This is a genomic window from Marivivens aquimaris (genome assembly GCF_015220045.1).
Taxonomy (GTDB): Bacteria; Pseudomonadota; Alphaproteobacteria; order Rhodobacterales; family Rhodobacteraceae; genus Marivivens; species Marivivens aquimaris.
Genome location: NZ_JADBGB010000001.1, coordinates 1064225 through 1179567 on the forward strand (window position 1 = coordinate 1064225; position 115343 = coordinate 1179567).

The following is a 115343-nucleotide window of genomic DNA, read 5'->3' on the forward strand; positions in this document are numbered from 1 at the left end:
AAGCCGGTGTTCTCGAAGGTGACGTTGTGACCGCGATCAACGGGCAGGAGGTCTTTGCCTTCAGCCAACTCATGGAGCTTGCAGGCGCGTCCGATGGCGAGCCGCAGGTTCTGACGCTGTGGCGCGATGGCGGCGTCATCGACATCACCGTGACGCCCGACCGCCGCGATCTGCCCACCGCAGACGGGTTCGAAACCCGTTGGCTTTTGGGTATTTCGGGTGGCATTTTCTTCGAACCGGTCACCGAAACCCCCGGTATTTTCGAGGCCATCGGCAACGCCTTTGAAGGTCTGTGGTACATCATCGACCTGTCGCTGACGGGCATGAAGTACATGATCCTCGGCGAAATTTCGACCTGTAACCTCTCCAGCCCCATTGGCATCGCAGAGGCGTCGGGCCAGATGGCTGCGGCAGGTGCGCTCGATTTCATCCAGTGGATCGCGACCCTTTCGGCGGCAATCGGGCTGATGAACCTCTTCCCGATTCCCGTGCTCGACGGCGGCCATTTGGTGTTCTTTGCCTATGAGGGCATCACCGGCAAACGTCCGAGCGATGGCGCGATGCGTGTGCTGATCGTCGTGGGCCTCGGCCTCATTCTGTCGCTGATGCTGTTCGGCATCCTGAACGACGCGATCTTCTGCCGCTGAGAAATCCGCCTGACTTCGCGCAGCGCCGTAAATTCGCCCAAATCGGGGAATATACGTTCGCTGTAGTGTAAGGAGGCAATGGATATGGCTTATATCACCGCCGGATATGATCGTCTGTCGTTTCTGGCCCGTTTGAACTGGGACAGGTTCCTGTTTGCGGGGGCCGTGCTTGTGGCGCTGGTGGCCGCGAACTACCTTGGAAACGAGCTGATCGAGATGGCTTGGACCGACCTTCACTAAAGCCCGCCCAGCGCACCCGAAAGGGTGCGTTGTTGTTTTGACAAGGCCCATCATTCTGGGTAGGTCAGAAGCTGACTGTTTTGTCTGGACTGGCTGGATTGATGCGATTTTTTCCCAACGATAAGAAACCGGCTTCGGCCAAAACCCTGCTTCGTCTCACGGCGGCCGCGCTGATCGGTCTTTCGACCATCCAGACGCCGGTCTTCGCGCAGAGTTTCTCGGTTGGAAATATCGCCGTTCAGGGCAACCAGCGTATCCAGACCGGTACGATCATCGACTACCTCGAACTGCCCGCGTCGGGCGCTGTTTCGGCTGGCGACATCAATGACGCCGCCCAGCGTCTGCGTGCGACCGGCCTGTTCGAAAGCGTCGACGTCGTGACCCAAGGCGGCGGCCTCGTTATTCAGGTTGTCGAGCGCCCGACCGTTTACCGCATCAACATCGAAGGCAACCGCCGTCTGTCTGATGACGAACTGTTCGGGCTAGTCTCTGCCACCGAGCGCCGCATCTACAATCCCGACGATGTTGCTGCCGACGCCCAGCGCATGGCCGAAGCCTATGCCAACGATGGCCGTATCAACGCAGTCGTCACTCCGCGCATCATCCGTCTGCCCGACAACCGCGTGAACGTGGTGTACGAGGTCGAAGAAAGCGGCGTGACCGAGATCGAGCGCATTGCGTTCACCGGCAACAACAGCTTCTCCGACCGCCGTCTGCGCGGCGTTCTGGAAACCAAGCAAGCAGGCATCCTGCGCGCGCTGATCGGTCGTGACACCTATGTCGCCGACCGCGTCGAGTTCGACAAACGCGTTCTGACCGACTTCTACCAGTCGCGCGGCTATGTGGACTTCCAGATCCTCGACACCGACGTGACGCTGGCGCGTGAGCGTGACGCCTACCTCATGACCTTCAGCATTGAGGAAGGTCAGCAGTTCGATTTCGGCAACATCACCGTCACCAGCGATCTGCCGGAAGTCGACGTTGCTTCGTTCCAGGAAGTCGTGCGCACCCGCAGCGGCTCGACCTACACGCCGCTCGACGTTGAAAACGACATCGCCCGCATCGAAGAACTGGCCGTCCGTCAGGGCCTCCAGTTCGTGCAGGTCGAACCGGTTGTCACCCGCGATGACCGCGGTCTGCTCATCAATGTCGATTTCCAGCTCAAGCGCGGCCCGCGTATCTTTGTCGAGCGTATCGACATCGAAGGTAACAACACCACGCTCGACCGCGTTGTACGTCAGCAGTTCCGCGTTGTCGAAGGCGACCCCTTCAACCCGCGTTCGATCCGCCAGAGCGCGGAGCGCATCCGCGCCCTCGGCTTCTTCTCGAATGCCGAGGTGAACGCACGTCAGGGCTCGTCCGAAGATCAGGTCGTCATCGACGTGAACGTGACCGAACAGCCGACCGGCTCGCTGTCGTTCGGTGCGAACTACAACACCGACAACGGTGTTTCACTGCTGGCCTCGTTCCGTCAGGCGAACTTCCTTGGCCGTGGTCAGGCGCTGAACGTGTCGATCTCGACCGCGAAGACCAACAACTACCTGACGCTCAACTTCTCGGAGCCGTACCTGCTGGGCCGCGATGTCGAATTCGACTTCGACTTCAGCTACCGCGCGACCAACCGCGAGAGCGCCGATTACGACACCACCCGTTTCAACTTCCAGCCGGGTCTGACGTTCAACGTCTCCGACCGTGGCCGCCTGAACACCTATGTGCTCAGCAACTATGCCGAAATCCGTGACGCCAACGCAGACGAGGTTTCGCCTTACGTTCTGGCCGATGAAGGCGGCGTCTGGACCAGCGGTGTCGGCTATAACTACTCGTGGAGCAGCGCCCGCGACGGTCTGGACGAAAAGACGACCTACAGCTTCCGCGTCGGTCAGGAGTTCGGCTTCGGTGATGCGAACTACATCGAAACCACCGCGCGCGCCTCGGCAGAGACGAAGGTTCTGAACGAAGACCTGACGCTCCGCGCCACGATCGAAGGCGGCCTGCTGCACTACAGCGATGGCGACAGCCGCATTATCGACCGCTTCAACCTGAGCAGCCGCCAGATGCGCGGTTTTGAACAGTACGGCCTTGGTCCGCGTTACTACGACGATAGCGATCCGGACAACGTCATCAATGACGCTCTGGGCGGTGAAGCCTACGCGGTCGCCCGTCTCGAAGCCGAATTCCCGCTTGGCCTGCCCGAAGAGTACGGCATCTCTGGCGGTGCGTTCTACGACTACGGCTCGCTCTGGGATCCGGGTTTCGACTGCGACAGCGATCCGAACGTGTACTACTGTGACTTCACGCCGCGTTCGGTCGCAGGTCTGTCGATGTTCTGGGATACGCCGATCGGTCCGCTGCGTTTCGACTTCACCGAAGCGCTCCAGACCGAAGAGCTGGACCAGACGAAGTCCTTCGACGTTTCGATCTCGACCCGTTTCTGATCCCTCATGTTGCGCATCGCCGCATATCTCCTGATCGCCGCGCTCTCATCGGGCGCGGCGTTCGCGCAAGAACAGCCGCAACCGCAGTCGGTGCCGCTGGCCACCGTCGCGATTATCGACGCCGATCAGGTGTTTACGAACTCGCTTTACGGGCGGCGCGTGCTGGACGATATCCAGCAGCAGACCGACGCGCTTGAAGCCGAAAACGCCCGCATTGCCGATGCGCTGACCGAAGAGGAAAAGAGCCTCGCCGAGCGCCGCGAACTGATGTCCCCCGAAAACTTCCGTGACGCAGCCGACGCATTTGACGAGCGTGTGCAGGGCATCCGCGTGGCCCGTGACGCCAAAGAAGAGGCGCTGAAGCAGCAGCTTGCCAATGCACGCGCGGCTTTTGACGACGCGGTCCGTCCGATCCTTGGCGAATTGATGCAGGAACGCCGCGCGACCGTGCTGATGGCCCGCCGCGATGTGATCCTTTATTTCGGCTCGGCCGACATTACCGCGCCCGCCATTGCACTGATTGACGAACGCCTCGGCGACGGCAGCGATCTGACCGAACCTGCCGCAGAGTAACGCCTCGCGCTTGCCCACAGAGGGGCGAGTTGGTACTGAACCCGCAAGTTACAGACTGTCCCGCCATAAGGACCAATAATATGACCGAAGCCGTCACCACCGCCGATATCGCCCTGATCCAGCGCATTATTCCGCACCGCTACCCGTTCCTGCTGGTAGACAAGGTTGTCGATATCAACGGCACCCAGTCCGGCAAGGGCATCAAGAACGTCACCATGAACGAGCCGCACTTCACAGGCCACTTCCCCGATCAGCCGGTCATGCCGGGCGTTCTGATTGTCGAAGCCATGGCGCAGACCGCTGGCGTGATGGTCGGTGCGGCTCTGGGTATGGCCGACAAGAACATGAAGGTCTACTTCATGGCCATCGACGGCGTGAAGTTCCGCCGCATGGTCGTTCCGGGCGATGTTCTGGAAATGCAGATCGAAACCACCCGCGGCAAGCCGGGCGGCAAGGTCTGGAAATTCAAAGGCGTTGCCACAGTTGAAGGTGAGATGGCCGCAGAGGCAGAGTTCACCGCAATGATGGACATGACCGCACAATGACCGCCAACATCCACCCCAGCGCCGTTATCGAGGACGGAGCCGTCATCGGCCCCGATTGCATCGTCGGTCCGTTCTGCCTCGTCGGGGCAGAGGTCGTGCTGGGGCGGGGCGTTGTCCTGAAATCCCACGTTGTCGTCACGGGCGACACGCATATCGGCGACGAAACCGAAGTGTTTCCGTTCTCCGTCATCGGTGAAATCCCGCAGGATCTGAAATTCGGCGGCGAGAAGACCCGTCTGCGTATTGGCGCCCGCAACCGCATCCGCGAGCATGTGACCGTCAACACCGGCACCGCAGGCGGCGGCAGCGAAACCCGCATCGGCGACGATTGTCTGCTGATGGCAGGCTGCCACGTTGCGCACGACGCGCAGGTCGGCGACCGCGTCATCATCGTGAACAGCTCGGCTGTCGCGGGTCACTGTCATATCGAGGATGATGTCATCATCGGCGGCCTCTGCGGTATCCACCAGTGGGTGCGCATCGGGCAGGGTGCTATCATCGGCGCGCTGACGATGGTGACGAACGACGTCATCCCGCACGCTCTGGTTCAAGGCCCTCGCGGCAAGCTCGACGGGTTGAACCTCGTCGGTCTTAAGCGCAAAGGCGTCGCCCGTTCGGACATCACCGCCCTGCGCGCCGCGTTCCAGATGCTGAAGGACGGCGAGGGCACGTTCCTCGACCGCGCGCATCGCCTCAAGGACGAGACGGAGAGCGATTACGTCAAGCAGATGGTCGATTTCATCCTCGGTGATACCGATCGCAACTTCCTGACGCCGTCCTGATGATCGCGATTATCGCGGGCACGGGCGCTCTGCCGTCGGCGCTGGTCAAGGCGTTGATGGAGCAGGGGACGCGACCCCTCATCTGCGCGATGGCGGGGTTTGAGCCCACCGTGCCTGCGGAATTGGAGCGGATCGACTTCCGTCTCGAAACCCTCGGCACACTGCTGGAGACGCTGAAAACGAAGCGCGTCACCGAGGTCTGCTTCGCCGGCGCCGTCCGCCGTCCAGAGGTCGATCCCGCCGCCATCGACGCGCTGACCCTGCCGCTGGTCCCGCGCATCCAGCAGGCGCTGAAGCCCGGCGACGACAGCGCGCTCCGCACGATCATCCGGATCTTCGAAGAACACGGCCTCACCGTCCTCGCCGCCCACGAGATTGCGCCCGATCTGCTGCCGCCCAGCGGAGTGCTGACAGACGCGGGCCTCCCCGAGAACGCCGAGGCCGACGCCATTTTCGCCACCAGCCACGTCGCCGACATGGGCCGCCGCGATGTCGGTCAGGCGTGCGTGGTGCTGAACGGCGCGTTGATCGCGGAGGAGGGCCCCGACGGCACCGACGCGATGATCCGCTCGTTGAACTCCGAAGGCATCCTCTTCAAAGCCCCGAAGCCTGATCAGGACCGCCGCATCGACCTGCCTGTCATCGGCCCTGACACGGCGCAAAACGCGGCCCGAGCGGGCCTCAGCGGTATCGTCATCGAAGCGGGCGGCGTCATGGTCATGCACCTTCGGGCCGCCCTCGACATTCTCAACGCCAACGGCATGTTCCTCTGGGTGCGCGAACAATGAAGGTCTTTATCCTCGCAGGTGAACCCTCTGGCGACCGCCTCGGCGGCGCGCTCATGGCGGGTCTCAAGGAACTCCGCCCCGACGTGGCGTTTGCAGGCATCGGCGGCGAGATGATGCAGGCCGAGGGCCTCACCAGCCAGTTCCCGATGGAGGAACTGTCGGTCATGGGCATTGCAGAGGTGCTGCCGAAATACTTCCACCTCAAGCGCCGCATCCGCGAAACCGCCGACGCTGTACTGGCAATGAAGCCCGACGTGATGATCACCATCGACGCGCCCGATTTCTCGCTGCGCGTCGCGAAACTGGTGAAGGAAGCGTCCGACACCCGCACCGTCCACTACGTCGCTCCGACCGTCTGGGCGTGGCGTCCGAAGCGGGCGCAGAAGATGGCTAAGGTCATCGACCACGTCCTTGCGCTCTTCCCGTTCGAGCCGCCCTACATGGAAGCTGCGGGCATGGACTGCGATTTTGTCGGGCATCCCGTCGTCACCGAACCGCAAGCGACCGAGGCCGAAGCGCAAGCCTTCCGCGCCGCGCACAACATCGGTGACGCCCCGCTGGTCCTCGTCCTGCCCGGATCGCGTACCGGAGAGGTCACGCGCCTCGCGCCGATCTTCGGTCCCGCCATTACAGAGGTCGCCAGACAGAAACCGGACGCCAAGTTCGTCCTCCCATGCGCCCGCCATGTCGCGCCCAAGGTCGCCGAACTCACCGCGGATTGGCCCGTCAAACCGATCCTGCTTGACCCGAACCAAGGGAGCACGCCGGATGAAAAACGCGCCGCCTTCCGCGCCGCCGATGTAGCGCTCGCAGCATCGGGCACGGTCTCGCTGGAACTTGCCGCCGCCAATACGCCGATGGTGATTGCTTACAAATTCAACGCAATCACCCAATATCTCATCGAGCGCATGGCCCTGATCGACACCTTCACGCTCGTGAACCTTGTTAGCGAAACTCGCGCCGTGCCCGAATTCGTCGGCAAAAACTGCCTGCCCGAGAAAATCGCCCCCGCGATCCTCCAAACACTGGCTAATCCGCAGCCCCAGCGCGACGCGATGGCCACCACCATGGACCGGCTCGGCAAAGGTGGCGAAAGACCCGGCCTCAGAGCCGCGCGCGCAATTCTCGCGCGGATGCCCTGATTTCATTCTGACAGAAATACCTCGGGGGAATTGGCCGCAGGCCAAGGGGGCAGAGCCCCAATGAAAAAGGGCGCCTCAGCGCCCTTTCCAGATCCAGCCACCACCGAGGATGCGGCTGCTGTCATTCTCGTAGAACACACACGCCTGACCAGGCGAGACGCCTTCTTCCGGCGTCAGCAGTTCCACTTCTGCCTCGGTCGCCGAAATCGGACGCAGGATCGCCGGCGCGGGCGGACGGGTCGAGCGGACCTTCACCGAAATCTCGCGCTCACCGCTGTCCATGAAATCGCCGTTGCCCAGCCAATTCACTTCGCGGATCGGCACGGTGCGGGTCGCCAGTAGCTCTTTCGGACCAACGACAACGCGCTTGTTGTCCACGTCGAGCTTCACGACATACAGCGGATCGGCAAGACCGCCGATGCCCAGACCGCGGCGCTGACCGATGGTGTAATGGATGACGCCGCGGTGCTCGCCCAGCACATTACCGTCCTGATCCACGATCTCGCCCGGTTCGGCCGCACCGGGGCGCAACTTTTCGATGACCGAGGCGTAGTTGCCGTTCGGCACAAAACAGATGTCCTGACTGTCGGGCTTGTCCGCAACGGGCAGGCCGTATTTTGCGGCCAGCGCGCGGGTCTCGGCCTTCGACTTCAGATGTCCCAGCGGGAAGCGCAGGTAGGATAGCTGCTCGGGCGTGGTCGAGAACAGGAAATAGCTCTGGTCGCGGTTCGCATCGGCGGCGCAGTGCAGTTCGGGCCCGATCTCGCCATCGAAACGCTGGATGTAATGGCCGGTCGCCATGCAGTCCGCGTCGAGATCCCTGGCGGTTTGCAGCAGGTCCTTGAACTTCACACGCTCGTTGCAGCGGATGCAGGGCACGGGCGTCGCGCCGGCCAGATAGCTGTCCGCGAATTCGTCGATCACCGCTTCCTGAAAGATGTTCTCGTAGTCCAGCACATAGTGCGGGAAGCCCATCTGTTCGGCCACGCGGCGCGCATCGTGGATATCGCGGCCCGCACAGCAGGCACCTTTTTTCGCCAGCGCCGCGCCGTGGTCGTAGAGTTGCAGCGTCACGCCGACAACGTCGTAGCCTTCTTCTGCGAGCTGCGCGGCAACAACCGACGAGTCAACGCCGCCCGACATGGCAACAACCACGCGGGTTTCAGAAGGCGGCTTGGCAAAGCCGAGCGAGTTCAGCGGGTGATCGAGGGACATCTTCGACTCCGGTCCAGTAAAGTCCGACGGAATATATGAAAATGCGAGGTACTCTCAAGGGGCGGTTTCACCCCTCGTTAAGCCGTGATCGCACAATGTGCTGCAATAGAGCGAACATAAGGGGTAAAAATGTTTTTGAAAAAGCCGATGGGCCCGCGCGCGGTCACACTTCCCGATGGCCGAAAACTCACGCGCGGCGATCTGCCTGCGCCCGATACCAGCCGCTGGGTCGCGTCCCGCAAGGCGCTGGTGGTGGAGGCTGTGGTCTTTGGCCTGCTGACAAAATCCGAAGCGGCCGGGGTATGGAACCTGTCCGAAGCGGAGCTCGAAGAATGGATCAGTGCCCACACAATGCATGGCGCAAAAGGGCTGCGGACGACAGCGCTACAAAAATATAGACAACCCAAAGGAGAGTGTGCATAAATATTTCGTACAGTAACGAGAAATTAACCAGTGTGCGGGTAGACAAAGGAAGGTAACCAACTAACGGAGGACAGCGGATGCGTGTTCTACTTGTCGAGGACGATCCGACGACTGCCAAGAGCATCGAGATGATGCTGACCCATGCCAACCTGAACGTCTACACGACGGACCTGGGCGAAGAGGGCATCGATCTGGCGAAGCTTTACGACTACGACATGATCCTCCTCGATCTGAACCTTCCTGACATGAACGGCCATGAAGTCCTGCGCCAGCTGCGCCTCGGTCGTGTCGAAACCCCCATTCTGATCCTCTCGGGCGAAGACGGAACCGAAAGCAAGCTTCGCGGTTTCGGCTTTGGCGCGGACGATTATCTGACCAAGCCGTTCCACCGCGAAGAACTGATCGCTCGCATCCACGCGATCGTGCGCCGCTCCAAGGGTCACGCGCAGTCGATGATCCGAACCGGCGCGATCAACGTCAATCTGGATGCGAAGACGGTGGATGTCGGCGGAAAGCCTGTGCATCTGACCGGCAAGGAATACCAGATGCTGGAGCTTCTCTCGCTCCGCAAAGGGACGACGCTGACCAAAGAGATGTTCCTCAACCACCTTTATGGCGGCATGGACGAGCCCGAGCTCAAGATCATCGACGTCTTTATCTGCAAGCTCCGCAAGAAGCTGGCTACCGCCACGGGCGGCGAAAGCTGCATCGAAACGGTCTGGGGCCGCGGGTACGTGCTGCGCGATCCCGAAGCGATGGATGACGCCCCGCAACTGGCCGCGACTGCATAAATTTCTGCGCCGGACTCTCTGGACGGGCCCATGGTCGCCCCCTAGAACGTTTACAGAACCGCGCGGCGGTTCGTGAAAGTCGGGGAGCCCTCATGAGCCAGCAGAACCAGTCCGATCCGTCGCAGATTGCCGTGTCCGATCTGACCGAAGAGGCCGCCCGCGCCGAACTTTCGCGCCTGGCGGACCAACTGGGCAAGGCAAATGCTGCTTATCACACCGAGGACGCGCCCGTTCTTTCGGACGCCGACTATGACGCGCTGAAACGCCGGAATGCCGAGATCGAGGAGCGTTTCCCCGATCTGAAACGCGATGACAGCCCCTCCGAACAGGTGGGCGCCGCGCCGTCCGACGGCTTTGGCAAAGTCCAGCACCGCGTGCGGATGCTTTCGCTCGCTAACGTGTTCGAGGATGAAGACGTCACCGATTTCGATAGCTCTGTGCGCAATTTCCTCGGCCGGAAAGAGCGCGTGGCCTACACCGCCGAGCCGAAGATCGACGGCCTTTCGCTCTCGCTCCGCTATGAAAACGGTGTGCTGATGCAGGCCGCGACACGCGGCGACGGCTCCGAAGGTGAGAACGTTACCGCCAATGCCATGACCATCGCGGACGTGCCGCACACGCTGACCGGTGCGCCTGACGTGCTTGAGGTCCGCGGCGAGGTCTACATGAGCCACGCCGATTTCGCCGCGCTCAACGAACGCCACGCGGCGCAGGGCGGCAAGACCTTTGCCAACCCGCGCAACGCCGCTGCCGGTAGCCTCCGCCAGCTTGATCCCGAGATTACCCGCGCGCGCCCGTTGAAATTCTTCGCCTACGCGTGGGGCGAGGTATCGGAGCCGCTGGCGGACACCCAGATGGGTGCGATCGAACGGCTCGCTGCGCTCGGGTTCGCGACCAACCCGCTGACCTGCCTGTGCGAAACGAAAGAGGAGATGCTGGCGCACTACCACAGCATCGAAGAACAGCGCGCCACGCTCGGCTATGATATCGACGGCGTGGTCTACAAAGTAAATGACCTTGCGCTGCAACAACGCCTCGGTTTCCGTTCGACCACGCCACGTTGGGCCACTGCGCATAAATTCCCGGCCGAGCTGGCGTGGACCCGCCTTGAGGCTATCGACATTCAGGTCGGCCGCACCGGCGCGCTGTCGCCCGTCGCGCGCCTCCAGCCCGTGACGGTCGGCGGTGTCGTGGTGTCGAACGCCACGCTCCACAACGAAGACTACATTGCGGGCGTCGACTCAAACGGTGCGCCGATCCGCGGCGGCAAGGACATCCGCGTGGGTGACTGGGTGCAGGTCTACCGCGCCGGTGACGTCATCCCGAAGGTGGCCGACGTTGACCTGAGCCACCGTAAGGATGGCGCGCAACCCTATGAATTCCCGCACGTTTGTCCCGAATGCGGGTCCGAGGCGATCCGCGAGGAAGGCGACTCCGTGCGGCGCTGTACCGGCGGCCTTGTGTGTCCCGCGCAGGCAGTTGAAAAGCTGAAGCATTTCGTGTCCCGCAGCGCCTTCGATATCGAGGGCCTCGGTAACAAGCAGATCGAGATGTTCTACGACGACGAGGTTCTGCCGATCAAAGAGCCTGCCGATATCTTCACGCTCGAAGAACGCGACGCCAAGCAACTCGCGAAGCTCAAGAACCGCGACGGGTTTGGTGAGAAGAGCGCGAAGAAGATCTTTGAAGCCATCGATCAGCGGCGGAAAATCGAATTCGGTCGGCTGCTGTTTGCCCTCGGTATCCGCCATTTGGGAGAGGTCGCGGGCAGCGATCTAGCGCGGCACTTCATGACGTGGGACGCACTGGTCCAGACGGTCGAAGCCGCGATCCCCGCCGCCGAACGCCAGAACAAGGCCGACGAGGCCGTGGCCGCCGAACGCGCCGCCGCTGCCGAAGAAGGCCGCCGCGCCAAGGTTGCCGATGTGCGCAAACTGGTTGAGGCGGAGAACCCCATCGACGACAGCGCCGTGGCCGCGTGGGACGAAATCGTGAATATCAACGGCGTCGGTGCGGTGCTGGCGCAGTCGCTGATCACCACCTTCGCGCAGCCGCAGGAACGTGCGGTGATTGACCGCCTGATGGAGCACCTCACGGTCATCGCGCCCGAACAGCAGGCGACCGAAAGCCCCGTGGTCGGCAAAACGGTGGTCTTCACCGGCACGCTCGAAAAGATGACGCGAGCCGAAGCAAAAGCGCGGGCCGAAGCGCTAGGGGCCAAGGTCTCCGGCTCGGTCAGTAAGAAAACCGATCTGGTTGTCGCGGGTCCGGGCGCGGGATCGAAGGCGGAAAAGGCCGCCGAGCTGGGCATCGAGACCATCGACGAAGACGCGTGGTTGGAGCTGATCGCGGGCCTATGAGCGGCAGGCCGGAAATCCTCTGGCCGCTGTTTGGCGAGCTCAGCAAGCTCGACGGTGTGGGCCCGAAAACCTCGTCTCTGCTGGAGGCGACGGGCATCGAGCGCCCACGCGATATCCTGTTCACGCTGCCCTATAGCGGCGTCGATCGCCGGACCCGCGCCAGCACGCTGGAGGTCACGGCGCCCGCGACCTGCACGGTCGAGGTCGAGGTTCTGAGCCACACGCCTAACCGTCAGAAGGGCCGTCCGTACCGCGTGACGGTGGAGGACGCGCAGACGACCTTCCAGCTCGTGTTTTTCCATGCGCGCGGCGACTACCTGACCAAAGTGCTGCCCGTCGGCGCGCGCCGCGTGATCTCCGGCAAGCTGGAGCGGTTCGACGGCGTCGGCCAGATGGTGCACCCCGATTTCATGCTGCCCGCCGAGGAAGCAAACACGATCCCGAGCTTCGAGCCCGTCTATCCGCTGACCAGTGGCATCACGCAGAAACTGATGTGGAAGGCGACGCGGTCGGCGCTGGCGCTGGCGCCCGATCTGCCCGAATGGATCGACCCCGAACTGAAGAAGCGCGAGGGATGGCTGTCGTGGCGCGATGCGCTGGCCAATGTGCATTCGCCCAGTTCGATGGACGATCTGTCCGCCTACGACAAAACGCGGCAGCGGCTGGCCTATGACGAACTGCTCGCGCACCAACTGACGCTGGCCGTGGCGCGGGCGAAATCGCGGCGGTCCAAGGGCCTCGTCAATCGCGGTAACGGTGCGCTGCAAAAGCGCGTGCTTGCCGCGCTGCCGTACAAACCGACCGGTGCGCAGTCCCGCGCGGTGACGGAGATCGCCGCCGACATGGCCGCGCCGATCAAAATGAACCGCCTGCTGCAAGGCGACGTTGGCGCGGGCAAGACGCTGGTCGCGCTGATGGCGCTGCTCGTCGCGGTGGAGGCCGGCGGGCAGGGCGTGATGATGGCGCCGACGGAAATCCTCGCGCGGCAGCACCTTGAGGGGCTAAAACCGCTTGCCGAAAGCGCGGGCGTGGTGATCGAACTGCTCACGGGGCGCGATAAAGGCAAGGAACGGCAGGCCAAGCTGGCCGCATTGGCCGAGGGCAAGATCCATATCCTCGTCGGCACGCACGCGGTGTTCCAGAAAGACGTTTTCTTCCATGACCTCCGCCTCGCCGTCATCGACGAACAGCACCGTTTCGGCGTCGCGCAGCGGATGGAGCTCGGGGCCAAAGGGCAGGCGGTCGATGTCCTCGTGATGACCGCAACGCCGATCCCGCGCAGCCTCGCGCTGACGCAATACGGCGATATGGACGTGTCGGTGCTGGACGAAAAACCACCCGGACGCACGCCCGTGACCACCGCGCTCGTTAGCACGCAGCGGATGGAGGAGGTGGTCGAACGCCTCCGCAAAGCTGTGGCCGAGGGGCGGCAGGCGTATTGGGTCTGTCCGTTGGTCGAGGAGAGCGAGGTCTCTGACATGACCGCCGCCGAGGAGCGGTTCAAACGGCTCCGCGCGATCCTTGGTGAAGGTGTCGTCGGGCTGGTTCATGGCCAGATGCCGCCCACTGACAAGGACGCGGCGATGGCGCGGTTCGTGGCGGGCGAGACGAAGGTACTGGTCGCAACGACCGTGATCGAGGTGGGTGTCAACGTCCCCAACGCGTCGATCATGGTGATCGAGCGGGCCGAGAGCTTCGGTCTCGCGCAGCTTCACCAGCTGCGGGGGCGTGTCGGGCGCGGCGCGGCGGCGTCGACCTGTCTGCTGATGTATCAACCGCCGCTGAGCGAGACCGGCAAGCGCCGTCTGGAGATCCTACGGGAGACAGAGGACGGCTTCCGTATCTCCGAAGAAGACCTCGCCATGCGGGGTGCGGGCGACGTGATCGGGACCGCGCAGTCGGGTCTGCCGCGGTTCAGAATCGCGGACCTCGAACGGCAGGCGTCCTTGATGCAGCTGGCGCAGAGCGATGCGCGTAAACTGCTACACGACGATCCTGATCTGACGACAGAGCGCGGAAAAGCCGCGCGTGTTCTCCTTTGGCTCATGGAACAGGACAAAGCTATCCGACTGATTTCAGTGGGATAATTCCTGAAGTTCCGAAATGTTCACAAATGTTCTTAAAAAGTTCTTTATCGAATCGCAGAACTATGAGAACAAAGTGGCAACAAAAACGCCAAACAAGGAGCCGACGACATGGCAAAGGATATCAAATCCCTCATCACCCGTTCTCCGCAGACGGTTCTTTCTGATCTTGCAGGTGTCGCGGCCATCGCCGTGATGTTCTACGCAGCGATGGTTCTGCCTGGCGTTTTCTGACTTTGAATACGTGTTTCGTGCCGGTCGGTTCCGTCACCAGTTTGCCCCTGGTCTGACGTGACTGCCTGCCTGTCCCGAGATGCAGTCTAACGGATCCCTGCCTCTTCCGTTTTTCTCACCGACCGGATTCCCACACGCAACACGCACTTACCGCCGCCATCCAAGGGGATGAGCGGCGGTTTCTTTTTTCTTACGATGGCGGGGGATCAGATCGTGTAGGCGAAGCGCAGACCGCCCCAGTGTTTGCCTTTGACGATGATCGGAGCCGAGAGGTCCTTCATCATCCTGAACTCACCGCCGCCCATGTCGCGGCGATAGACTTGCAGCAGGAACGGCTCGCGGCTGCGGCCCGCCTTCAGACCCACACGGTCATTGAAGATGCGGCGGTTGCGGCAATGCGCGGTGTTCCAGACAGGGTCGGGGCCTTGGGGCAGAGAGAACTTCGCATTGTGCGTCGGCAGGTAGCCGTTGTCGTCGACGGCGGCGCAGAACACCACGCGCTGATCGAAGTACGCGGCGGCTTCGAGGTACTGCGGGAGTACGCTATCTGTGAACCGCGTGAAGCGGGTCATCATCTGTTCGGGATTGGTGTTCGGGATCGGCGTGTAGTTGCGGTCGAACAGGTCGTCGAGGCGGATATTCCCGCGGTCGATGGCCTCTTCGAATTTCTTGCTGATGGTCTGGGCCAGATCGCGAACGTAGTTGATGAACCGCTGGTCCTGCGACGCGCCGCCACCAAGGATGCTGAGGCGCACGATCTCTTCGCTGTCATCGACCAGCGCGTTGATGCGGTCGCGGCTTTCCTCGACGCCTGCGGCTGTCTCGGCAGCGGCTTGGCTGATCGAATGGAAGGCGGGCCCAAAGGAGCCGATGGACTGCGAAATCCTCTCCGCTTCGCCGGACATGGCGTGAGTGGTGTTCACCGTGCCTTGCATCTTTTCCGACATGGCGGACATCTTCTGGTCGGTCTTTTCGACCTCCTCGATGACGTGGCTGGCCTTTTCCTGCACGCCAGTCGCTTCCTTGCGGAGCGCGGCAAAGCTCTCGCCCATCTTCTCGACGCTTCCGGTCACGGCGTCGGCGGCGCTGGTGGTGCTAGCGGACAGTTCGTTGATCGCATCGGCGACCACGGCAAAACCCTTACCGAAGCGGCCCGCGCGGACGGCTTCGATCTTGGCGTTGATGGCGAGGATATTCACCTGACGGGCGATCGAGGTAATTTCCGCGTTCTGGCGCTCCACCGAACGGAGTGTATCCACGACCTCGCCGATGCGGGTGTCCAGCGCCTTTACCCAGTTCGCGATCTCGCGGCTGCCTTCGTTGCTGATGCGGGCGCTCTCGATGCTCTCGTTGAGGGCCGCGAGGTTGCTTGTCGCATTGCCTGCGACGGTCTGGATCGCCTCCTGAACGGAGTCGTTGATTTCCAGAATTTCGCGCACGCGGGTTTCCAGCGCGGTCATCTCGTCCTGCTGCTCTTTCGCAGCTTTCCCGATTTCGTCCAGCGCACCGGCGACGTCTACAATGCCCGACGCCATGCGGGAGCCGACTCCCGAAACCTGATCAAGTACGCGCGTAATATCTTCGACTTTGGTCATCACTATCCTGCCACGTTGACGCCCCTCGATTGCAAGGGACATACCAAGCCTTCCCCTCGGCAAAGCCTCGGAGACTGTGATCGACCAAATTTCTCCCTCAGGCCTCGGCTTGTGCCGCTGCCTCTACCGTTGCGTCGAATGCCAGCAGGATCGACGCGTGACGGTTCTTGTATTCACGAGCGGGAAGCAGAACCTCCAACTCGCCGAACGGAGCCGCCGGAACGGGACCGCCGTCTTTGAGCATGGCGCGGAGCTCGTCCCGCGCTTTTTCAATCTCGGCCCGTGTACGTCCGATCACGGTCCCACCCATGATCGCCGCCGAGGCTTGACCCAATGCACAAGCTTTAACGTCCTGTCCGAAGGAAGTTATAACGCCGTCCGTCATTTTTACGTCCACAGTCACTGTGGACCCGCACAGAGGTGCGCGTTTCTTCACCGTCGCGTCGGGATTTTCGAGCCGCTCGGTCAGCGGCATGTCCGCCGTGAGCGCCAGAATACGCGAGGAATAGAGTTGGACGAGATCGGACGTGTCGGACACTTTGATTTCCCTTTTGCGCTGGTCTGCCATAGATAGGCCGCAAGCTGCCGTAGGAACAGGGATAGCCGATGCCTTTTGATGCTGACAGTCTGAAATATAACGAAAGCGGGCTCATTCCCGTTATCGCGCAGGACGCCGAGAACGGCGATGTGCTGATGATGGCATGGATGAACGCCGAGGCCGTGCGCAAGACGCTGGAAACCGGCCGCGTGACTTACTGGTCCCGCTCGCGCCAGGCGTTCTGGGTCAAAGGCGAGAGCTCGGGCCACGTTCAGGAGCTGGTCGAGTTCACCTATGACTGCGACGCCGACTGTATTCTGGTGAAGGTGCGCCAGACGGGGCCTGCGTGTCACACCAACCGCCGTAGCTGTTTCTACCGCGCTGTGCGCGGCGGCGAGGTGGTGGAGTTGATGCAGCCCGAGGTCTGACGGTTCAGGGTGAGGAGGGGCGCTGCCCCTCTTGGCCGTTGGCCAATTCACCCCGGGATATTTTTTGCCCAAAGGCATTATGCGGGTGCTTGACGGAATTTCGCGCGCGGATTACGTGCGCGCTGCAACGCGGATTTTGGCGTTGTTCCGCATCTGCTAGTGGCGATTTGGGGCCGATCGGCAGACCTTTTCTGAAAGTTCGGTCAATGGTTGGAACGCCATTCTCCTCGGGTCATCCGCTTGCGGATCGTCGTGCCGATTTTGCTGCAACCATGGCGGCCAGTGCCGCGTGGGCGGATGCAGCCGAAGTGATGTCCAGCGCGCTGGAGCTTGCGCCCGATTGGGCGGCGGGTTGGTACCAATTGGGCGACTATTTCGAGAGTGCAGGCGATGCGGAGGCTGCGGCGTCAGCGTGGCGCAAGGCGATTGAACTGGAGCCGAGCGATCCGTTCGGCGCGGGGTTGAAGATCGATTTGCAGCGGGCTGTGCCAGTCGCCGAGACCATGCCTACGGCTTTCGTTGAGACCTTGTTCGATCAATACGCGCCGCGTTTCGAGGCGTCGTTGGTAGGCAAGCTGGACTATACGGGGCCGGATGTGATCATGCGGGCGCTGACCGATGTTGGCTTCGAACGTGCCAGCAAAGTCATCGACCTTGGGTGCGGCACCGGGCTGATGGGGCAGGCACTGCGGGATCGCTGCGATTGGCTCGGCGGGTATGACGTTTCGCAAGAGATGCTGAAGCAGGCCGCCCATAAAGGCGTCTACGATTTCCTTGGCAAGCAGGACCTCTGCGAGTTGGATGTGTCCGACATCCGCTATGATCTGATCGTGGCGGCGGATGTGTTCATCTATGTTGGTGCGCTGGAGCGGGTCATTGGCTGGGCCGCGAATAGCCTCGCGCCACGCGGGCAGCTGGCCTTTACCGTTGAGCGTGGCGATGCGCCGCTGGAACTGCGCGAAAGTCGCCGTTTCGCGCATTCCGAAGACTATGTGCTTGGCGTGCTGCGCCGTGCAGGGTTCAAGTACATCACGCTGACGGATTGCGTGCTGCGCAAGGATCGCGGCGAGGATGTGAAGGCGTTCTGCGTGGTGGCAGGGGTGGAGCCGCTGGTGTCGCGGTTCGATCGCGATGGCGGCGAAGTCGTCGCGGCCTGATGCGTGCTGAGGGGCTCTGCCCCTCAACCCCGGGATATTTTCAGCACAAAGGCAGGCCGACCATTTCGCGGATGTCGGTCGGGCTCGCGCCTTCCTCGCGGAATTTGCGGATCGCTTTGGCGTCATCGCGTTTGGCAAGGCGTTTGCCGTTCTCGTCGCGGATCAGGGCGTGGTGGTGATACTCGGGCGTGGGGAGTTTGAGCAGGCGTTGGAGGGCGACGTGGATGTGGGTGGCCTCGAACAGATCTTGGCCGCGGACCACATGCGTCACGCCCTGCGCGGCATCGTCGAGGACGACCGACATGTGGTATGAGCCGAGGAAGGTTTTGCGCGAGAGCACGATGTCGCCGACCGTTGTCAGCAGGTCTTCGGGCCGGAATTCGATCAAGCCGGTTTCGCCGTTCGGGCCGTGTCCGGTTTCGCGGAAATAGACGAATTCGCCCTCGCCAATGCGGTTCTCGCCGATCTGGATAGCCGTCAGGTCCATATCGAGCCGGAGCGCGACATTGTCCGGCATCGGGGTCAGGCTGTGCGGCATACCCGTTTGGTGGCGGCAGGTGCCGGGGTAAATGATCCCGTCAGGGCCATATTGCACCTCGCCTTCCTGCGGGGCTGAGGCGGAATCGAGGATGTCTCGGCGGGTACAGGTGCAGGGATAGAGAAGGTCCCGTTGCCAGAGCGCTTCGAGCGCTTGGCGGTAGGCGGGTAACCGGTCCGACTGGCGCATGACGGGTGTTTCCCACGTCAGGCCGAGCCACGCGAGGTCGTCATAGATTTGCGCTTCCCATTCGGGCTTGGAGCGTTCGCGGTCGATATCCTCGATCCTGAGGAGAAACCGACCGCCGTTCGCCATCGCCATGTCATGCGCGAGGATGGCGGAATAGGCGTGACCCAAGTGCAGCGGGCCGGTGGGGCTCGGTGCGAAGCGGGTCACGTATTGCATTAGCTTTGGGCCTCAAGCCACTGAGCGAAATCTTCTTTTGCGCGGTCAGTGTAGCCCTTGTAGCGCTCTTTGCGGCCCTTGCGTCCGCCGCGCATTCCGTCCAGCGGCGGGAACAGACCGAAGTTCACGTTCATCGGCTGGAAGGTTTTTGCATCCGCGCCGCCGGTGATGTGCGTGACAAGCGCGCCCATGGCGGTGGTGTTCGGCACGTCGGGAATTTCGCGGCCCTGAATTTCGGCGGCGGCGAGGCGGCCTGCCAGCAGACCCATCGCGGCGCTTTCGACGTAGCCTTCGACGCCCGTGACCTGACCGGCGAAGCGGATGTTCGGGCGGGATTTCAGGCGCATCTGGTTGTCGAGCAGCGTCGGCGAATTCAGGAACGTGTTGCGGTGGATACCGCCAAGACGCGCGAACTCGGCATTTTCCAGACCGGGGATCATGCGGAACACCTCTTTCTGGGCGCCGTACTTCATCTTGGTCTGGAAGCCGACGATGTTGTACAGTGTGCCGAGCGCGTTATCGCGGCGCAGCTGGACCACAGCGTAGGGCTTGTTTTCGGGATCGTTGGTATTGGTGAGGCCGACGGGCTTCATCGGGCCGAAGCGCAGCGTTTCGCGGCCGCGTTCCGACATGACCTCGATCGGCAGGCAGCCGTCGAAATAGCCAGCGGTTTCGCCCTCATGGAACTCGGTTTTATCAGCGGCCAGCAGCGCGTCGATGAACGCCTCGTACTGGTCTTTGGTCATCGGGCAATTGAGGTAGGCGGTGCGCTCTTCCTCGGTCTCGCCCTTGTCATAGCGCGACTGCATCCACGCGATGTCCATGTTCACGCTGTCGAAATAGACGATCGGCGCGATGGCGTCGAAGAAGGCGAGGCTTTCGGCGCCCGCTTCCTTGGCAATGGCCTGACCCAGCGCGGCGCTGGTGAGCGGGCCGGTTGCGATGATCCAGTGGCCTTCGTCGGGCAGTTCGGTCAGTTCCTCGTAGGAGACCGAGATATTCTCGTGCGCCATCAGCGCGGCGGTCACACTTTCTGCGAAGGGGTCGCGGTCAACGGCCAGCGCGCCGCCAGCGGGCAGGCGGTGCTTCGTGGCCATCTGCATGATGATGCCGTTCGCCTGACGCATTTCCCAGTGCAGCAGCCCGACCGCGTTCTGTTCGTTGTCGTCCGAACGGAACGAGTTGGAACACACCATCTCGGCCAGATTGCCGGTGCGGTGCGCGAAGGTTTCGACCTTGGGCCGCATCTCGTGGATAACGACTTTGATGCCTGCGTTGGCGGCTTGCCACGCGGCTTCGGATCCGGCCATGCCGCCGCCGATGATATGGAGTTCCTGTGTCATAACGGCGGATTTAGTAGAGCATGGCGCAAAAGAAAAGGGCCGCAACGCGTGCGGCCCTTCCGTTCGGCGTGTTTAAAGCGCGCCGAGGTTCAGCGCGAACTCACCAACGTACTCAGTGACGCTCGGGACTGCGTCGAACGTGGTGACCGAGGGGGCGCCGAATTCGTAATCGATCATGAAGCCGAGGGTGCCGGCGGTCACATCGTCGTTGCCTGCTTCATAGCGGGCCTGACCGAGCGAGACCTTGGCCGACACGGTGTCGGTGAAGTCATAGCCGCCGACCAGCGCGATGCGCGAGGTGGACGCCATGTCGAAGATCTCGCCGTACTCGGCTTCGAGGCCGATGGTGTACTGGTCGTTCAGCGCGTAGTCGCCGAAGCCGGTGAGGGTGTAGATGCTGTCACCGTCATCGTCCATGTACATCAGTTCCAGACCGCCAGCGTAGGTGCCCATGTCGAATGCGCTGTCGACGTTGACCAGAACGGTCTCGTCGTACTGGGCAATCGCGAAGGTCGCAGCGTAGCCGCCGTCCTTGTAGTCAGCGAAAACGTAGGGAACGGTCTCGTCATCCGAACCTGCGTCGTAAGTGTAGACACCGGCGCCGAAGGTGTAGTTGTTCAGCGCGTATTCCGCACCGACGCGGTAGAAGGTTTCGTTTTCGCCCTCGACATCAACGCCTTCGATGCCTGCAACGACGGTCCAGTCGTTAGTGACAGCGTATGCACCGTAAACGGTGAGAGCAGCGGCGGTCATGGTTTCGTCGATATCACCGTCGGTGCCGAGGCCCAGCGAGTAGCCGTTCAGCTGCGCGCCGAGGGTCCATGCGTCGATAGCGTACTCGAAGTCATAGGTCAGGTCGCCGGTGACGACGGTGAGGTCGCCCGCGTCATCGTCAAATTGGTTGTAGCCGAAATCGTAGTTGCCGCCGACGTAGGTAACCTCTGCGAAAGCAGCGGTCGAAGCGAGGGTTGCAACGGTGGCGAGGAGGATAGTTTTGGTCATTTACATTTCCCAGTTTCAGTAACTGCCGTCTCTGCCTTTTCCGGACCGTCCACAACCGAAAGCGGTCAGGGCCGGACAGGTTGCCTGAGACTGTGACAAAAAAGAAACTGAACAGTTCAGTTCGAAAATGTGTTCCAGAAAAGAAAAAAGCCACCGGCGAACCGGTGGCGAAAGGTGTTCCGAGGTCTGAGGCTCGGAGATCTGTGAAATGGGTAACCTTACACTGGTGAAATCCCTCGGCGGGGCAGAGTGATCCGGCCCCCACCGAACAGCACCAGCGGGATTGAAAACGCCAGCGCCGTTACGGGTGCATAGGTAATAAAGGGGTCAAGCGACGCATGGCTAAGCATGATGCCGACGTAGACCGTTAAATAAGCCACGCAAAACGCAGCCATGATTTTGGTTTTCCCGCCCATCACCAGCGAAAATCCGGTGAGGGCGAGAAGACCTGAAATGATAATTGCCGAGAGGCCGTGCGGGACGGAAACAGGCGAAAAGCTATTCACAAACAGGGTAGCGACCAGGACATAAACGACCAGAGCAGCCAGTAGAGATCTGAAAGTGAAAAGAATGAAGGACATTAGGTTCTAAAAAGGTCTTGGTTGGTGATCCCATAGGGCCATCACAAACGCGTTTGCACAATTCGCTAAGTTCGCAAACGCACCCTTGCAGAAATGTCAGGCGTGTCCTTTTGCCTTTAAAAACGCGTAGTTGATCCAGTCGAGCGTCGCCTCGATCACCGGATCACCTTTGCGCGTTTCGTGGTAGAGCACGAAAAGATCGTAGCTGATGCAGTCCTCGGACCCACCCAGCGGCGACAGCGAGTTGTATTTCCGCGCCAGCAGATCGGGCAGTACAGCCGCGATGCGGTTCTGCTGCGCCAGTTCGAACATCTGCATGAAGGTCGAGGCGGTCGCCACAGGCTCGGTGCCCATGACCTTGCGGCCCAGCTGGTTCGGCTGGGTATATCCCGTGGCCTCGGACAGCGACACCCACGCGCCGGCGGTATACTCGGGCGGCGCATAGACGCGGAACACCATCGCGCCGAGTTTGCGCGACAGGAGGCGTCCGCCTTCGGGCAGGCGGTCCTGAATGATGATATCGTGGTCGCCAAGCCCGCCGGGCGTCAGGCGGTCGGTGAACTCGGGCGCGATCGATTTCATCCGGCCTTCGGTGCCCAGCAGCGCGGGAAACAGCACCTGACTGCTGACGATCGGCGGCGCGCCGATGCGGACCGGCTGGCGTTCGTCGTTCGTGGTGCTGACGTGGTTAAGTTCTTTGTCGATATGGCCTTCGAAGGTCTCAGCGACCTCGATCAGACCTTTGACGAGCGGATTGGTCTCCCAACCGCGCGGTGTGCGCTGGAACGGCTCTGTGCCAAGCAGGTCGGCCAAGCGCTCCATACGGCGCGAAACGGTTGCGACATTGGTTCCAAGCAGGCGCGCCGCGCCGGACATCGAGCCGGCCTTACTGACGGCGAGCAAAAACTTGAGATCGTCCCAGTTATCCATGCACGAGAGCTTAGTATTAGAGTTGCGTAATTTTTAACCAAGCACACGCAAAACACGTACAATTCTATGTAGAATATACGTATTTAAATCAAGTGACCGACGCGCATACGCCGGTCACTTTTTTAGATTATTCTTCGGATGTTTCTTCTGCGTCTTCAGCCTGTTCGGCGACGCGCGCAACCGACACGACGATCTCGTCGGTGCGGGTGTTGAACACCTTCACGCCGCCCGCGCTGCGCGAACGGAAGCTGATGCCGTCCACGGGGACGCGAATCGACTGGCCGGTCGAGGTGACGAGCATGATCTGGTCGTCGAGGTCGACAGGGAAGCACGACACGATATCGCCGCCACGCATGTTCTTTTCGAACGCGGTGACGCCCATACCGCCACGTCCGCGCACCGGATAATCGTGCGAGGAGGTGAGCTTACCGATACCCTTGGCCGTGATGGTCAGAATGGTGTTCTCGGCAGCCGACATCTCGGCATAGCGTTCCTGGCTGATCGCGCCTGCAACTGCTTCCTCGTCATCACCGCCTGCTTCTTCCTCGGTCACACCGGCCATGGCGCGGCGCATCTTGAGGTAGCCTGCACGCTCTTGCGGGTCGGCTTCGAAGTGACGGATCACGGACATCGACACAACGTGGTCGTCGCCATTGAGGCGGATACCGCGCACACCGGTCGAATTGCGCGAGTTGAACACACGCACATCGGTGGTCGGGAAGCGGATCGCACGACCCGAGTTGGTCACCAGCATCACGTCGTCGTCTTCCGAACAGATGCGGGCATTTACCAGTTTCACATCGTCGGGCAACTTCATCGCGATCTTGCCGTTACGCATGACGTTGGTGAAGTCCGACAGACGGTTGCGGCGCACATCACCGGCAGAGGTCGCGAAGACGATCTGCAGGTCGTCCCATTCGTCCTCGTCACGGTCGACGGGCATGATTGCCGCGATCGACACGCCGGTCGGGATCGGCAGGATGTTGACGATGGCCTTGCCCTTGGCGGTGCGGCCACCCGAGGGCAGACGCCAGCACTTGAGCTTGTAGACCATGCCTTCGGTCGTGAAGAACAGCAGCTGCGTGTGGGTGTTCGCCACGAAGAGGGTGGTAACCAGATCCTCTTCTTTGGTCTGCATACCCGAAAGGCCCTTGCCGCCGCGCTTCTGCGCACGGAAGTCGACCAGCGGAGTACGCTTGATGTAACCGCCGGAGGTGACGGTCACGACCATGTCTTCGCGTTCGATCAGGTCTTCGTCGTCGAGGTCGGCAGCCCATTCGACGATCTCGGTGCGGCGCGGCACGGCAAAGAGGTCGCGGACCTCGCGCAGCTCGTCCGAGATGATACCCATGATGCGCTCGCGCGAGGCGAGGATTTCGAGGTATTCCTTGATCTTGCCAGCCAGTTCGGCCAGCTCGTCGGTGACTTCCTGAACGCCGATCTGGGTCAGACGCTGGAGGCGCAGTTCGAGGATAGCGCGGGCCTGCGCTTCGGACAGGTTGTAGGTGCCATCGTCGTTCACCGGATGCAGCGGATCGTCGATCAGCTTGAGGTATTCGATGATGGATTCAGCCGGCCAGCGGCGTGTCATCAGCTTTTCACGGGCCTCGGCGGCGTCTTTCGACGCACGGATGGTCGCAACGACTTCATCAACGTTGGTGACGGCAACAGCCAGACCACACAGGATGTGGGCGCGTTCGCGGGCCTTGCGCAGCATGTAAGCCGTACGGCGGGCGACAACGTCTTCACGGAAGCTGACGAAGGCCGAAAGGAAGCCGTAGAGCGTGAGCGTTTCGGGGCGGCCACCGTTCAGCGCCAGCATGTTCGCACCGAAGCTGACCTGCATCGGGGTGAAACGATAGAGCTGGTTAACCACGACCTCGGGGGTCGCGTCACGCTTGAGTTCGATCACAACGCGCACGCCGTTACGGTCGGATTCGTCCTGAACGTGGGCGATGCCTTCGATCCGCTTGTCGCGGGCGCATTCTGCGATGCGCTCGATCATGACGGATTTGTTGACCTGATACGGGATCTCGTCGACGACGATGGCCCAGCGGTCCTTGCGGATTTCTTCGTTGTGCACGCGGGCACGCAGAATGATCGAACCGCGACCTTCGAGGTAGGCTTTACGCGCGCCCGAACGGCCCATCATCACGCCGCCCGTCGGAAAGTCCGGACCGGGCACGTATTGGATCAGATCGGCGGAGGACAGATCGGGGTTCTCGATCAGGGCCAGCGTCGCGTCGATGACCTCGCCAAGGTTATGCGGCGGAATGTTGGTCGCCATACCGACCGCGATACCGCCAGCGCCGTTGACCAGCATGTTCGGGAAACGGGCGGGCAGAACCGAGGGCTCCTGGTCCTTGCCGTCGTAGTTGTCGACGAAATCGACGGTGTCCTTGTCGATGTCGGCCAGCATGTAAGCGGCGGGCTTGTCCATGCGGATTTCGGTGTAACGCATCGCTGCCGGCTTATCGCCGTCCATCGAACCGAAGTTACCCTGACCATCCAGCAGCGGCAGCGACATCGAGAAGTCCTGCGCCATACGGGCCAGCGCGTCATAGATCGCGCTGTCGCCGTGCGGGTGGTACTTACCCATGACGTCGCCGACCGGACGTGCCGACTTGCGGTACGGCTTGTCGTTGGTGTTTCCGCTGTCGTGCATCGCATAGAGAATGCGGCGGTGCACGGGTTTCAGACCGTCACGCAGATCGGGGATCGCACGGCTCACGATCACGCTCATCGCGTAGTCGAGATAGGACGATTTCATCTCGTCGATGATCGAGATCTGCGGCCCGTCGTGATGCATCCGCACAATCGGGGTTTCGTCTTCGTTTTCAGGGGTTTCCGGAGTATCGGTCACGTTGTCCGCCTGTCTGTCTTACGACTTTTTGGTATTTGGTTGCAGACTTATACCGCAGTCGCAACGCGGGGCGCAACCTGTGATCCGGCCCGCATTTTAGGGGTCTCGCCGGGGGCTTCGCGCCCCCGGACCCCCGCGAGGTATTTTTGTCAGAATGAAGCTCAGGCGCGCGGTGTCGGGCGGTCGAATACGCGGCGGCCAAGGAGGCTGGCAACGAGTTCCACCATCAGGCTGGCGGTCTTTCCGCGCTCGTCGAGCGAGGGGTTCAGTTCCACCAGATCGAGCGAGGTAACGAGGCCGCTGTCGCAGAGCATTTCCATGACGAGGTGCGCTTCGCGGACCGTGGCGCCGCCGGGAACGGTGGTGCCGACCGCAGGGGCGACCGAAGGGTCGAGGAAATCGACGTCGAGCGAGACGTGCAGCATCGCGTTGTCGGCCTTCACACGTTCGAGGAATTCGCCGAGCGGTTTGGCAATGCCCACTTCGTCAATGGTGCGCATATCGACTAGCGTCGCGGAGCCGTTGTCGCTGTCTTCAAGGAAGGCGCGCTCTTCGGGGTCGACGGAGCGCAGGCCGATCATGCCGACGCGCTCGACGGGGATGGTGGTGGAGAGCGGCGGAAAGGCGTCAAACCCTTCGCGGCCAGTGACGTAGCCCACCGGCGTGCCGTGCAGGTTGCCGCTGGTCGTGGTGTCGGGCGTGTGCACGTCCGTATGCGCGTCGAGCCAGAGGATATAGAGCGGACGGCCATCGTTTTCGGCATGGGCCGCGATCCCGCTGACAGATCCGAGCGAGAGCGCGTGGTCGCCTCCCATGAAGATTGGCAGGCCCTTGGGGGCATGTTCGAGAGCGGCAGCTGCCAGCGTTTGCGTCCAGCCGACGTTCTCGTCCAGCATATGCACGACGGGGTTGTTCGGCGCGCCCGCATCGACTTTGGCAGGCGCGAGGTTGCCGATATCCTCGACCGTATGGCCGAGGTTCGTCACGGTCTCGGGCAGGCGGGCCACACGGTAGGCGTCAGGGCCCATCAGGCAGCCACGGCGGCGTTTGCCGCAGTCGACGGGGGCTCCGATCAGGATCACATGGGTCATTACTGGCTCCTTGTTATTATACTGTGCGGCGGCTGGCGCGGATCGCCATGATCCAGATGATGGCAATGCCGAACGAAACGACAGCATTCCAGGCGGGCATGGAAAGGCCGAGCCATTGCCAGCTGATCTGGTCGCACATCACCAGTTTGGGGGCCGCGTCCACTGCCAGAAGGTCAGCGCCGCTCAGCGCGCCGAGGTCCTGACCGCTCCCCGTACAGGACGACGGACCGGCCCACCATTTCTGCTCCACGCCTGCGTGGTAGATGCCGATGCCGCCGGTCGTCAGTGCAGCCAGAAGGCCGAGCGCGGGCAGTATGGGGCCAGGCAGGAACAGCGCCGCGATGGCGATGACGATCGCCGCGCCATGCGGGTAGCGCTGCCAGAAGCACATCGCGCAGGGCGGCAGGCCCATCAGCTTTTCGAAGATGAAGTAAGCTCCGCCAAGCATTCCTGCGTGGGCAAGTCCGGCCAGAGCGACGATTTTATTGCGTTTGTTCATTAGAGGTATTTCACCAGATAGAAGCCACCGATCAGCACGACACAAAACACAATGAACACCAGACCCAAGCGCTTTTCGATGAAATCACGGATAGGTGTTCCGAATTTCCACAAGAGGCCCGCCACGATGAAGAAGCGCAGGCCGCGTGCGATGATGGCGGAGATGAGGAACGGGACGAGCTGGAACTGCAATACGCCTGAAGCGATTGTGATGACCTTGAACGGGAAGGGCGTCACGCCCGCGATCAGGACCGCCCAGACGCCGTATTGGTCGAACCGCGCGGCGAAGTCGTCGAAGGCGTGCATCTTGCCGTAGAAGGCGAGCACGGGCTCTCCGATCAGGTCGAACAGCGCATAGCCGATGAAATAGCCGAGCAGCGCGCCCAGCACCGACGACACCGTCGCGACGGCCGCGATCAGGAACGCCTTGTTCGGGCGGGCGATAATCATCGGGATCATCAGCACGTCCGGCGGGATCGGGAAGACCGAGGATTCAATGAACGACACGAGCGCGAGCGCCCAGAGAGCGTGCGGACCCCGCGCAAGCGACATGGTCCAGTTATAAAGACTACGGATCATCGGAAAAAACAGCTCGTAAATAAAATGGAGGAGGCGAGCGGAGCGCTCACGCGGGAACACAATTGCATGTCTGCCAGTTAAGTTCGAGAGCTAACGGAGGATCAATCCATGAAATGGCAAGGCAGACGCCAAAGTACGAACATCCAGGACCGGCGCCGTATGGGCGGTCGGGGCGGCGCCATCGGCGGTGTCGGAGGCTTGGGTGTCCTTGCCATCGTCGTCATCGGCTGGTTCCTCGGGGTGGATGTGTCGCCCATCCTTGATGGCGGGCAACAGATGCCCACGGGCCAGTCGCGCGAGCTCACTGCAGCCGAGCAACAAGAGGGCGAGTTTGTCGCCGTCACGCTGGCCGATACCGAAGACGTCTGGGACACCGTGCTGCCCGAGCAGGCGGGCATCCAGTACCGTCCGCCGCAGCTCGTGCTGTTTTCGGGCGGCACCCAGTCCGATTGCGGCGGTGCGAGCGCCGTCACGGGGCCGTTCTACTGTCCGATTGACGGGATGATCTACCTCGACACGCAATTCTTTACCGTGATGGACCGCCAGCTTGGGGCAGGGGGTGACTTTGCCGCTGCCTATGTCGTGGCGCACGAGGTCGCGCACGCGGTGCAGGACCAGCTTGGCATCCTCGACCAGACGATGCGTCTGCGCCAGCGCTCCTCCGAGGCTGATGCGAACCGCATTTCGGTGATGACCGAACTTCAGGCCGACTGTTTCTCGGGCATCTTCGCCCGCTATGCGCAGGACGCTCTGGGCACGCTGGAGGCAGGCGACATCCGCGAGGCGCTCAATGCGGCGCGCCAGATCGGTGATGACACGCTGCAACGCAACGCTGGCCAGAGAGTGCAGCCGCATACATTTACTCACGGCACCTCCGAACAGCGCCAGCGCTGGTTCGATACAGGCTTCCAGACTGCCGATATGGGGCAGTGCAACACATTCGAAGCCCGCTCGCTTTAAGTGCGTTGACGTTCCTCTGGCGCACGGCTAGAGGAACGGTGTTGGCCGGTATGGCGGAATGGTAGACGCAGCGGATTCAAAATCCGCCGATGGTAACATCGTAAGAGTTCGAGTCTCTTTACCGGCACCAACTTTTTCCACTGATTCAATAGAATAGCAGTTCCCGCGCAGGGCAGTCGTGCCTTGATCGCGCCATTTTCCGTTTTCGAATGTGGCGGAAATGCGGCAGCAATGTGGCGGTCCTTTCGGGTTGCAATCTGAGAACCCCCGTTCCTGACGCCCGAATCATGTGCCACAAAAAGGTCTCATTCGGGTAGTTGGCCGTCTCGATTGCGTGAAACGGGGTCCGCAAAACGCGTACAAAATTCAATTTTGCCATCTATTGGTGCGGTTTTGAAAACAGCGCACACCAAATGAGGCAAGATTGAGAACATCCCACAATTACAGGCAGATCGGCCTTGGAATGCGCCTCATAGGCGAGAATATATTCCAGAATGGGCAGCCTTTGAATCGCATTTTACCTGTAAAATAAGGGCAGATTTAACAACCCTAGGGTAGGGTGGCTGGAAACAGTCTGTTGCTGTCCTGTTCGCCTTTTCGCGTGTGCAGCAATCGGCGCCACAACTTTGTGGCAGTATTTGGTAGAAAAAGGCGAAATTGTGAAAAATAAGGTTTAGCGAACGTATACTTTAGAGTATTCAGACATAGCCCAACTGGGGGGGCTTTGGACCGATTGGGGCGGTCCTGGTGAACGCGGTATCCGCGTGATCCGAACAAAGTGTCTGCGAGAGGAACTTCCTTTTGCTGGAGAGAAACAACGCGTCGAAAGCGATTTCGGCGTGCGGGATGAAGTCGTGTCTTTCGCCATGGTTGCGGAGGCCGGTCCCTCAGGTCGCCCGAATTAGCGGGCCGTCGGGCAAGTGGAGAACGAGATGTCTTGGTTTGGTTTTGATTGGACGAAATGCTCTTGGGGTTACGGCTCCTACACGACGCAATGGGGCGACTTTAACTATCAGATCGGTGCGAGCGACGGCTGCTATACGTCGACTTACAACGACGAAGGTTGCGTTACCGTAAAGTCGGGCGGCTGGGCCGGCGGTGCATTCGGCACCGAGCTCGAAGGCGGCAAGATTAACATCTACGGCGTCGACATCAGCAACATCGGCGACGGAAAAGGCTGCCAGGTCTACTTCCTCGACGCCGATAACAAAGTCATCCAGCCGACCTACGAACAGCATGACGGTTATGTCACGGTCACTGCGCCGGACAACTTCTGCAAATTCGTCGTCAAGAACTACACCAACTGCGATTTCAAGATCGGTGAGCTCCAGTGTGATCCCGTGAATGATAGCGACGGGATCGTCGAAGGTACGCCCGCAGGCGACCTGATCGACCTCGCTTACACCGGCGATCCCGACGGCGACATGATCGACAACAACGACGCAATCCTTGCTGGCGAATACGGCAACGATGATATCGTCAAAGCTGGCGCTGGTGACGACACTGTGCTTGCTGGCGAAGGCAATGACGAAGTCTACGGCGGCACCGGTTCGGACACGCTCTATGGCGGCGCGGGTAACGATTACCTCAAGGGCGACGAAGGCGATGCGGCCGTCTCGAACGTCGACACTTCGGTCGATTGGGGCGATTTCGCGCGCAACAGCAGCGGCCATGTGACCTCGGGCGCGACGCAGGACATCGGCGGCGTGAACGTGACCTTCTCGTTCAACGGTCAGCAGGTCGGCTCCACCGCGACCTATACCAACCAGAACGAATACGTCGAAGCTGGCGATAACCTCGACAGCAACTCCGCGCTGTTCCTCTACGGTCCGGACAAAGACACCTGCAACACCGGCTCGACCGAATACACCTTCAACGCTTGGGATCTGAACGATGTCACCGCATCGTCGAGCAAGATCTTCCAGAGCGGCGCTGTCGGTTCGGACTACGCCTTGGGCAAGACCTTCACGATCAACAGCGGCGCTTCGGTCAAGGACATCACCGTCTCGGACAATGACGGCTACCTGAACGACAACGACGACAGCGATCAGAAGCTGGTCGGCAGCGAGCACCTCGAAGGCACCACCTATTCGAGCGGCTCCAAGGTCCAGCCCGAGTACGCCTACACCGTCAAGGACTGCGTCACCGGCGAGTACACCAACATCTACGCGATCCAGATGCCGGACTCGGACACCGTTGCGCTCGCATCGGACAAGGCCCTGATCCCTGGTCACCAGTACCAGATCGTCAGCTGCCCCGAGAACCTGCCCTCAATCGGCTACAGCCAGCTCGACGGTTACAGCGTGGCGACCGATGCTGTCGGCGACGTCTCGACCGCAACGCTCGATTTTTCGTCGGCAGACAGCGCCTACTCGGGCGAAGTCGAGAATGTTTCGTTCCGTATCAATGACATCGACTACGGTCCTAATGGCGAATACCACCGCGATATCGTGACTGTCCGCGCCTATGACGCGAACGGCAACGAAGTCGCCGTGACCATCACGCCCGAGGGTAACCAGACCGTCAACGGCAACACCGTCACCGGCGGCGACATCGATAACGGCGGCACGCTGACCCCGACGTCGGCAGCAGGTTCGGTTCTGTTTGAAATCGCAGGTCCGGTGTCCAAGATCGTCATTGACTACGACAACGGCGGCTACAGCGACCAAGCCATCAACGTCACCGACCTGAACGTCACCACCATCGCGCTCGACACCGGCGTGGCTGGTGATGACGTTATCTATGGCGACGACGGCGACGACTGGATCGAAGGCGACGCGGGCAATGACAAGCTCTACGGCGGCACTGGCAACGACTACCTGAACGGCGGCGAAGGCGGCGATACGCTCGAAGGCGGCGACGGAAACGATTACTTCGTTGGTGGCAACGGCGACGACAGCATGTACGGCGGCGACGGCGACGACCTGTTCGACGACGTGGCTGGCACTGATCAGGACAACGCCGGTAACGACTACGTTGAAGGCGGCAAGGGCAACGACGTTGTCTTCGCAGGTCTCGACAACGACACCATCTACGGCGGCGAAGGCAACGATAAGCTCTTCGGCGAAGGCGGCGACGATTTCATCAGCGGCGACGCGGGCAATGACGAAATCTACGGTGGCCACGGCGCGGACGATTTGCGCGGCGGTGCCGGTGCAGACGTCATGGCTGGCGGCGAGGGTGCCGATAACATCTCCGGCGGCGATGACGCTGACTACATCTACGGTACGGCTGGCGACATCGTCGACGGCGGCGCTGGTGGCGACGACAACGACACGCTCGACCTGACCGGTCAGGGCAAGTTCTACCTCGACAACCTCACCGCTGACTCCAACGGCAACGGCTTCGACGGTACTGTCCGCTTCGTTGACGACAACGGCGTGGAAACCGGCCAGACCATCGACTTCACCGAGATCGAAAGCTTCAAGGGCGACATCTATAACCGTGGCCCGATCGCGAACGACGACGTTGCGACCACTGCGTTCCAGACGCCGGTCATCATCGACCTGCTGGCGAACGACATCGATCCGGACGGCGACCCGCTCACGCTGGTCAGCGTCACTTCGGACGACGGTCTGGTTGTTCCGCTCGGCGACGGCAAGGTCCTGTTCACCCCGCTGAACGGCTTCTTCGGTCCGGCGACCATGAACTACACCGTCTCGGACGGTCAGCAGACCGACAACGGTACCGCCCGTATCCAGGTCGAAGAGCAGCAGCGCGACGGTACCGTCATGGGCACCGCTGGCGATGACGTCATCGACGTGAACTACGCTGGCGATCCCGATGGCGACTTCGTTGACAATGACGACGCGATCCTCGCTGGCGACAGCGGCAACGACGACCTGATCTACGGCTACGGCGGTAACGACTCGATCCTCGCTGGCGACGGCAACGACGAAGTCTACGGCGGCGCTGGCAATGACTACATCAACGGCGGTGTCGGCGACGACATCATCACCGGCGGCGAAGGCAACGACACCATCGTTGCAGGCGCTGGCAACGACGAAGTCTACGGCGGCAACGGCGACGACTCCGTTCAGGGCGGCGCTGGTAACGACAACATTTACGGTGGCGGCGGTAACGACACCCTGCGCGGCGGCGACGGCAATGACTCGCTGTTCGGCGGTCAGGATGACGACTACATCATCGGCGGTGACGGCGACGATTATGTCAACGGCAACGGTGGGTTCGACACCCTCGACGGTGCGCTCGGCAACGACCGCATCATCGGCGGCGAAGAGGAAGACGTGCTGATCGGTGGCGCTGGCAACGACACGCTCTACGGTCAGGGTGCCGACGACTCGCTCATCGGCAACACCGGTTCAGACGAGATCTACGGCGGCAAGGGCGACGACATCATCGACGCGTCCTCGCAGGATCCCTACGCGCTGCCGGACGTTGGCTACCCGGGTCTGTACCCGTCGGACACCGATCCGAACAACGACCGCGACTACGTTGATGGCGGCGAAGGCAACGACACCATCTTCACCGGTGACGACGCCGACACTATCCGCGGCGGCACGGGCGACGATTACCTCGACGGTGGCATCGACGCCGACGAAATCTGGGGTGACGAAGGCAACGACTACATCATCGGCGGCGAGGGCGACGACGTTCTCTATGGCGGTGACGGCGACGACTTCATCGCCGGAGGTCTGGGCCCGAACTTCCCCGACGCGATCAACCAGCCGAACGACGGGACCGACCTCGTTCTGAACAACGGCCGTGACGATATCAGCGCTGGCGCAGGTAACGACACCGTCTACGGTCAGGACGACGACGACACCATCCGCGGCGGCGAGGGCGACGACTACCTCGACGGCGGCATCGACGACGATATCATCTGGGGTAACGAAGGTTCGGACACCATCGTTGGCGGCGACGGCGTCGACACGCTCTACGGTGGCCTGAACTCGGATACCTTCATCGGCGGCAACGTGGGTGACTACGTTCAGGGCGGCGAAGATCCCGACAACTCGGACGTCGACGTACTCGACCTGACCGGCGTTGCGTTCGACCGCATTGTTTACGACAACGGCAATCCCGAAGCCGGTACCGTCTACTTCGATGCGAACGACGATACGCAGACCATGCGTTTCGAGCAGATCGAGAACGTCATCCCGTGCTTCACGCCGGGTACGATGATCGCGACCGCTCGCGGCGAAGTACCGGTCGAGAACCTGCGCGAAGGCGACAAGGTCATCACCCGCGACAACGGTATTCAGGAAATCGCCTGGGTCGGTTCCAAGCTCATGACCACCAAAGATCTGGTCGCCGCGCCGCACATGCGTCCGGTCCTGATCAAGGCTGGCGCACTGGGCAACGGCCTGCCGGAGCGTGACATGATGGTTTCGCCGAACCACCGTCTGCTGGTCGCTTCGGACACTGCCGAGCTGTACTTTGAAGAGCGTGAAGTTCTGGCAGCCGCCAAGCACCTCGTCGGTTCGCAGGGCATCCATCAGATCGACGTGGCGAACACGAACTACATCCACTTCATGTTCGAACGCCACGAAGTCGTCCTCTCGGACGGTGCATGGACCGAAAGCTTCCAGCCGGGTGACTACAGCCTCAAGGGCATCGGTAAAGAACAGCGTAACGAAATCTTCGAACTGTTCCCCGAACTGCGCGAAAAGGTCGGTGTCGAGAACTACCAGTCGGCCCGTAAGTCGCTCAAGAAGCACGAAGCGAAACTTCTCGTTCGCTAATCCCAGACTTTGCAGCAGGAATGAGGCAGGAAACTGCCTCTTCCGCATGACCGGAGTGCGCAGTGGGGTGCGCTCTCCGGTTCTATATGCGAAACAATTCGACGTTGAATTGCTGTTTTTTTGACCGTTGCAGGACAATCTGCGGCGGTAACCTTATTGTTAGACAAATATATCATTTAGCATGTGCGAATATGCTTTCGTATTGCCCTAGATATGCCTTAGAGAACGACTAGTTTGGGGCCATCGCGTAACGGGTGGCCTGCCCGTGTTTGTTGTGTGCGCGAGGTTATTTGGGGCATGAAATTGGGTAAGTACGTTGGAACCGGGCACGCCGACACGATCATTGGATCGGATGGCGATGACACCATCACCGCGAAAGGCGGCGATGATCTGATCTACGCCGGTGCCGGTAATGACACAATTTATGCTGGCAATGGTTTCGATAAGGTTTACGGCGGCGACGGCGACGACACTATCTACGGTGGTGGCGACAACGACGAGCTGATGGGCGAGTCCGGTGCCGATACCTTTGTCATCAGCCCCGACGGAAATCAGGATTGGTCGAACACCACGGTCAAGGGCGGCTCGACCGGCAATGACTATGACACCCTCGATTTCAGCGCCTTCACCACGAACGGATGGGAAATCCAGAACTTCGTCAAGAACGCTGAAAGTAACGGTCAACCCGGTTATCACGGTCAGCTTCAACTCTACAATCCGTCGACCGGCAAGCACGCGAACATCAACTTCGAAGACATTGAGCGCTTCGTGCCGTGTTTCACCACCGGCAGCCTGATCGCGACGACGCAGGGCGAAATGCCTGTCGAGGATATCCGCCCCGGCCACAAGATCGTCACCCGCGATAACGGCATCCAAGAGGTCGCTTGGGCCGGTCATCGCGATCTGACCCAGCGCGATCTTGCGGTGCAAAAAAACCTCCGCCCGATCCTCATCAAGCGCGGCGCGCTTGGCGGCGGTCTGCCCGAGCGGGACATGTGGGTGTCCCCGAACCACCGGATGCTGCTCGCTTCCGAAAAGGCAGAGCTTTATTTCGACGAATCCGAAGTGTTCATCGCCGCAAAACACCTCGTGGGACTTCCGGGCGTTGCGCAAAGCATAACGCCGGGCGTCAGCTACTTCCACATCATGCTAGAACGCCACGAAGTGGTTCTGGCTGACGGCGCATGGACCGAAAGTTTCCAACCCGGCGATCAGAGCCTCAAGGGTATCGACGGCGACCAGCGCGCCGAGATTTTCCAGCTATTTCCTGAGCTTGCGACGCGCTCTGGCGTTGACGGTTACCAATCTGCCCGTCGCTGCTTGAAGCGCCATGAGGCAAAACTACTGCTAGGTTAACGCCCCGTTTTCGCGCGGAACGCGGCCCAATCCTCGGGCGTATCCAGATCGCGTCTCGCCCGATTGCCGAACAGCGGAACCAGAACTGTCTGCTGTTTCAACGACTTGACGATCGCTTCTCCACCATTGTCGCCCGTGATGTCCTCGAACATCGGCCGTGTGCTCTGATGAAATAGCACCGGATGCCCCGGTTTGCCTTCCGCCGTGGCGGCCCGCCAGATTTTCGCGTTCGGATGGGCGACGCGGGCATTGCAGATCGTGTACAGATCCTCCGCCTCGACTTCCGCCAGATCTCCAAGGAACACCAGCACATCGCCCTTTGGCAGCATCTTCACAGCGCCGCGCAGCGTGCCCGAAATTCCTTCGGCAGCGTCTGGAACGAACAGCGGCGTGACAGGTAGGTCGCGGATCAGGTCCAGACGCGGATGATCGGATGAGGGCAGGGCGACAAACACTTGATATCCAGTGGAAAGTGCGCGCTGACATTGAAGGTGGAGAAGAGGCACGCCGTCCACAGGTTCGGCGAGTTTATCGGCGCCGCGCATACGAGAAGCGTTGCCGGCGGCAAGTATCAGAATAGATATCATATCACGAAGAATGACACGTCTACGGCCCAAAGGCCAATAAGACTTTAGCGAGGGACTGATGCGGGCATTCCTATACCGCCTGAGGCTCTGGGCACGAAAGCTCGGGGTCCGCGTTATTTCGATCGCGGCACTTTCGGTGCTGTCGGTTTTCGCGGCGAAATACTCCGGCGTCTATGTGCCCGCAGGCGTGGCCGAAAAAATCGGCGCGGATTCAGTGGTTTCGCTGCTGAACATCATCGCGAATTCCATGTTGACGGTCACAACGTTCTCGCTGTCGGTGATGGTGACGATCCACCGCAACGCGTCCAGCCAGTGGACCCCCCGCGCGCACCGGATGCACCTGCGCGACAGCCGCACGCAGACGGTTATCGCAACGTTTCTAGGGGCTTACATCTACGCGCTATTGTCGCTGATCCTGCTGGATACCCCGTATTTCGGGGACAAAGAGGTTGTCGCGCTGTTCGTCACGACGCTCGGTGTGATCGCGTGGATCGTCTACCAGATGCTGATGTGGGTGCTGCACCTTCAGACCTTCGGGAGCCTAGAGCAAACCGCCGACCGCATCCACGAACAGACCCGCGATGCGCTGCAATTGCGGATGTCTCATCCGTGCCTAGGCGGGCACGCGCTGCTGGACCGCTCGATCATTCCGATGGACGCCAAGCCCGTCTTCGCCGCGCGTTCCGGCTACGTCGTGCGGATGATGGCCAGTGCGCTCGATAGCGCGGCGGAGGATTGCGGCGGGGCGATTTATATCATCGTCGATGTGGGCGAGCATATCACCAAGGGCGACCCGATTGCCTTCACCACTGGCCAAACAGAGAAGATGACCGAGGCGGTCGAGCAGAATATCGACATCGGTCATCACCGCGACATCGAACAGGACCCGAACTTCGGCCTCTTAATGCTTGCAGAGATTGGAGAAAAAGCGCTTTCTCCCGGTGTGAATGACGGCGGCACGGCTATCGACATGATCGACCGGATGGCCGAGCTTGCGGAAACGCATGAGGACTTGGGCGAGACGACCTACAAGAACCTCTGGATGCCGCCGCTGAATACGGGCGACATTATCCGCCGGCCGTTCGATCTGATTTCGCGCTATGCGATCACTTCGCTTGAGGTCCAAGAGGTGCTGCTGAAACGCCTCGATATCCTGTCGCGCCACCCTGATCCCGACATCGCCAAGGCCGCGAGAGAGGTCGCGCAGGACGCTTTTGACCGCGCTCAGGAGGCCCTGCCGACCAAGGTCGACAAGGCAAAACTCGTGAAACCGCAGTGCCTTACGGGATGATGCGCGTGTACTTGACGCCTTCGAGCGTCGCGCCAACGCGGAAGCCCGCCTGCGCAAACACAACCGCGATGACCGGAGAGGTCGAGGTCAGCGTCGAAGCGCTCAGCATCTCGCCGCGGTCGTTCAGCGCGTAGGCGACGTCAGCACCGGCAGTCCAGCCGTTCGACTGGCGGAAGCCGCTCAGCGCTTCGGGGGTCATGAAGAACAGGACCGCGCTGAACTGCTGCGCGCCGAACTGGATGCCCGCGCTCGCGCCCGCTGCCGAATAGTAGTCCACGGTGGTCTCGCCGATCACAAGCGCGCCGCGTCCGTAAGAGCCGCCAAGTCCAATGCCCGCCTCGGAAATCAGCGGCATGACCAGCATACCCGAGGACTGGCTCGCCAGCTGGCGGGTGCCCGGATAGGCGGTGTACATGTGGTTGAGCGTAGCGGCAACGCGCGCGTCGATGGTCGCAGCGCCGCTTCCGCCGATGGGGTTGCCGCAAGCAGCAAGGGTTCCGGCTGCCATCATGGCGCCGGCCGCAAATCCGCGTCGTGTCAGGTTGGTCATACTCGTGCCTCGTCAATAAGGGGCGGCTTGCCTGCCGCTCTGTCATGTGCGGCACTATACGCCGCAAACTGCGTTATGTCATCCGTTGAGGATACGTGCCGCTTCGGGTGCGAAATACGTCAGGATGCCGTCACAGCCCGCACGTTTGAACGCTAAGAGGCTCTCCAGCATGACTTTTTCGCCGTCGAGCCAGCCGTTTGCCACGGCAGCCTGGATCATCGCGTATTCGCCCGACACTTGATAGGCGAAAGTCGGCACACCGAAGGTATCCTTCACGCGGCGGCAGATATCGAGGTACGGCATCCCCGGTTTGATCATGACCATATCGGCGCCTTCCATCAGATCGCGCTCAACCAGACGCAGGGCCTCGTCCGAGTTGCCCGCGTCCATCTGGTAGGTCTTCTTGTCACCCTTCAGCGCGCCCGACGCACCCACCGCATCACGGAACGGGCCGTAGAAGCCAGAGGCGTATTTGGCGGTGTAAGACAGGATGCCAACATTCTGATATCCCTCGCTTTCCAGCGCCGAACGCATTGCCCCGATACGCCCGTCCATCATGTCCGACGGACCGAGCAGATCGGCACCGGCCTCTGCCTGCGCCAACGCCATTTTGACCAGCGCCTCTACGGTTTCGTCGTTCAGGATCTCGCCGTTTTCGACGTACCCGTCATGGCCGTTGATGTTGTATGGATCGAGCGCGATGTCCGTCATGATGACCATTTCGGGCACCGCGTCCTTGATCGCGCGGATCGCCTGATTGGTCAGATTGTCGCGGGACCACGCCATCGCGCAATCTTCCGTCCGGTGCTCCATCGAGGTGTAGGGAAACAGGCACATCGCCGGAATGCCGAGCGAAAACGCCTCCTGCGCCGATTTCACCACGCGGTCGATGGTCTTGCGGGTCACCCCCGGCATGGACGGGATCGCGGTTTCGTCGTCCTTTCCCTCGATCAGGAACACCGGCCAGATGAAATCATCTGTGGTGAGCGTGTTTTCACGGACCATAGCGCGGATACCGGCGGACTTGCGCAGGCGGCGGAAACGGGCGGTGGGATAGGGGGCGACGGTGGGTTTCATAACGGGCCTTTCATGTCACACCCCTTGGGTGCCACGTAAAATTGTTGTTGCCAAGTCTGGGCAATCACAAGAGCGGAAGTTAACGTCCGCGCAGAAGACCAACCGAGGCCCATACCCGTGGATTTGATACAGAACGTATTCGACGTCATCGATTTTCGATCTTTTTCGAATGCGTGGTACTGGATGGTCGTGGCCGTCCTGTGGTCGACGTCGTCCTATTGGGTTGTCGGCGTTCCTTATGACCTGATCCAGCGGGCCGAGCGGGAACACGGTGATGCCTTCACCGACATGCAGGCCGTTGTGATCGTCTACGTTCGCCGCACGTTGACTATTGTGCGACAGTCGGCGGTCTTTCTGGTCGGCTTCATGTGTTTCATCCTCGCGATGCTCATCACCTTCGCCGTCCTTTATCAGAAGGAATTCGCGCAGGCGCTGCTGCTGCTGATGGTCCCGCTGTTCGGACTCGGTGCGCTGAACGTCCGCACCGCGCTGAAGATCGAAGCCGAAGGCGTGGGCAGTGACATGATCTTCCGCCGCCTGCGTCGCCATCGTCTGATGGTGCAGGCGATCGGCATGTTTTCGATCTTCATCACGGCGACTTACGGGATGTTTTACAACCTCGCTGTTCTTCATGCGTTCTAAGGATTGACTCTCGCCGTCCGCAGCGTAGGTCAGTTGCATGGTTCAGAACGCGCACATCACCGTCTCCGGCGCCCCCGAGGGGTTTGACGCTAAACTCATCCTCGAGGAGCTGGCCAAGACAGGCCAGCCGGTGCTGCACGTTGCGCGCGACGACAAACGTCTGGCAGAAATGCAGGCCGCGCTCGCGTTCTACGCCCCCGACATGCCCGTCGTCGTGTTCCCCGCGTGGGACTGTCTGCCGTACGACCGGACCTCGCCGAACGCAGATATTTCCGCGACCCGCATGGCGACTTTGGCGGCACTGACGCACGGGATGCCGTCGCAATACGTGCTGCTGACCACCGTCAATGCCGCCACCCAAAAGGTGCCCGCCCGCAGTATCCTCAAAGAGGCCGCTTTCACCGCCCGCGTCGATAGCCGGATTGATGAAGACAAGCTGCGTAACTACCTGACGCGCATGGGCTTTACCCAAGCGCCGACCGTGATGGAACCTGGCGACTACGCCGTCCGCGGCGGCATCATCGACATCTTCCCGCCGGGGCAGAGCGGCCCCGTCCGCCTCGACCTGTTCGGCGATGTTCTCGATAGCGCCCGCCGCTTTGATCCCGCCACGCAGCGCACCACGGAAAAGCTCGACGTGGTCGAACTTGCGCCCGTGTCCGAGGTCATCCTCGACGAGCCGGCAATCACCCGTTTCCGCCAGAACTACCGCATCGAATTCGGCGCCGCTGGCACCGACGATCCGCTGTACGAAGCGATCAGTGCGGGCCGCAAGCACGCAGGACAGGAACACTGGCTCGGCTTCTTCCACGCCGAGCTGGAAACGCTGTTCGACTATGTGCCCAAGGCCACTATCACGCTGGACGATCAGGTCACGCCGACCCGCGTCACCCGCTGGACGATGGTCGAGGACACCTACGAGACGCGGATGCACGCGCTCAAGCAGAAGGGCCGGATGGACAGCGTGTACAAGCCCGCGCCGCCGTCTCTGATGTACCTTGACGACAACGCGTGGGAGGTGGCCGTCGACGGTCGCCGCCTGCTGCAATTCAGCCCGCTGAAACAGCCGACCGGCCCGAACGTTATCGATGCAGGCGGCCGCATCGGGCGCAATTTCGCTCCCGAGCGTCAGCAAGAGAGCATCAGCCTCTTCGGCAGCCTCGTTTCGCACATCAAGAAGAAACTCGACGACGGCCCCGTTGTCATCGCGTCCTATTCCGACGGTGCCCGCGAACGTCTGACCGGCCTGCTGGAAGACGAAGGCGCGGGCGAGGTTATCCCCGTCAGCGATTTCTCCCGTGTCGGCAAACGCGGTTTACACCTCGCGGTATGGGCGCTCGAACAGGGCTTCGAGGCCAAAGGCATCACCGTCATTTCCGAACAGGACGTGCTCGGCGACCGCCTCATTCGCCAGACCAAGAGAAAGCGCAAGGCCGAGAACTTCCTCACCGAAACGCAGAGCCTCACGCCCGGCGATCTGGTGGTCCACGTCGACCACGGCGTTGGTCGCTACCTCGGGCTGGAGGTCATCACTGCGGCCGGTGCGTCGCACGAATGTATCTCGCTCGAATACGCCGAAGGGTCCAAGCTTTACCTGCCGGTCGAGAACATCGAACTGCTGTCGAAATACGGCCATGAAAGCGGCCTGCTCGACAAACTTGGCGGCGGTGCATGGCAGGCGAAAAAGGCCCGCATGAAAGAACGCATCCGCCAGATGGCGGAGCGTCTCATCCGTGTCGCGGCAGAGCGCGAACTGCGCAAAGCGCCCGTTCTTACGCCGCCCGACGGCATGTGGGACCAGTTCCTCGCGCGCTTCCCCTATGCGGAAACCGACGATCAGCTTCAGGCAATTTCTGACGTGCTTGATGACCTCGACAGCGGCCGCCCGATGGACCGCCTCATCTGCGGCGACGTGGGCTTCGGCAAAACCGAAGTCGCGATCCGCGCGGCCTTTGTTGCAGCTATGTCCGGCGTTCAGGTCGCCGTCATCGCACCGACCACTCTGCTCGCCCGCCAGCACTACAAGAACTTCAAGGAACGCTTCCGCGGCTTCCCGATCAACGTGGCCCCGCTGTCGCGTTTCGTCTCCGCGAGCGAGGCGTCCAAAACCCGCGAGGGCATGGCGAACGGCCAGATGGACATCGTCATCGGCACCCACGCGCTCCTCGCCAAGGGCGTTAATTTCAAGAACCTCGGCCTGCTGATCATCGACGAAGAACAGCACTTTGGCGTCCAGCACAAGGAACGCCTGAAGCAGCTCCGTTCCGACGTGCACGTCCTGACGCTGACCGCGACACCGATCCCGCGTACGCTGCAACTGTCGCTCACGGGCGTGCGCGACCTGTCGATCATCGGCACGCCGCCCATCGACCGCCTGTCGATCCGCACCTACGTGTCCGAATTCGATACCGTCACCATCCGCGAAGCGCTACTGCGCGAACACTATCGCGGCGGTCAATCGTTCCTCGTCGTGCCGCGCGTCAGCGACCTGCCAGAGATGGAAGACTGGCTGAAAAAGAACGTCCCCGAAGTCACCTATGTCGTGGCCAACGGCCAGATGGCAGCGGGCGAGCTCGACGACCGGATGAACGCGTTCTACGACGGCAAATACGACGTACTGCTAGCGACCACGATCGTGGAAAGCGGCCTCGATATTCCGACCGCAAACACGATGGTCGTGCACCGCGCCGATATGTTCGGCCTCGCGCAGCTCTACCAGATCCGTGGCCGCGTGGGCCGTTCCAAGACCCGCGCTTACGCGTACCTGACGACCAAACCGCGCGGCAAACTCACCCCGCAGGCCGAGAAGCGTCTGCGCGTGCTGGGCAGCCTCGACACCCTGGGCGCCGGCTTCACGCTGGCCTCGCAGGACCTCGATATTCGCGGTGCGGGTAACCTTCTGGGCGAAGAACAATCGGGCCACGTCAACGAGGTCGGCTACGAGCTGTACCAGAACATGCTCGAAGAAGAGATCGACCGCATCAAGAAGGGCGGCGGCGCGCTTAATGATGATGACGGCCAGTGGGCGCCGCAGATCAACCTCGGCGTTTCTGTCCTGATTCCAGAGGATTACGTGCCGGACCTTGACGTACGTCTCGGCCTCTATCGCCGTCTGTCGAACCTCTCGACCAAGGTGGAGCTGGAAGGTTTCGCTGCCGAACTGATCGACCGTTTCGGCAAGTTGCCGAAGGAAGTGAACACGCTGCTGCTGATCGTGCGCATCAAGGCGATGTGCAAACGCGCCGGTATCAGCCACCTCGACGGCGGCCCGAAAGGCGCGACCGTGCGCTTCCACAACGACAAGTTCGCATCGCCCGAAGGTCTGGTGGAGTTCATCGGCGACCAGAAGGGTCAGGCCAAGATCAAGGACAACAAGATCGTCCTGCAACGCGACTGGCCAAAGGAAGCGGACAAGATCAAAGGCGCCTTCGCCATCGCCCGCGACCTTGCAGAGAAGGTCGCGGCCAAGAAGAAAAAGGCTACAAAGTCCGGCGCTTAAGGCCGAAGCTTAATGCGAACGCGGCGGCGGCGAAGAGGAAAACGCCGACCGTCAGCGGGATCGGTGTGCCGTTGAAGAACTGCCCAACGGGGATCGCGAGCAGCAGCGAGAGCGAGGTCGACAGCGACATCACCACCGAAGTGCCCATGCCCGCAACGTGGCCCAGCGGCTCTAGCGCGAGCGCATTGAGGTTGCCCAGCGTCAGGCCGATGGTCGCGAAAACAGCGGCGCTAAAGACGAAAAACATTGCAAGGCGAATGACTTGCGGCGCGGTGCTGAGTTCGACCACGGTCACGATTGCAGCCAAGCTGGCCATGATGCAGAGCGCGATCTGGATGATCCGCTTCATGCCGAACCGCATCACGAGTCGCGAGTTCATGAAGGACGCGCAGGCCGCAATCGCCGCAGCCGCGCCAAAGAAATACTCGAAGGTTTCGGCGGCGCCGAACGCCTCCGCATAGATCTGCTGGGTGGACGACAGCGTCGCCATCAGGATCGCGTAGACCAGCGTCAGCACATAGATCACCTGACGCGCGGCGGGCGCTTTGAGCACCTCTTTGACCGCCCATTTCAGCTCCGACACCTTCAGGGTGCGACGGTTGGATTCCAGCAGCGTTTCGGGCTGGCGGAACAGCATCCAGAACATCACGAATGCGCCGAAGAGGCCGAAGAACGCAAAGATCGAACGCCATCCGAAAGCGTCCATCAGGGCCGCGCCCGCCATCGGCGCAAAGGCCGGAATGATCCCGAAGATCATCATCACGAGCGAGCTGATCCGCGCCATTTCCGGCCCACTGTGCTTGTCACGGATCAGCGCGATGCTGACGATCCGCGGCGCGGCAGCGGCCACACCCATGACGAAGCGCGAAATCAACATCGTGGTCATCGACGGCGCGAGGAAGGCGATGAACGCCGTCACGACGTAGAGAACGCAGCCCGTGATAATCACGACCTTGCGCCCGTAGGTGTCCGACAGCGGCCCGACAAAGAACGTGCCCAACCCGAGGCCCAGCACGAACGATGTTACCACAAGCTGCGCGAGGTTCGGCGCGTCGGGCGAAAGCTCTGCCGCGATCTTCCCAAGGCCGGGCAGCATCGCGTCGATGGAGAACGCGGTCAGCGCCGAGACCATCGCCATCAGCCCGACGAATTCGCGGCGACCGATGGGGCGGCCTGTCGATGTAGCGATCATTACTCGGCGCTTTCTTCGCGGTCCTGCGATGCAATATCCTTCATCACGTCGAGCCACAGCTCGGTTGGCTGGGCACCTGGCACCGCGTGACGATTACCGACAACGAACGTCGGAACCGAGGTGATGCCCATGTGACGCGAATGCGCCTCGCGCTTGGCAATGCTGTCGACGTCGGCATCGCTCTCCAGCAGGCGGCGGACCATCTCGGGGTCCATCTCGCAGCCCTTGGCGATGTCGATCAGCACCTCATGGTCTCCAATGTCGCGGCCCTCGGCCCAGTAAGCTTTCATGATGGCGCTGACAACGAAGGCTTGGCGCTGTTCGAGGCCCGCCCAGTAGATCAGGCGCTGCGCGTCGAAGGTGTTGGGCGAGCGAGTGATCTTCTCGAAATTAAAAGTCACACCAGCGTTCTTCGCGTGCTCTTCCAGCACGACGTGCGCTTCGGCAGCGCGCTTCTTGGAGCCGAAGACCTGTTCCATCAGCTCGCCGCGATCCATGCCGCCTTTGGGCATGTCTGGGCGCAGTTGGAACGGGTGGTATTCGATTTCGAAGGGGTGGTCGCCGGCTTTTTCCAGCGCGCGGTCGAGGTAGCCTTTGCCGACGTAGCACCAAGGGCAGGCGGGGTCAGCGATGATGTCCAGTTTGACCATGTTGTCTTTCCCAGTCCCCGCGCAGCTCGCGGCGGAGGATCTTGTTGTTGGCATTTCGTGGCAGCGCGTCCACACGGACGAAAAGACGCGGGCTCTTATAGCGGGCGAGCTTTTCTGCTGCGTGATTGCTCAACGTATCTTCGGAAAGATCGGTGTCTGCAACGTAAAACAGGGCGATAACCGTTGCATCTATCTTGACCCTGACCTCCGCTGCTGCACATTCGCGGATGCCCTCCGCGCTGGCCATGGCGTCCTCCACCTCGATGGGCGAGACGCGGTAGCCGCCCGCGTTCATCATGTCGTCGGTGCGGCCGTCGTAGTAGATCGCGCCGGTGTCATCCATGTGGCACATATCGCCGGTCAGGAACCACTCACCTTGGAATTTGGAGGCGGTTTCTTCGGGTTGGCCGTCATATTCGATAAACAGGCCGGGGTCGGAGTTGTGAATGCCGAGGTGGCCTGTTTCCCCCACCGGCACAGGGCCATCGTCGCCGAGGATCGCGATCCGGCGGCCCGGTTGCGGGTATCCGATGGCATGGGGCGGCGCGGGGCGCATGGGACTGCCAGAGATAAAGGTCGAGCACTCGGACATGCCGTAGGCTTCAAAGACCATGGTGCCCGCCGCCGCGTTCCATTGCCGCTTCATCGCGTAGGGCATACTTTCACCCGCCGAAATCGCGTGGCGCAGCTTGGGCATCGGCGGCATGTCCGTCCGCATCATCTGGCGGAACACACCGGGCGTCGCGGCAAAGATCGTGGCGCGGGATTTGGCGATCAGTTCGGGCAGTTTCGTCGTCGGCGTCCCGTCGGGCGGGATCAGCGCGGTGGCCCCGATGCTCCATGGGTCCATTAGGCCCGCGCCCAGCGTATAGGTCCAGTTGAACGAGCCCGCGTGCATCAGACGGTCGGTCGATTTCAGCCCGTACCAGCCGCCCCACATCATCTGCCGCGCCCAAATCGCGCGGTGCGCATGGACCACGGCGCGGGGTTTTCCGGTGCTGCCCGAGGTGAAAATGATATAGGCGGGACGGTCGGGCTTGCCGAAAACATAGTTCGCGGGTGGGAAATCGCGAAAGGATTTCAACTGGTCTAGCTCGATCACCGGCACGCGGCATTCGGGCATCGTGATGCCGTGCTCGCGGACGATAAGCGCGGGCTTCACGCCCTTGCACATCTTGGTAATCTCCTCGACTGTCAGTTGCGTCGAGGTCGGGATCGGCACCACGCCGACCGCAATGGCCGCAAGGTAGACGATCGGAAACCATGGTGTGTTTCCCACCCGCATCAGCAGCCGCTCACCAGGTTTCATGCCCAGAGCTTTCAGCCCCGTGCCAAGCCCCAGAACCGCCTCTTCAATCTGGCCATAACTCCACCATTCCTCGCCCAGCACTTCGAGCGCGATATGGTCCGGCTGCAAAGAAGCATTTGACAGCACATGTGCCGCCATATTGAAGCTTGTAGGGCAGGGATCGACTGCCCGAGGTTCTGTGATGCTCAACATATCTGCATTCCAGAATTTACCTCTGGTCGTTGTAAGTAAAGATAATACTGGAATATAAGAGCGTTCATGTCGGAAAACTCAGAAAAGCGCAGCCTCATTCAGATCGCCCGTGACAGTGGAGCGCAAGAGACCGCGCCGCCGCTCGATTTGGGTGCCCGCGTGCGTGAATTGCGCAAGGAACGCGACTGGACGTTGGAGCAGGCGGCGCAGCACGCCGGACTTGCCCGTTCGACTCTGTCCAAGATCGAGAATGGTCAGATGTCTCCGACCTACGAGGCGCTGAAAAAGCTGGCTGTCGGTCTGAGCATTTCCGTCCCCCAGCTGTTTACAACTCCGAGCCGTAGTCAGGTGAATGGGCGCATGGCGCTGACCCGCAACAGCGAGGGCCAGTCGCACATCACGACCACTTACGAGCATGAACTGCTCGCCGACCAACTGACAAAGAAAAACATGCTGCCGTATCGGGCACGGGTGCGCGCGCGGAGCATGGATGAATTCGAAGGCTGGGTGCGTCACGACGGCGAGGAATTCCTCTACGTGCTGACAGGCACCATCAAGCTGTTCACCGAATTCTACGAGCCGGTCGAAATGCGCCGCGGCGATAGCGCGTACTATGACGCCACCATGGGCCACAACGTCATCTCGACCAGTCAGGAGGATGCGAACATCCTCTGGGTCACGTCGCTGAACTAAGCCAGCGTCTTAGGCATCGGTGCGGCCGATCGGATTAGCCTCGTAACCGTCATCACCGAACCGGCGGTCGTCGTCATAGGCGTCTTCGCCCTCGGGAATGTTGTCGGCCACAGCCGTGATGCGCTCGTTATCCATCTCCGGGTCCATAATGACGTCGGCGGGCGTCGCGCCTTCCATCCACTCCGCCAGTTCGTCCTCTGCCTCGCGGGCGGGAACCTGGTACGTGTGGACGATCTCTTTGAGCAGGGCGGTGCGGTCACCTTCGATCGCATCCACGGTGTCGCTGTCCAGTTCGGGCCAGCGGGTGAGGATGCTGGGGACGAATGCGTTCCAATGCTCGGTTACTTGCTGCCATTTCATAGCGGTATCTCCTTGGTTGAAGGAAAAACGCGAGGGCAATGGCTTTGGTTCCTGAAACGAAAAAGGGCCGGATGAACCGGCCCTTCTTAGCGCGCAATCAGAACCAGGTCTGAACGCTTCGCGCCGTTTCGGAGATGTCTTCGCCCACACCGGCTACGGTGTTGCAGGCAGACAGCGCCACGAGCGCGAGTACGAGGAGGATCTTAGTCTTCATACCACCACACATCAGGTTGCCATCCCGGCCAGTCGCCGAAAATCGGAATGTCCTCGGGGTAACGGAGGTTCGCGTCATATGCAATCCGGCTGATGTTCCACTGATAGGTAGGGATCACATACCGTCCGGCAGTCAGCGCGCGGTCCATCGCTTTGACAGCAGCAACAAAGTCGCTCTGGCTTTCCGAGGTCAGCATCTGGTTGATCATCGCGTCGACGGCTTCGGACTTCACGCCCATCAGGTTCCGGCTGCCCACGGTGTCGGCGTATTCGGAGCCGTAATAGCCATACTGCTCGTTACCCGGCGACAGGCTGAGGCCGCGGCGGTAGTAGGTCATGTCGAAGTCGAAGTTGTCGGTACGCTCTTTGTATTGCGCACTATCAACGGCATCGACGGTGGCCTTGATACCCACGCGGTCGAGCGACTGGATGAACATATCGGCAATCGACTGGAATTCCGACGCACCGGTCTGGAGGAGGATTTCGAACTCCAGAGGCTCGCCCGCTTCGTTCTTCATCACGCCGTCCTGAATGGTGTATCCGGCTTCTTCGAGCGCTGCGAGGGCTTCGCCCGTGCCAGCACGGTTCCGCTCCGATCCGTCCGAGACGGGAAGTTCGTAGCCTTCGATAGCACCCGGCAGCAGGTCGTCCGCGTAGGGTTCAAGGAATTCCAGAACGCGGCCTTCAGCCGGTCCGGTGCTCATGCCCAGCGGCGAGTTCGAATAGTACGAGGTGATGCGCGGCTGAGTGCCGCCGGTCATGGTCTCGTTGATGAACTCGAAGTTGAAGATGTCGATCATCGCATCGCGCACGTGCCAGTCGTCGAACGGCGCCGAGCGCGTGTTCATCACAAAACCGGTCATGCCCGAGGGACGTTCGTGTTGCAGTTCGTCCTTCTTGACCGAGCCGTCCTGCGCGCGCGGGAAGTCGTACTGGCTCATCCAGCGCGCTTCGTTAAACTCGCGGGTGAAGTTCACTTCGCCGGTCTTGAACGCCTCGAACGCGGGCGCTTCGTCGCCGAAGAACTCGATGCGCAGCGTGTCGAAGTTGTTGGTGCCTTTGCGGAACGGCACGTCCGCGCCCCAGTAGTCGGGGTTGCGGGTGAACTCGATAAAGCGGCCCAGTTCGTAGTCGGTGATGACGTAGGGCGACGACGTCACGGGGATCATGTCCGGCGCTTCTTCGGCGAAATCCACGCCTTCGAACTGCGATTTTTGCAGGATCGGACGGAGACCGGCCAGCAGCGCCAGTTCGCGGTCCTCGGTGTTGAACGTCAGGCGGACCGAACGGTCGCCGGTCTGTTCAATCTTTTCGACCTTGGCCCAGAAGCCGCGGTAACGGCCGTGACCCTCCGTGCCGAGCGTCTCAAACGACCAGATGACGTCCTCTACGGTGACCGGCGAGCCGTCCGAGAATTCGGCGGCGGGGTTCAGCGTGAACTCGACCCATTCGCGGTTCGGGCCGGTTTCGATGCTTTCAGCCAGCAGACCGTAGAGCGAGAACGGCTCGTCCAGCGAGCGGCCCATCAGACTTTCGCCCATCAGGTACGGCAGCTGCCAAGGCGAGCGGCCAGTGTCCACAAACGGGTTCAGCGTTGTGAAGGATCCGACCTCTGCGGTGGCCATCGACCCGCCCTTGGGCGCGTCGGGGTTCGCGTAGGGCAGGGAGATGAAGCCCTCTTCCAGCGCGGGATCACCGTACATTGCAATAGCGTGTTTTTGTTCGGCATTTGCCATACCCGCCGCAGCGAATAGTGCGGCAACGGCAATGCCATATCTCAATTTCTTATTTAGCTGGACGTTCATTCGATGAACTCTCCCCTCTGCTCATATGCCTGTGATTGAGCGTATCGGGGGTTTTGGCTCAGTTCAAACTTAATGCTTGGAAGTTCGCGGGTAATTGCCTATAAAGAGGGCACTGCTCGATAGGTTTCTTGCCTGTATGAAACCTGCCTCAATGACTTAACGCCGGCTTCGTGCCGGCGTTTTTTTTATGGCTATTCCCTGCTTCGGGCAGGCGGCTCTATTGCCTCGGAATCGGCAGCGGCGCAAGTGCGAATCCCCCTCATATTCGCGGCATGTCCCATTGAATTTTTCTGCAGGTGCAGCATTATCCGTTTAACGATTGGCTTTACGGAGGAGGCTTCCCCAATGACACTGTCTGGTAAAACTGCTGTGATTACCGGCTCGAACTCGGGCATCGGGCTCGGCGTGGCGCGTGAACTGGCGCGGGCAGGGGCGAGCGTCGTGCTGAACTCCTTCACCGACCGCGACGAGGACCACAAGCTGGCCACCGATATGGAAGCCGAATTCGGCGTGGTCGTCCGCTACATCGCCGCCGATATGTCGAAGGGCGAAGACTGCCGCGCGCTGATCGAAAAGGCGGGCGCCTGCGATATCCTCGTGAACAACGCAGGCATCCAGCACGTCTCTCCGATCGAGGATTTCCCGATGGAGAAATGGGACGCCATCATCGCGATCAACATGTCTTCGGCCTTCCACACCACCGCTGCTGCGCTACCGATGATGCGCAAGGCGGGCTGGGGCCGCGTGGTGAACATCGCTTCCGCCCACGGTCTGACGGCCTCTCCCTACAAAGGTGCATATGTTGCTGCCAAGCACGGCGTTGTAGGCTTTACGAAGGTGACCGCGCTGGAGACCGCGAAAGAGGACATCACCTGTAACGCCATCTGCCCGGGTTACGTGCACACACCGCTGGTGGACGCGCAAATCCCTGATACGGCAAAGAAATATAACATGACCGAGGAAGAGGCGATCGAGAAGGTCATTCTCGAACGTCAGCCGTCCAAGCAATTCGCGACCGTCGAACAGATCGGCGGCACGGCGGTCTTCCTTTGCTCTGACGCCGCTGCGCAGATCACCGGAACGACGATCAGCGTGGATGGTGGCTGGACCGCCCTTTAACGCACAGAACGATAAGAAAGACTGAAGGGAAAAGATGATGAAACGGATCAACTTGGCCCTTCAGGGCGGCGGCGCGCACGGTGCTTTCACGTGGGGCGCGCTGGACCGTCTGCTCGAAGAGGACGACATTGAAATCGCGGCGATCTCCGGCACATCCGCCGGAGCGCTGAACGGCGCGGCCCTGAAATCCGGTCTGGTGTCAGGCGGACGGGAAGGGGCAAAGGAGCAACTCCGCTGGGTGTGGAGCAGCGTTGGCGCGATCACCCATCCCGCGCTTGCCAAATGGATGGAGCCCTTCGCCGAAGTCAGCGAGCTTTATGCACACGCGCTGAACTACTCGCCCGCCTATATCTGGTGGGACACGGCGATGCGGATGATGTCGCCTTATTCCAACGGCGCGGTGCTGCAAAACCCTCTCGGTCGTGTGCTGGGCGATCTGGATTGGGAGGCTCTGCTGTCCCACGAAGGCCCCGAACTCCACGTCTGCGCAACGAACGTCCGCACCGGTAAGATCCGCATTTTCACCGACACCGAAATCAGCCCCGACGCGATCCTCGCCTCCGCCTGCCTGCCGACCCTGTTCGAAGCGGTGGAGATCGACGATCCCCAGACCGGTCAGCGCGAAGCGTTCTGGGACGGCGGCTTCACGGGCAATCCCGCGCTTTTCCCGCTGTTTCCCAAACACCTGCCCGACGACATTCTGATCGTAAACATCAACCCGCTCTACCGCGAGGAAGTGCCGCGTGATGCCCAGTCGATCCAGAACCGCATCAACGAGATCAGCTTCAACACGTCCTTGCTGCGTGAGTTGCGCGCCATCAGCTTCGTCAAACGCCTGATCGCGGACGACGACATGCCAGAGGGCAAGATGAAGGACGTGAAGGTGCATCTGGTCGAGGATGCGGCGCTGATGACGGAACTCAGCATCGCGACCAAAATGATCGCGCTGCCGACGGTTCTGTCGCGCCTGCGCAATGCGGGCTATGCCGCGATGGAGCGGTTCTTGGGAGAGCACAAAGACCAGATCGGCACCGAAGGCAGCGTCGATCTGGCTGCGATGTTCGCTTAGGTTTTGTCCTTGACCGGCGTGGCGGTTACGCCGTTCTTATCCTTGCCGTTCGGATAAACGAGGCCCGCAGAGATCACGAGCTTCGCCGCGTCCTCGACCGTCATATCAAGGATCGTGACTTCGCTTTCCGGCAGGAACAGCAGGAAGCCAGACGTTGGGTTCGGCGTGGTCGGCAGGAACACGGTCAGCACCTTTTCCTCGGTCACGACCTTTTCGGCCATCTCGCCCTTTGCGTCGGTGGACACAAAACCGATCGCCCAGACACCCTTGCGCGGATATTCGATGAGGCAGGCTCGATCGAAGCTGGACTCGGTCTGTGCGAACACCGTCTCGGCCAGCTGCTTCGCGCCATTATAGATCGAACGGATGACCGGCATCCGCGAGACCATGTTCTCACCCCAGTTGAGGAAGCTACGGCCAATTAGGCCCTTCGCCATCCAACCGACGAAGACCGTGAAGATCAGGAACAGAACTACACCCAGACCACGCACGTTGACGCGGATGTGGTCGGGGCTTGTCGGGTTCGGATCGCCGAACCAGCGGTTCACCAGCGCTTCGGGGTGATAACCGCCCGGCACGAACGGCCAGACGAAACCATCGACCCAACCGGCGACGGACCAGATCAGCCAGATCGTAAGGCCGATAGGGGCCACAACGACAAGTCCGGCAAGGAAGTTATTGCGGAGGACACCGAATACGCTCGTGCGTTGTTTCGGAGGCGTAATCTGGGAAAATTCGTTCACTATCGGCCCGACGGGAAAAGGTTCTGCTTAGTATGTAAGAGCGGGGTGGCCCCCGCTCAATCTCTTATCGCCCGTTATTCCGACTTTCGTGACAGCTTGTCCAAAGCAACGGCGATTTTCGCGGCAAGGCGTGCATTGTTAAGCACCAGTGCAATATTCGCCGTCAGGCTGCGGCCCTCGGTGATCTCGTACATGCGCTGGAGGAGGAACGGCGTGACCTCTTTTGCCTTGATGCCCTGCGCGTCTGCATCGGCCAGAGCGGCTTCGATGTGCGGCAGGATCTCTTCGGCGGTGATTTCGGCGTCCTCGGGGATCGGGTTACAAACGAGCTGACCACCCGGCAGGCCAAGCAGGCCGCGCATCTGGTGAGCGTTGGCGATCTCGTCCGCGGTGTCGAGGCGGATCGGCGTCGGGATGCCCGACGTGCGCGACCAGAAGGCAGGCAGTTCGTCCTGACCCAGACCAATGACCGGCACGCCCAGCGTTTCGAGCACTTCGAACGTCTTCGGCAGATCGAGGATCGCTTTGGCGCCAGCCGCCACAACGGTGACAGCCGTCTGCGCCAGTTCCTGAAGGTCGGCGGAGATGTCGAAGGTGGTTTCAGCGCCGCGGTGAACACCGCCGATACCGCCGGTGGCGAACACGTCGATGCCAGCCGCTTCGGTGCAGATCATGGTTGCCGCAACGGTGGTCGCGCCCGTGCCGCCGGTAGCGAGGCAGGCCGCGATGTCGGCGCGGCTCAGTTTCTTGACGTCCTTGGCCTGACCCAGATCGTCGAGCTGATCGCTATCAAGGCCGACGTGCAGCGTGCCTTTGATAATGGCGATGGTCGCCGGAACAGCGCCGTTCTCGCGCACGGCAGCCTCGACAAGACGCGCGGTTTCGACGTTCTGCGGGTACGGCATACCGTGGGTGATGATCGTACTTTCCAGAGCGACGAGCGGCGTGCCGTTCTTCATCGCTTCGGTGACTTCGGCGGAAAATGCCATCGGGATCATTTGGGAATTTCTCCTGAAACGTATGTAGCAGCGGCAAAGAGCGCACGTTCGAGCGCGTCGTGGCGGTTCATGCCTTCGCGTTCGGACGCGATATGCGCTGCCATGAAAGTGTCGCCCGCGCCGGTCACGCGTGTGACCAGCACCTTGGGCGGTGTGAGTGTAATGACGTCTTCGCCAGTCGCCTCAGAGGCGGAGCTACCGCCGTCCGTCACCAGCACGCGCTTGCAACCGCGCGCGATGAGGCCCTTGGCTGCCGTCTCGGACGACGGGAAATCGGTGTGGCACAGCAGGCTGGCTTCCTCGAGGTTCACGTAGAGCGTCGCCGACGGATGCCCGACCAGCGCCAGAAGGCGGTCCGCTTTGCCCGGACTTGCGGGCGCAACGCGGAGGTCGGATTTGCTGAACAGCGGCGAATGCGCGATCTGGCGGAGGAGTTCGACCGTCAGGTTGCCGTCCAGTGCCACGAGGCCCTCGTACGGCGCATCAACAGACCCGAGCGAGCCATCAGACAGCGGACGCAAGATCTTGTCGCCCGCCTGTTCCAGCGAATGCGCATCGGCAATCGCGGCGATCAGACCGTTGGCACCCTCGACCGCCATATAGTTGTCGGTCGGCAGGTCGTCGGAATGATAGAGGTGATCGACGATCATCCCCATCGCAGCGGCCTGCTCGGTCAGCTCTTCGCCGGCCGGATCACGGCCGATGGCAGAGAGCAGAGCAGGGGTCATGCCAAAGCGCGTCAGGGTCATCGCGATATTCATCGCAACACCGCCCGGAACGCGGGTGATATGACCCGGCACGTCGGATCCGACGCGCATGACGACAGAGGAACGGCCGATGATGTCCCAAAGGACCGACCCGATACAAAGGATGTCTGGCGAAGTGTTCATAGACGTGTCATGACCCGACCGGAGCGCCGCCGCAAGGCCGGAAAGCGATTAAGCGTACGCAACTTCTCTTTTACTGTTGTCAGCTGTCAATTTCTGGCGTAAAGGCCCAGCACTCAAACCCGCAGGCGGAGGCGGGCCCTATGGGGAGACATCCCATACGGTCCACCGGTTGACGAAAAGTCTGATCCTCCGCTGAGGCCAAACCGGAAAAGGAAAAGGACATGGCTCTTCCCGAGTTCACCATGCGCCAGCTGCTTGAAGCTGGTGTTCACTTCGGCCACCAGACCCAGCGCTGGAACCCGAAGATGCAGCAGTACATCTACGGCTCGCGCAACGGCATCCACATCATGGACCTCACCCAGACCGTCCCGATGCTGGACGCTGCTCTGAACGCAATCCGTGAAACCGTTGCTCGCGGCGGTCGCATCCTGTTCGTCGGCACCAAGCGTCAGGCTCAGAAGCCGATCGCAGAAGCTGCTGAAAAGTCGGCTCAGTTCTACATGAACCACCGCTGGCTCGGCGGCACGCTGACCAACTGGCAGACCGTTTCGCAGTCGATCGCTCGCCTGAAGTCGTACGACGAAGCTTCGGAAAACGGCTTCGAAGGCCTGACCAAGAAAGAGCGCCTGAACGCAGAACGTGAACAGACCAAGCTCCAGCTGTCGCTCGGCGGAATCCGCGAGATGGGCGGCGTTCCGGACATGCTGTTCGTTCTCGACGTCAACAAAGAAGACCTCGCGATCCTCGAAGCCAAGAAGCTCGGCATCCCGGTCGTCGCTGTTGTCGACACCAACTGCTCGCCGGAAGGCGTTGACTATGTCATCCCGGGCAACGACGACGCTGCTCGCGCTATCCAGCTGTACTGCGACCTCGTTGCACGCGCTGCTCTCGACGGCATGAGCACCCAGCTGCAGAAAGCCGGCGTCGACATGGGCGCCTACGAAGAGCTGGCTGAAGAAGCTCTCGCCGAAGACGCTCAGTAATTACTGACCCTTCGTAAAAATGATACCGGACGCGGTTATGCGCGTCCGGACCCTTATTTTCAGGAGATGTGACATGGCTATCACCGCAGCAATGGTGAAAGAACTGCGCGAGTCGACCGGCGCAGGCATGATGGACGCGAAAAAAGCTCTCGTCGAAAACGATGGCAACATGGACGCCGCAGTTGACTGGCTGCGCACCAAGGGCCTCGCAAAAGCCGCCAAGAAGTCGGGCCGTACCGCTGCTGAAGGCCTCGTCGCCGTCGCCGTTTCGGGCAACAAAGGCGTCGCTGTCGAAGTAAACTCGGAAACCGACTTCGTTGCGAAGAACGCAGAATTCCAGGGCATGGTCGCTAAGATCGCTGCCGCTGCTCTGAACGTTGCTGACGTCGACGCGCTGAACGCTGCCGACATCGGCGGCAAGTCGGTTGCAGACACCATTACCGACAAGATCGCTACCATCGGCGAAAACATGGGCGTTCGCCGCATGGCTTCGATCGAAGGCGGTCAGGTTGTCAGCTACATCCACAACGCTGCCACCGACGGCATGGGCAAGATCGGCGTTCTCGTCGCTCTGGACGGCGACAATGAAGCGTTCGGCAAGCAGGTTGCGATGCACATCGCCGCTGTGAACCCGGCTGCGCTGGACGAGTCGTCGCTCGACGCTGCTGTTGTCGAAAAAGAGAAGTCGATCCAGATCGAGATCGCTCGCGAGTCGGGCAAGCCGGAAGCTGTCATCGAAAAGATGATCGAAGGCCGCATGAAGAAGTTCATCGCTGAATCGACCCTCATGGGTCAGGCATTCGTCGTGAACCCCGACCTGACCGTTGAAGCCGCTGCTGCTGAAGCCGGCGTCAAGGTCACCGGCTTCATCCGTGTGGAAGTCGGCGAAGGCATCGAGAAAGAAGAGTCGGACTTTGCTGCTGAAGTTGCAGCAATGAACAAGTAAGACTTCGTTCTTTCTGAATGAATGAAGGCCCGTCGGAGCAATCCGGCGGGCTTTTTCTTTGGTCGGTGCGCGCTGCGGGGCAGGGTGCGGAGGAGGGGCTTTGCCCCTCTTGGCCAATGGCCAATTCACCCCAGGATATTTGGGGCACAAAGGCAGCAGTGTCGGGACATAAAAAAGCGGCACTGCGTCGGGAGAACGCAGTGCCGCGAACTATATTGTGCGCACGGGATGGATTAGCACACAACTAGCCTGATGCTGAAACGACCTAGCAAACATAGCCGTCCCAACGCGCCGCAAACACGGCACAAAACCAAGAGCCTTGTAATCGCAAGGGTTAGTCTTGCTGGGCGTTCCTTTGGCTCAATGAGCCACCACTCACGGAACGGTTACTTATTGCCATTTGACGTAGCGTAACAAAAGTAGTGGAAACCTGACCTTTGGGAATTTCCCAATGATTACGCGTCGATAACGAACATCTGGTTATAAAACGCCGCCTTGAGAACGGCCTGTGCGGTTGTGTCCACATCGAGGGCTTCACGGGCAAGGCGAAGGTGCTTTTCGATGGTCGCTGGCGTCAGATTCATCAGGTATGCGATATCGGCGGTGGTTTTGCCGTCACCGACGAATTCGAGCACTTCGCGCTGTCGTTTGGTCAGCTGGCGATGGCGCGCATACGGGAGCGTCAGGAGTTTCAGGTAGGCCACGTTGTTCGCCAGAGTGATGTCGCGGCCGTGCTTTTCCCAGATCCCGTCGACCTGTTCCTGCGTCATGTTCCTTTTCGCGGTGAGCGCGACGGCACCTTTGGTACGGGCGGTCACGGAGCGGAAGCTGATCGTGTAGCCGGCTGTCACGCCCATGGAGCGGTTATATTCGACGGTGCGCAGTTCGCCTTGGGACAGGCTATCGATGTTTTGCGCGACCCAGCTCCAACTACAGGCGCCGTCGTTCTCCATGGCCCAGCGGACCATGGGCGCGTTGAAGTACATGCCTTCGTCAATGAAGGCGCGCATGTATTCCGGCGTCTGGTTGGTAAGAACGACCCAGTCCTGCGGATCGCCGAGGGAGCTCGTTGTGCGGTAGCGTGTGTAGCCTAGAATGATCCGGTCGAAGCCGTAGCGGGCCATGCGTGTCGAGTGGAGTTCCCAGAGTTCTTCGACGGATGGGGCGTTGGTAATGGCTTCGAGGTGATCGATAAAATTTAACACAAGCGAGTCTTTGTTCGAGTTTCTACGCTAGGTAGGAGTATCACTTTCCATACCTTTACAAAAGCATGAATGAAGCTAACGCGGTGCCTAGGTCGGAGATCTGGGGCGCTTGTGCGACACCGTTTTCGCCTCAGTGGCGCGGTCAGAAGCCTGAGAACAGGATAAAGATGAAGATTAGCAACATAATACTGATTATGCCACTTATGAACTGCATGATCGCGAGACCTTTGTTTGTGCCCTTGCGGGATATGAAAACGCCCGCGTGACGTATCACACGGGCGTTTCGCATTTGTTAACCGAGCGCGTAGCCTGCGCCGCGAACCGTGCGGACCGGATCGCCGCCGCCGTAAGCCGTGAGCGCTTTGCGCAGGCGGCCGACGTGGACATCGACGGTGCGGGTGTCGACGTAGATGTCGCGGCCCCAAACGCGGTCGAGCAGTTGTTCGCGGGACCAGACACGGCCGGGCTTTTCGATGAAGGTCGAGAGCAGACGGAACTCGGTCGGGCCGAGCTTCAGCTGTTCCCCTGCCCGCGTCACGCGGTGCGTTTCGGCGTCGAGCTGGATGTCCTCGAACACGAGCGTCTGACCGGCCAGTGCGGGACGCGTACGGCGCAGTTGGCTGCGGACACGGGCCAGCAGTTCGTTGACCGAATACGGCTTGACCACATAATCGTCGGCGCCCGTTTCGAGCCCGCGCACGCGGTCCACGTCTTCGGAGCGTGCCGAGAGCATGATGATCGAGATCTCGCGGGTTTCGGGGCGCGATTTGACGCGGCGGCAGACCTCGATGCCCGACAGGTTCGGCATCATCCAGTCGAGGATGACCACGTCCGGTTCGTCTTCGGCAATCATCAGAATGGCTTCTTCGCCATTGGCTGCGGTCGACACCCGATAGCCTTCGGCGCCTACGTTGTAGGCCAGCATTTCGCGCTGTGCGGGTTCGTCTTCGACGATGAGGACGTGGGGTTCGGAGGACATGACGGTACCTGTTACTTCACTTCGGCGATGAGCGAGGTGTTATCGCCTTTGGGACGCGGATCTTCCGGCAGTTCGCCGGTGACGAGGTAGATGACCTGCTCGGCCATGTTGGTGACCAGATCGCCCATACGTTCGATGTTCTTGGCAATGAAATGCAGGTGCATACAGGCCGTGATGTTGCGCGGATCTTCGAGCATGAAGGTCAGCACTTCGCGGAAAAGCGCGTTATACATCTGGTCGACGTCTTGGTCGCGCAGACGCACGTCGGCTGCGAGGGCAGCATCGCGCTGGATCAGCGCATCAAGCATGTCTTTGAGCATGTCCTGCACTTCGCGGGCCATACGGCGCAGTGCGGCATCGGGGCCGCTGATGCGCTGGCCTTGAGCGATGACGGGCACGCGCTTGGCGCAGTTCTTGGCGTAGTCGCCTACCCGCTCAAGGTTGCCGTTGATTTTCATCACGGCCAGAACAGTGCGCAGGTCGGTCGACACCGGAGCGCGGAGCGCGATGATGCGGGCGCATTCTTCGTTAATGGTGGTTTCGAGAGCGTCGACGGCCTTGTCGGCCTTGCGGACTTTCTCGGCCAGTTCGGTGTCACGCTCTTCGAGCGCCTTGGCGCTGTCGAGGATCGCGGCTTCGACGAGGCCACCCATCTTGATGATTTGCGCCTGAACGGCTTCGAGATCGCGGTCGAAGGCAGAAGAAATGTGTTGAGCCATGGGTGCCTCCGGTTAGCCGATTTTGCCCGAGATGTAGCTCTCGGTGCGTTGGTCTTTCGGGTTGGTAAAGATGTCCGAGGTGTCGCCGTATTCGACCAGATGGCCGAGGTGGAAGAACGCGGTCTTCTGGCTGACACGGGCGGCCTGCTGCATCGAGTGCGTGACGATGACCACGGTGTATTCCTGACGGAGCTCGTCGATCAGTTCCTCGACCTGCGCGGTGGCGATCGGGTCGAGCGCGGAGCACGGCTCGTCCATCAGGAGTACTTCGGGCGACGTGGCGATGGCGCGAGCGATGCACAGACGCTGCTGCTGACCACCCGAAAGGCCGGTGCCAGGCGCCTGAAGGCGGTCCTTCACCTCGTCCCAGATCGCGGCGCGGCGCAGGGATTTCTCAACGATTTCATCCATTTCCGCTTTGTTCTTCGTCAGGCCGTGGATGCGCGGGCCGTAGGCGATGTTGTCGTAGATCGACTTCGGGAACGGGTTTGGTTTCTGGAACACCATGCCGATCTTCTGGCGCAGCTGCACCACATCGACGCGCTTGTCGTAGATGTCTTCGCCGTCCAGCGTGATGCCACCGGTGACACGGCAGCTGGGGATGGTGTCGTTCATGCGGTTGATGGTCCGCAGGAAGGTGGATTTGCCGCAGCCCGACGGGCCGATGAATGCGGTGACCGCACGGGCCTGGATATCGACGTCGACACCCTTGATCGCTTCGGAGTCGCCGTAGAAGACGTGGACGTCGCGGGCGGTAATCTTGGTCTCGTTCATATCAATAGCTCGTTCAATGTAGCGCATGTCGTTCATAGCATAACTCATTACCAGCGACGTTCGAATTTGCGGCGCAGGATCACCGCGATGATGTTCATGGCCAGAAGGAAGAAGAGGAGGATAATGATCCCGCCCCATGCGCGTTCATAGAATGCCGGATCGGCGCGCGATGCCCACTGGTAGATCTGTGCGGGCATGGCCGAGTTCGGCGTGTCGAAGCCGGCGATGAAGCTCTCCGGCGTGTTGGTTGCGAGAAAGCCGACCATACCGATCAGCAGCAGCGGTGCGGTTTCACCCAGCGCCTGCGCCAGACCGATGATGGTGCCTGTGAGGATACCCGGCATGGCGAGCGGCAGAACGTGGTCGAAGACCGCCTGCATACGCGACGCACCGAGGCCCAAAGCGGCTTCGCGGATCGACGGCGGCACGGCTTTGAGGGCGGCGCGGGTCGAGATGATGATGGTCGGCAGCGTCATCAGGGTCAGCACTAGACCGCCGACCAGCGGGGCCGATTTGGTGAAGTGCATCGTCTGGATGAAGATCGCGAGGCCAAGGATACCGAACACGATGGACGGCACAGCGGCGAGGTTCGAGATGTTCACTTCGATGACGTCGGTGAATTTGCTCTGCGGTGCGAATTCTTCGAGGTAGATCGCAGCGCCCACACCGATGGGCAGCGCCAGCAGCAGAACCACGATCATCATGTAGAACGAACCGAGGATCGACAGACCCATGCCCGCCTGCTCCGGACGGTTGTCCGAGGCGTCGGCGCCGAAGATGAATTCGGAGTTGAAGTGCAGACCGACGATGCCGGCGTCCTTCAGTTGATCGATAATATCGAGGTGAGCCGCATCGAGGTTCTTGTCGTTCACGAGGTCGGCGCGTTCGACACGGCCCTTGAAGTAGCCGTCAACGCGGGAGGACGCGAAGAAGCTGAAATCGACGGTGGTGCCGATGGCGTCGGGGTTTGCGAGCACGAAGTCACGCAGTTCGCCCGGTGCGGAGTCGGACATGATCTTGCCGAGGTCCTTGCCGGACATTTCGGTCTCGACGCCCTTGGCTGCGACCTGCTCTTCGAGCGCCGTGTAGATGATGTTCTTGTAGGCGCCGGTTTTGAGCATGGAGGCTTCGGCGGCCTCGATCTCTTCGGCGTTCAGCGTGATCGGCAGGTCGATGAAGGTCTGGCGGAAAGCCGAGGAGCCGTTCATCAGGATGTTGGTCAGCAGAACCACGAGGAACAGGCAGCCGATGCTGATCGCACCGATGCCGTACCACTGGAAACGCTTCTCTGCGGCCTTGCGGCGCTTGAGGCGCGCGTCCTGCACGAAGAGCGAGTTCTTTTTCGGGGCAGCGTTGTTCTGGCCGTTTGCGGAAGTATCGGTCATTCGTACTGCTCCCGGTATTTGCGGACGATGTAGAGGGCGAGCACGTTCAGGCCGAGGGTGGCGACGAACAGCGTGGTTCCCAGTGCGAAGGCCACCAGTGCTGTCGGCGAGCTGAAGTCGGCGTCACCGGTCAGCTGCGAGACAATGCGCGTGGTAATGGTGGTCATCGCTTCGAACGGGTTGAGCGACAGGCGGGCCGCGGCCCCTGCCCCGAGCACCACGATCATGGTCTCACCGATGGCGCGCGAGGCGGCCAGCAGGATTGCACCAACGATACCCGGCAGAGCGGCGGGGAAAACGACCTTGCGGATGGTTTCCGATTTCGTCGCGCCGAGGCCTAGCGAGCCGTCGCGCAGTGATTGCGGGACCGAGTTGATGATGTCGTCGGAGAGCGAGGACACGAACGGGATCAGCATGATGCCCATCACGAGGCCAGCGGTGATCGCCGCATCAGCGCTGCCCATCCACGTGACGCCAAGTGCGCCGCCTTCACCGAAGGCCGATTTCAGCAGCGGGCCGACAGTGACCAGCGCGAAAAGGCCGTAAACGATGGTCGGGATGCCTGCGAGCACTTCGAGCAGCGGCTTGGCAATCGAACGGACCGGACGCGAGGCGTATTCAGCGAGGTAGAGCGCGGCGAACAGACCGATCGGAACGGCCACGGCCAGCGCGATAAGCGAGATGTAGAGCGTACCCCAAGCGAGCGGCAGAATGCCCAGCTCGCCGCCACCACGGAAGTTCGGCGCCCAAGTGGTGCCGAAGAAGAACTCGGTTGCGGGGTAGATGCGGAAAAACTGGAGGGTGTTTCCGAAGAGCGAGACGATAATCCCGACCGTGGTCAGAATGGCAATTGTCGCGCAGCCTATCAGAAGAAAACGAACGCCGGCCTCAGTCTGCCGGCGGGTACTGCGAGTACGGAGGCCCTTCTGAACGCCGCGTACTGCAAGCACGACGGCAACGATGGCCACGATAATCCAAACGAGAGTCATAACGGCTCCGGCGTATTAGGGTTGGGCAAGGGGTGATCCCCTTGCCCAGAGACAGGTCGTTACTGACCCATCATGACGCGGTTGGCAACGTTCTCTTGGGTCTGAGCCAGTTCCGGATCCGAAACGAGACCGTAAGCTGCCAGCGGGCCGTCGGGGCCAGCGAGTTCGTCAGCTACGAAGAAGGTTGCGTATTCCTGCAGGCCCGGGATTACGTCGAGGTGTGCACCTTTGACGTAGAAGTACAGCGGGCGCGATACCGGGTAGTCACCCGAAGCGATGGTTTCGGTCGACGGAGCAACGCCCGACATGGTGGCTACTTTGAGCTTGTCGGTGTTGTTTTCGTAGAACGACAGACCGAAGACGCCGAGGCCGTTCGAGTCAGCTTCGATGCGTGCGAGGGTTTCGGTGTAGTCGCCGTCGATGTCGGTCGACAGACCGTCGGTGCGAACAGCCATACATGCTTCTTCAGCTGCGTCTTCGTCGCCGCCGTTGATTTCGAGGATGGCTTCCATAGCGCCCGAGTCTTCACAACCCTGCAGCAGAACCTTCTCTTCGAAGACTTCACGGGTGCCGTGCTTGGTGCCCGGGATGAAAGCAGCGATCGGAGCGTCCGGCAGGTCGCCGTTGACTTCGTTCCAGTTGCTGTTCGGGTTGGCAACCATCGCGCCGTCTACCGGCAGTTCAGCGGCCAGAGCGTTGTACCAGTCAGCCGGTACGAAAGCGTCGAATGCCGGGCCGTTGATGTCCGAAGCGAAGACGATGCCGTCATAACCGATGCGGACTTCGAGGATGTCGGTGACGCCGTTTTCGGCGCAGGTTGCAATTTCGCTGTCCTTGATGGCGCGCGAAGCGTTTGCAACGTCGATGGTCTCTTCGCCGACGCCTTCACAGAAAGCGCGCAGACCAGCGGACGAACCACCCGATTCAACAACGGGGGTCGGGAAATCAGTGTTTTCACCGAATGCCTCAGCTACGATCGAAGCGTAGGGCAGAACGGTCGACGAACCAGCAACCTGGACGTTGTCACGCGCGGTAGCTGCGGTGGCCGAAATGGCAGCGATGGCCAGAGCGGAAGCGGTGAGCTTGTAGAACGACATTAATCAATCTCCTGAGTGTCGGGCTTGTCGTTTGTGTTCGACTTGCCCGCTCCGTCTATGGGTCGAGCAATGCGCTTTTGTGACACTAATGTAAGACTTTTATGACAGTCGTCGAATTGTCGGCAAATTACTGCGTCGGGAGCAGGATTTCGAAGGTGGAACCCTCGCCTTCCTTGCTGCGAATGACCAGTTTTCCTCTGTGCCGAACGGCAATATGTTTAACGATTGCAAGGCCTAAGCCCGTTCCGCCCACTTCGCGCGAGCGGTGACGGTCCACGCGGTAGAAACGTTCGGTCAGACGCGGGATATGATAGGACGCAATGCCCTCACCGTAGTCTGTGACACTCACTGTGACACCGGTGGCGCGCAATTGTGACAGCTGAGTCGGCTCCGATATGACGATGTCGACATTCTTTTCCCGCCCGCCGTATTTGATCGCGTTCTCGACCAGATTGTTGAACACCTGACGGAGCTGATCGGCGTCGGCGGGCACCATGACGGGCTGCGCAGGTTTGGTCAGATTGAGCGTGACCTTGTTATTGTCGGCAACCGGCTGGATGGCGTTCACACAAGTTTCCATCACCTGCGCGATGTCGATCATCGTGCTAGGACGGATGCGTTCGTCTTCTTCCACGCGGGACAGGTGCAGCAGGTCCTGAACGAGGTGCGCCATGCGCCCCGCTTCGGATTCCATGATGCCGAGGAAACGGTCCTGCACGTTGGGGTCGTTCTTGGCCGGACCGCGCAGGGTCTCGATGAACCCCATCAGCGAGGTCAGCGGCGTGCGCAGTTCGTGGCTGACGTTGGCGACGAAATCGCGGCGCATCTCGTTGGCGGTCTCGATATCCGTGCGGTCCTCGAACGTAATCATTGCGCAATCACCGTCGGGCAGCGATACCGGCGCGATGTGGGCGGCGTAGACGTAATCGCGGCCGCCATCACGCAGCATATGACGGACAGAGCTTTTCCGGCTCTTCATCAGCGCGCCTTCGATCCCCTCCAGCATGTCGGGCGCACGCAGGATGGTGATCACCGGACGGTCCACGCAGTCATTCTTCAGAAGATCGCGCGCGGGCTGGTTTGCGGCAACGATGCGTTCGTCGGGCCGCACCAGCAAAGCAGGCAACGGCATCGCGTTCACAAAGTTGATCTGAATCGGGGTCATATCAATCATGTCTCTTGAGTAGAGCGGCACGCATCACCAAAACAAGATCGTTTCCTCCCCCATAATGGTGATTATTCAGCCACCAATACTGCGAGATATTGTGAAACCCGTAAGACAACTGCCTGGATGGTGGCAGAAATACCAAGGGAAATCACATGGGTGCTATAGGATTACTCAGCGCAGACACGCCCGCGACCGCAGTGAAGATGCTTGTCATCGGCAGCCGCGATGTGTGGCCGAACCACGACACGAGCAATGACGGGTTCAACTTTGTCGATTACCGTTCGTTCTCGGCAGAGATGCTGGAACAGTTCAAGCCGGACATGGTGATGTCGCTGCTGTTCGGCACGGGATTCGATGCCATGGACATTGCTGCCAAACTGTTCGAGTTCGGCTTTGCCGGCCCCTACCGTGCGCTGTGCGCGAACCTTCCCAACCCCGCGCTGGTGAAACGCGAGATTTCGCAGGTCGCGCCGCTGCTGGATTTCGATCTGGTGTCGCTGCCGGCTGTCGCCCGCATGGTTCATTAACGGACGGGCTTCAGCCCGTTCTTGAAGCGCTGCGCATTGGCCTGATAGCGCAGCGCGGAGTCGGTGATCCGCGCGATCGCTTCCTCGTCCAGTTGGCGGACCACCTTCCCCGGTGCGCCCATGACGAGGCTGCCGTCGGGGATGACTTTGTTTTCGGTGATCAAGGCCCCTGCCCCGATCAGGCAGTTTTTGCCTACCACAGCGCCGTTCATCACCATCGCGCCCATGCCGATCAGCGTGTTGTCCCCGATGGTGCAGCCGTGGAGCAGCGCCTTGTGCCCGATGGTACAATTCTCGCCAATGGTCAGCGGGTAGCCCATATCGGTGTGAAAGACGGTGTTTTCCTGAACGTTGCTGCCTTTGCCCACGGTGAGGCGCTCGTTGTCGCCCCGCAGTGTGCAGCCGAACCAGACAGAGCTGCCCTCCATCAAAGTCACCTTGCCGATCAGGTTCGCGTCTTCTGCGACCCAGACGTCATCAGCGATTTCGGGGGCGTGGCCGTCCAGTTCGTAGATCATCGTTCCTCGAATTCCTTGTTCAGGCCGCGCACGAATTCATTCAATCCGGGGCGGCGGTCAGCGCGGGCGCGTTCGGCGGTGAGTATGGTCTTCAGTTCATCCTCGGCGGCGTCCACATCCTCGTTCACGATAACATAGTCGTACTCGGCCCAATGGCTGATCTCGTCGCGGGATTTCGCCATGCGGCCCGCGATAACCTCTTCGCTGTCCTGCGCGCGGCCACGCAGACGCGATTCCAGATCGGCGATGGAGGGCGGAAGGATGAAGATGGACACGACGTCTTTGCCGAGCGCGGAGCGGCGGATCTGCTGACCGCCCTGCCAGTCGATGTCGAACAGCGTGTCGCGGCCTTCGGTCATGGCAAGCTCAACGGGACCGCGCGGGGTGCCGTAGTAGTTGCCGAACACCTCGGCGTGTTCGAGCATTTGGTTGGTTTTGACCAGTTCCTCGAACTCTTCCTTGGTCTTGAAGTAGTACTCGCGGCCGTCTTCCTCACCGGAGCGCGGCGCGCGGGTGGTGGCGGAGACCGAAAACTTCAGCGTCGGGTCCCACGCCATCAGTCGTTTGGCGAGGGTCGATTTGCCGGCACCCGAGGGGGACGACAGGATAATGAGAAGCCCGCGGCGCTGGATCTCGGTCATGGTTCACTCCACGTTCTGGATTTGCTCGCGCATCTGTTCGATAACGGCCTTCAGTTCAAGCCCTACTTGCGTCAATCCGGTCGCTTGTGACTTGGAACAGAGGGTGTTGACCTCGCGGTTGAACTCTTGGGCAAGGAAATCGAGCTTGCGGCCAGCGGGTGCGGGATCAGAAATCAGCGCGCGGGCAGCGGCGACGTGAGCCTTCAGGCGGTCGAGCTCTTCGGTGACGTCCTGTTTGACGGCGATGATCGCGAGCTCTTGCGCAAGTCGGCTTTCATCGACCTCGGCGTCCTCCATGACGCGCTGGAGCGCGGCTTTGAAGTTCTCGCGGACTTCGGGACGGCGTTTATCGGCGGCGTCCTGCGCGTCAGCGATCAAAGCCTCGATGCGGTCCAGTTGTTCAGAGATGACGGCGTGGAGCGCAGCGCCCTCGGCGGCGCGCATCTCGGCAAATTCGTCCAGCAGCGGCGCGAGGTCGGCCAGGACGTGCTTTTTCAGCGCATCGGCATCCTCTTCGGCGCGGGTGTTGGTCCAGACGCCGCGGGTTTGCAGGATTTCGGCGGTGGAGGGCTTTTCGACCTGGACGCCCTTGGCCTTGGCGCGGACGGTGATCGTCTCTAGCGCGTTCAGCACGCTGTCGAGCGCCCATTCGTCGAGGTAGAGCGAGCGTTCGCCCTCGTCGCGGGACAGACGCATGTTCACGGTAATATTGCCGCGCGCGAAACGTTTGGAGATTTCTGCGCGAACGGTCTGCTCCAGCCCGTCGATCCCGTCAGGCACACGCAGACGCATGTCGAGCCCGCGCCCATTCACACTCCGGATATCCCACGTCCATTGAACATTATCGTCGGCGCCGCTGCGGCTGGCGAAGGCTGTCATGGAACGGATCACGGGATACTCCTTGGCGGTTTGGCGCAGATAAAAGCAAAGCGTCATGCGCTGCAACCCGCTTACCGCATTAACCTATTTACCTTTTATTAAGTGATTGGCGGCAAATGGTGGCTTAACAGCTTGGTAATGTTTGTGAGGACGATGTTATGACGACCGAAACCGCTGAAGTGTCCATCCTTGATCTCTTGCGTAAATACTGGAGCGAGTTGCGCCAGACCGACACGCTCCCTGCCCGCACCAAAATCGACCCCGTGCAAATCGACGATGCGCTGCCGTCATCGTTCATTCTGGAACGTGCCGACGAAGGCCCCGCGCATCTGCGTGTGTCGGGTCAGCGGATCAGCGAGATGGTGGGCTTCGATACGCGCGGGCTGCCGCTGCCGCATCTGTTCGACGCGCCGAACCGTCAGCGGATCTGGGGTCTGAGCGATACGTGCCTTGCGGCGCCTGCTGTCGTCACACTCGGGATCGAGGCGAAGGCGGCCAATGGATTTGGACGAGTTTCGGGCCGTATGGTGTTGATGCCATTGGCAGATTCCGACGGAACGGTGAACCGCGCGCTGGGCGGGTTCGAGCTGCATAGCGCGGTACCGATTGCGCCTGAGTGCCTCATCGTGCCGAGCAGCGCCGCGCCGAAAATCGAGTATCTCAGCGAAATCCCGACCATCAAAGAAAGAAAGCCGGCCCCAAGGCCGGCTCTCCGTCTCGTTGTCGATAATACCTGACGGTTACTGGCCTGCGGCGCGGGCCAGTCCTTCGCGGCGGGACGACAGTTCTTCGGCCACGAGGAACGCCAGTTCCAGCGACTGCGATGCGTTCAGACGCGGGTCGCAGGCGGTGTGGTAGCGGTCGCTCAGGTCTTCGTCGGTGACAGCGCGGACCCCGCCGGTGCATTCGGTCACGTCCTTGCCGGTCATCTCGAAGTGGACGCCGCCCGGGATCGTGCCTTCGGCGTTATGCACTGCAAAGAAGTCGCGGACTTCGCGCAGGACGCTGTCGAACGGACGGGTCTTGTAGCCGGTCGACGACTTGATGGTGTTGCCGTGCATCGGGTCACAGGTCCAGACCACGTTGGCGCCCTCTTCCTGAACAGCCTTGATGAGGCGCGGCAGGTGTTCACCGACGTTGCCGGCGCCGAAACGTGCGATGAGGGTCAGACGGCCCGCTTCGTTGTTCGGGTTCAGCGTGTTCATCAGCGACTTGAGGTGGCCGGTGGTCATCGACGGGCCGCACTTCAGACCGATCGGGTTCTGGACGCCTTTGCAGAATTCGACGTGTGCGCCGTCGGGCTGACGGGTGCGGTCGCCGATCCAGATCATGTGGCCCGAACCTGCGAGCCACTTGCCCGAGGTCGAGTCCAGACGGCACAGGGCTTCTTCGTATTCCAGAAGCAGTGCTTCGTGGCTGGTGTAGAAGTCCACGGTCTGCATGGCGTGGCTGGCTTCGTCACGGATGCCAGCAGCTTCCATGAAGTCCAGCGTGTCGCTGATGCGGTTGGCCAGTTCGCGGTAACGTTCGGCTTCCGGCGAAGCGGTGAAGCCGAGGGTCCATGCGTGGACCTTGTGGACGTCTGCATAACCACCGGTCGAAAACGCGCGCAGCAGGTTCAGCGTGGCGGCAGCCTGCGTGTAGGCCTGCAGCATACGGTCGGCGTCGGGGATACGGGCTTCGGGGGTGAAATCAAAGCCGTTGACGATGTCACCGCGGTAGCTCGGCAGTTCCACGCCGCTGATGGTTTCGGTCGGCGCCGAACGCGGCTTGGCCATCTGGCCAGCCATGCGGCCGACTTTGACGACCGGCACTTTCGCGCCGTAGGTCAGAACCATCGCCATCTGCAGCATGACCTTGAAGGTGTCGCGGATGTTATCGGCGCTGAATTCGGCAAAGCTCTCTGCGCAGTCGCCGCCTTGAAGAAGGAAAGCGTCGCCGCGCGAGACAGCAGCCAGTTTTTCACGGAGACGGCGCGCCTCGCCTGCAAAGACCAAGGGCGGATAGCTTGCAAGCTTCGCTTCTACAGCGTTCAGCTTTGCCCCGTCCGTATACTCGGGCATCTGAACTCTGGGCTTGTTGCGCCAGTCAGATTTCTGCCACTCGGTCATTTTATTGCTCCATAATCTCTACTTAAGCGTACCGTATTACTGAATTAGCGGTAACGGCATGCCGTTTATAAAGACACGAGTCGTTTGAGCAATAAGCAAATGGTCATTCCGCTATAAGTAGTAATGAATTGCTCAATGGGATTTGCTTATGTCACGCCCCCTTGCGAAAGTTTTGTAAAAGTAGTTGAGGTTTTGACTGAATCTGCGCTGACTGGGTGGGCCATGGAACTAGAAATTCAAATTGTCGACGTCGACGCACCGGCAAAGCCGCGCCGCTTTGTTTTCGTGCTGCTCGACCAGTTCACCATGCTGCCATTTGCCAGCTCTATCGAGTGCCTGCGCATCGCCAACCGTATGAGTGAAAAGAAACTTTACGAGTGGGTGATTGCCGGTGACGGCGGTGAATTCGTCACCTGTTCGAACGGCGTTGAGTTCAAACTTCAGGCCGATTTGGACGAGCTGCTGCGCGATGACACCATCATGGTGTGCGGCGGTATCAAGGTGCAGTCCGCCACCAACCGCCGCATCGTCAACTGGCTGCGCCGTGAAGCGCGCCGCGGCGTTGTCGTGGGCGGTCTGTGTACTGCGGCTTACACGCTGGCGAAGTCCGGTCTGCTTGATGGCAAGCGCGCGACGATCCACTGGGAGAATCACGACAGCTTCTCGGAGGAGTTCGACGAGGTCGATCTGACAAAATCCGTGTTCGTTGTGGACGGCAATCGTCTGACGGCTGCGGGCGGCACCGCGTCGCTCGACCTGATGCTCAAGATCATTGCCGACGATCACGGTGAGGAACTGGCGAATGCGGTGGCCGACCAGCTGATCTATTCGTCGATCCGTACCGACCAGGATACCCAGCGTCTGTCGATCCCGACCCGCATCGGTGTGCGTCACCCGAAGCTGAGCAAGGTGATCCAGATGATGGAAAGCAACATCGAGGACCCGATCAGCCCCGCCCTGCTGGCCAAGGAAGTCGGCATGTCCACGCGCCAACTCGAACGCCTGTTTCGCCGCTACCTCGCGCGGTCGCCGAAGCGTTATTATATGGAGCTTCGCCTCCAGAAAGCGCGCAACCTGCTGATGCAGACGGACATGAGCGTGATCAACGTCGCACTGGCCTGCGGATTCGCGTCGCCGTCGCATTTCTCGAAGTGCTACCGCGCCCATTACGAGACCACGCCCTACCGCGAGCGCGGAAGTCACGGCAGCAAGCACTAAGTCGCTTTCGGCATCCGAACTGTCGCGTTTGTAGGCAAAAGGCAAAAAGGCGGGCAATCGCCCAGTTTCGGGGCAAAGTTCCGTTAGAGCGCACTTTTCTTTTCTCAAACGGCGTTCTAGCCTCACAAACGGATAAGATCATCCGATAGGGAGATAATTATGAAAAAACTGATGCTGGCCACCGCAGCCGCTGCACTCTTCGCAGGCGCTGCTTCGGCAGATGACATCAAGATGGGTGTGATCCTCGGCTTCACCGGCCCGATCGAATCCCTCACCCCCGACATGGCTGCTGGCGCAGAGCTGGCGATGAAAGAAGTTTCCGACTCCGGCAAGCTTCTGGGTGGCTCGACCGTCACTCCGATCCGCAAGGACTCGACCTGCATCGACTCGTCCGCTGCCGTCACCGCTGCTGAAGAACTGATCGCCGAAGGCGTATCGGGCATCTTCGGTGCTGACTGTTCGGGCGTCACCGGCGCTATCCTGACCAACGTTGCTGTTCCGAACGGCATGGTCATGGTTTCGCCCTCGGCAACCTCGCCGGGTCTGTCGACCGCCGAAGACAACGGCCTGTTCTTCCGCACCGCGCCGTCGGATGCCCGTCAGGGTGTCGTCATGGCCGAGCTGCTGATGGAGCAAGGCGTTGAATCGGTCGCTCTGACCTACATCAACTCGGACTACGGCAAGGGCCTCGCTGACAGCTTCCAGGAATCTTACGAAGAGCTCGGCGGCACTGTGACCATTTCGGCTGCACATGACGCAGGCAAAGGCGACTACTCGGCTGAAGTCGCGGCTCTCGCAGCTGCTGGCGGTGACCGTCTTGTCGTAGCTGGCTACGTTGACCAGGGCGGCGGCGATATCGTTCGCGCTTCGCTCGACGCTGGCGCATTCGACATGTTCCACTTCCCCGACGGCATGATCGGCGACGCACTGCCGGCAGCTTTCGGCACCGAGATCGAAGGTTCGTACGGTCAGGCTCCGGGTTCGGATAACCCTGGCTACCAGGCGTTCGTTCAGCTGGCGACCGACTTCAACGGCGAAGGCACCTACGCTTCGGAATCGTATGACGCGGCTGCTCTGATGCTGCTCGCCATGCAGGCTGCAAACAGCACCGATCCGTCGGTCTACAAGGACTACATCGAAACCGTTGCAAACGCTCCGGGCGAGCCGATCATGCCGGGCGACCTTGGTCGCGCGCTGGACATCCTCGCTTCGGGTGGTGACGTCGACCTCATCGGCGCAACCGGCGTCGAGCTGGTGAACGGCGGCGAAGCTGCCGGTTCGTACCGCGTTGTCACCTTCACCGACGGCGAGATGGTTACCGACAGCTACCGCTAATCGGTCATCTTTGCTATTTGGCGGCGCGGGGATCTATTCTCCGCGCCGTTTTCCATAATTGAGCGCGAACAATGCGCCGCCCCGGGGACTGATATGATTGTCGTTGAAAACCTCCATAAGCACTTCGGAGGGTTCCACGCTGTTGATGGAGCCAGCCTGCAAATCGAAAAAGGCACGATCACGGGACTGATCGGACCGAACGGTGCAGGTAAAACCACCCTGTTCAATGTGATCGCCGGTGTTCTGCCGCCGACCAGTGGCCGCGTCACGATGGATGGCGAGGATATCACCGGTCTGCCGCCGCACGAGTTGTTCGGCAAAGGCTTGCTGCGCACGTTCCAGATCGCGCACGAATTCCACTCGATGACCGTGCGCGAGAACCTGATGATGGTGCCCGCCGCCCAGACGGGCGAGACGCTGTGGAACACGTGGTTCGGCCGCAAGCGCATTGCGGACGAAGAGCGCGCGCTGCGTGCGAAGGCCGACGAGGTGCTCGAATTCCTGACCATCAGCCATCTGGCGGACGAAAAGGCCGGCAATATGTCGGGCGGTCAGAAAAAGCTGCTCGAACTGGGCCGTACGATGATGGTCGACGCCAAGATCGTGTTCCTCGACGAAGTCGGCGCGGGCGTGAACCGCACCCTGCTGATGACCATCGGTGACACGATCCTCCAGCTCAACAAAGAGCGCGGCTACACCTTTGTCGTCATCGAGCACGACATGGACTTCATCGGCAAAATCTGCGGTCCGGTCATCTGTATGGCCGAGGGCAAGAAGTTGGCCGAAGGATCGCTCGACGAGATCAAGTCGAACGAGCAGGTCATCGAAGCCTACCTCGGCACCGGTCTGAAGAACAAAGACAAGGTCGGCGCATGAAGGCGCTGATCACATCGGCGCTTATACTGGCGGCAGGCGCGGCAAATGCCGACTGCGTGACGCTGGACGAAGCGTTCGAGGTCTGCGATCTGGAAGGCACCACCGATGCGGGCGTGGAAGACAACTTCTACTTCATGCAAGTCGGGATCATGGAGATCGGAGAAAACTTCGATCAGGACGCAGTGCGCATCCACGGCGTCGGCCTGCCTGTCATGGACGGCATCGCGACCGAGATGGATGTGCTGGGACAAGAGGCCTATAGCTTTACCTCCATGCGCCCGAATACGCAGGTTTTCGAGATCCTTGACGCGCAGAAGCTTGATTGCGCCGCGCCCAGCCGCGTTATCGCCTACCGCACGGATGGTCTGATGGCGGTTTACACCATCTACACCATCCAAGACCGCTACGTTCTTTTCATGTCCAACGGCGCAAACGGCGACACGCCGCTTGCAGAACATGACCAGCTCATCAGCCAGTTCGGAGACCGGAACGGCCTGCGCAAGGATTGCGACATTGGCTGACCGTTTCCCCCTTTTCCTGAATTCGCGCGCCGTATGCGTGCCAAACACCCTTGTACGAGAGTGTCACACTCATGACTGAACCATTCCTCATCGGAGATACGATGACCGGCGGTTACGGCCGTGGTCCCGATATCCTCCATTCCTGCACGATTGCCGTGAACCCCGGCGAGATCGCTGTCATCGTCGGCCCGAACGGCGCCGGTAAATCGACCGCGATGAAGGCGGTTTTCGGGATGCTCAACGTCCGCAGCGGCTCGGTCCGTCTGGACGGCGAGGACATCACCACCCTGACGCCGCAAGAGCGCGTCCTCAAAGGCATGGGCTTCGTGCCGCAGGTCCGCAACATCTTTCCGTCGATGACCGTCGAAGAGAACCTCGAGATGGGCGCGTTCATCCGCACCGATAATTTCAAGGACACGATGGAGCAGGTCTACAGCCTTTTCCCGATCCTGCGCGACAAGCGTTACCAAGCCGCGGGCGAGCTTTCGGGCGGTCAGCGTCAGCAGGTGGCCGTGGGCCGCGCGCTGATGACCCAGCCGCGTGTTCTGCTGCTCGACGAGCCGACCGCTGGTGTATCGCCTGTCGTCATGGACGAGCTTTTCGACCGCATCATCGAAGTCAGCCGCACAGGGATGCCGATCCTCATGGTCGAACAGAACGCCAAGCAGGCGCTCGAAATCGCGGACCGCGCCTACGTGCTGGTCCAAGGCGCCAATGCTCACACCGGAACGGGTCAGGAAATGCTGAACGACCCCGTCGTCCGCCGCTCGTTCCTTGGAGGCTGAGATGGATTTTCTCAACGCGCTGGTCATGCTGACCAACTTCATCATCATTCCGGCGACCACCTACGGCGCGCAGCTTGCGCTGGGTGCTTTGGGCGTGACGCTGATCTACTCGATCCTGCGGTTCTCGAACTTCGCGCACGGCGACACGATGGCACTCGGTACTGTCGTCACGATCGGCATCACCGCGCTTTTCCAGTCGTGGGGCATCACGCTCGGACCGCTGCCGACCGCCCTGCTCGCCCTGCCCTTTGCCATCATCGTCACCTCGCTGGTGATGATCGGCACCGATCAGGTCGTCTATAAATTTTACCGCGCGAAAAAAGCTGCGACGATTGTGTTCGTGATGGCCTCGCTCGGCGTCATGTTCATGACTAACGGCGTGATCCGTTTCCTTGCTGGCGTGAAGGACATCAACTTCACCGACGGCGAGCGTTTCCTGATCCAGGCGCGCGCGTTCAAGGAATGGTCGGGCCTCGACCAGCCGCTGGCGCTTCGCACCACGCAGGCGCTGACGGTTGTCGTCGCGGTCATCGTCGTGGCCTGGCTGTTCTGGTTCCTCAACCGAACCCGCACGGGTAAATCCATGCGTGCCTATTCGGATAACGAGGATCTGGCGCTGCTGTCGGGCATCAACCCGAACCGCGTTGTCATGGTCACTTGGCTGATCGTCGGCATCCTGACCACGACTGCTGGTGTGCTCTACGGCCTCGACAAAAGCTATTCGCCCTTCACCTATTTCCAGCTGCTACTGCCGACCTTTGCGGCGGCTATCGTTGGCGGTCTGGGCAGCCCGCTGGGCGCTATCGCTGGTGGTTTCGTCGTCGCCTATTCGGAGGTCGTCGTGACCTACGTCTGGCGCGCCGTTGCAGGGTACGTCCTGCCTGAGAACCTACAGCCCGAGGGCCTGCTCCAGCTGCTTTCGACCGACTACAAAATCGCGGTGAGCTTCACGATCCTCGTCATCGTGCTGCTGTTCAAGCCCACCGGCATCTTCAAAGGACAATCGGTATGAGCCAGTCCAACCGTGTGATCTTTTACTTCGCCCTCGTCGCGATCCTTTTCCTGCTCGAAGGTCTGACCAACTTCTGGATCTTCACCGGAAGCTGGGACACCTCGGTCTCCATCCTCAACATGGCGCTGGTTTCGGCGGTCATGGCGCTGGGTGTGAACCTGCAATGGGGCTACGCTGGCCTTTTCAACGTCGGCATCATGGGCTTCACCGCTCTGGGCGGCCTCGCGGTCGTCATCACCTCCATGCAGCCCGTCGGCGAAGCATGGGAGGCCGGCGGTGCGCGCGTTCTGGCGGGCCTGCTGATCGGTGCACTGACCATCGGCCTGACGATCATGCTGCGCACCAAGCTGCCCAAGGGCAACGCCCGCGCGGTGTTCACCATCGTCGTGCTGGTCGGCGGCTTCTTCATTTACCGTTCGGTCTTCGATCCGGGTGTTGAAGCGATCGAAGCCGTGAACCCCTCCGTTGCCGGTTACCTTGGCGGTCTGGGCCTGCCCGTGTTGCTGTCGTGGCCGGTTGGTGGCCTGCTGGCAGCTGGTGCTGCGTGGATCATCGGCAAAACCGCACTGGGCCTGCGTTCGGACTATCTGGCCATCGCGACCCTCGGTATCGCCGAGATCATCGTCGCCGTGATCAAGAACGAAGGCTGGCTGTCCCGCGGCGCCAAGAACGTCAACGGCCTGCCCCGTCCGGTCCCGAACCCCGTGGACCTGCAAGCCGATCCCGCCTTCATCGAGGCTGCCGCCCGCTTCGGCATGTCGCCGGTTGAAGCGTCGACGCTCTACATCAAACTCGGCTACGCACTGCTCTTCACTGCCGTTCTGGTGATCGTCCTGATCCTCGCCCAGCTGGCCCGCCACTCCCCGTGGGGCCGCATGATGCGCGCGATCCGCGATAACGAGACCGCAGCCCGCGCCATGGGCAAGAACGTCACCGCGCGCCACCTGCAAATCTTCATCCTCGGCTCCGCGATCTGCGGCATCGCCGGTGCGATGATGACTACGCTCGATGGCCAGCTTGTGCCGACCACCTACAACCCGCTGCGCTTCACCTTCCTCATCTGGGTGATGGTGATCGTCGGCGGCTCGGGCAACAACATCGGCTCGCTCCTCGGCGCGTTCCTGATCTGGTGGCTCTATGTGAAGGTCGAACCGATGGGCCAGTGGCTCGCGCAGGTCTCCACCGCTGGCCTTGATCCGAACAACTGGTTCGCGGTCCGCATGACAGACGCCGCGCCGCATATGCGCCTCTTCACCATGGGGCTTATCCTGCTCCTGGTGCTGCGGTTCAACCCGCGCGGCCTCGTCCCCGAAAGATAAGAACACCAAGGGCCGCCACGCGCGGCCCTTTCTTCATTCTGACCCAAATACCTCGGGGGAGCGGCGCAGCCGCGGGGGCAGAGCCCCCTCTTGCCCGAGTGGTCAAAAGCGCTATAGCTCACGCCCATGAATGAATTGATTACAGCCTTCACCACGCTCTTCGTGATTATCGACCCCATCGGTCTCGCGCCGCTCTTTGTCGCGATGACGGCGGGCATGTCCGATAGCAAACGCCGCGCCATCGGTCTGCGCGCTTGCGTCATCGCGTTTGCGATCCTGTGTATCTTCGCCTTCTTCGGCGAGGCTGTGCTCGGCTTCATCGGCATCGGCCTGCCCGCGTTCCGCATCTCGGGCGGTATCCTTCTGTTCCTCACCGCGCTTGAAATGCTGTTCCAAAAACGTCAGGCCCGCCGCGAGAACAACGCAGAGGACGCGCATGAGGACCACGGTGACGATCCCTCGGTCTTCCCGATTGCCATCCCGCTCATTGCAGGTCCCGGTGCCATCGCGACGATGATCCTTCTGATGGACCGTGCCGAGGGCTTCGCAGGCTCGATCTCCATCATCGCCGTGCTTGCCTTCGTGCTGGCGATTGTCTTCGTGCTCTTCCTGATTTCGGGCTCGCTGGAGCGCATCTTGGGCAAGGTCGGAGTCAACGTCGTCACCCGCCTTCTCGGCCTTTTGCTGGCCGCATTGGCGATCCAGTTCATTCTTGATGGCCTTAGGTCTTTCGGTCTGGCCGTTTAATCCTAAATATAGGTGCATGAGCCAAAACGAGATCATGCGTCTGACATACTTGGGACTGATCGTCATCGCCGTGCTGATCGGCGTGCTGGCGACGTCGCGTGGTCGTTTCGGCCAAGTGGCCCGTAACTTCGGCATCTGGGCGGTGATTATCGGCGGCACGACCTTTGCGGTCGGCACCTATCAGGGCGCGGGCTTCATGCCCTTCCAGACGCAAGCGGAATTGCAGGATGGCCGGATCGAGCTGACCATGCAGCGCGACGGGCATTATTACCTGACAGCGCTGGTGAACGGCGTTCCGATCGAATTCGTCGTTGATACCGGCGCGAGCCATGTCGTGCTGACCGAAGAGGACGCCAAGCGGCTCGGGTTCAAAGCGGATGACCTGCGTTTTGTCGGCTCAGCCACCACCGCAAATGGTATCGTTCAAACCGCGCCAGTGCGTCTGGAGACGGTCGAGCTCGGACCGATCCTCGACCGCAATGTCCGCGCGGTGGTTAACGGCGGCCCCATGCGGGACTCGCTGCTGGGCATGAGTTATCTCTCGCGCTTCGAGAAGATCGAGATTACCCGCGGGCGCCTGATCCTCACCCGCTAATGCTTGATCTTGAACTGTTTGTTCGTCAGACGCGCCCGCTCGAAACTTGCCGTGTCCTCGATCGAGTTATGCGCCGGAACTTCGGCGCATTGGGCCAGTTGGTCGAGCTTGGACTCGTTGCCCCATGTGAAGCGGATTTCGATGTCGTGCGGATCGTCGAAGGCAGCGAGCGCGAGGAACTGATAGCTCCGGCTTGCGCGCGAGAAATAGAGCGTCGTGCCACACTCCTTGCAGAACCCGCGTCCAACGCCTTCGGAACTGCTGAACGTGTTCGGCAGGCCCTTGGTCCACGTCAGCGCGGGGTTGGCCACGCCGACCCAGCCCATCGCCATCCCGCCCGAAGCCCTTTGGCACATCCTGCAGAAACAGACGTGAGCATTATCCAGCAGTTGCGAAGTGCGAAAACGCACTGCTCCGCACTGGCAGCCGCCTGTGTAAAGCGGCAGTTCGGATTTTCGAGACATACCGCCCCCGCAAAGAAAATAGTTAAGTGCACCTTGGTCAGGATTCAGCCTTCTTGACCCAGCGATGGCCTTCCTGCGCCCAATACTGTGCAGTGCAGCCTGCTCCGGTCAGCGTCTTCCATTGTTCTCGTGCTAGTTGAATTTCATCACCAAGTGTAGCGTCGAAAACGACCATCGCGCGCTCTAGACCGTCAACCTCTTCGGGGGCGACCTTAGCCCCGTGAACCGCCACCACGCAAGTCGGGTTATTCTTACGGTTGTGTGAGGAGGTCAGTAGGATCGGCTGCCGTGCATCGTGTTTTCCGCCCTCGACACCGTGGGGCAGAAATCCGTCGTCGGCCCCGCCCCAGAGTTTGGTATCGAGTTCCTTCAACCGGTCAGTGTCGGTGCCGCGCACTTCGATGCGCCATCCTGCGTCCAACGCCTTACCGAGCAGAAGCGGCAGCGCTTCCTCCAGCGGGCTTTCGGTCAGGTGGTAGAAGAACGCGGCACCCATGTCTTAGGCCTCGAAACGGTCGCGGATCAGGCGGTCGAGCGCACGCACACCCCAGCCCGTCGCGCCTTTGGGATGCAGTGGGCCGTCGGCTTTTTTCGATGCAACGCCCGCGATATCGAGGTGGATCCATGGGGTGTCGGGCTTCACGAAGCGCTGGAGGAACTGAGCCGCAGTGATCGAGCCGCCTTCACGGCCGCCGATGTTCTTCATGTCGGCGATGTTCGACTTCAGCAGCGCGTCATAACCGTCACCCAGCGGCATCCGCCATGCGCCCTCGTCCTCGACCTTGGCAGCGGCGAGGAAGTCGTCCGCCAGTTCGTCATTGTTCGAGAAGACGCCCGCGTTTTCCGACCCCAGCGCGATGATGATCGCACCGGTGAGCGTCGCGAGGTTGATCATCGCGGTCGGCTTGAAGCGGTCCTGCGCGTACCAGAGCACATCGGCCAGCACGAGGCGGCCTTCTGCGTCGGTGTTGATGATCTCAACGGTGTCGCCCTTCATCGATGCGACAACATCGCCCGGACGGGTCGCATTGCTGCCCGGCATGTTCTCGACAAGACCGACGAGGCCGACGACGTTCGCTTTGGCACCGCGGGTCGCGATGGCTTTCATGACGCCGGAAACAACGCCGGCGCCGCCCATGTCCATGGTCATGTCTTCCATACCAGCAGCGGGCTTGAGGCTGATACCGCCGGTGTCGAAGACGACGCCCTTACCGACGAGCGCGAACGGAGCTTCGTCACCGCCGCCGTTCCACTTCATCACGACGACTTTGGACGGGCTGGCGGAGCCTTGGCCCACGGCGAGCAGCGTGCGCATACCGAGCTCGTGCAGCTTGTCTTCTTCGAGGACTTCAACTTCAACGCCCAGTGCGCTGAGTTCCTGAAGTTTTTCAGCGAAGGTCGTGGTGGTCAGGATGTTCGCAGGCGCGTTCACCAGATCGCGGGTGAAGAACACGCCGTCGGTGACGCCAGCCATCGGAGCGAAGGCTTCGGTCGCGGCATTCACGTCCTTCACGGCCACGCGGACGTTGGCAGCGGCTTTCTTCTCGCCGGTTTTCTGGTCCTCATAGGCATAGGTGCGCAGCGCCATACCGTAGGCGACGTCAGCGACGTTCTTCAGCGATGCGCCCAGAACGAGCGCGCCTTTACGGCCCAGCGAGCGGGCAATTGCGCCGCCCGCTTTGCGCGCGGCGTTGGCGGAGGCGTTGCGCTCCAGCTTCACGACCAGAACGCTCTCGGTCTCCATCCCGAAGGGGTACGCGATCTCCGCGACCTCGCCCGACTTCATGCTCTCGAAACGGTCGGACTCTACCAGACGGCTCAGCGCTTTGCGGGTGAGCGAGTTCACCTTGCGCGCCGCGATGTCCAGCTTGCCGTCGCTGCCGGCAAAGACGACGACGCGCTCTTCTTCGGCTCCGAGGGTATCAAGCTGCGGTTCGACAAATTCGATAGCAATGGGGTTGGTCATGAAATCTCCTGAGTGTGTTTGAGCAATTGGTAGCTTGCCGCCGGAGGAATGACCAGAATGCAGTTCAACCCCCTGATTAAATGGGTTAGCTTCCGCCGGAACCAACAAAGACCAAGCGGGGGGATCAGTGGCACGATTCGACAGATACATGCTGTCGCAGCTCTTGACCCTGTTCGGATTTTTCGCGCTGGTGCTTGTGCTCGTCTACTGGATCAACCGTGCAGTCATCCTGTTCGACCAGCTAATTGCAGACGGCCAATCGGCTTGGGTTTTCCTTGAATTAACAGCGCTTTCGCTGCCGGGCGTGATCCGGATCGTGCTGCCTTTGGCGGCGCTCGCGGCGTCTATCTATGTCACCAACCGCCTGTCGAATGACAGCGAATTGGTCGTGGTACAGGCCACTGGCTTTTCGCCGTGGCGACTGGCGCGGCCTGTGATGATCTTCGGTCTGCTGACGACGATGATGACGCTCGCGCTGACGCATTACCTCGTGCCCACGGCGCTGGAGCGGTACTACGAGCGCCGCGACGAGATCGCCCAGAACGTCACCTCGCGCCTGCTGGTCGAGGGGCGTTTCCTGACGCCGGTCGACCACCTGACAATCTACATCCGCGACATCAGCCGCGAGGGCGAGCTGATGGACCTGTTCCTCTCGGACACCCGCAATCCTGATGAAAGCGTCACCTACACCGCCGCGCGTGCTTACCTGATCCGCACGGACAACGGCCCGCAACTGGTGATGATCGACGGGATGGCGCAGACGCTGGACACGGAGACGGGCCGCCTCCTGACGACCACGTTCGACGATTTTGCATATGACGTGTCGGACCTCACCGGATCGGAGCCGAGCGACACCCGAGGCGCGCCCGAGATCACGACGTTCGAGCTGATGTCCCTCAGCCCCGCGCTGGTCGAGGAAACGGGCCGCACCCGTGCGCAATTGATGCTGGAAATCCAGAACCGCACCGCTCAGGCGCTGCTCGCTTTGTCGGGCTCGCTGATCGGGTTCGCTGCGCTGATCGTCGGCGGCTTCAGCCGTTTCGGCGTCTGGCGGCAGATCATCATCGCGATTGCGCTCGTGATTGTGGTCAAGATCGTCGAAAGCGTCGCGGCGAACATGGTCCGCGTGACGCCCGAGGCATGGTATCTGGCGTATCTGCCCACGCTCGTCGGTCTGCTGATTACCGCGTTCCTGTTGCACCTCGCCGCCAAGCCGAAAAAACGCAGGCGGATCAAGGAGGTTGCGGCATGATCCTCCACCGTTATTTCGCCCGCAGATATCTGACGACGCTCGCGTCGATCTTCGGCATTTTCTTTGCGATCATGGCGTTCCTCGATCTGGTCGAGCAGTTGCGCCAGTTCAGCGATGTCGGCGTGTCATTTGCGGATGTGGTCAGCCTGACGCTGCTGAACCTGCCGCAATCGCTCTACGGGATTTTTCCGTTGATCGTGATCCTGTCGACCATCGCGCTGTTCCTCGGGCTTGCGCGGTCGTCCGAACTGGTCATCACCCGCGCTGCCGGTCGCTCTGGTCTGCGCGCACTCGCGGCTCCTGCTGGTGTGGCATTCATCGTGGGCGTTGTGGCTGTCGCGGCGATCAACCCGATCGTGGCTTCGACCTCGCGCGAATACGAAGTGCGTGCCGCCTCGCTCAAGGGCGTGGACGCGGCGCTCACATTGGCAGCCGACGGGCTGTGGTTGCGTCAGGGCTCGGACGAAGGCCAGACGGTAATCAAGGCGTCGTCTTCGAACCTCGAAGGCACGCAGCTTGGCGACGTGACGTTCCTGACCTTCGCGACCGAGGGCGGCCCGACCCGCCGCGTGGACGCCGAAGCCGCAACGCTCGCGAATGGCATGTGGAGCGTGACCAACGCCAAGGTCTGGCCGCTCAGCGACACCCGCAACCCCGAAGCCGAAGCGCAACTGTTCGACACCTTCGAAATTCCGAGCAACCTGACTGCCGACCAGATCCGCGACAGCTTTGGTACTCCCTCGTCGATCCCGATCTGGGAACTGCCGGGGTTCATCCAGCGCCTGCAGGACGCGGGCTTCAGCGCGCGACGTCACGCGGTCTGGCTGCAGTCGGAATTGGCGATGCCGGTGTTCCTTGTTGCGATGGTCCTTGTGGGGTCGGCCTTCACCATGCGCCACCAGCGCGGCGGCCGCACGGGCATCATGGTGCTTTACGCTGTGCTGATCAGCTTCGCGCTCTACTTCGTGCGTAACTTCGCGACGATCTTGGGTGAAAACGGGCAAATCCCCGTCATGCTCGCCGCATGGGCCCCGCCGTTCGGAGCCATCGGGCTCGCCCTCGGATTACTACTACATTTGGAGGACGGCTGATGCGTCTTGCCGCGACCGTTCTTGCTCTGCTCCTGCCGCAGATCGCTACTGCACAAGTGGCCGCTAACCTATTGGCGGACAACGTTTCCCTGCGCGGTGAAAACACGCTGATCGCCTCGGGCAACGTCGAGGTTTTCTACGGTGACAGCCGTCTGACCGCGACGCGGATCGTTTATTCGCAGGACACCGACCAGCTGAGCATCGAGGGGCCAATTTTCATCACCGGCCCCGATGGCGAGATCTTCATGGCGGACAGCGCTGAGATCGATCCCAAGCTGGAAAACGGCATTCTGTTGGGTGCGCGTCTGGTGCTGGACGAGCGGCTCCAACTCGCCGCCGCACGGATCGATACCTCGCCGACCGCATCGCAACTGACGCGCGTAGCTGCGACCTCTTGTTCCGTGTGCGACGGACGTCCGCCACTTTGGGATATCCGCGCGGGCCGTGTGACCCACGATGAGGAAGCGCAGCAACTGTACTTCGAGGACGCGACCTTCCGCGTACGGGGCGTACCGCTGGTATGGCTTCCGAAAATCCGGCTGCCTGATCCGTCGCTGGAACGTGCGACCGGCCTCCTGATCCCGCGCTACCGCTCTACCGACCAGCTCGGTTTCGGCGTAAAGCTCCCGTATTTCATTGCATTAGCCGATGATCGTGATGTAACGATCACGCCATACCTCAGCCTCAATACCGTGACGGTCGAGGGGCGCTATCGTCAGGCGTTCGCCAACGGCGATCTGCTGGTCGAAGGTGCGCTGAGTTCCGACAACCAGACCGACGACACGCTGCGCGGCTATATCCGTGCCGATGCCGAGTTCTGGCTGCCGAGCGGTTATACCCTGACGTTCGACGGCACGGCGACCACGGACGACGGCTACCTCCAGACCTACGGCTATTCCGACGCCGACCGTTTGGAGAGCACGCTGCGGTTCGAAAAGGTTGAAGCGCGGAGCCTCGCGTGGGCCGAAATCTCGGCCTATCAGACGCTGCTCGACGACGAGAATAACGCTGGCCTTCCGCCGCTCGTTGCAGAAGCGCGCTATGAGGAGTCCCGCGACATGTGGGGCGGTTTGTTGACCATCGGCGCGGACGGTGACCTGTTCCTGCGTTACGGCGAGGATACCGGCGGTCTGGACCGCGATGTGTTCCGCGTCGGAGCCGAGGTAGACTGGGTGAAGGATTACGTCCTGTCCTCCGGTCTGCTGGTCCGCAATGACGTTGGCCTGCGCGCCGATTGGTATGTGTTCAACGACGAACTCCTCTATGATTCCGGTGTGCGGTTCACCCCCGAGGCGGCTGTGACGCTGAGCTATCCGATGATCCGCACCGGCGCCAAGGGTGTGACCGACATCATCGAACCGAAGGTCATGGTCGGCTGGACCGGCGATTACGGCACCGACATTCCGAACGAGGACTCGACCAGCGTCGAGTTCGACGAGAGCAACCTCTTCTCGCTTAGCCGCTTCCCCGGTGAGGACCGCATCGAGCCCGGTCTGCAAGCTGCCGCCGGCCTCAGCTGGTCGCGCACTGCGGATAACGGGCTGTCGGCGCGTTTCGTACTGGGCCGTGTGTTCCGCGAAGAAGCCGCCGATTTCACCGACAGTTCGGGGCTTTCAGGCACGACCTCCGACTGGCTCGTCGCGGGGCAATTCATGCTGCCCGACGGGATCGGCCTTGCGGGGCGGTCGGTGCTCGACAATAACTTCACCCCCAGCAAGTCCGAGATCGCGATTGACTGGAACGGCATCAAGATGGACCTCGCCGCGAGCTACGTGTTCCTCGATACCGATCTGGCCGAAAACCGCGACGGTGACGTGTCCGAATGGGCGGTGGATGCAGAGTACCGGTTTGACGATATCTGGACGCTCGGCGTGAACGGGCGATACGACATTGCCGCCGAAGCGCCTGCGGAAGCGGGCTTCGATATCGGGTGGCAAAACGAATGCGTGACGGTCGAGTTTTCCGCCTCGCGCCGCTACACTTCTTCCACTAGTGTTGAACCAACGACGGATTACGGTCTGTCCATCGGGCTGACAGGATTTGGAACATCGGCCAGCGGCGCTGCCGCGCGACGGACATGCACGAAATGACGAGGCAAATAATGCGAGCTATTCGAACCCTTCTTTGCGCGGCCGCGACGGCTGCCCTTCTGGCTCCGGTTTCGGTGCAGGCGCAGGGCCTGTTTTCGCCCGCGATCATGGTCAATGACCAAGCGATTACGAATTATGAATTGAACCAGCGCGTTGCGCTGCTGGAGGCCTTCAACACCCCCGGCAATCCGGCCGAAGTTGCCCGCCAGCAGCTGATCGATGACGCGCTGCGCCGTGACTACATGGCCAGCCGCGGCATCAGCATCACCGATGAGGGCCTTCAGGCTGCGCTGGAGGAATTTGCGGGGCGTGCGAACCAGTCGGTTGACCAGTTCCTTGCCGCACTGGCGAGCCAAGGGATCGAGGAGCAGGCGCTGCGCGATTATGTCGAGATCAACAGCCTGTGGCGCGACTTCATCCGCCGTGAGTTCCGCGGCAGCGTCGATGTCTCCGACCGCGACATCGACACCGCGATTGCGAGCGAGCTGGGCAATACCACCGCGATCCAAGTCCTTCTGTCCGAAATCATCATCCCCGCGCCGCCCGAGCGCGCTGCCGAGGCGATGGCGATTGCCGAGCGTCTGAGCCGTCTGCGCTCGACTGCCGAATTCTCGGCTGCTGCGGCGCAGTATTCCGCCGTCCAGACCAAGGAAAACGGAGGCCGCCTGCCGTGGAAATCGCTCGACGAATATCCGGCGGGTCTCGGTGACGTACTCCTCGCGCTGGAGCCGGGTGAAGTGACCCAGCCGCTGCCGATCCCGAACGGCGTGGCGCTGCTTCAACTGCGTGACCTGCGTGAAGTCGACAGCGGAGAGGCCAAGCCGATGATGCTGGACTATGCCGTTTTCACTATCGGCGGCGGTCTCACGGCAGAGGCACTGGCGCAGGCCGCGCAGATCGACGCGGACACTGATAGCTGTGACGACCTGTATGGCGTGGCCAAGGGTCTGCCCGAGGATCGCCTGACCCGCACCACCGCTGCGCCGTCCGAGATCGAGAATGACATTGCGATGGTTCTGGCTGGTCTGGATGAAGGCGAGAGCGCCGCTGCCCTGACCCGCAACGACGGTCAGACGCTGCTCTACGTCATGCTGTGCAGCCGCCTGCCGGTTGTCGACGGCGGTATCGACCGCGAAACCGTGGCCAACCGTCTGAGCAGCCGTCAGCTTGCGCAACAGGCCGATCTGCTGCTGGCCCGTCTGCGCGCAAACGCGACCATCGTCACGCCATGACTGTTGCCATCAGCTGTGGTGAACCCGCAGGCATCGGACCGGAAATCGCGGTCCGTGCGTGGGAGGTTCTGCGCGAAGACGTCCCGATGCTCTGGATCGGCGACCCGACCCACCTGCCCGACGGCGCGAAGTTCGAGGTCGTTGCCCAGCCCGAGGACGCGGCCGGTGTGACTAAAAACGCCCTGCCCGTTCTGGCCCGCGATTTCGGCGCGCCCCGCGTGCCGGGCGTGGCTGATCAGCGCCATGCGGTCGGTGTGATTTCTTCGATCCAGACGGCGGTCCAGCTGACCATGACGGGCCGCTGCGCTGCGATGACCACAGCGCCGATCCACAAAAAGGCGCTCGCTGACGGGGCCAACTTCTCGTTCCCTGGGCACACAGAGTTTCTGGCGGCATTGGCCGGCAATCAGAAAGTCGTGATGATGCTGGCGAGCGATCAGCTCCGCGTCGTGCCCGCAACGATCCATATCGCGCTGAAGGACGTCCCCGCGCAGTTCACGCCCGAAGTACTGTCCGACACCGTGCGGATCACTGCGCGCGGGCTCATCCAGAACTTCGGCATCCGCGAGCCGCGCATCGCCATTGCGGGCCTTAACCCGCACGCTGGCGAAGGCGGCAAGATGGGCACCGAGGAGCTGCAATGGATGAACGCCACGGTCGACGCGCTGCGGGCCGAGGGCTTTAACCTGCGGGGGCCGATGCCGCCCGACACGATGTTCCACGCCGCTGCCCGCCAGACCTATGACGCCGCGATTTGCGCCTACCACGATCAGGCGCTCATCCCGATCAAGACCATTGATTTTGACAACGGGGTCAACGTCACGCTCGGGTTGCCGTTCATCCGCACGTCGCCCGACCACGGCACCGCATTCGACATCGCGGGCACGGGCAAAGCGAACCCGTCGTCGATGATCGCCGCGATCCGCATGGCGCATAGAATGGCGCAGGCATCGTACCGTCAGGGCTAAAAAACTGTAATAATACCTAAGGCTTTGTTGAAGGGACGGCTCCGCGCCCTACTCCTTGTTGTGGTTTTCATAACAAGTGATTGAGGCCAATCTCATGCAATCCCAACAACCTCCTCTGGGCTCAGGGGTAATTATCCTGATGGTCGGCGCCGCACTCGGTATCGCGGTGGCGGCCTATTACTATTTCGTTCCGCTGACCGGCGTGAACGGCACGATCGGTGCGGGGCTTGTCCTCTTTTCGACCGTGGCCATGCTGATCGCGGCGGCTCTGATGCCGCTGTTCAGTTCCAAGGCCATCTACATGACGCTGGGCATCCTGTGCCTGCTCGACGTGTTCCTGACCGCCCTCGCTGGGTATTTCCTCCACGAATGGCTCCTGATCGCCGCGATGGTTGTCGCGTTGGTCGGCGTGATCCGCGCGATTTCCCGTTTTTCCGTAATTCACCGCCATCAGGGAGCTCGCGTATGAATTTTCGCAGTACCTTATTCGTTTCATGCATTGCACTGACCGCCACCATGGGGCCTGCGTGGGCGCAGGAGGAAGCGCCTGCGGACGACCAGACCCAAGCCGAGCAACCCGCGGAGGATGCTGCACCTGCCGAAGAAGCGACGCCCGAAGCCGAACCTGCTGCGGAAGAAGCCGAGGAAGACGCCGGCCCGCAGATGTTCCGCGAGTATCAGCCGCCGCAGACGGACGATAACCTCGAAGGGATTGCCGACCCGCTGCTTGGCGCTGGGGGTCGCGAACGCACCGGCACTCCGATGCAGCCCGAAGAAGCTCGCTGGGACAGTTTCCACGGTCAGGTGAACGGGCAGAAATACGCGCCGCTCGACCAGATCCGTGTCGAGAACGTCGGCGATCTGGAAAAGGTTTGGGATTATCACACGGGCGATGTCTCTGACGGCTCGGGCGATCTGGCCGCGACCGTCTGGTCCGCCACGCCGATCTTTGCCAACGACACGCTGTACCTCGGCACCCCGTTCTACCGCGTGGTCGCGCTGGAGCCCGATACCGGCAAGGTGAAGTGGTCATTCAACACGGACTCCACGCTGGAGCCGCTCACCCAACCCGCGCTGAAGAACCGCGGCGTGTCTTATTGGGAGGCCGAAAATCCGGTCGAGGGCGAGGCTTGCCAGAAGATCATCTACCTCGGCACCATGGACGCGCAGCTCTTCGCGATCGACGCGGATACAGGCGAGAAATGCACCGACTTCGGTGAGGACGGCGTGCTGGACGTGAACCAATGGAATACGGTCAACGACCGCTTCCCGTTCTCGCTGCTGCAACCGCCGACCATTGCGGGCAACCACGTCATCATTGGCTGGGCCGGTAAGGACTGGGCCTATTCCGAAGCCCCTCCGGGTGCTGTATTCTCGGTCGATCCGCAGACGGGCGAATTGCAGTGGGCGTTCCAGACGATCCCTGACGAACTGCGCGAACAGACAGGCACCGCAAACGTCTGGACTGCCATGTCGGTCGATGAAGACCTCGGCCTTGTTTACATGCCGATCTCGTCGCCTTCGCCGAACTACTGGGGCGGCAACCGCGTGGATGAAGTGCCCTATGCCACCTCGACCACTGCTGTTGATCTGGAAACCGGCGAAGTCGTCTGGTCCCGCCAGTGGGTCCACCACGATATCTGGGACTACGATATCAACTCTGCCCCGACGCTGATGGATATCACCGTCGACGGTGAGGAGATCCCTGCCCTGATCCAAGCGACCAAGATGGGCTTCCTCTTCGTTGTGAACCGCGAAACGGGTGAAGACGTCTGGCCGATTGAGGAGCGCGCTGTTCCGGGCGGTGACGGTTCGGTGGACGGCGAATACTACGCGCCGACGCAGCCGTTCCCGACCAAGCCCGCGCCGCTGCTCGATCAAGCTGAAAAGCCCGAAGTCTGGCTGCCTGCCGATATCGTCGGTGCGGGTTCGTGTTCGCGCCTCTTCGATGACCTGTGGTACGAAGGCATGTATACCCCGCCGACCACCAAGGGCTCGGGCGTTCTGGCCTACCCCGACAGTTCGGGCGGCGTTCAATGGGGCGGCGTTGCGTTCGACCCCGAAACGCAGACGGCCGTGGTGAACACGTCGCACATCACGCAGTACATCCAGCTTTATGCGCGTCAGGAGTACGACAACCAGACCGGCGGTTCGGGCAACGAGAGCGGTTTCTACCCGCAAGAAGGTTCGCCCTACGGCATGTCGCTTTTCTCGGCCTTCAACTGGCTGGGAATGCCCTGCTGGAAGCCGCCGTTCGGTGAACTGGTCGCGCTCGATATGACCACGGGTGATGTGAAATGGCGCAAGCCGCTGGGGATGTCGCAGAAGTTCGGCTTCTACATGCCGGAAAGCATGGGCTCGCCCACCATTGGTGGTCCGGCTGTGACGGCTGGCGGGCTGATCTTCATCGGTGCCACGATGGACGCCAAGGCACGCGCCTTCGATCTGGAAACGGGGGAAGAGCTGTGGTCCGACCAGATGGAAGCGCCCATCGTCGCGAACCCCGCGATTTACGAATATAAAGGCCGTCAGTATGTTGCCTTTGTCGCGGGCGGCAACAGTATCATCAAGGATCAGGTAGGAGATCAGGTCGCTGTCTACGCCCTGCCTGAATAACGGATAACCAGACCGGGCAAAAAGCTCCGGCGGTAAGGGAACGCCCTCCGGCCCAGGTGGTTCGGGGGGCGTTTTCCTTTAGAGCGGCAGTGCGACGGTAGACTTGATCTCTTCCATCGACAGCAGCGCTGTTACGTTGTGGATGCGGACCTCGGAAATCAGGGCCTGATAGAACTCGTCATAGGCACGGGCGTTCTTCACGCGGACCTTGAGGATGTAGTCGATGTCCCCCGCAAGGCGGTGCGCTTCCTGCACTTCGGGACGAGCTTTCAGAGCGCCGAGGAACTTCTGCTGCCAGTCGGATTCATGCGCGCTGGTGCGGATCAGAACGAAGAAACATGCTTCAAAACCAAGCGCCTCCGCGTCGAGCAGCACGGTCTGCTGACCGATGATGCCAGCCTCGCGCATTTTGCGGATACGATTCCAGACGGGGGTCTTCGAAGAGCCGACATTTTTCGCAATATCGTCCAAGGATTGGCCGGCATCGCGCTGGAGTTCGCTGAGGATTTTCCGATCCATCTCGTCAATTCGCAACGCCATTCCTGTTTTCCCTCTGGTTTGGAACGAACGTGCCATATCGCGGCACGTCACGAACATAATTCCTTATTTGCCGCACGCAATAGGCAAAAACGGTACGTATGTCCTATATAAAGTCACAGAAACGGAGCCAGAGATATGCAGCACTTTCCGATCTTTCTGTCTGTCAAAGACCAGACCATCGTCCTCGTGGGCGGCGGTGAGGCTGCGCTTGCCAAACTCCGCCTGCTGACCAAGACCGAAGCCCGCATCGTGGTCTATGCCACTGACCCGCACGCCGATCTGGTCCGTCTGGCCGCGGAAGGCAAGATCAAGCTTTTGAACCGCGAGTTCGACTACGGCGACGCACGCGGTGCCCGTCTGGTCTATGCCGCGACCGAGGACGAACTGGTTGACGCGCGCATCGTTGCCATCGCCCACGACGATGGCGTTCTGGCGAATGTGGTCGACAACCTCGCGCTGTCGGATTTCATCACCCCCGCCATTGTAGACCGCGATCCCGTGGCCGTTGCCATCGGCACCGAAGGTGCTGCGCCTGTTCTGGCCCGCGCGATCAAGGCCGACCTTGAAGAGCGCCTGCCCTCGAACCTCGGTATGCTGGCGCGTATCGGCAAAGCCTTCCGCCACGCTGCCGACGTTCTGCCGATGGGCCGCAAGCGCCGCGATTTCTGGGCGGACTACTATTTCAACGAGGGCCCGCATGTGGCCGCTCGTGGTGAGGACGCTCTGAACGACACGCTCGGTGCGCTCCTCGACAAGCACATCATGTCCGGCGAAGAAGCCGGCCGCGTCGATCTGGTCGGCGCTGGTCCGGGTGATCCGGAGCTCCTGACGCTGAAGGCCCGCAAGGCGCTCGATAAGGCTGACGTCGTGATCTACGACCGCCTTGTTGCGCCCGAGATCCTCGAACTCGCCCGCCGCGAAGCGATCATGATCAACGCTGGCAAAGAAGGCTTCGGCGCTTCGACCGCGCAGGACGACATCAACGCGATGATCGTCGAGCACGCGCTGGACGGCCACCATGTCGTGCGCCTGAAAGCGGGTGATCCGACGGTCTTCGGTCGCCTCGACGAAGAGATCGAAGCAATCGAGGCTGCGGGCATCGCCTATTCCATCGTTCCGGGTATCACGGCAGCATCCGCTGCTGTCGCCCAGATCGGCCAGAGCCTGACCAAGCGCGAGCGCAACGCCTCGGTGCGTCTGCTCACCGGTCACGACATGAAGGGCTTTTGCGATCACGACTGGCGCACCCTCGCCCGCGATGGCGAAGTCGCTGCGATCTACATGGGCAAGCGCGCTGCGCGTTTTGTTCAGGGTCGCCTGCTGATGCACGGCGCATCGCCTGAAACGCCTGTGACCATCATCGAAAACGCCAGCCGCGCAGACAGCCGCGTCATTGCGACCACGCTGGGCGAGCTGGAACCGACCATGACCACGGCAGGCCTCAAAGGTCCGGCCATCACTTTCTACGGCCTTGCCCCGCGCCACGCGGCAGAGGCTATCCAATCCATTTCCCGTAAGGAGGCATCGCAATGAGCCGCCGGTTCACACCGAAAGTTGTCACCGCAAATCACCTGCTCGAAGGTGACGCCATCTGGCTGACCGCCGACGACCGCTGGACCCGCGATATGTGCGAGGCCGAGCTGATCGAGGACGAGGCCCACGCAGATATCCGTCTGCTGTTCGCCGCCTCGCAGCAGGACGTCGTTGTCGGCCCGTATTTGGCCGATGCCGTCGCCGGAGAAAACGGCCCCGAGCCGACCCATTTCCGTGAAGATTTCCGGACCAAAGGTCCGTCGAACTACGCCCACGGCAAGCAAGTGGAGCTGAGCTAATGTATAAGTACAACGACTTTGACGAAGCATTTGTCCGCACCCGCGTCGCCCAGTTCGGCGATCAGGTTCAGCGCCGCATCGACGGTGTTCTGACCGAGGACGAATTCCGCCCGCTGCGCCTGATGAACGGCCTGTACCTTCAGCTGCACGCCTACATGCTGCGCGTTGCGATCCCGTATGGCACGCTGAACGGCGCGCAGATGCGTCAGCTGGCCCACATTGCAGAGACCTACGACAAGGGCTACGGCCACTTCACCACCCGACAGAACATCCAGTATAACTGGCCGGTTCTGAAGGACGTGCCGCAGATCCTGTCGGACCTCGCGGACGTGGAAATGCACGCGCTGCAAACCTCGGGCAACACCATTCGTAACGTGACCGCCGACCACTTTGCCGGTGCTGCTGCGGACGAAATCGAAGACCCGCGCCCGACCGCAGAACTGCTGCGTCAGTGGTCCACCGACCACCCCGAATTCCAGTTCCTGCCGCGTAAGTTCAAGATCGCCGTTTCGGGCGCCGAACATGACCGCGCCGTGACCAAGGCCCACGACATCGGCATCCGCATCGTCAAGAACGCTGCGGGCGAGGTCGGCTATCAGGTGATCGTCGGCGGCGGCCTTGGCCGTACCCCGATGGTTGGCAAAGTCATCAAGGACTTCCTGCCGCGCGAAGACCTTCTGCCCTACACCGAAGCCGTTGTTTCGGTCTGGAACCTGCTGGGCCGCCGCGACAACAAGTACAAGGCGCGTATCAAGATCACCGTCCACGAAAACGGTCTTGAAGAAATCTCGCGTCTGGTCGAGGAACGCTTCGCCGCGATCCGTCCGACCTTCTCGGGCGTCGATCAGGAGCTGCTGGCGCAGATCTGGGAACACTTCACCCCGCCGGCCTACGACAACGCGCCGTTCGACGTGTTCGAAGCCCGTCTGGCGACTGATCCCGTGTTCCGTTCGTGGGCTGACACCAACCTGACCGCGCACAAGAACGACAGCTACGCGATCGTCACCGTTTCGCTGAAAAAGCACGGCGCAACGCCGGGTGATGCGAGCGCCGAGCAGATGCGCGTGCTGGCTGATCTGGCCGAGAAATACGCTCACGATGAGCTGCGTATCAGCCACGAACAGAACGTGATCCTGCCGCACGTCCACCGCGCTCACCTGCCCGCGATCTACGACGCGCTGAAGGCTGCTGATCTGGCGACCGCGAACATCGGTCTGATTTCGGACATCATCGCGTGCCCGGGCATGGACTATTGCGCGCTGGCAACCGCCCGCTCGATCCCGATCGCTCAGGAAATCGCCGAACGCTTCGACGAACTGAAGCTGGAGCACGAAGTCGGCCCGCTTAAGATCAAGATCTCGGGCTGCATCAACGCATGTGGTCACCACCACGTCGGCCACATCGGCATTCTGGGCCTCGACCGCGCTGGCGTCGAAAACTACCAGATCACCCTTGGCGGCGACGGCACCGACACCACCGTGATCGGCACCAAGACGGGTCCGGGCTTCTCTTACGAGGAAATCACCCCCGCCATCGAGCGTATCGTGATGGCTTACCTCGACCTGCGCCTGTCGGCCGAGGAAACCTTCCTCGAAGCGTATAACCGCGTCGGGATGGCTCCGTTCAAAGCCGCACTCTACGAGGAGGCCACAGCTCATGCCGCTCAGTGATCCGGTTCAAACACGGGTCGAGGCGCTGAACGCCCGCTACAAGCACCACGGCGCGACCGCGGTCTTGGAGCACGCGCTGAAGGACGCGGAGGTGGGTAAAACCGCTCTCGTGTCGTCCTTCGGGGCAGAGTCCGTCGTGCTGCTGCACCTCGTGTCTGTGATCGACCGCACCACGCCGGTCGTCTTCATCGACACCGAGATGCTGTTTGCCGAAACGCTGGCCTACCAGCAGGAACTGACCGAGCGCCTCCACCTGAGCAACGTGCAGATCATCCGCGCGTCGGAAGAAGCGAAGAAACTCGAAGACCCCGACGGCACACTGCATCAGTTCAACACCGATGCCTGCTGCGCCCTGCGCAAGACGATCCCGCTCCAGAACGCGCTGTCGAACTATGACGCGTGGATCACCGGACGGAAGCGTTACCAGTCGGGCACCCGCGCTGCGCTTGACTTCTTCGAGAACGAAGACGACATCCGCATCAAGATCAACCCGCTGGCTCACTGGAATAGCAGTGACCTTCAGGACTACATGGCCGAAAACCGGCTGCCCCGTCACCCGCTGGTGGCCAAGGGCTACCCGTCGATCGGCTGCGCACCGTGCACCACGCCCGTTGCCGAAGGCGAAGACCCCCGCGCTGGCCGCTGGCGGAATTCGCAAAAGGAAGAATGCGGCATTCACATCGTGGACGGCAAAGTTGTCCGCAACGGACAAGCGGCGTAAGGAGACAAAGATGACCGTACTCGTACAAGATACCGGCTTTGTTGCCGATGATTTCACCGCTGCCTTCGTCCCGCTGGCCGATGCGCAATCGGGTGACGCGATCCTGATCCCGTCGGACACCAATCCGGCGGACCTGCCCAAGGCACTGGACGCAAACGGCGTGGCTATTGCCTTCCCGTCGTTCTCCGATGGCCGCGGCTTCACCCTCGCGGCGCAACTGCGCCGTCTGGGCTATCAGGGCCGTTTGCGCGCTCAGGGACACGTCATCTGCGAACAATACGCAATGGCGCGCCGTTCCGGTTTCGACGAAGTTGAGATCAGCGACGACCTTGCAGCCCGCCAGCCCGAAGCCAACTGGCTCACCCGCGCGAACTGGGAACAGAACGACTACCAGGCCCGCGTCCGCGGCTGAACGTCCTCTTCCCCTGACACAGATCAAAGATTAGAGATGGGTCGGGCACTAGATTGCCCGGATGACACACATGACCGAACAGACACTCGTGAAAGAAGCACCCGCTAAACCGCACCTGCCCGACGCGCAGACCGTGACAGAGGTCAAACACTACACCGACCGCCTGTTCTCGTTCCGTTGCACGCGCCCCGAAACCATGCGTTTCCGCTCGGGCGAATTCGTCATGATCGGCCTGATGGGCGATCCCGATGAAAAGACCGGCAAGGTCAAACCGCTCCTGCGCGCCTACTCCATCGCGTCCCCGTCGTGGGACGAAGAGCTGGAGTTCTACTCGATCAAGGTACAAGACGGCCCGCTGACCTCGAAGCTCCAGCACATCCAGCCGGGCGACGAGATCATCATGCGCCCCAAGCCCGTTGGCACTCTCGTCCATGACGCGCTGATCCCCGGCAAGCGTATCTGGTTCTTCGCCACCGGTACCGGCTTTGCGCCCTTCGCCTCGCTGCTACGCGAGCCGCAGACCTACGAGGACTACGACGAGATCGTCATCACTCACACCTGCCGTGAAGTGGGCGAGCTGACCTATGGCCGCGACCTGATCGAAAGCCTGAAAACCGACGAGCTTCTGAACGACGTGATCGGCGAAGGCTTCTGGAAGAAGATCAAGTACTACCCGACCACCACCCGCGAAGAGAGCCCGAAGATGGGCCGCATCACCGACCTGATGCGTTCGGGCGAAGCATTCACCGACCTCGGTGTGCCGCAAATCAACCCCGAAACCGACCGCGCCATGGTCTGCGGCAACCTCGCTTTCAACCTTGAAATCAAGGAAATGCTCGAAGGCTACGGCCTCGAGGAAGGCGCGAACTCCAAGCCCGCGCAATACGTCGTCGAAAAAGCGTTCCTCGACTAAAAACACCAAAGGCAGAGAGCCACCGCCCCCTGCCTTTGTGCTTCAAATATCCTGGGGTGAATTGGCCGCACGGCCAAGAGGGGCAAAGCCCCTCCCGCCTTACCCCATCTCTTGCAAACGCTTGAGCAGCGACGACGTATCCCACCGCTTGCCGCCAAGCTTCTGCACATCCTTGTAGAACTGATCGACCAGCGCCGTGACCGGCAGGCTCGCGCCGTTCTCGTCCGCTGTCTTCAGGCAAATCCCCAGATCCTTGCGCATCCAGTCGACCGCGAAACCGTGGTCGTAATGATCGTCCAGCATGGTCTTGTGACGGTTCATCATCTGCCAGCTGCCCGCAGCGCCTTGGCTGATGACCTCGACCACCGCCTCGCCGTCGAGACCCGCTTTCTGGGCAAAGTGCAGCGACTCGGCCAGACCCTGTACCAGACCCGCAATGGCGATCTGGTTGCACATCTTGGTCAGCTGCCCCGCGCCACATTCACCCAGCAGACGGCAGATTTTCGCGTAGGCGTCGATGACCGGCTCGGCGCGATCGAACGCTTCCTTGTCACCGCCGCACATCACCGACAGCACGCCATTTTCAGCACCCGCCTGACCGCCCGAAATCGGCGCGTCGACAAAAGCGATGCCCTTTTCCGCGGCCACAGCGTAAAGCTCGCACGTCACAGCCGCCGACACCGTGGTGTGGTCGACAAAGACCGTGCCGCTCTCCATGCCAGCAAAGGCGCCATCTTCGCCCGTGCACACGCTGCGCAGGTCGTCATCGTTGCCGACGCAGGACATAACAAATTCGGCACCGGCCACCGCCTCGGCGGGCGTCTTGCCGAAGTTGCCACCGTGCTGTTTGACCCACTCTTCGGCCTTGGATGTCGTGCGATTATAGACCGTCACGTCGTGGCCCTTCGCCGCGAGGTGCCCTGCCATGGGGTAGCCCATAACCCCCAGTCCGAGGAACGCGATTTTTGCCATGTGCTTGCCCTTTCGCCAATTGCCACATATCGGGTTTAGGGGAAACCTAGAGCCCGCGCGCTCTGGCGTAAAGACACGAGCACTGCGGTAGGAATTCGAATGATCAAGCTGTTTCGCTGGATGTTCTGGTTGGCCTCGACACTTCTCGGTCTGGTGGTTTTTACAGCGGTGCTGGCCTACTACTTTGCCGCGCGGTCCCTGCCCGAATATGACGGTGAATTCACGGTGTCCGGCATTTCCGCGCCGGTCGAGATCGTCCGCGACAATTCCGACGTGCCGCACATCTTCGGCGCGAGTGATGCCGATAGTTTCTACGCCCTCGGGTTCGTGCACGCGCAGGATCGTTTCTGGCAGATGATCGTCGCACGCCGCACCGCGCAGGGCCGCCTGTCCGAGGTCTTCGGTCGCCGCACCCTGCCCGCTGACGTGCTGATGCGCCGCCTCGATATCTACAACCTGTCGGTCGCCAGCGTCGATGCGCTGGACGAGGACACGCTGACCCTGCTCGAAGCTTATAGTGCTGGCGTCAACGCATGGCTGGCCGAGGTCAACGACGGGGCACGCGGTCGCGGCGCGCCCGAAATGTGGCTCTTCAACCAGCCCGTCGCTCCGTGGCAGCCCGCCGACAGTATCGCGCTGATGAAGGTCTTCGCGCTCAAACAGTCCAGCCAGATCTACGACGAGGTGCTCCGCGCCAACGTCTCCAAACTGGTCGAGCCGGACCGCATCCGCGACATCCTGCCCGAAGACAGCACCAATAGCGGCGGCGACCCGAAGCGTTTCACCGAACTGGTGCAGGACATGCCTTCCCGCCTGCCCGGCATTCCGGCCGAGCCCGATCCGCTCTACCCTGTGCGCCCCGCAGGCCAGTCCGGCTCCGCCAACGCATGGGCCGCAGGACCGGAGCGTTCGACCACCGGCTCTACGCTCCTCGCCAACGACCTCCATACCGCGCTGACGGCCCCTGCCAACTGGTACCTCGCGCGACTGGAGCTTGAAAACGGCGGTGTCATCGGTGCCACCATCCCCGGCATTCCCGCCGTCCTTTCCGGCCGCAGCGCGGATATTGGCTGGGCGATTACGGCGTCTACCGCGGACGACCTCGACCTCTATCTTGAGGAAGTGAACCCCGAAAACTCCGGCCAGTATCGCGGCACGGACGGCTGGAAAAACTTCGAAACCCGCGACAGTATCGTGGTGATCGAGGACCAGCCTGCTGTCACCCTGAAACTGCTATGGACCGAAAACGGCCCGATCCTGCCGCCCGAGCAGTTCAACCTCGACACCATCCGCACGCCCGGTCACGTGGTTTCGGCCAACTGGACGGGCCTTTCGGATCAGGACACCACGCTCGAGGCCGCCATCGGTATCATGCGCGCCCGCAGCGTCGAAGGCGCCATCTCTGCCGCGCGTCCGCAAATCGCGCCCGCGCTGAACCTGATGATCGCCGACCGCAACAACATCGGCCTCAAGGTCATCGGCAAGCTCCCCAGCCGGTCGCGCAGCAGCGACAGCGAAGGCCGGATGCCGAGCTATGGCTACAAGCCCGAAAACCGTTGGGATGGCTTCCAGCCGTACAGCCGCAACTACTCGCTGCTCGATCCCGAAGAGGGCATCCTCGGCAACACCAACAACCGCACTACGGACCGCAGTTACCCGAACAACATGACGTCCGACTGGGGCGACGATCAGCGTATCCACCGCTGGGAACGCCTCATGAGTATGCGCGGCGTCCACACCCGCGAAAGCTTCATCGAAGCGCAGCTCGACACCGTCAGCTACTCTGCCCGCACGCTGCTGCCGCTGGTCGGCGCGAACCTGTGGTTCACGGGCGAGCCGGCCCCTGATGGCACCCCGCAGCGCCGCCGCCAGCAGGCGCTGGAACTCCTCGCCAACTGGAACGGCGAGATGAACGAACACCTGCCCGAGCCGCTGATCTACGCCGCATGGATGCGCGAACTGCAAGACCGCCTCATCCGCGACAACCTCGGCCCGCTGGCCGACAGCTTCACCCACATTGATCCCGTCTTCATCGAGCGCGTCTTCCGCGACGTCGACGGCGCCGGCGTCTGGTGTGACATCATCCAGTCCGAACCGCTGGAAACCTGCACCGACATCGCTCGCGCGGCGCTTGACGATGCGCTCATCTGGATCGCAGAGCACCAAGGAAACGCCGTCGAAGCGCTCCGCTGGGGTGACGCGCACCAAGCGGTCCACACCCACCCTGTGCTCGGCCAGTCGCCGATCCTGAAGTGGGTCGCCAATATCACGCAGTCCACCTCGGGCGGCGACAATACCCTGATGCGCGGCCTTACCCGCGGCATCGGCGCTCTGCCTTTCGAGAACGTGGAGGCGGCTACCTACCGCGGCGTCTACGACTTCGCAGACCCCGACAGCTCGGTTTTCGTGGTCTCGACCGGCCAGTCCGGCCACCCGCTCAGCCGCTACTATGACGATCAGGGCGAACGCTGGCGTCAGGGCGAGTACATTCCGATGTCGCTAGACCCGACACTCGCGCGCGCAGCAGCAACGGGCGTGACACACTTGGTGCCACGCCGCTGATTGCCTTTGTGCGATAAATATCCCGGGGGAGCGCGTTAGCGCGGGGGCAGCGCCCCCTGCCTGACCGATAGTTTCGCGATATCGGTGAAGATGTCGGCGATTGCCGGATCTACCTTTGCTGCCGAAAGCAAACTGCCGAGATCAACCATGATCTCGGCAGCGATGCCATTCGGTGATGTAGGGTCGGGTTTAAGCTCTATGTGCTGTATGAGCTCTGTCATGTGTTCGTTCGCTTGATGCACCATGTCAGGGTCGCCGAGCAGGCTCTCCAGCCGCTTGACGGCCTGTGCGAAGAGCTCAGCACTATCGGTCGGCAGCTTCGGTAGCACCGCTTCTGTCTGTCGATACTGTTCGAGCTTCGCTTCGAACGCTTTGATCTCAGCTTCAACCTCACTGATCCGCTCAAGGAGCGACTCAAAGTTCGCACCACTTTCGATCATCTTGAAGAGGTTCTTCCTGCCTTTCACGGCATCGGCAAGACGGCTTTCCAAGCGTTTCTTCGCAGCGCTTTGATCACTGCATGCGAGCGACTTGTACTCAGCCTTCAGTGCCGCATCGAAGGTTTCTGCGAGCTCGGGCGTCAGGAACTGCCCGCGCAGTCTGTTGAAGATGCGCGCCTCGATCGCGTCCTGGCGGATAGTCTTCTTGTTCGCGCACGCTCCCTTTCGCCCCTCGCGGCAGCCGAAGTGTGTCTGGCTCGATTTGACGTAGGGCGCTCCGCAGCATCCGCACTTCAGCAGGCCCGAGAGAAGGAATTTGCTGCGCCGTGCGCCGACGGGATTGCCCTTGCGTTTGACCTTGGCGGCCTGCGCAATGAGCTGCGCTTCGACGCGATCCCAAAGGTCCTGATCGACGATCCGCAGTGACGGGATCTCGACCTCATTGGCGCTGTCGGGCGTGGCCTGGATTTCCCGGCGGTTGGTCTCGGGATGATACCGCCGCGCGGTCTTCCCGATACTCGCGATGCCGATGTAGAGCCGGTTGCGCAGCATCCCTTCGAAGCGGGCGGGATTGCCGCGGAGCGTGCTGGTGTCCCACGTCGTCCCGCGCGGCGACGGGATGCCTTCCGCGTTGAGACGCCGGATGATGCTTTGCGTCGAGTGTCCTTCGGCAAACTCGCGAAAGATGCGCCGCACGATCTCGGCCTCATCGGGGTCGATCTCGCGGTTCAGGCCTTGTTCGTTGTCGAGGCTCCGGTACCCGTACGCGCTGGTGTGGAGCCGGAGCCGCGAGAGGCTCTGGATCATGCCGCGCCGCGTATGTTCACCGACGGACTTCGCATAGAGCTGCGCGCCAAGGCCGTGGATCAGCACAGTGATGAAGTTCTGCGGGCCTTCGTTGACGGAATGAAGCTCGACTTGCGAGAACTCCATCAATTCGAACTCGGACATCGCGTCTTTGATCCGGCGGGTGAGACGATCGACCGCTTCGACGACGACAACATCGACGAGGCGTGCGTTGACGGCGCGGCGCAGCGCCTGGAACCCCTCACGGCGCGTTGTGCGGCCGGACTTCTCGTAGTCGGTAAAGCGATGCGTCACCGTCCAGCCCTTGTTCTCCGAAAAGCTTTCGGCGTGGGCGATCTGGTCTTCGATCGAAGTCTGCTTTTGCAGACCCGAACTGTAGCGGGCGTAAATGGCGACGCGCTTGGTCATTTGACGGTCTCCTTCTTTGGGGCATTCGGGATGTTCGCCGCGGGCATCTTGGCCAGCTCGCGGACGACTGCGGCGGCAAGCAAGCGTGCGAGCCCGTGACTCGCCTGCGGGACGGCGACCTCGCGAACAGAGGCGTCGTTGGCGGCGGTAATGTTCATCGTGGGCACCAAGACGGGCTCCTTCATTGGTTGCTAATCAACAACTGAGTCCGTCTCCGCCGACGCGGAAATATTTTTTGAAATTATGTGAGAGCCGTCCTCAGCGGACGGTCGTCACGCCTTCCAGCAGCGTCTCGTCGAGGGTCGCGCCGCTGAGGACAGAGATGTCTCCGGTGGATTCCAGAACGACCGCGCGGACCTCGCTGATGTGCGAGACGTTCGCCTCGCGCAGCTTGGCGATGACGTCGTTGCGGGTCGTGCGGGTGCGCAGCATTGCGGCCTCCAGAAACACGCCATCGCGCATGAGGAGCGTCGGCGTGTTGTCGACGACGCCCTCGAAGTCATCGCGGCGCGCGCGGGTCCGCGAGACGAGGAACTGGATGCCGAGCAGCGCCGCGATAGCGAGCAAGGCCTGGCACAACGCACTCCATGTCGTCGCTTGCACGCAGCCCGCCAGAAGCGAGCCGATCGCGATAGTGGTCACGAAGTCGGTGGAGGTCATCTTGGAGAATGACCGCAAGCCGATGATCCGCACGCAGATCACCACCCAAGTTAAGGCGATCGCCGCCAGCACAGTGCCGCGGAGGAGAATATCGAGAGCGGTGATATCGGTGAACATGTTGGCCAATCGTCTGCTTTGAACAACGGTTCAGATAGTCCGCGCGTGCGGCTTGTGAATGGCGCGGGAGTTTGCTGCGACCTCCGTGAAGAGGCCGCAGCAGGCCGCGCTCAGGCGTCGTAGTCGCGCCCGGGATCGCACCGCAGCAGCAACTCTGCCGCGGCTTCAGTCTGCGCTTTGAGCAGAGCTTGCACTTCTGGGACTGAGTTGAGCTGTGCGCACAGCATGTACTCCCGCAACTCCGGATTATCGCCGAGGCGGCGCCCGAGGCGGACGTAACCGTCTTCGACGAAAGCCCATTTGAGATCGTTGTCGATCGCGATGATCGCGCGCGTCGTCAGCAGCGTCGAGCGTGCGCCGTCTGGCATCACTGCGTGAGCGGCAAAGGCGATGTCGCCGCGTCCCGCGTACAGCATCCAGTCTTCCAGCAGCGTGGCGTCCCGCAGATCGTCGTCGGTCGGCCGGGCATTCGCCCACTTCACAACGGTTTTGAGGAGCGCACGATGCTCCGGCAGGAGCTCAACACGGGTGCCAGCGGTGTCTTGTTCGTCTTTCATATCAGTCTTTCTGTTTGGAATTTTGGGAAGTCGGCGAGCTGCAAAATCCGTCCGCCTCATGTGGAAGGCGGACGGAAGCTGCAGCCCGACCCGGCTGGTTTGATCAGCGGCGACGTGCGCTATGTGCGGCGGCTCTTCGCGATGCAGCCAAGTGGCGCTCGAAGCTCTCGCGGTCTTGCGCGAGCGTGGTCTGGGCCTCCGCAAGCTGCGCGCCGAACTGGGGAGCGAGATGTCCGACCCAGTTGTCACCCGAGAACACCGGCGAGTCCGGATCGATCAGCACGTTGATGTGCGGACGGAAGAAGACAGGCTCGGACAGGCCGCTGGCAATGAGATGCTTGGGTTCGGAAACTACGATATCGCCCTCTTCCGCCTCGAACCGGTCCGAGTTGAGACCGAGACCGAGCACGACCCTGTTCATCGGGCCGTGGTTGGTCCTGATCCGGTCAAGGATCAGGGAGGGATGCTTTCTGAGCTCCGAGATTTTACCACAGTGGGAAAATTGAACGGGTAGTCGGAGAATATCGCCCGGAACCAGAGGCTCCTTGTAGACGAGATGAGCAGGAGTATTCGGGTGCATAGATGCCTCGTGTCGTTGTTGAAGAAACGACGCGCGGAACCTGACCACTGACCCACTTCACAGGGCTTCGGGGCGTGGTTTGATTGCGTGCGTCATCGACGCTGCACGCAAGCAAACCACGCCTGAGGCCCGACCTTCCCCAAGCACACGACAATCGCCGGATGGCGGCCGCTGCACACATGGGGAGTGCGCCGAGAGGGGAAGCACCCCTCTGGGCCCGCGGAGGGGCCGGGAGAGTTCAGAGAGGGCGGCGAGCGTCTCTCTGATCCGTCAGACAGACGCCAAGAGGGTCCGGGGAGACTGGCGAAGATCCCCCGGTCCGCCGGACGGGCGCCTTAGGGTGCAGGGAAAGTGGCGAACGATCTCTGCCCTGGGGGTTTGGGGGATGTGGAGCTTCCCCCAAGCGGCGCGCAGCGGCGCCGGGTCCGGGGCCACGCCCCGGCGAACGCGCAGTAGGAGCTATTGGACGAAGGACAATTGCGCCTAATGCCTAGTGAGTAAAATCCCCGCGCAGAAAACTAGCGCGGGGGGGAAGGATGACAGTTTGGTTGAGGACAGAAGCGTATGGCGACTGTTAGGACGGTCGAAAACACGAACCCGCATGCCGATAGCAGCACAAGGAGGCTGGCGACGCTCCGGTGTGGCGCCTGGCTAAACTTGCAATGTTTACACTATACTAACGGCCATAAGCCGCCGTTCGATCAGATGTTCGCATGGTGCAGTGCCCCCACTCTTTCCGGCCACTCACTGCAACTGAAAAATTTCCGAAGGGCGGATTTACACATTCGATGAGGTATGCCAATCGCATAGGCCTTCCCGCCCCTTCAATTTTGCGATGCATGGGCTTTTCCCACATAGCTTGCTCCTAGATCAAAGACCTCTTTTGGACAGCAAACACTGTACCTTCATACTGCTCCTCAGAGAGTAGCCCGGCACTTACGTGCTTTGAGAGAAATTTCAAATCATCTCGCGTCCCGATCAAGGCCAACAGTTCTGCAAAGAATTCAGCGGCGTCATTGCTTGCTCGACTTTCGACATAGCGAACAGCCGTGTCGATGAGCGAGCTAGAAGAGCTTGAGTCCCGTCGTCGAATGCTTGACCATGAATAAGCAGCCATCTCTATGCTGCTACGATTAGCAAGCTCCTGATCTAGGTCTCGGAAAGCCGCTTCATCGTTGATTTTTTTGAAAGCCCAGCCATCTTCAGAGAGCCGCCCGTCCAAATGCTCTCGACGCCAGTCTATGAACCCTTTGTCGTTACATTCATCCCAAAGCTCTTCAATCAAGCTGGCTTTGAAGTAATCGAGGTATGGCTCAAGGGCTTGTAGCTGCGTAACCTCTGTTATGCCTGATCTGTCTGGGTTCCGGAAACCGTAAGCAAAGCTGAGAAGCTTGAAGTAATCTTCTTTGTCCTCGATGCTTTCGAAGTGGCGTGCATGGAGTTTGAGAGTCGCAGGCGAGGCAATGCACAACAAAACATGGGGATAGTTGTAGCGATGCTGCAAATCTTCCCAATTTTCGACAATAGCGCTCTCGGCGAATTCATCGCGGCGATCCGCCAGTATGTCAGTAATAGTGCTATCCGCGCTGTAATCTGGCTTACCGCCTGCTTTCAATGCGGCAGAGATCTCTTCCAACTCTCGCAAAATGAGATCTTCGAACAACCGGCTGTCGAACTGGCGAATGAACTGAAACCAGTAGATGCCATTTGAACGGCGTTCTTCAATCTTTGTCCTTAAGTCAGGAATCGCCGTGGTATCGCTGATGCGGCATCTGGAAAGCAACAACTCGTCTTCAAGCCCTTCTGGCGGACGTTCCGCGAGCTGTTGCAATTGTTTCACACTGGCAGATGCTCGCCAAAGCTGGAAACATCGCTTTCGGAAGAAGAATTCGTTTTCTGTGTTCTTCCATTCGGATCTTAACGATCGCAAGGCAGGCGTCGTGTATCGAACATTGCGGTCAATATCTGAACCAAAGAAAGCAAATCTTGAGCTTGCAAGCCAGTTAAACGAACCCTCGCGACCTTCGACCAGCTTATCGATGTCGGCAAAATAAGAAGCGACAAAAATGGCAGCCAGAGGATGGTCAATCTGATCTAGGCACGCATAAACTACATGCCTCATGTCTTCATTGGTCTCGGCAAGTTGGATAAGAGGAACTATCGTCCTGTCGCTACAAACTCGCCTCAAGCCGCCAGCCAAGCAGTACTTAGCAACGTTATATCGACGGTCACTAAAGCCAGAATTGTCTTCGCCTTCTGGATCTTCAGTGGGCAATGCCTCCCAGGCCTTGAAAACATCTTCCAATGTCGGCTCGTCGAAGCCACTCAAACATGAGACGGCCGCAAACAGCATCCCGTAAGATAATTCATTTTCATGATCTTTCATCGTTTTCCAACACTTAGCGACGGACTCTGACAATTGCTCATCGGCACACTCCCCGGCGAGGTAAAGTGTTGCTTCCCGTTGTTTCTCTGTGTTGGTAGAGTCGCTGACCAAGGCAGCTATGCCTTCAAGCCACTTAGTTCCATGGCGTGCACGAGCATGCGCAATGAGACGATCACGGAAAGGAGCATTGGAGGCGGGCTCTGCCCTATAGCATAGCTTCGCTGCTGCCTTGACTTCGCCGTTTAAGACTCTGGCTTCAAGACCCGCATGCGTGTCCTCCTTGGTGGCATCAACTAGTTTTTTGAACTGGCTCCCTTGCAAGCCTGCAATCTGCCATTCAATGGCCCGTCTAACTTGCTTCGGAACTTGTTCGAGTAAGCCCGCCTCAACCAGCTCTTCACAATCGCCAAGCAAGCGCTTGGCCATCGATGGGTTCCCCCTCTGGCAGTGCTTCAACGCACCAAAGCAGATCAAGGGATTGCTGGATTTTGCCAAATCCCAAAATTCAATTGGTGTATTTGGTCGGACAGAAGCTCGAGCCACCAAGTCGGTGTAGAACGGGTCCGTTAGGTAACTTTGAGAATAGTTCTCCTGAGACAATGCCTTCGAAATCGCTTCAATCAGCAGAAAGTCCTTTACCCGATCGTGCCTGAAACCGAGTTTCGACTGATTTCCTTGGGAAACTTCTCTGAATAGACGCCCCACTCTGCATATTGCCTCTATATCTGCGAAGATTTGTGTCGATCCAAATTTCGCAGATAGCTGCTCAAACGAAGGATTGCTGATCCGATTTTCAAGCATCCAAGCAGCAATGGAGACGACTGACGCACGGAGCGAATATACGGAACGCGTGTTCGCCTTAGAGACTTCTGAAAGGGCATTAGCGATATACTCAGAGAGGACTTCACTCGCATTTTCGGAACCTTGCCCCGTCCATAGCCCAATTAAAAGGGGGTCGTTCCCGAGGTGTTCGCGTACCTCATCAGCCTCTACATTCGTCAACTCAACACCAGCGGCTAGGCTTCGCTTCTGGATTGCTTCTCTGGCTTCGTGATCACTAAAATCCGTGAGGTCGGCCACATGACTTTGAACGATTTTGCTCATTTGCGTTGGAAGTGCGCGGAGGTTCTCCGGCCACACAGGGCACAGAACTTTCAGGGTGCGTGCCTGCGGGTCATTTTTCGGCCCGTCGAGTTCTCTAGCAGCGCGATCAAGCTTTGATATCAGGTCAGTGGGCGACGCTGATAAATTTATATCTTCGATCCAAATTTGTACCACTTGCCCTTGAAACAAGCGAATGATTTCACCGACTGGATCATCTAGCGTTAGCGAGGGAACTTCTGCGACTAAGCTCTCGCGTATGGCTTGGGAAAAAGACGAACTCCTTTCCAAAACGTCATGGGAAACAACAAAACCGAAACCACCTCTATCAACCACACCTTTGCAAAGCTGGTGACAAAACGCAGATTTCCCCGATCCTGAGGTGCCATTTAGAAAAACAACAGACGATGACATTTTTTCAAGAGCCGGACATGCCATCAAAACATCTCGAACTATCAATTGGTCCTCGGAAACCAATGGTGCATACCTTGACAACTGGCGTAGCGAAATTTCTTCTGCAAGGTCACGTGAGAGTCTAATTTGAGCAGTTCTAAAAAATTTTGAACGAATATATTGGCCATCTGGATGGAAGTCTAAAACGTGGGACAGTCTGTCATTCGACCAAATATCTAATTCCACCGAGTGTTTTGCAGCCTCCATATGGGCATTTTGAATCACGTCTGAGGGAGGGGTGTGCTTACTGGTCAATATCAGCCTGAGGGCGATACCAGAGTTCTTGGATTGATATGATTTAAGCTCGCAAACAGCTTTTATTAAGTCTCCATCATCGGGATCAAGCCACTTTCTAGAAATGCTTGATCGTGCTGTGATAGTATGTTCACAGGCAATAGCATAGCGAGTTCCTTTTTCATCCTTGCAAATTGAAATGCCGTCCAGTGGTTCTACAATTGTTTGGCCTGATGTATTAACCCCAGTATGATTAATTCCCTTGTACAAAGGCTCGGCAACTCTAAGAACGCTCGTTGCAAGCCGTTCAAATTCGCCGGCGTCCGTCATTGCTCCGATTAGCGTTTCTGTTGAGTTACTTGGTTGAGTCATTTCCAACAAATCTATTCACAGTACGTCATGCAAATGTCTTGCATGTAAAAGTTGTGAATCCTAGCAATAGTGTTCCGTTGGCACTCTTTTTCTCTCAGAACTCAGACCTTCAACCTCATGTCTGCTTTCGAAGGCCTGCGTCAATATGATGTGCTCGCAGCGAATGACCTCTCCCCGCCCATTTTGTTACTGGCCCTCCACCTAGCTCAATTACCGCACGTTCAATGTATTCCAACGACTGCGGGCCTACATCGAAGCAAGTCGGCTCACAATTTCCGCCCCCTCTGACATGAACCCAAGTCGATCTCACACCATTGGAGATCGACCATGTCGCAGGCACATCAAATCCATCCCATCGTCATGCGCATGCAGGGCATGTCGCCTCGTGACCTAGCTGGATACATCAGGCATCTGAAGCGAGCGTGTGGCGATATCGGACAGTGCGATCCAGATGCGAAAGTTCGCAACCGTCAACTGATCGGCACAGCAACTTGGGTGCAGGACACTTGGGACCGCATACAAGACATGCGGCATGCGAACCACGATCGCGAGATCGCACAATTGCGCAAACGCCGCCGGAAGAAGGACCTTGAACTAGCGTTGTTTCGCGGGCCGCAAGACCCGTGGCGACCGTCACGTCATGGTCCGATGCGGGAGATCATTCTGACCGTGAACAAGAAGTGGTTCGACGAAGACCTGACCAGCTTCTTGAATGAAGAGGGACCGACGCGTGAGCAATTGTTCGAGCAACATGCGAAGGAATGGCTGATCAACAACTTCGGAGACAAATGCGTCCACGCCCGCGCTGACCTCGACGAAACCACCTACCACATCCACGCGGTGATCGTTCCGTATTATGCATCAAAGGGCGAGCGGCAGATGTTGCAACCGACACGCCATCCCCTCATTCGAGACTACGAGAAAGCCCAGGATGATGTAGGCGCGTGGTTCGCTCAGATCGGCCTCAAGCGCGGTGAGCGACGCAAGCAATCCATTCGGAAGGCCATAAAGCATAATGAAAAAATTCGGGAAGCACGCGTCAGTGGTAAGCCAGTCACCGAAACCGAGGTCCCTGTGCCTGAGCGTCGCAAACACGTCAGCCCTCGTCACTGGCGTGAAAAGCAAGAAAGGGAATTGGCCGCACGTGACAAGGCCGTAAAGAAAGGGGAGCAGACCCTCGTTGCCGCGCGAGCCTCGCTGGCGGAAAAAGAGCGCACTGCCGCGCAGCGACATCAAGCTGCACAAGCTGTGCTTGATGTCGCTGCTGCGGTCGCTGACGGGCGCATCGATGTGACCTCCGAGGCGAAAGCCCCTCAGTCGCCACCTGCTAAGCCGTCACAAGCACAGGTCATATTCGGGCGCGCGCTTGAGGTCCTGCGGGGCCGAGCCCGCAAAGAGGCACGCGCCGAACTCGCCGGTGAGTTCGCACAGATCAGGGCTGCGGACCGGGTATTGTTGGAAATTGCGAAGTCCCTGCCCGAGAAGGCGCGACAGCGGCTCGCGGAGGCGCGCCGGTCGCTTACGAGACCGTTGAACGCCCTCCGACTGTCGATGAAAGCCCAATCCAGTAAGGGCGATCAAAGCCCAGACGAAAAAAGTTGAGAAATATTGGCCTGAGGATTTCCGCGGCGACCGCAATGACTCCATGTCTATATTAGCAACAGAGAAACCTGGCGATGAGCGCAAGGCGGAAGCTGGGGCGAAAGAGCCAAAGGAGTATGCTATTGGCTAAAAGAAACCGTCACGCGGGCATCAACTATGCCCGCCTGACCGATCAGCAACTGCGCCACAAAGCGCGACTTGAGCAACTGACAGGGCAGCTCGCTGTCGGTCAGCACGAAGTAAGAGAAACAGCGAAAACAGCTATCGCCGCGACTCTTGATAGCGTCTTTGACGCGATTGCAGACACGCCTGAAGCGGTCGAGTTCTTCGGGCTGTTCGTCAAACACGCAACGCTTTCGAACGCCAAGAAGATCGTCGTGACCTGCCCCCAAGAAACTGGGCCATTCAAAAGGAGAGTTTGTTCTCGTAACGTTCGAAGCAACGAGGAGAACAAAGAATGCGTAAATCACGTTTCACGGAAGAACAGATTGTCCGGATTTTGCAGGAATATACGGCCGGGGCGAAGGTCGCGGAGCTGTGTCGCAAGCATGGCATGTCGGATGCGACGCTCTACAAGTGGAAGAGCCGGTATGGGGGCATGCAGGTTTCCGAACTGCGCCGCCTGAAAGATCTGGAAGCCGAGAACGCTGAACTCAAGCGGCTTCTGGCGGATGCCATGCTCGACAATTCGGGTCTGAAAGGGCTGCTGGCAAAAAACTCCTGACGCCTGCACACCGCCGGGATGCCGTGAAGACGCTGATGGCGGATCATCAGTTCACGGAGCGGCGGGCGTGCAGGCTGGTCGGGATTTCGCGGTCGAGCCTGGCCTATCGGGCACGGCCAGACCGCCATGTGCGACTTCGAGAACGCCTGATCACTCTTTCAGGCAAACACAGGAGGTATGGTTATCGCATGCTGCATGCCAAGCTTGTCCGCGAGGACTTCAAGGTGAACGTGAAGGTCGTCGAGCGCCTCTATCGGGAGGAGCGCCTATGGCTGCGCCGGACGAAGCGCAAGAAGATCCCGCGCGAGGCGCGTGAGGGCAGTTGGTGCCCGATCGCTGCCAACCAGCGTTGGTCGCTCGACTTCACCAGCGATGCGTTGGCCAATGGCCGGAAGTTCCGCACCGCCAATCTCAAGGACGATTGCACCCGCGAATGCCCGGTGATCGAGGTGGACTTTTCTCTGCCTGGTGAGCGGGTTGTGGAAATGCTGGAGCGGGTTGCCCGGGAGCGAGGATACCCCGATATCCTGGTCGTTGATAACGGCCCGGAACTTCGTGGTCGGGCCATGGACAGATGGGCCGATGATCACGGCGTGCAGCTGTATTTCATCGACCCGGGGAAACCTACGCAGAATGCTTACATCGAGAGCTTCAACGGGCGGTTCCGCGAGGAATGCCTGAACCAGCACTGGTTCACGAGCATCGGTGAAGCCCGAGAGATTATCGAAGAATGGAGGGCCGATTACAATACGGAACGCCCGCACAGCAGCTTGAAGTATCAGACGCCGGAGGAGTTCGCCGCAGCGCGGCCCTTCGACAAAACGCAATGGGCACCGACGCTTGAGCTACCTGATGGCTCCGCGCCTGCGCCCATTGCTCACGCAGCCGAATGATGGCACACAAAAGGGGAACAGGCTCTTCTCACAAGTGGCCCTGAGAAAAGGGGCAGGTCAGTCGCGCATGACGACTGCCCGCAGATCGTAGCCGAAGAGCTCCAACAGCGGATCGACGATAGCGCCTCAAACCGCAAGCAGAAGAGCCAAGCGCGTACGGCACCGGCAAAGTCAGGTGACGTAAGCGAAAGCTGATGTGAGCTGAGTCATCGATACCAACACAAAGGGCGCGGGACATCCCGCGCCCTTTTGTGGTTTTCAATCCTAAATGGCTATTGCCATAAGTCCGACAACTATCGGTCGGGCTAGGCCCCCACTCCGGTTAGAGCCTTGCGAAGCGCTCTTTCTGGATCGCCGTCCATGTCACGGTAAAGGTGTAGCCGGTCTCGGACTGGCTTTCCTCGTCCACGACATCCTGTTCGAACAGCCACGCGCGGCGGCGACCGTCAGAGAAAGGAACCTCGATCGTGGTCGTTTCGGTGTCGGGCTTGAGCTTGTCCGACATCGCTTGCAGCAGACGGTCCAGTCCCTCGCCGGTGATGGCGGAGATCGCGAACAGATCATCGGTGCGCTCTGCCTGATTACGGACCGCTTCGGCCTCGTCCTCGGACAGTTGGTCGACCTTGTTCCAGACCTCGATCTGCGGGCCGGTATCGTCAACGCCGAGGCTGGTGAGGATCTTGCGGACGTCCTCGGCCTGCTCGTCGGTCTGGCTGTGGCTGATGTCGCGCACGTGCACGACCAGATCGGCGTCCAGCACCTCTTCGAGCGTGGCGCGGAACGCCGCGACCAGTTCGGTCGGCAGGTCGGAGATGAAGCCTACCGTATCGGACAGGATCACCTCGTCGCCCGTCGGCAGCGTCACGCGCCGCATGGTCGGGTCGAGCGTTGCAAAGAGCATGTCTTTCGCGAACACTTCTGCGCCGGTCAGGCGGTTGAACAGCGTGGACTTGCCCGCGTTGGTGTAGCCTACCAGCGCGATGATCGGGAACGGCACTTTGGCGCGAGCCTTGCGGTGCAGTTCTCGCGTGCGGATGACGCGGTCGAGCTGGCGTCGCAGACGCACCAACTGGTCGTCGATGGCACGGCGGTCGGCTTCGATCTGGGTTTCACCCGGACCGCCGACAAACCCCAAGCCGCCACGTTGGCGTTCGAGGTGCGTCCATGCGCGCACAAGGCGGGTCCGCTGATAGGACAGCGCCGCCATTTCGACCTGAAGAACACCTTCGCGGGTCCGTGCACGGTCGGAGAAAATCTCGAGAATGAGGCCAGTCCGGTCAAGGATCTTGCACTTCCATTCTTTTTCGAGGTTCCGCTGCTGCACAGGTCCGACGTGGCCGTCGATCAGCACTAGCTCAATTTCGTTTTCTTTGAAGCGGGCAGCCAGTTCTTCGATCTTGCCCGAGCCAAAGAGCATACCGGGATGCACTCTGGGGAGCGAAACGATATCTGCGCCGACGACTTCCAACGCGGGAAGTGCAGCGGCCAGAGAAACGGCTTCTTCCAAAGCCGGCCCCGCCAGTCGGCGGTCACGGTCGGCTTTGATGTCTGGGTGTAGTACCCAGGCCCGCGTTGCAGGCCTGTCGGTTTCCATATTAATTACTCGTCACCATCATAAAGGCTAATCGGGCTCGCCGGCATGATCGTCGAAATCGCGCTCTTGTAAACGAGCTGCGATTTGCCGTCGCGGCGCAGGAGGACGCAGAAGCTATCGAACCAGGTGATGTCACCTTGGAGCTTCACACCATTTACCAGAAAAATCGTTACCGGTACCTTGGCTTTGCGAACATGATTTAGGAATGCATCCTGAAGGTTCTGTTTGTCAGCCGCCATTTTGGCTTGTCCTTTTTTTGTTCTTGTGGCCGCGGACCGGCCTCCCTCTTTCGGGTGAGTATGTCGAACGATTCAGCGAGATTCCAGCCCCAAAATCAGCAGACTACGCCGCGTGTCATTTCCGCCAGAAATCGGGGTTGAGAAGCGCGATGATCGCCAGTGCCTCAAGCCGTCCCAGCACCATCGCGGCGGCGAGGATGGCCTTGGCCTCTACGGGAATGGTCGAGATCGCAATCGGCGCTTCGGCGGCGACTTCGACCAGCGGGCCACAGTTGGCCAATGCCGCGACGGCCAGCACCACTGCGTTTTCGAACGACACGCCCACCAGAGACAGCGCGACCATCACAGCGGTGATCGACAACGCGAAGAGCATGAAGAACACCCACGAGATCTGCGCACCCTGACGGCGGATACGGCGGGCCTGCTGGCCCGAGCCGCCGACGGACGATGGGTGGACCATGCGCTCCAACTCGCGCTCGGAATGACGGTAGAGCGCATAGACGCGCAGTAGCTTTACCCCGCCCGCCGTGGTCGCGATACCGCCGCCGATCAGCGACAGACCGACCAGTACAAGGCCGGGCGTAGACAGTTCCGACCAGTTGGTCAGCGTGCCCCAGTATTTCGACTCGAACCCCGTGGTCGTCAGGAACGAAAGGGTTGTAAAGAGACCACCCCAAAGCGCGGAAAGACCGGAGAGCGCCCCCTCAAGCTGGTGTTCTTCAAGCGTGTTGAAGTAGTGGCGGAGGTAGAGAAACGCAGGGACGATAATCAGCAGCATCCCCGCCATACGCAGTTCGGGGTCCTGCTTGATATTGGTCTTGTCGATCCCCATCGCGTCGCGGCTGAAGGTCAGGCGCGAGACGGCGAAGAACATGAAGCCGAAGATCAGGATCTCGCCGACGATACCGCTCTGCGACCAGTAGATCCCGCCGATGGACGAAATGCCCGAGGTGGACAGCGTCGACATCGCGTGAAGCAGCGCGACGAAAGACCGATCGCCTGCCACGATCAGACCAACCCAGAGCGCCGCCGTCAGGCCGATATAGATCGGCGTCAGCTGCGCCGTGTAGCGGATCAGACGTTCGGAGGTATCGGCAACGCGTGAAATCTGCACGTAGCTCTCGGCAGGTGCAGCACTATCGGCCGCGCGTCGCACCTCGAACCCGCCGAGGTTCAGGGGTGCGAGGACCGCAACAGCGGTGATCCAGACGAACAGACCGCCCAGCCAGCCGACAATCGCGCGCCACAGGTGCAGCGACGGCGCAAGGCGCCACGGGCTGTCGTAGAGCGTCGAGCCGGTGGTGGTGAAGTCCGACACCATCTCGAAATAGGCGTCGAAGAACGTGGTGCGTCCGTGCGCTTCGTGGAACGGGATCGCGAGGATGATCGGCAGCACCGCATAGGCCGCGAGCAGCGTGACAAGGTGGCTCCGCGCGAGGCTTTCGGGCAGCCGGTCGAAGGTCGCGACCGCGATGAGCGTCGACAGCAGCGTGCCGAGGATCGCCGAATAGAAGAATGCCCGCGAGACCGCGTAGTTCTCGTTCATCAACGCATGGATCGCAGGCAGCACCATTGCGAGCGAACCGATCAGGATCAGCAGCACGAACAGCGGCATTGATGTGATTCGACGCATCATCGGTCTAGAAGTAATCGATCGAAACCTGAAGAAGTCGCTCGACTTCCGGCACATCGGGCGCGCGGGCGAAGATCGCGATCATGTCGCCCTCTTCGATGCGGAAATCGGCGTTCGGCTTCTTGTACTGGCCATCGCGCAGGATGCCGCCAACAATGACGCCTTCAGGGAAACCGATGTCACGGATTTTCTGACCCGACATCGGCGATGTGCCGAGGACGTGGGCTTCGATCATCTCCGCCTCTGCATCGCCGACCGAATAGACCGAGCGCACACGGCCATGACGGATGTGGCGCAGGATCGACGACACGGTGGTCGCACGCGGGTTGATGTACGCGTCGATGTCGAGCGCGGGCAGCAGGCCCATCAGTGTCGGATCGTTGGTCAGACAGATCGCCATCTTCGCGCCGTTGGCCTTGGCCCGAACAGCTGACAGCATGTTGGTCTTATCGTCGTCGGTGACAGCCAGAACCGCGTCGGCTGTGGCAACGTTCGCCTCTTCCAGAAGGCTCGCGTTCAGACCGTCACCGTTCAGAACAATCGTCCGTTCCAGTGCGTCGGCGGCAATCTCTGCCTGAGCGCGGTCCTTTTCGATGATCTTGACGCGGACGCGCTGCTGGCGGCTTTCCAGCTCTTTGGCCACCGCGAGACCAACGTTACCGCCACCGATGATGACGATGCGCTCCTGCTTGACGGTGCGCTTGCCAAACACTTCGAACGTGCGGTTCACGTCTTCCTCGCGGGCGAAGACATAGACGTCGTCCTGCGGGAAAATCTGGTCACCAGGAGAAGGCACAAACAGCGTGCCCTCGCGGCGGATGCCCACGACGATCGCTTGCAAGGTCGAGAACAGATCGGTCAGCTGGCGCAGCGGCGTGTTGATGACCGGACAGTCGCCGTCCACCGTGATGCCCAAGAGCTGCGCTTTGCCGTTAAAGAAATTCTCCGTATCGAAGGCCATCGGCGCCGCAAGACGCTGAAGAGCCGCCGCAGCGACTTCGCGTTCGGGGCTGATCACCACGTCGATCGGCATGTGATCGCGGCGGTAGAGGTCCGAATAGATCGCGTCCAGATAGCTCTGCGCGCGAATGCGTGCGATCTTGCGCTGGATCGCGAAGGCGGAGTGCGCGATCTGGCAGGTGACCATGTTCACTTCGTCCGAGTGGGTCGCCGCGATAATCATATCGGCGTCTTCGGCCCCTGCCC

Annotated in this window: 104 protein-coding genes, 1 tRNA gene and 1 pseudogene (2 of these 106 running past the window's edge); 54 read left to right on the forward strand and 52 right to left on the reverse strand. The window is 60.7% G+C overall.

Annotated features, from left to right (window positions below; genetic code table 11):
* The 8 genes from rseP to lpxB all read left to right on the forward strand — a co-directional run.
* Positions 1-647, forward strand: partial view of an RIP metalloprotease RseP gene (gene rseP, locus IF204_RS05320; protein WP_194095242.1) — the 3' portion only. Its footprint begins 667 nt before the window's first position; the window shows 647 of its 1314 coding nt (coding positions 668-1314); its start codon lies beyond the left edge, outside the window; its stop codon occupies positions 645-647.
* An 84-nt stretch (positions 648-731) separates the two neighbouring features.
* The gene (locus IF204_RS05325; RefSeq protein WP_167638787.1) at positions 732-887 is read left to right on the forward strand and encodes a hypothetical protein; all 156 of its coding nucleotides are present in this window, start codon (positions 732-734) and stop codon (positions 885-887) included.
* 101 nt (positions 888-988) lie between these two features.
* Entirely contained in the window at positions 989-3322 is a 2334-nt protein-coding gene (gene bamA, locus IF204_RS05330) for an outer membrane protein assembly factor BamA (protein WP_228069076.1), read from the forward strand.
* Between the two features lie 6 nt (positions 3323-3328).
* On the forward strand, positions 3329-3895 hold the full coding sequence (locus IF204_RS05335) for an OmpH family outer membrane protein (RefSeq protein ID WP_194095246.1): 567 nt from the start codon (positions 3329-3331) through the stop codon (positions 3893-3895).
* Positions 3896-3975: 80 nt separating this feature from the next.
* Complete coding sequence (gene fabZ, locus IF204_RS05340) at positions 3976-4440, forward strand: 3-hydroxyacyl-ACP dehydratase FabZ (protein ID WP_194095248.1); 465 nt, start codon at positions 3976-3978, stop codon at positions 4438-4440.
* Positions 4437-5222, forward strand: a complete 786-nt coding sequence (lpxA, locus tag IF204_RS05345) for an acyl-ACP--UDP-N-acetylglucosamine O-acyltransferase (RefSeq protein ID WP_194095250.1) — start codon at positions 4437-4439, stop codon at positions 5220-5222. Before fabZ ends, lpxA begins: the two co-directional genes overlap by 4 nt.
* Positions 5222-6010, forward strand: a complete 789-nt coding sequence (locus IF204_RS05350) for an LpxI family protein (RefSeq protein WP_194095252.1) — start codon at positions 5222-5224, stop codon at positions 6008-6010. The genes lpxA and IF204_RS05350 overlap by 1 nt, the downstream gene beginning before the upstream one ends.
* Positions 6007-7152, forward strand: a complete 1146-nt coding sequence (gene lpxB, locus IF204_RS05355) for a lipid-A-disaccharide synthase (RefSeq protein ID WP_194095254.1) — start codon at positions 6007-6009, stop codon at positions 7150-7152. The genes IF204_RS05350 and lpxB overlap by 4 nt, the downstream gene beginning before the upstream one ends.
* Before the next feature lie 75 nt (positions 7153-7227).
* Here the strand turns inward: lpxB and mnmA are convergent, their stop codons facing one another.
* A complete protein-coding gene (gene mnmA, locus IF204_RS05360; protein WP_194095256.1) occupies positions 7228-8367 on the reverse strand; it encodes a tRNA 2-thiouridine(34) synthase MnmA in 1140 nt (379 codons plus the stop codon).
* Positions 8368-8496: 129 nt separating this feature from the next.
* Between mnmA and sciP the strand changes: the two genes are divergently transcribed.
* The 5 genes from sciP to IF204_RS20215 all read left to right on the forward strand — a co-directional run bounded on the left by sciP (position 8497) and on the right by IF204_RS20215 (position 14259).
* Positions 8497-8790: a CtrA inhibitor SciP gene (gene sciP / locus IF204_RS05365; RefSeq protein WP_194095258.1), complete on the forward strand. Its 294-nt coding sequence runs from the start codon at positions 8497-8499 to the stop codon at positions 8788-8790.
* Between the two features lie 77 nt (positions 8791-8867).
* Complete coding sequence (gene ctrA, locus IF204_RS05370; RefSeq protein ID WP_194095260.1) at positions 8868-9581, forward strand: response regulator transcription factor CtrA; 714 nt, start codon at positions 8868-8870, stop codon at positions 9579-9581.
* Between the two features lie 92 nt (positions 9582-9673).
* Positions 9674-11941: an NAD-dependent DNA ligase LigA gene (gene ligA, locus IF204_RS05375; protein ID WP_194095262.1), complete on the forward strand. Its 2268-nt coding sequence runs from the start codon at positions 9674-9676 to the stop codon at positions 11939-11941.
* Positions 11938-14028 (forward strand): ATP-dependent DNA helicase RecG, encoded by a 2091-nt coding sequence (gene recG / locus IF204_RS05380; protein WP_194095264.1) that lies wholly within the window; start codon positions 11938-11940, stop codon positions 14026-14028. The genes ligA and recG overlap by 4 nt, the downstream gene beginning before the upstream one ends.
* A gap of 108 nt (positions 14029-14136) precedes the next feature.
* Positions 14137-14259 carry a hypothetical protein gene (locus IF204_RS20215; protein WP_265588442.1) on the forward strand — a complete coding sequence of 41 codons (123 nt, stop codon included), beginning with the start codon at positions 14137-14139 and terminating at the stop codon, positions 14257-14259.
* A 206-nt stretch (positions 14260-14465) separates the two neighbouring features.
* On the opposite strand, the gene IF204_RS05385 is transcribed toward IF204_RS20215, so the two are convergent.
* Both IF204_RS05385 and IF204_RS05390 read right to left on the reverse strand, forming a co-directional pair.
* On the reverse strand, positions 14466-15854 hold the full coding sequence (locus tag IF204_RS05385) for a methyl-accepting chemotaxis protein (protein WP_194095266.1): 1389 nt from the start codon (positions 15852-15854) through the stop codon (positions 14466-14468).
* A gap of 97 nt (positions 15855-15951) precedes the next feature.
* Positions 15952-16392, reverse strand: coding sequence for an iron-sulfur cluster assembly scaffold protein (locus tag IF204_RS05390; RefSeq protein ID WP_194095268.1), 441 nt, complete (start codon positions 16390-16392; stop codon positions 15952-15954).
* 68 nt (positions 16393-16460) lie between these two features.
* Here IF204_RS05390 and hisI point away from each other — a divergent pair, with 68 nt between their 5' ends.
* Entirely contained in the window at positions 16461-16820 is a 360-nt protein-coding gene (gene hisI, locus IF204_RS05395; RefSeq protein ID WP_194095270.1) for a phosphoribosyl-AMP cyclohydrolase, read from the forward strand.
* A 206-nt stretch (positions 16821-17026) separates the two neighbouring features.
* A complete protein-coding gene (locus tag IF204_RS05400; RefSeq protein WP_194095272.1) occupies positions 17027-17977 on the forward strand; it encodes a class I SAM-dependent DNA methyltransferase in 951 nt (316 codons plus the stop codon).
* A gap of 40 nt (positions 17978-18017) precedes the next feature.
* Here the strand turns inward: IF204_RS05400 and gluQRS are convergent, their stop codons facing one another.
* From gluQRS to IF204_RS05445, 9 genes are all read right to left on the reverse strand, one after another.
* Positions 18018-18920: a tRNA glutamyl-Q(34) synthetase GluQRS gene (gene gluQRS, locus IF204_RS05405; protein WP_194095274.1), complete on the reverse strand. Its 903-nt coding sequence runs from the start codon at positions 18918-18920 to the stop codon at positions 18018-18020.
* Positions 18920-20263 (reverse strand): methylenetetrahydrofolate--tRNA-(uracil(54)-C(5))-methyltransferase (FADH(2)-oxidizing) TrmFO, encoded by a 1344-nt coding sequence (trmFO, locus tag IF204_RS05410; RefSeq protein ID WP_194095276.1) that lies wholly within the window; start codon positions 20261-20263, stop codon positions 18920-18922. The genes gluQRS and trmFO overlap by 1 nt, the downstream gene beginning before the upstream one ends.
* A 72-nt stretch (positions 20264-20335) precedes the next feature.
* Positions 20336-21265, reverse strand: a complete 930-nt coding sequence (locus tag IF204_RS05415) for a hypothetical protein (RefSeq protein ID WP_194095278.1) — start codon at positions 21263-21265, stop codon at positions 20336-20338.
* Between the two features lie 218 nt (positions 21266-21483).
* Entirely contained in the window at positions 21484-21846 is a 363-nt protein-coding gene (locus IF204_RS05420) for a hypothetical protein (protein ID WP_194095280.1), read from the reverse strand.
* Between the two features lie 96 nt (positions 21847-21942).
* Positions 21943-22776 carry a LysR family transcriptional regulator gene (locus tag IF204_RS05425; RefSeq protein WP_194095282.1) on the reverse strand — a complete coding sequence of 278 codons (834 nt, stop codon included), beginning with the start codon at positions 22774-22776 and terminating at the stop codon, positions 21943-21945.
* Between the two features lie 127 nt (positions 22777-22903).
* Positions 22904-25639 carry a DNA gyrase subunit A gene (gene gyrA / locus IF204_RS05430; protein WP_194095284.1) on the reverse strand — a complete coding sequence of 912 codons (2736 nt, stop codon included), beginning with the start codon at positions 25637-25639 and terminating at the stop codon, positions 22904-22906.
* A 161-nt stretch (positions 25640-25800) separates the two neighbouring features.
* The gene (gene rocF / locus IF204_RS05435; protein WP_194095285.1) at positions 25801-26730 is read right to left on the reverse strand and encodes an arginase; all 930 of its coding nucleotides are present in this window, start codon (positions 26728-26730) and stop codon (positions 25801-25803) included.
* Between the two features lie 16 nt (positions 26731-26746).
* Positions 26747-27229, reverse strand: coding sequence for a disulfide bond formation protein B (locus IF204_RS05440; protein ID WP_194095287.1), 483 nt, complete (start codon positions 27227-27229; stop codon positions 26747-26749).
* The gene (locus IF204_RS05445; RefSeq protein WP_194095289.1) at positions 27229-27807 is read right to left on the reverse strand and encodes a YqaA family protein; all 579 of its coding nucleotides are present in this window, start codon (positions 27805-27807) and stop codon (positions 27229-27231) included. The genes IF204_RS05440 and IF204_RS05445 overlap by 1 nt, the downstream gene beginning before the upstream one ends.
* Positions 27808-27915: 108 nt before the next feature.
* Here IF204_RS05445 and ypfJ point away from each other — a divergent pair, with 108 nt between their 5' ends.
* The 4 genes from ypfJ (at position 27916) to IF204_RS05480 (ending at position 35828) form a co-directional block, all read left to right on the forward strand.
* A complete protein-coding gene (ypfJ, locus tag IF204_RS05450) occupies positions 27916-28767 on the forward strand; it encodes a KPN_02809 family neutral zinc metallopeptidase (protein WP_194095291.1) in 852 nt (283 codons plus the stop codon).
* Positions 28768-28811: 44 nt separating this feature from the next.
* Positions 28812-28897 (forward strand) — tRNA-Leu (locus IF204_RS05455).
* 802 nt (positions 28898-29699) lie between these two features.
* Positions 29700-34472 (forward strand): Hint domain-containing protein, encoded by a 4773-nt coding sequence (locus IF204_RS20070; protein ID WP_228069078.1) that lies wholly within the window; start codon positions 29700-29702, stop codon positions 34470-34472.
* Between the two features lie 297 nt (positions 34473-34769).
* Complete coding sequence (locus tag IF204_RS05480; RefSeq protein WP_194095293.1) at positions 34770-35828, forward strand: Hint domain-containing protein; 1059 nt, start codon at positions 34770-34772, stop codon at positions 35826-35828.
* Here the strand turns inward: IF204_RS05480 and IF204_RS05485 are convergent.
* The gene (locus tag IF204_RS05485) at positions 35825-36415 is read right to left on the reverse strand and encodes a nucleotidyltransferase family protein (protein ID WP_194095294.1); all 591 of its coding nucleotides are present in this window, start codon (positions 36413-36415) and stop codon (positions 35825-35827) included. The two genes, IF204_RS05480 and IF204_RS05485, sit on opposite strands and share 4 nt — an antisense overlap.
* A 58-nt stretch (positions 36416-36473) precedes the next feature.
* Between IF204_RS05485 and IF204_RS05490 the strand changes: the two genes are divergently transcribed.
* A complete protein-coding gene (locus IF204_RS05490) occupies positions 36474-37706 on the forward strand; it encodes a DUF2254 domain-containing protein (protein WP_194095296.1) in 1233 nt (410 codons plus the stop codon).
* Here IF204_RS05490 and IF204_RS05495 read toward each other — a convergent pair.
* Positions 37696-38256 carry a lipid-binding SYLF domain-containing protein gene (locus IF204_RS05495; protein WP_194095298.1) on the reverse strand — a complete coding sequence of 187 codons (561 nt, stop codon included), beginning with the start codon at positions 38254-38256 and terminating at the stop codon, positions 37696-37698. The genes IF204_RS05490 and IF204_RS05495 overlap by 11 nt on opposite strands.
* Before the next feature lie 78 nt (positions 38257-38334).
* Complete coding sequence (hemB, locus tag IF204_RS05500) at positions 38335-39333, reverse strand: porphobilinogen synthase (protein ID WP_194095299.1); 999 nt, start codon at positions 39331-39333, stop codon at positions 38335-38337.
* Positions 39334-39450: 117 nt separating this feature from the next.
* Here hemB and IF204_RS05505 point away from each other — a divergent pair, with 117 nt between their 5' ends.
* Both IF204_RS05505 and mfd read left to right on the forward strand, forming a co-directional pair.
* Positions 39451-39975: a component of SufBCD complex gene (locus IF204_RS05505; protein WP_194095301.1), complete on the forward strand. Its 525-nt coding sequence runs from the start codon at positions 39451-39453 to the stop codon at positions 39973-39975.
* A 37-nt stretch (positions 39976-40012) separates the two neighbouring features.
* Complete coding sequence (gene mfd, locus IF204_RS05510) at positions 40013-43474, forward strand: transcription-repair coupling factor (protein WP_194095303.1); 3462 nt, start codon at positions 40013-40015, stop codon at positions 43472-43474.
* Here mfd and IF204_RS05515 read toward each other — a convergent pair.
* The 3 genes from IF204_RS05515 to IF204_RS05525 are packed head-to-tail and all read right to left on the reverse strand — an operon-like array spanning position 43455 to position 46817.
* Positions 43455-44666 carry an MFS transporter gene (locus tag IF204_RS05515; protein WP_194095304.1) on the reverse strand — a complete coding sequence of 404 codons (1212 nt, stop codon included), beginning with the start codon at positions 44664-44666 and terminating at the stop codon, positions 43455-43457. The two genes, mfd and IF204_RS05515, sit on opposite strands and share 20 nt — an antisense overlap.
* On the reverse strand, positions 44666-45316 hold the full coding sequence (locus IF204_RS05520) for a DsbA family oxidoreductase (RefSeq protein WP_194095306.1): 651 nt from the start codon (positions 45314-45316) through the stop codon (positions 44666-44668). The genes IF204_RS05515 and IF204_RS05520 overlap by 1 nt, the downstream gene beginning before the upstream one ends.
* A complete protein-coding gene (locus IF204_RS05525) occupies positions 45291-46817 on the reverse strand; it encodes a class I adenylate-forming enzyme family protein (protein ID WP_194095308.1) in 1527 nt (508 codons plus the stop codon). The genes IF204_RS05520 and IF204_RS05525 overlap by 26 nt, the downstream gene beginning before the upstream one ends.
* A 66-nt stretch (positions 46818-46883) precedes the next feature.
* Here IF204_RS05525 and IF204_RS05530 point away from each other — a divergent pair, with 66 nt between their 5' ends.
* Positions 46884-47510 (forward strand): helix-turn-helix domain-containing protein, encoded by a 627-nt coding sequence (locus IF204_RS05530; RefSeq protein WP_194095310.1) that lies wholly within the window; start codon positions 46884-46886, stop codon positions 47508-47510.
* A 9-nt stretch (positions 47511-47519) separates the two neighbouring features.
* On the opposite strand, the gene IF204_RS05535 is transcribed toward IF204_RS05530, so the two are convergent.
* From IF204_RS05535 to IF204_RS05545, 3 genes are all read right to left on the reverse strand, one after another.
* Complete coding sequence (locus tag IF204_RS05535; RefSeq protein ID WP_194095312.1) at positions 47520-47870, reverse strand: CsbD family protein; 351 nt, start codon at positions 47868-47870, stop codon at positions 47520-47522.
* A 97-nt stretch (positions 47871-47967) separates the two neighbouring features.
* Positions 47968-48084 carry an entericidin gene (locus IF204_RS05540; protein WP_194095314.1) on the reverse strand — a complete coding sequence of 39 codons (117 nt, stop codon included), beginning with the start codon at positions 48082-48084 and terminating at the stop codon, positions 47968-47970.
* Positions 48074-49888 carry an extracellular solute-binding protein gene (locus IF204_RS05545; RefSeq protein ID WP_407658895.1) on the reverse strand — a complete coding sequence of 605 codons (1815 nt, stop codon included), beginning with the start codon at positions 49886-49888 and terminating at the stop codon, positions 48074-48076. The genes IF204_RS05540 and IF204_RS05545 overlap by 11 nt, the downstream gene beginning before the upstream one ends.
* 345 nt (positions 49889-50233) lie before the next feature.
* Here IF204_RS05545 and IF204_RS05550 point away from each other — a divergent pair, with 345 nt between their 5' ends.
* Positions 50234-51007 carry a 3-hydroxybutyrate dehydrogenase gene (locus tag IF204_RS05550; protein WP_194095316.1) on the forward strand — a complete coding sequence of 258 codons (774 nt, stop codon included), beginning with the start codon at positions 50234-50236 and terminating at the stop codon, positions 51005-51007.
* A gap of 37 nt (positions 51008-51044) precedes the next feature.
* The gene (locus tag IF204_RS05555; RefSeq protein ID WP_194095318.1) at positions 51045-52076 is read left to right on the forward strand and encodes a patatin-like phospholipase family protein; all 1032 of its coding nucleotides are present in this window, start codon (positions 51045-51047) and stop codon (positions 52074-52076) included.
* On the opposite strand, the gene IF204_RS05560 is transcribed toward IF204_RS05555, so the two are convergent.
* From IF204_RS05560 to IF204_RS05570, 3 genes are all read right to left on the reverse strand, one after another.
* A complete protein-coding gene (locus IF204_RS05560; RefSeq protein ID WP_322743262.1) occupies positions 52073-52819 on the reverse strand; it encodes a DUF502 domain-containing protein in 747 nt (248 codons plus the stop codon). The two genes, IF204_RS05555 and IF204_RS05560, sit on opposite strands and share 4 nt — an antisense overlap.
* Before the next feature lie 74 nt (positions 52820-52893).
* A complete protein-coding gene (locus IF204_RS05565; RefSeq protein ID WP_194095320.1) occupies positions 52894-53817 on the reverse strand; it encodes a pseudouridine-5'-phosphate glycosidase in 924 nt (307 codons plus the stop codon).
* A complete protein-coding gene (locus IF204_RS05570) occupies positions 53814-54707 on the reverse strand; it encodes a PfkB family carbohydrate kinase (protein WP_194095322.1) in 894 nt (297 codons plus the stop codon). Before IF204_RS05570 ends, IF204_RS05565 begins: the two co-directional genes overlap by 4 nt.
* Positions 54708-54928: 221 nt before the next feature.
* Between IF204_RS05570 and rpsB the strand changes: the two genes are divergently transcribed.
* Both rpsB and tsf read left to right on the forward strand, forming a co-directional pair.
* Positions 54929-55690: a 30S ribosomal protein S2 gene (gene rpsB, locus IF204_RS05575; protein ID WP_167639343.1), complete on the forward strand. Its 762-nt coding sequence runs from the start codon at positions 54929-54931 to the stop codon at positions 55688-55690.
* Positions 55691-55763: 73 nt separating this feature from the next.
* Positions 55764-56636: a translation elongation factor Ts gene (tsf, locus tag IF204_RS05580; protein WP_194095323.1), complete on the forward strand. Its 873-nt coding sequence runs from the start codon at positions 55764-55766 to the stop codon at positions 56634-56636.
* Positions 56637-57091: 455 nt separating this feature from the next.
* Here tsf and IF204_RS05585 read toward each other — a convergent pair whose 3' ends face one another.
* The 8 genes and pseudogenes from IF204_RS05585 to IF204_RS05620 form a co-directional block, all read right to left on the reverse strand.
* The gene (locus tag IF204_RS05585) at positions 57092-57841 is read right to left on the reverse strand and encodes a helix-turn-helix transcriptional regulator (protein ID WP_194095325.1); all 750 of its coding nucleotides are present in this window, start codon (positions 57839-57841) and stop codon (positions 57092-57094) included.
* Positions 57842-58133: 292 nt separating this feature from the next.
* The gene (gene phoB / locus IF204_RS05590) at positions 58134-58820 is read right to left on the reverse strand and encodes a phosphate regulon transcriptional regulator PhoB (protein WP_167639340.1); all 687 of its coding nucleotides are present in this window, start codon (positions 58818-58820) and stop codon (positions 58134-58136) included.
* 11 nt (positions 58821-58831) lie between these two features.
* Positions 58832-59539 (reverse strand): phosphate signaling complex protein PhoU, encoded by a 708-nt coding sequence (gene phoU / locus IF204_RS05595; RefSeq protein WP_167639339.1) that lies wholly within the window; start codon positions 59537-59539, stop codon positions 58832-58834.
* 12 nt (positions 59540-59551) lie between these two features.
* Positions 59552-60349, reverse strand: coding sequence for a phosphate ABC transporter ATP-binding protein PstB (gene pstB / locus IF204_RS05600; protein WP_194095328.1), 798 nt, complete (start codon positions 60347-60349; stop codon positions 59552-59554).
* Between the two features lie 11 nt (positions 60350-60360).
* Positions 60361-61698: a phosphate ABC transporter permease PstA gene (gene pstA, locus IF204_RS05605; protein WP_194095330.1), complete on the reverse strand. Its 1338-nt coding sequence runs from the start codon at positions 61696-61698 to the stop codon at positions 60361-60363.
* Positions 61695-62576: pseudogene (gene pstC, locus IF204_RS05610) on the reverse strand (phosphate ABC transporter permease subunit PstC); the annotation flags it as partial. The pseudogene pstC and the gene pstA, both read right to left, overlap by 4 nt.
* A 170-nt stretch (positions 62577-62746) precedes the next feature.
* Positions 62747-63784 (reverse strand): substrate-binding domain-containing protein, encoded by a 1038-nt coding sequence (locus tag IF204_RS05615; RefSeq protein ID WP_194095332.1) that lies wholly within the window; start codon positions 63782-63784, stop codon positions 62747-62749.
* Between the two features lie 127 nt (positions 63785-63911).
* Positions 63912-64949: an ATP-binding protein gene (locus tag IF204_RS05620; protein WP_167638352.1), complete on the reverse strand. Its 1038-nt coding sequence runs from the start codon at positions 64947-64949 to the stop codon at positions 63912-63914.
* A 155-nt stretch (positions 64950-65104) separates the two neighbouring features.
* Between IF204_RS05620 and IF204_RS05625 the strand changes: the two genes are divergently transcribed.
* Positions 65105-65479 (forward strand): hypothetical protein, encoded by a 375-nt coding sequence (locus IF204_RS05625; protein WP_194095335.1) that lies wholly within the window; start codon positions 65105-65107, stop codon positions 65477-65479.
* On the opposite strand, the gene IF204_RS05630 is transcribed toward IF204_RS05625, so the two are convergent.
* The 3 genes from IF204_RS05630 to IF204_RS05640 are packed head-to-tail and all read right to left on the reverse strand — an operon-like array spanning position 65476 to position 67529.
* The gene (locus IF204_RS05630; protein WP_194095337.1) at positions 65476-65997 is read right to left on the reverse strand and encodes a gamma carbonic anhydrase family protein; all 522 of its coding nucleotides are present in this window, start codon (positions 65995-65997) and stop codon (positions 65476-65478) included. The genes IF204_RS05625 and IF204_RS05630 overlap by 4 nt on opposite strands.
* A complete protein-coding gene (gmk, locus tag IF204_RS05635) occupies positions 65994-66629 on the reverse strand; it encodes a guanylate kinase (protein ID WP_194098155.1) in 636 nt (211 codons plus the stop codon). The genes IF204_RS05630 and gmk overlap by 4 nt, the downstream gene beginning before the upstream one ends.
* 12 nt (positions 66630-66641) lie before the next feature.
* Positions 66642-67529 carry a YicC/YloC family endoribonuclease gene (locus IF204_RS05640; RefSeq protein ID WP_322743263.1) on the reverse strand — a complete coding sequence of 296 codons (888 nt, stop codon included), beginning with the start codon at positions 67527-67529 and terminating at the stop codon, positions 66642-66644.
* Positions 67530-67675: 146 nt separating this feature from the next.
* Here IF204_RS05640 and IF204_RS05645 point away from each other — a divergent pair, with 146 nt between their 5' ends.
* Positions 67676-68254 carry a PAS domain-containing protein gene (locus IF204_RS05645; protein ID WP_194095339.1) on the forward strand — a complete coding sequence of 193 codons (579 nt, stop codon included), beginning with the start codon at positions 67676-67678 and terminating at the stop codon, positions 68252-68254.
* 3 nt (positions 68255-68257) lie between these two features.
* Here IF204_RS05645 and IF204_RS05650 read toward each other — a convergent pair whose 3' ends face one another.
* Positions 68258-69628, reverse strand: a complete 1371-nt coding sequence (locus IF204_RS05650; protein WP_194095341.1) for a class II 3-deoxy-7-phosphoheptulonate synthase — start codon at positions 69626-69628, stop codon at positions 68258-68260.
* Between the two features lie 222 nt (positions 69629-69850).
* Between IF204_RS05650 and IF204_RS05655 the strand changes: the two genes are divergently transcribed.
* The 9 genes from IF204_RS05655 to IF204_RS05695 all read left to right on the forward strand — a co-directional run bounded on the left by IF204_RS05655 (position 69851) and on the right by IF204_RS05695 (position 78036).
* Positions 69851-70846, forward strand: coding sequence for a GlxA family transcriptional regulator (locus IF204_RS05655; protein ID WP_194095343.1), 996 nt, complete (start codon positions 69851-69853; stop codon positions 70844-70846).
* A gap of 159 nt (positions 70847-71005) precedes the next feature.
* Entirely contained in the window at positions 71006-72181 is a 1176-nt protein-coding gene (locus tag IF204_RS05660) for an ABC transporter substrate-binding protein (RefSeq protein WP_194095344.1), read from the forward strand.
* A gap of 93 nt (positions 72182-72274) precedes the next feature.
* On the forward strand, positions 72275-73057 hold the full coding sequence (locus IF204_RS05665; RefSeq protein ID WP_194095345.1) for an ABC transporter ATP-binding protein: 783 nt from the start codon (positions 72275-72277) through the stop codon (positions 73055-73057).
* Positions 73054-73578 (forward strand): hypothetical protein, encoded by a 525-nt coding sequence (locus tag IF204_RS05670; RefSeq protein ID WP_194095346.1) that lies wholly within the window; start codon positions 73054-73056, stop codon positions 73576-73578. The genes IF204_RS05665 and IF204_RS05670 overlap by 4 nt, the downstream gene beginning before the upstream one ends.
* A gap of 71 nt (positions 73579-73649) precedes the next feature.
* The gene (locus IF204_RS05675) at positions 73650-74363 is read left to right on the forward strand and encodes an ABC transporter ATP-binding protein (RefSeq protein ID WP_167638343.1); all 714 of its coding nucleotides are present in this window, start codon (positions 73650-73652) and stop codon (positions 74361-74363) included.
* A gap of 1 nt (position 74364) precedes the next feature.
* A complete protein-coding gene (locus tag IF204_RS05680; protein WP_194095347.1) occupies positions 74365-75375 on the forward strand; it encodes a branched-chain amino acid ABC transporter permease in 1011 nt (336 codons plus the stop codon).
* On the forward strand, positions 75372-76694 hold the full coding sequence (locus tag IF204_RS05685) for a branched-chain amino acid ABC transporter permease (RefSeq protein ID WP_194095348.1): 1323 nt from the start codon (positions 75372-75374) through the stop codon (positions 76692-76694). The genes IF204_RS05680 and IF204_RS05685 overlap by 4 nt, the downstream gene beginning before the upstream one ends.
* Positions 76695-76820: 126 nt before the next feature.
* On the forward strand, positions 76821-77441 hold the full coding sequence (locus tag IF204_RS05690) for a MarC family protein (RefSeq protein ID WP_194095349.1): 621 nt from the start codon (positions 76821-76823) through the stop codon (positions 77439-77441).
* A 34-nt stretch (positions 77442-77475) separates the two neighbouring features.
* Complete coding sequence (locus IF204_RS05695) at positions 77476-78036, forward strand: retropepsin-like aspartic protease family protein (RefSeq protein ID WP_228069082.1); 561 nt, start codon at positions 77476-77478, stop codon at positions 78034-78036.
* On the opposite strand, the gene IF204_RS05700 is transcribed toward IF204_RS05695, so the two are convergent.
* From IF204_RS05700 to IF204_RS05710, 3 genes are read right to left on the reverse strand one after another with little or no spacing between them, the layout of a single operon-like run.
* Positions 78033-78500 carry a GFA family protein gene (locus IF204_RS05700; RefSeq protein WP_194095351.1) on the reverse strand — a complete coding sequence of 156 codons (468 nt, stop codon included), beginning with the start codon at positions 78498-78500 and terminating at the stop codon, positions 78033-78035. The genes IF204_RS05695 and IF204_RS05700 overlap by 4 nt on opposite strands.
* 37 nt (positions 78501-78537) lie before the next feature.
* Positions 78538-78996 carry a DNA polymerase III subunit chi gene (locus tag IF204_RS05705; RefSeq protein WP_194095352.1) on the reverse strand — a complete coding sequence of 153 codons (459 nt, stop codon included), beginning with the start codon at positions 78994-78996 and terminating at the stop codon, positions 78538-78540.
* Positions 78997-78999: 3 nt separating this feature from the next.
* Positions 79000-80466, reverse strand: coding sequence for a leucyl aminopeptidase (locus tag IF204_RS05710; RefSeq protein ID WP_194095354.1), 1467 nt, complete (start codon positions 80464-80466; stop codon positions 79000-79002).
* 127 nt (positions 80467-80593) lie between these two features.
* On the opposite strand from IF204_RS05710, the gene lptF reads away from it, so the two are divergent.
* The 7 genes from lptF to IF204_RS05745 all read left to right on the forward strand — a co-directional run bounded on the left by lptF (position 80594) and on the right by IF204_RS05745 (position 89715).
* On the forward strand, positions 80594-81718 hold the full coding sequence (gene lptF, locus IF204_RS05715; protein WP_322743264.1) for an LPS export ABC transporter permease LptF: 1125 nt from the start codon (positions 80594-80596) through the stop codon (positions 81716-81718).
* A complete protein-coding gene (lptG, locus tag IF204_RS05720) occupies positions 81715-82809 on the forward strand; it encodes an LPS export ABC transporter permease LptG (RefSeq protein WP_194095355.1) in 1095 nt (364 codons plus the stop codon). Before lptF ends, lptG begins: the two co-directional genes overlap by 4 nt.
* Entirely contained in the window at positions 82809-84899 is a 2091-nt protein-coding gene (locus tag IF204_RS05725; RefSeq protein ID WP_194095357.1) for an LPS-assembly protein LptD, read from the forward strand. The genes lptG and IF204_RS05725 overlap by 1 nt, the downstream gene beginning before the upstream one ends.
* Before the next feature lie 11 nt (positions 84900-84910).
* Entirely contained in the window at positions 84911-86131 is a 1221-nt protein-coding gene (locus IF204_RS05730) for a peptidylprolyl isomerase (RefSeq protein WP_194095359.1), read from the forward strand.
* Positions 86128-87099: a 4-hydroxythreonine-4-phosphate dehydrogenase PdxA gene (gene pdxA, locus IF204_RS05735; RefSeq protein ID WP_194095361.1), complete on the forward strand. Its 972-nt coding sequence runs from the start codon at positions 86128-86130 to the stop codon at positions 87097-87099. Before IF204_RS05730 ends, pdxA begins: the two co-directional genes overlap by 4 nt.
* A gap of 139 nt (positions 87100-87238) precedes the next feature.
* Positions 87239-87568, forward strand: coding sequence for a hypothetical protein (locus IF204_RS05740; RefSeq protein ID WP_194095363.1), 330 nt, complete (start codon positions 87239-87241; stop codon positions 87566-87568).
* Positions 87565-89715: a pyrroloquinoline quinone-dependent dehydrogenase gene (locus IF204_RS05745; RefSeq protein ID WP_194095365.1), complete on the forward strand. Its 2151-nt coding sequence runs from the start codon at positions 87565-87567 to the stop codon at positions 89713-89715. The genes IF204_RS05740 and IF204_RS05745 overlap by 4 nt, the downstream gene beginning before the upstream one ends.
* 78 nt (positions 89716-89793) lie before the next feature.
* On the opposite strand, the gene IF204_RS05750 is transcribed toward IF204_RS05745, so the two are convergent.
* Complete coding sequence (locus IF204_RS05750; RefSeq protein ID WP_167638329.1) at positions 89794-90255, reverse strand: Lrp/AsnC family transcriptional regulator; 462 nt, start codon at positions 90253-90255, stop codon at positions 89794-89796.
* Between the two features lie 135 nt (positions 90256-90390).
* On the opposite strand from IF204_RS05750, the gene cysG reads away from it, so the two are divergent.
* The 6 genes from cysG to IF204_RS05780 all read left to right on the forward strand — a co-directional run bounded on the left by cysG (position 90391) and on the right by IF204_RS05780 (position 95803).
* Positions 90391-91788: a siroheme synthase CysG gene (gene cysG, locus IF204_RS05755; RefSeq protein ID WP_194095367.1), complete on the forward strand. Its 1398-nt coding sequence runs from the start codon at positions 90391-90393 to the stop codon at positions 91786-91788.
* Positions 91785-92087 (forward strand): DUF2849 domain-containing protein, encoded by a 303-nt coding sequence (locus IF204_RS05760; RefSeq protein WP_167638327.1) that lies wholly within the window; start codon positions 91785-91787, stop codon positions 92085-92087. Before cysG ends, IF204_RS05760 begins: the two co-directional genes overlap by 4 nt.
* A complete protein-coding gene (locus IF204_RS05765) occupies positions 92087-93757 on the forward strand; it encodes a nitrite/sulfite reductase (protein WP_194095369.1) in 1671 nt (556 codons plus the stop codon). Before IF204_RS05760 ends, IF204_RS05765 begins: the two co-directional genes overlap by 1 nt.
* Positions 93744-94478 (forward strand): phosphoadenylyl-sulfate reductase, encoded by a 735-nt coding sequence (locus tag IF204_RS05770; RefSeq protein WP_194095371.1) that lies wholly within the window; start codon positions 93744-93746, stop codon positions 94476-94478. The genes IF204_RS05765 and IF204_RS05770 overlap by 14 nt, the downstream gene beginning before the upstream one ends.
* 10 nt (positions 94479-94488) lie before the next feature.
* On the forward strand, positions 94489-94890 hold the full coding sequence (locus IF204_RS05775) for a DUF934 domain-containing protein (protein WP_194095373.1): 402 nt from the start codon (positions 94489-94491) through the stop codon (positions 94888-94890).
* A gap of 61 nt (positions 94891-94951) precedes the next feature.
* On the forward strand, positions 94952-95803 hold the full coding sequence (locus IF204_RS05780) for a ferredoxin--NADP reductase (RefSeq protein ID WP_194095375.1): 852 nt from the start codon (positions 94952-94954) through the stop codon (positions 95801-95803).
* Between the two features lie 99 nt (positions 95804-95902).
* Here IF204_RS05780 and IF204_RS05785 read toward each other — a convergent pair whose 3' ends face one another.
* Entirely contained in the window at positions 95903-96775 is an 873-nt protein-coding gene (locus IF204_RS05785) for an NAD(P)-dependent oxidoreductase (protein ID WP_194095377.1), read from the reverse strand.
* A 99-nt stretch (positions 96776-96874) separates the two neighbouring features.
* Between IF204_RS05785 and IF204_RS05790 the strand changes: the two genes are divergently transcribed.
* A complete protein-coding gene (locus tag IF204_RS05790; protein WP_194095379.1) occupies positions 96875-99337 on the forward strand; it encodes a penicillin acylase family protein in 2463 nt (820 codons plus the stop codon).
* Positions 99338-99372: 35 nt separating this feature from the next.
* On the opposite strand, the gene IF204_RS05795 is transcribed toward IF204_RS05790, so the two are convergent.
* The 6 genes from IF204_RS05795 to IF204_RS05820 all read right to left on the reverse strand — a co-directional run bounded on the left by IF204_RS05795 (position 99373) and on the right by IF204_RS05820 (position 107410).
* Positions 99373-100992 carry a recombinase family protein gene (locus IF204_RS05795; RefSeq protein ID WP_194095381.1) on the reverse strand — a complete coding sequence of 540 codons (1620 nt, stop codon included), beginning with the start codon at positions 100990-100992 and terminating at the stop codon, positions 99373-99375.
* Positions 100989-101159, reverse strand: coding sequence for a hypothetical protein (locus IF204_RS05800; RefSeq protein WP_194095383.1), 171 nt, complete (start codon positions 101157-101159; stop codon positions 100989-100991). The genes IF204_RS05795 and IF204_RS05800 overlap by 4 nt, the downstream gene beginning before the upstream one ends.
* 91 nt (positions 101160-101250) lie before the next feature.
* Entirely contained in the window at positions 101251-101769 is a 519-nt protein-coding gene (locus IF204_RS05805) for a DUF421 domain-containing protein (RefSeq protein ID WP_194095384.1), read from the reverse strand.
* A 110-nt stretch (positions 101770-101879) separates the two neighbouring features.
* Positions 101880-102326 carry a hypothetical protein gene (locus IF204_RS05810; RefSeq protein ID WP_194095385.1) on the reverse strand — a complete coding sequence of 149 codons (447 nt, stop codon included), beginning with the start codon at positions 102324-102326 and terminating at the stop codon, positions 101880-101882.
* A 103-nt stretch (positions 102327-102429) separates the two neighbouring features.
* Complete coding sequence (locus IF204_RS05815; RefSeq protein ID WP_194095386.1) at positions 102430-102747, reverse strand: hypothetical protein; 318 nt, start codon at positions 102745-102747, stop codon at positions 102430-102432.
* Between the two features lie 1024 nt (positions 102748-103771).
* On the reverse strand, positions 103772-107410 hold the full coding sequence (locus tag IF204_RS05820; RefSeq protein WP_194095388.1) for a P-loop NTPase family protein: 3639 nt from the start codon (positions 107408-107410) through the stop codon (positions 103772-103774).
* Positions 107411-107779: 369 nt separating this feature from the next.
* Between IF204_RS05820 and IF204_RS05825 the strand changes: the two genes are divergently transcribed.
* A complete protein-coding gene (locus IF204_RS05825; RefSeq protein WP_194095390.1) occupies positions 107780-109054 on the forward strand; it encodes a plasmid recombination protein in 1275 nt (424 codons plus the stop codon).
* 119 nt (positions 109055-109173) lie between these two features.
* On the opposite strand, the gene IF204_RS05830 is transcribed toward IF204_RS05825, so the two are convergent.
* Positions 109174-109401 (reverse strand): hypothetical protein, encoded by a 228-nt coding sequence (locus IF204_RS05830; RefSeq protein WP_194095392.1) that lies wholly within the window; start codon positions 109399-109401, stop codon positions 109174-109176.
* 110 nt (positions 109402-109511) lie between these two features.
* Between IF204_RS05830 and IF204_RS05835 the strand changes: the two genes are divergently transcribed.
* Positions 109512-110671 (forward strand): IS3 family transposase gene (locus IF204_RS05835; protein WP_194093722.1). Its coding sequence is split into 2 segments (ribosomal slippage): positions 109512-109764 and positions 109764-110671, totalling 1161 coding nucleotides; the frame shifts between segments, so codons are not numbered across the junction.
* Between the two features lie 322 nt (positions 110672-110993).
* On the opposite strand, the gene hflX is transcribed toward IF204_RS05835, so the two are convergent.
* The 4 genes from hflX to trkA form a co-directional block, all read right to left on the reverse strand.
* Positions 110994-112265, reverse strand: a complete 1272-nt coding sequence (gene hflX, locus IF204_RS05840) for a GTPase HflX (protein ID WP_194095394.1) — start codon at positions 112263-112265, stop codon at positions 110994-110996.
* Positions 112266-112270: 5 nt separating this feature from the next.
* Positions 112271-112504 carry an RNA chaperone Hfq gene (gene hfq / locus IF204_RS05845; protein WP_167638319.1) on the reverse strand — a complete coding sequence of 78 codons (234 nt, stop codon included), beginning with the start codon at positions 112502-112504 and terminating at the stop codon, positions 112271-112273.
* Between the two features lie 115 nt (positions 112505-112619).
* Positions 112620-114137 carry a TrkH family potassium uptake protein gene (locus IF204_RS05850; RefSeq protein ID WP_194095396.1) on the reverse strand — a complete coding sequence of 506 codons (1518 nt, stop codon included), beginning with the start codon at positions 114135-114137 and terminating at the stop codon, positions 112620-112622.
* 7 nt (positions 114138-114144) lie between these two features.
* Positions 114145-115343, reverse strand: the 3' portion of a protein-coding gene (trkA, locus tag IF204_RS05855; RefSeq protein WP_194095398.1) for a Trk system potassium transporter TrkA. Its footprint extends 178 nt past the window's final position; the window shows 1199 of its 1377 coding nt (coding positions 179-1377); its start codon lies beyond the right edge, outside the window — the gene reads right to left on this strand; it ends in the stop codon at positions 114145-114147.

Coding starts and splice junctions, on each gene's coding strand:
- IF204_RS05325 (WP_167638787.1), top strand. CDS start 732: ATGGCTTATATCACCGCCGGATATGATCGTCTGTCGTTTCTGGCCCGT.
- bamA (WP_228069076.1), top strand. CDS start 989: ATGCGATTTTTTCCCAACGATAAGAAACCGGCTTCGGCCAAAACCCTG.
- IF204_RS05335 (WP_194095246.1), top strand. CDS start 3,329: ATGTTGCGCATCGCCGCATATCTCCTGATCGCCGCGCTCTCATCGGGC.
- fabZ (WP_194095248.1), top strand. CDS start 3,976: ATGACCGAAGCCGTCACCACCGCCGATATCGCCCTGATCCAGCGCATT.
- lpxA (WP_194095250.1), top strand. CDS start 4,437: ATGACCGCCAACATCCACCCCAGCGCCGTTATCGAGGACGGAGCCGTC.
- IF204_RS05350 (WP_194095252.1), top strand. CDS start 5,222: ATGATCGCGATTATCGCGGGCACGGGCGCTCTGCCGTCGGCGCTGGTC.
- lpxB (WP_194095254.1), top strand. CDS start 6,007: ATGAAGGTCTTTATCCTCGCAGGTGAACCCTCTGGCGACCGCCTCGGC.
- mnmA (WP_194095256.1), bottom strand. CDS start 8,367: ATGTCCCTCGATCACCCGCTGAACTCGCTCGGCTTTGCCAAGCCGCCT.
- sciP (WP_194095258.1), top strand. CDS start 8,497: ATGTTTTTGAAAAAGCCGATGGGCCCGCGCGCGGTCACACTTCCCGAT.
- ctrA (WP_194095260.1), top strand. CDS start 8,868: ATGCGTGTTCTACTTGTCGAGGACGATCCGACGACTGCCAAGAGCATC.
- ligA (WP_194095262.1), top strand. CDS start 9,674: ATGAGCCAGCAGAACCAGTCCGATCCGTCGCAGATTGCCGTGTCCGAT.
- recG (WP_194095264.1), top strand. CDS start 11,938: ATGAGCGGCAGGCCGGAAATCCTCTGGCCGCTGTTTGGCGAGCTCAGC.
- IF204_RS20215 (WP_265588442.1), top strand. CDS start 14,137: ATGGCAAAGGATATCAAATCCCTCATCACCCGTTCTCCGCAGACGGTT.
- IF204_RS05385 (WP_194095266.1), bottom strand. CDS start 15,854: ATGACCAAAGTCGAAGATATTACGCGCGTACTTGATCAGGTTTCGGGA.
- hisI (WP_194095270.1), top strand. CDS start 16,461: ATGCCTTTTGATGCTGACAGTCTGAAATATAACGAAAGCGGGCTCATT.
- IF204_RS05400 (WP_194095272.1), top strand. CDS start 17,027: ATGGTTGGAACGCCATTCTCCTCGGGTCATCCGCTTGCGGATCGTCGT.
- gluQRS (WP_194095274.1), bottom strand. CDS start 18,920: ATGCAATACGTGACCCGCTTCGCACCGAGCCCCACCGGCCCGCTGCAC.
- trmFO (WP_194095276.1), bottom strand. CDS start 20,263: ATGACACAGGAACTCCATATCATCGGCGGCGGCATGGCCGGATCCGAA.
- IF204_RS05415 (WP_194095278.1), bottom strand. CDS start 21,265: ATGACCAAAACTATCCTCCTCGCCACCGTTGCAACCCTCGCTTCGACC.
- IF204_RS05420 (WP_194095280.1), bottom strand. CDS start 21,846: ATGTCCTTCATTCTTTTCACTTTCAGATCTCTACTGGCTGCTCTGGTC.
- IF204_RS05425 (WP_194095282.1), bottom strand. CDS start 22,776: ATGGATAACTGGGACGATCTCAAGTTTTTGCTCGCCGTCAGTAAGGCC.
- rocF (WP_194095285.1), bottom strand. CDS start 26,730: ATGACCCATGTGATCCTGATCGGAGCCCCCGTCGACTGCGGCAAACGC.
- IF204_RS05440 (WP_194095287.1), bottom strand. CDS start 27,229: ATGAACAAACGCAATAAAATCGTCGCTCTGGCCGGACTTGCCCACGCA.
- IF204_RS05445 (WP_194095289.1), bottom strand. CDS start 27,807: ATGATCCGTAGTCTTTATAACTGGACCATGTCGCTTGCGCGGGGTCCG.
- ypfJ (WP_194095291.1), top strand. CDS start 27,916: ATGAAATGGCAAGGCAGACGCCAAAGTACGAACATCCAGGACCGGCGC.
- IF204_RS20070 (WP_228069078.1), top strand. CDS start 29,700: ATGTCTTGGTTTGGTTTTGATTGGACGAAATGCTCTTGGGGTTACGGC.
- IF204_RS05480 (WP_194095293.1), top strand. CDS start 34,770: ATGAAATTGGGTAAGTACGTTGGAACCGGGCACGCCGACACGATCATT.
- IF204_RS05485 (WP_194095294.1), bottom strand. CDS start 36,415: ATGATATCTATTCTGATACTTGCCGCCGGCAACGCTTCTCGTATGCGC.
- IF204_RS05490 (WP_194095296.1), top strand. CDS start 36,474: ATGCGGGCATTCCTATACCGCCTGAGGCTCTGGGCACGAAAGCTCGGG.
- IF204_RS05495 (WP_194095298.1), bottom strand. CDS start 38,256: ATGACCAACCTGACACGACGCGGATTTGCGGCCGGCGCCATGATGGCA.
- hemB (WP_194095299.1), bottom strand. CDS start 39,333: ATGAAACCCACCGTCGCCCCCTATCCCACCGCCCGTTTCCGCCGCCTG.
- mfd (WP_194095303.1), top strand. CDS start 40,013: ATGGTTCAGAACGCGCACATCACCGTCTCCGGCGCCCCCGAGGGGTTT.
- IF204_RS05515 (WP_194095304.1), bottom strand. CDS start 44,666: ATGATCGCTACATCGACAGGCCGCCCCATCGGTCGCCGCGAATTCGTC.
- IF204_RS05520 (WP_194095306.1), bottom strand. CDS start 45,316: ATGGTCAAACTGGACATCATCGCTGACCCCGCCTGCCCTTGGTGCTAC.
- IF204_RS05525 (WP_194095308.1), bottom strand. CDS start 46,817: ATGTTGAGCATCACAGAACCTCGGGCAGTCGATCCCTGCCCTACAAGC.
- IF204_RS05530 (WP_194095310.1), top strand. CDS start 46,884: ATGTCGGAAAACTCAGAAAAGCGCAGCCTCATTCAGATCGCCCGTGAC.
- IF204_RS05535 (WP_194095312.1), bottom strand. CDS start 47,870: ATGAAATGGCAGCAAGTAACCGAGCATTGGAACGCATTCGTCCCCAGC.
- IF204_RS05540 (WP_194095314.1), bottom strand. CDS start 48,084: ATGAAGACTAAGATCCTCCTCGTACTCGCGCTCGTGGCGCTGTCTGCC.
- IF204_RS05545 (WP_407658895.1), bottom strand. CDS start 49,888: ATGAACGTCCAGCTAAATAAGAAATTGAGATATGGCATTGCCGTTGCC.
- IF204_RS05550 (WP_194095316.1), top strand. CDS start 50,234: ATGACACTGTCTGGTAAAACTGCTGTGATTACCGGCTCGAACTCGGGC.
- IF204_RS05555 (WP_194095318.1), top strand. CDS start 51,045: ATGAAACGGATCAACTTGGCCCTTCAGGGCGGCGGCGCGCACGGTGCT.
- IF204_RS05565 (WP_194095320.1), bottom strand. CDS start 53,817: ATGATCCCGATGGCATTTTCCGCCGAAGTCACCGAAGCGATGAAGAAC.
- IF204_RS05570 (WP_194095322.1), bottom strand. CDS start 54,707: ATGAACACTTCGCCAGACATCCTTTGTATCGGGTCGGTCCTTTGGGAC.
- rpsB (WP_167639343.1), top strand. CDS start 54,929: ATGGCTCTTCCCGAGTTCACCATGCGCCAGCTGCTTGAAGCTGGTGTT.
- tsf (WP_194095323.1), top strand. CDS start 55,764: ATGGCTATCACCGCAGCAATGGTGAAAGAACTGCGCGAGTCGACCGGC.
- phoB (WP_167639340.1), bottom strand. CDS start 58,820: ATGTCCTCCGAACCCCACGTCCTCATCGTCGAAGACGAACCCGCACAG.
- phoU (WP_167639339.1), bottom strand. CDS start 59,539: ATGGCTCAACACATTTCTTCTGCCTTCGACCGCGATCTCGAAGCCGTT.
- pstB (WP_194095328.1), bottom strand. CDS start 60,349: ATGAACGACATGCGCTACATTGAACGAGCTATTGATATGAACGAGACC.
- pstA (WP_194095330.1), bottom strand. CDS start 61,698: ATGACCGATACTTCCGCAAACGGCCAGAACAACGCTGCCCCGAAAAAG.
- IF204_RS05615 (WP_194095332.1), bottom strand. CDS start 63,784: ATGTCGTTCTACAAGCTCACCGCTTCCGCTCTGGCCATCGCTGCCATT.
- IF204_RS05620 (WP_167638352.1), bottom strand. CDS start 64,949: ATGACCCCGATTCAGATCAACTTTGTGAACGCGATGCCGTTGCCTGCT.
- IF204_RS05625 (WP_194095335.1), top strand. CDS start 65,105: ATGGGTGCTATAGGATTACTCAGCGCAGACACGCCCGCGACCGCAGTG.
- IF204_RS05630 (WP_194095337.1), bottom strand. CDS start 65,997: ATGATCTACGAACTGGACGGCCACGCCCCCGAAATCGCTGATGACGTC.
- IF204_RS05645 (WP_194095339.1), top strand. CDS start 67,676: ATGACGACCGAAACCGCTGAAGTGTCCATCCTTGATCTCTTGCGTAAA.
- IF204_RS05650 (WP_194095341.1), bottom strand. CDS start 69,628: ATGACCGAGTGGCAGAAATCTGACTGGCGCAACAAGCCCAGAGTTCAG.
- IF204_RS05655 (WP_194095343.1), top strand. CDS start 69,851: ATGGAACTAGAAATTCAAATTGTCGACGTCGACGCACCGGCAAAGCCG.
- IF204_RS05660 (WP_194095344.1), top strand. CDS start 71,006: ATGAAAAAACTGATGCTGGCCACCGCAGCCGCTGCACTCTTCGCAGGC.
- IF204_RS05665 (WP_194095345.1), top strand. CDS start 72,275: ATGATTGTCGTTGAAAACCTCCATAAGCACTTCGGAGGGTTCCACGCT.
- IF204_RS05670 (WP_194095346.1), top strand. CDS start 73,054: ATGAAGGCGCTGATCACATCGGCGCTTATACTGGCGGCAGGCGCGGCA.
- IF204_RS05675 (WP_167638343.1), top strand. CDS start 73,650: ATGACTGAACCATTCCTCATCGGAGATACGATGACCGGCGGTTACGGC.
- IF204_RS05680 (WP_194095347.1), top strand. CDS start 74,365: ATGGATTTTCTCAACGCGCTGGTCATGCTGACCAACTTCATCATCATT.
- IF204_RS05685 (WP_194095348.1), top strand. CDS start 75,372: ATGAGCCAGTCCAACCGTGTGATCTTTTACTTCGCCCTCGTCGCGATC.
- IF204_RS05690 (WP_194095349.1), top strand. CDS start 76,821: ATGAATGAATTGATTACAGCCTTCACCACGCTCTTCGTGATTATCGAC.
- IF204_RS05695 (WP_228069082.1), top strand. CDS start 77,476: ATGCGTCTGACATACTTGGGACTGATCGTCATCGCCGTGCTGATCGGC.
- IF204_RS05700 (WP_194095351.1), bottom strand. CDS start 78,500: ATGTCTCGAAAATCCGAACTGCCGCTTTACACAGGCGGCTGCCAGTGC.
- IF204_RS05705 (WP_194095352.1), bottom strand. CDS start 78,996: ATGGGTGCCGCGTTCTTCTACCACCTGACCGAAAGCCCGCTGGAGGAA.
- IF204_RS05710 (WP_194095354.1), bottom strand. CDS start 80,466: ATGACCAACCCCATTGCTATCGAATTTGTCGAACCGCAGCTTGATACC.
- lptG (WP_194095355.1), top strand. CDS start 81,715: ATGATCCTCCACCGTTATTTCGCCCGCAGATATCTGACGACGCTCGCG.
- IF204_RS05725 (WP_194095357.1), top strand. CDS start 82,809: ATGCGTCTTGCCGCGACCGTTCTTGCTCTGCTCCTGCCGCAGATCGCT.
- IF204_RS05730 (WP_194095359.1), top strand. CDS start 84,911: ATGCGAGCTATTCGAACCCTTCTTTGCGCGGCCGCGACGGCTGCCCTT.
- pdxA (WP_194095361.1), top strand. CDS start 86,128: ATGACTGTTGCCATCAGCTGTGGTGAACCCGCAGGCATCGGACCGGAA.
- IF204_RS05740 (WP_194095363.1), top strand. CDS start 87,239: ATGGTCGGCGCCGCACTCGGTATCGCGGTGGCGGCCTATTACTATTTC.
- IF204_RS05745 (WP_194095365.1), top strand. CDS start 87,565: ATGAATTTTCGCAGTACCTTATTCGTTTCATGCATTGCACTGACCGCC.
- IF204_RS05750 (WP_167638329.1), bottom strand. CDS start 90,255: ATGGCGTTGCGAATTGACGAGATGGATCGGAAAATCCTCAGCGAACTC.
- cysG (WP_194095367.1), top strand. CDS start 90,391: ATGCAGCACTTTCCGATCTTTCTGTCTGTCAAAGACCAGACCATCGTC.
- IF204_RS05760 (WP_167638327.1), top strand. CDS start 91,785: ATGAGCCGCCGGTTCACACCGAAAGTTGTCACCGCAAATCACCTGCTC.
- IF204_RS05765 (WP_194095369.1), top strand. CDS start 92,087: ATGTATAAGTACAACGACTTTGACGAAGCATTTGTCCGCACCCGCGTC.
- IF204_RS05770 (WP_194095371.1), top strand. CDS start 93,744: ATGCCGCTCAGTGATCCGGTTCAAACACGGGTCGAGGCGCTGAACGCC.
- IF204_RS05775 (WP_194095373.1), top strand. CDS start 94,489: ATGACCGTACTCGTACAAGATACCGGCTTTGTTGCCGATGATTTCACC.
- IF204_RS05780 (WP_194095375.1), top strand. CDS start 94,952: ATGACACACATGACCGAACAGACACTCGTGAAAGAAGCACCCGCTAAA.
- IF204_RS05785 (WP_194095377.1), bottom strand. CDS start 96,775: ATGGCAAAAATCGCGTTCCTCGGACTGGGGGTTATGGGCTACCCCATG.
- IF204_RS05790 (WP_194095379.1), top strand. CDS start 96,875: ATGATCAAGCTGTTTCGCTGGATGTTCTGGTTGGCCTCGACACTTCTC.
- IF204_RS05795 (WP_194095381.1), bottom strand. CDS start 100,992: ATGACCAAGCGCGTCGCCATTTACGCCCGCTACAGTTCGGGTCTGCAA.
- IF204_RS05805 (WP_194095384.1), bottom strand. CDS start 101,769: ATGTTCACCGATATCACCGCTCTCGATATTCTCCTCCGCGGCACTGTG.
- IF204_RS05810 (WP_194095385.1), bottom strand. CDS start 102,326: ATGAAAGACGAACAAGACACCGCTGGCACCCGTGTTGAGCTCCTGCCG.
- IF204_RS05815 (WP_194095386.1), bottom strand. CDS start 102,747: ATGAACAGGGTCGTGCTCGGTCTCGGTCTCAACTCGGACCGGTTCGAG.
- IF204_RS05820 (WP_194095388.1), bottom strand. CDS start 107,410: ATGACGGACGCCGGCGAATTTGAACGGCTTGCAACGAGCGTTCTTAGA.
- IF204_RS05825 (WP_194095390.1), top strand. CDS start 107,780: ATGTCGCAGGCACATCAAATCCATCCCATCGTCATGCGCATGCAGGGC.
- hflX (WP_194095394.1), bottom strand. CDS start 112,265: ATGGAAACCGACAGGCCTGCAACGCGGGCCTGGGTACTACACCCAGAC.
- hfq (WP_167638319.1), bottom strand. CDS start 112,504: ATGGCGGCTGACAAACAGAACCTTCAGGATGCATTCCTAAATCATGTT.
- IF204_RS05850 (WP_194095396.1), bottom strand. CDS start 114,137: ATGCGTCGAATCACATCAATGCCGCTGTTCGTGCTGCTGATCCTGATC.